The sequence below is a fragment of the Streptomyces sp. NPDC101219 genome (assembly GCF_044767675.1).
Classification (GTDB): domain Bacteria; phylum Actinomycetota; class Actinomycetes; order Streptomycetales; family Streptomycetaceae; genus Streptomyces.
The window spans coordinates 172,725-284,332 of the sequence record NZ_JBIWOK010000006.1; the positions used below are offsets into that span (position 1 = coordinate 172,725).

General features: G+C 72.2%; 104 protein-coding genes, 2 tRNA genes, 2 pseudogenes and 1 riboswitch (2 of these 109 cut by a window edge). Of the genes and pseudogenes, 53 read left to right on the plus strand and 55 right to left on the minus strand.

What is annotated here, in order from left to right; genetic code table 11:
* The 3 genes in view from ACIRPP_RS13770 to ACIRPP_RS13780 are tightly spaced (at most 17 nt apart) and all read left to right on the plus strand, a layout consistent with a single transcriptional unit that may run on beyond the window.
* Positions 1-56 carry the final stretch of a TerD family protein gene (locus tag ACIRPP_RS13770; RefSeq protein ID WP_403641529.1) on the plus strand. The gene continues 1,669 nt to the left of window position 1, outside the view, so 56 of the gene's 1,725 nt are visible here — the last part of the coding sequence; the start codon falls outside the window, past its left edge; its stop codon occupies positions 54-56.
* Between the two features lie 12 nt (positions 57-68).
* Positions 69-749: an AIM24 family protein gene (locus tag ACIRPP_RS13775; RefSeq protein WP_403641532.1), complete on the plus strand. Its 681-nt coding sequence runs from the start codon at positions 69-71 to the stop codon at positions 747-749.
* Between the two features lie 17 nt (positions 750-766).
* Positions 767-1,522 carry an AIM24 family protein gene (locus tag ACIRPP_RS13780; RefSeq protein WP_403641535.1) on the plus strand — a complete coding sequence of 252 codons (756 nt, stop codon included), beginning with the start codon at positions 767-769 and terminating at the stop codon, positions 1,520-1,522.
* An 85-nt stretch (positions 1,523-1,607) separates the two neighbouring features.
* On the opposite strand, the gene ACIRPP_RS13785 is transcribed toward ACIRPP_RS13780, so the two are convergent.
* Positions 1,608-2,129 carry an NUDIX hydrolase gene (locus tag ACIRPP_RS13785; RefSeq protein WP_403641538.1) on the minus strand — a complete coding sequence of 174 codons (522 nt, stop codon included), beginning with the start codon at positions 2,127-2,129 and terminating at the stop codon, positions 1,608-1,610.
* On the minus strand, positions 2,126-3,604 hold the full coding sequence (locus tag ACIRPP_RS13790) for a zinc-dependent metalloprotease (protein ID WP_403641540.1): 1,479 nt from the start codon (positions 3,602-3,604) through the stop codon (positions 2,126-2,128). Before ACIRPP_RS13790 ends, ACIRPP_RS13785 begins: the two co-directional genes overlap by 4 nt.
* A 191-nt stretch (positions 3,605-3,795) precedes the next feature.
* Here ACIRPP_RS13790 and ACIRPP_RS13795 point away from each other — a divergent pair, with 191 nt between their 5' ends.
* The 4 genes from ACIRPP_RS13795 to ACIRPP_RS13810 all read left to right on the plus strand — a co-directional run bounded on the left by ACIRPP_RS13795 (position 3,796) and on the right by ACIRPP_RS13810 (position 7,125).
* On the plus strand, positions 3,796-4,908 hold the full coding sequence (locus tag ACIRPP_RS13795) for an SDR family oxidoreductase (RefSeq protein ID WP_164437931.1): 1,113 nt from the start codon (positions 3,796-3,798) through the stop codon (positions 4,906-4,908).
* A gap of 201 nt (positions 4,909-5,109) precedes the next feature.
* Positions 5,110-5,571, plus strand: coding sequence for a molybdenum cofactor biosynthesis protein MoaE (locus ACIRPP_RS13800; protein ID WP_164336408.1), 462 nt, complete (start codon positions 5,110-5,112; stop codon positions 5,569-5,571).
* Between the two features lie 196 nt (positions 5,572-5,767).
* Positions 5,768-5,932, plus strand: a complete 165-nt coding sequence (locus ACIRPP_RS13805; protein ID WP_192230718.1) for a hypothetical protein — start codon at positions 5,768-5,770, stop codon at positions 5,930-5,932.
* A gap of 98 nt (positions 5,933-6,030) precedes the next feature.
* On the plus strand, positions 6,031-7,125 hold the full coding sequence (locus tag ACIRPP_RS13810) for a PDZ domain-containing protein (RefSeq protein WP_403641544.1): 1,095 nt from the start codon (positions 6,031-6,033) through the stop codon (positions 7,123-7,125).
* Positions 7,126-7,250: 125 nt separating this feature from the next.
* On the opposite strand, the gene ACIRPP_RS13815 is transcribed toward ACIRPP_RS13810, so the two are convergent.
* Complete coding sequence (locus ACIRPP_RS13815) at positions 7,251-7,793, minus strand: PPA1309 family protein (RefSeq protein ID WP_403641547.1); 543 nt, start codon at positions 7,791-7,793, stop codon at positions 7,251-7,253.
* A 163-nt stretch (positions 7,794-7,956) separates the two neighbouring features.
* Here ACIRPP_RS13815 and ACIRPP_RS13820 point away from each other — a divergent pair, with 163 nt between their 5' ends.
* From ACIRPP_RS13820 to ACIRPP_RS13835, 4 genes are all read left to right on the plus strand, one after another.
* Positions 7,957-10,884, plus strand: coding sequence for a UPF0182 family protein (locus ACIRPP_RS13820; protein ID WP_403642165.1), 2,928 nt, complete (start codon positions 7,957-7,959; stop codon positions 10,882-10,884).
* A 64-nt stretch (positions 10,885-10,948) separates the two neighbouring features.
* Positions 10,949-11,022, plus strand: a tRNA-Met gene (locus ACIRPP_RS13825).
* A gap of 222 nt (positions 11,023-11,244) precedes the next feature.
* The gene (locus ACIRPP_RS13830; protein ID WP_403641550.1) at positions 11,245-13,074 is read left to right on the plus strand and encodes a tetratricopeptide repeat protein; all 1,830 of its coding nucleotides are present in this window, start codon (positions 11,245-11,247) and stop codon (positions 13,072-13,074) included.
* 130 nt (positions 13,075-13,204) lie between these two features.
* Positions 13,205-13,278: transfer RNA gene (locus ACIRPP_RS13835), tRNA-Met, on the plus strand.
* 175 nt (positions 13,279-13,453) lie between these two features.
* Here the strand turns inward: ACIRPP_RS13835 and ACIRPP_RS13840 are convergent.
* The 3 genes from ACIRPP_RS13840 to hisN all read right to left on the minus strand — a co-directional run bounded on the left by ACIRPP_RS13840 (position 13,454) and on the right by hisN (position 15,516).
* Positions 13,454-13,870: a Fur family transcriptional regulator gene (locus tag ACIRPP_RS13840; protein ID WP_164333426.1), complete on the minus strand. Its 417-nt coding sequence runs from the start codon at positions 13,868-13,870 to the stop codon at positions 13,454-13,456.
* Positions 13,871-14,133: 263 nt separating this feature from the next.
* Positions 14,134-14,544 (minus strand): cyclic nucleotide-binding/CBS domain-containing protein, encoded by a 411-nt coding sequence (locus ACIRPP_RS13845; RefSeq protein ID WP_403641553.1) that lies wholly within the window; start codon positions 14,542-14,544, stop codon positions 14,134-14,136.
* Between the two features lie 171 nt (positions 14,545-14,715).
* A complete protein-coding gene (hisN, locus tag ACIRPP_RS13850) occupies positions 14,716-15,516 on the minus strand; it encodes a histidinol-phosphatase (RefSeq protein ID WP_403641555.1) in 801 nt (266 codons plus the stop codon).
* Positions 15,517-15,701: 185 nt separating this feature from the next.
* On the opposite strand from hisN, the gene ACIRPP_RS13855 reads away from it, so the two are divergent.
* Entirely contained in the window at positions 15,702-16,310 is a 609-nt protein-coding gene (locus tag ACIRPP_RS13855) for a TetR/AcrR family transcriptional regulator (protein ID WP_403641557.1), read from the plus strand.
* A 29-nt stretch (positions 16,311-16,339) separates the two neighbouring features.
* On the opposite strand, the gene ACIRPP_RS13860 is transcribed toward ACIRPP_RS13855, so the two are convergent.
* The 4 genes from ACIRPP_RS13860 to ACIRPP_RS13875 form a co-directional block, all read right to left on the minus strand.
* The gene (locus ACIRPP_RS13860; protein WP_164333688.1) at positions 16,340-16,663 is read right to left on the minus strand and encodes a multidrug efflux SMR transporter; all 324 of its coding nucleotides are present in this window, start codon (positions 16,661-16,663) and stop codon (positions 16,340-16,342) included.
* A gap of 134 nt (positions 16,664-16,797) precedes the next feature.
* Complete coding sequence (gene rsgA / locus ACIRPP_RS13865) at positions 16,798-17,808, minus strand: ribosome small subunit-dependent GTPase A (RefSeq protein ID WP_403641560.1); 1,011 nt, start codon at positions 17,806-17,808, stop codon at positions 16,798-16,800.
* 12 nt (positions 17,809-17,820) lie between these two features.
* Entirely contained in the window at positions 17,821-19,137 is a 1,317-nt protein-coding gene (gene aroA, locus ACIRPP_RS13870) for a 3-phosphoshikimate 1-carboxyvinyltransferase (RefSeq protein ID WP_403641563.1), read from the minus strand.
* Positions 19,138-19,248: 111 nt separating this feature from the next.
* Positions 19,249-19,980 carry a M50 family metallopeptidase gene (locus ACIRPP_RS13875; RefSeq protein WP_403641566.1) on the minus strand — a complete coding sequence of 244 codons (732 nt, stop codon included), beginning with the start codon at positions 19,978-19,980 and terminating at the stop codon, positions 19,249-19,251.
* 51 nt (positions 19,981-20,031) lie between these two features.
* Between ACIRPP_RS13875 and ACIRPP_RS13880 the strand changes: the two genes are divergently transcribed.
* The 10 genes from ACIRPP_RS13880 to ACIRPP_RS13925 all read left to right on the plus strand — a co-directional run bounded on the left by ACIRPP_RS13880 (position 20,032) and on the right by ACIRPP_RS13925 (position 30,246).
* Complete coding sequence (locus ACIRPP_RS13880; RefSeq protein WP_403641569.1) at positions 20,032-20,847, plus strand: SOS response-associated peptidase; 816 nt, start codon at positions 20,032-20,034, stop codon at positions 20,845-20,847.
* Between the two features lie 22 nt (positions 20,848-20,869).
* Positions 20,870-21,535, plus strand: a complete 666-nt coding sequence (locus ACIRPP_RS13885; protein WP_403642168.1) for an alpha/beta family hydrolase — start codon at positions 20,870-20,872, stop codon at positions 21,533-21,535.
* A 255-nt stretch (positions 21,536-21,790) separates the two neighbouring features.
* Positions 21,791-22,477, plus strand: a complete 687-nt coding sequence (gene sigR, locus ACIRPP_RS13890) for an RNA polymerase sigma factor SigR (RefSeq protein WP_205076674.1) — start codon at positions 21,791-21,793, stop codon at positions 22,475-22,477.
* Positions 22,474-22,785, plus strand: coding sequence for a mycothiol system anti-sigma-R factor (gene rsrA, locus ACIRPP_RS13895; RefSeq protein ID WP_403641572.1), 312 nt, complete (start codon positions 22,474-22,476; stop codon positions 22,783-22,785). Before sigR ends, rsrA begins: the two co-directional genes overlap by 4 nt.
* Before the next feature lie 165 nt (positions 22,786-22,950).
* A complete protein-coding gene (locus tag ACIRPP_RS13900) occupies positions 22,951-24,300 on the plus strand; it encodes an HD-GYP domain-containing protein (RefSeq protein ID WP_403641575.1) in 1,350 nt (449 codons plus the stop codon).
* A 62-nt stretch (positions 24,301-24,362) separates the two neighbouring features.
* Entirely contained in the window at positions 24,363-25,586 is a 1,224-nt protein-coding gene (locus ACIRPP_RS13905) for an HD-GYP domain-containing protein (protein WP_403641578.1), read from the plus strand.
* Between the two features lie 157 nt (positions 25,587-25,743).
* Complete coding sequence (locus ACIRPP_RS13910; RefSeq protein ID WP_164334060.1) at positions 25,744-26,724, plus strand: c-type cytochrome biogenesis protein; 981 nt, start codon at positions 25,744-25,746, stop codon at positions 26,722-26,724.
* A 118-nt stretch (positions 26,725-26,842) separates the two neighbouring features.
* Entirely contained in the window at positions 26,843-27,493 is a 651-nt protein-coding gene (def, locus tag ACIRPP_RS13915) for a peptide deformylase (RefSeq protein ID WP_403641581.1), read from the plus strand.
* Positions 27,494-27,793: 300 nt separating this feature from the next.
* A complete protein-coding gene (gene cyc1, locus ACIRPP_RS13920; RefSeq protein ID WP_403642172.1) occupies positions 27,794-28,879 on the plus strand; it encodes an epi-isozizaene synthase in 1,086 nt (361 codons plus the stop codon).
* The gene (locus ACIRPP_RS13925; protein ID WP_403641584.1) at positions 28,876-30,246 is read left to right on the plus strand and encodes a cytochrome P450; all 1,371 of its coding nucleotides are present in this window, start codon (positions 28,876-28,878) and stop codon (positions 30,244-30,246) included. The genes cyc1 and ACIRPP_RS13925 overlap by 4 nt, the downstream gene beginning before the upstream one ends.
* A 21-nt stretch (positions 30,247-30,267) precedes the next feature.
* Here the strand turns inward: ACIRPP_RS13925 and ACIRPP_RS13930 are convergent, their stop codons facing one another.
* Complete coding sequence (locus ACIRPP_RS13930; RefSeq protein WP_403641587.1) at positions 30,268-31,230, minus strand: GlxA family transcriptional regulator; 963 nt, start codon at positions 31,228-31,230, stop codon at positions 30,268-30,270.
* Between the two features lie 93 nt (positions 31,231-31,323).
* Here ACIRPP_RS13930 and ACIRPP_RS13935 point away from each other — a divergent pair, with 93 nt between their 5' ends.
* Positions 31,324-31,560: a hypothetical protein gene (locus ACIRPP_RS13935; RefSeq protein WP_403641590.1), complete on the plus strand. Its 237-nt coding sequence runs from the start codon at positions 31,324-31,326 to the stop codon at positions 31,558-31,560.
* A gap of 63 nt (positions 31,561-31,623) precedes the next feature.
* Here the strand turns inward: ACIRPP_RS13935 and ACIRPP_RS13940 are convergent, their stop codons facing one another.
* The 7 genes from ACIRPP_RS13940 to nagB form a co-directional block, all read right to left on the minus strand.
* Positions 31,624-32,643 (minus strand): ribonucleotide-diphosphate reductase subunit beta, encoded by a 1,020-nt coding sequence (locus tag ACIRPP_RS13940; RefSeq protein ID WP_403641592.1) that lies wholly within the window; start codon positions 32,641-32,643, stop codon positions 31,624-31,626.
* The gene (locus ACIRPP_RS13945) at positions 32,643-35,018 is read right to left on the minus strand and encodes a ribonucleoside-diphosphate reductase subunit alpha (protein WP_403641595.1); all 2,376 of its coding nucleotides are present in this window, start codon (positions 35,016-35,018) and stop codon (positions 32,643-32,645) included. The genes ACIRPP_RS13940 and ACIRPP_RS13945 overlap by 1 nt, the downstream gene beginning before the upstream one ends.
* Positions 35,019-35,141: 123 nt before the next feature.
* A riboswitch (cobalamin riboswitch) is annotated at positions 35,142-35,290 on the minus strand.
* Positions 35,291-35,350: 60 nt separating this feature from the next.
* Positions 35,351-35,872, minus strand: a complete 522-nt coding sequence (locus ACIRPP_RS13950; RefSeq protein ID WP_403641598.1) for a GNAT family N-acetyltransferase — start codon at positions 35,870-35,872, stop codon at positions 35,351-35,353.
* 79 nt (positions 35,873-35,951) lie between these two features.
* Positions 35,952-37,580, minus strand: a complete 1,629-nt coding sequence (gene mctP, locus ACIRPP_RS13955) for a monocarboxylate uptake permease MctP (RefSeq protein WP_403641601.1) — start codon at positions 37,578-37,580, stop codon at positions 35,952-35,954.
* Positions 37,577-37,846 (minus strand): DUF3311 domain-containing protein, encoded by a 270-nt coding sequence (locus ACIRPP_RS13960; RefSeq protein WP_164333873.1) that lies wholly within the window; start codon positions 37,844-37,846, stop codon positions 37,577-37,579. Before ACIRPP_RS13960 ends, mctP begins: the two co-directional genes overlap by 4 nt.
* Positions 37,847-38,050: 204 nt before the next feature.
* Positions 38,051-38,815, minus strand: coding sequence for a GntR family transcriptional regulator (locus tag ACIRPP_RS13965; protein WP_403641604.1), 765 nt, complete (start codon positions 38,813-38,815; stop codon positions 38,051-38,053).
* Positions 38,816-39,024: 209 nt separating this feature from the next.
* The gene (gene nagB / locus ACIRPP_RS13970) at positions 39,025-39,810 is read right to left on the minus strand and encodes a glucosamine-6-phosphate deaminase (RefSeq protein WP_403641607.1); all 786 of its coding nucleotides are present in this window, start codon (positions 39,808-39,810) and stop codon (positions 39,025-39,027) included.
* Positions 39,811-40,406: 596 nt separating this feature from the next.
* Between nagB and ACIRPP_RS13975 the strand changes: the two genes are divergently transcribed.
* Positions 40,407-41,870 (plus strand): sensor histidine kinase, encoded by a 1,464-nt coding sequence (locus tag ACIRPP_RS13975; RefSeq protein WP_403642175.1) that lies wholly within the window; start codon positions 40,407-40,409, stop codon positions 41,868-41,870.
* A 252-nt stretch (positions 41,871-42,122) separates the two neighbouring features.
* Here ACIRPP_RS13975 and ACIRPP_RS13980 read toward each other — a convergent pair whose 3' ends face one another.
* Entirely contained in the window at positions 42,123-42,380 is a 258-nt protein-coding gene (locus tag ACIRPP_RS13980; RefSeq protein ID WP_003992873.1) for a WhiB family transcriptional regulator, read from the minus strand.
* A gap of 318 nt (positions 42,381-42,698) precedes the next feature.
* Positions 42,699-43,667 (minus strand): diacylglycerol/lipid kinase family protein, encoded by a 969-nt coding sequence (locus ACIRPP_RS13985; RefSeq protein ID WP_403641610.1) that lies wholly within the window; start codon positions 43,665-43,667, stop codon positions 42,699-42,701.
* A 136-nt stretch (positions 43,668-43,803) separates the two neighbouring features.
* Between ACIRPP_RS13985 and ACIRPP_RS13990 the strand changes: the two genes are divergently transcribed.
* The gene (locus ACIRPP_RS13990) at positions 43,804-44,253 is read left to right on the plus strand and encodes a hypothetical protein (protein ID WP_403641613.1); all 450 of its coding nucleotides are present in this window, start codon (positions 43,804-43,806) and stop codon (positions 44,251-44,253) included.
* Between the two features lie 21 nt (positions 44,254-44,274).
* Here the strand turns inward: ACIRPP_RS13990 and ACIRPP_RS13995 are convergent, their stop codons facing one another.
* The 3 genes from ACIRPP_RS13995 to ACIRPP_RS14005 form a co-directional block, all read right to left on the minus strand.
* Positions 44,275-45,411 (minus strand): RNA polymerase sigma factor SigF, encoded by a 1,137-nt coding sequence (locus tag ACIRPP_RS13995; RefSeq protein WP_403641616.1) that lies wholly within the window; start codon positions 45,409-45,411, stop codon positions 44,275-44,277.
* Positions 45,408-45,821 carry an anti-sigma regulatory factor gene (locus ACIRPP_RS14000; RefSeq protein WP_129306657.1) on the minus strand — a complete coding sequence of 138 codons (414 nt, stop codon included), beginning with the start codon at positions 45,819-45,821 and terminating at the stop codon, positions 45,408-45,410. Before ACIRPP_RS14000 ends, ACIRPP_RS13995 begins: the two co-directional genes overlap by 4 nt.
* Before the next feature lie 256 nt (positions 45,822-46,077).
* Positions 46,078-46,338, minus strand: a complete 261-nt coding sequence (locus ACIRPP_RS14005) for a UBP-type zinc finger domain-containing protein (RefSeq protein WP_205078963.1) — start codon at positions 46,336-46,338, stop codon at positions 46,078-46,080.
* Between the two features lie 60 nt (positions 46,339-46,398).
* Here ACIRPP_RS14005 and ACIRPP_RS14010 point away from each other — a divergent pair, with 60 nt between their 5' ends.
* A complete protein-coding gene (locus ACIRPP_RS14010; protein WP_403641620.1) occupies positions 46,399-47,991 on the plus strand; it encodes a Na+/H+ antiporter in 1,593 nt (530 codons plus the stop codon).
* Between the two features lie 69 nt (positions 47,992-48,060).
* Here ACIRPP_RS14010 and ACIRPP_RS14015 read toward each other — a convergent pair whose 3' ends face one another.
* Positions 48,061-48,978: a 1-aminocyclopropane-1-carboxylate deaminase/D-cysteine desulfhydrase gene (locus ACIRPP_RS14015; protein ID WP_403641623.1), complete on the minus strand. Its 918-nt coding sequence runs from the start codon at positions 48,976-48,978 to the stop codon at positions 48,061-48,063.
* 366 nt (positions 48,979-49,344) lie between these two features.
* Positions 49,345-49,935 carry an N-acetylmuramoyl-L-alanine amidase gene (locus ACIRPP_RS14020; RefSeq protein WP_403641626.1) on the minus strand — a complete coding sequence of 197 codons (591 nt, stop codon included), beginning with the start codon at positions 49,933-49,935 and terminating at the stop codon, positions 49,345-49,347.
* Between the two features lie 293 nt (positions 49,936-50,228).
* Here ACIRPP_RS14020 and ACIRPP_RS14025 point away from each other — a divergent pair, with 293 nt between their 5' ends.
* From ACIRPP_RS14025 to ACIRPP_RS14045, 5 genes and pseudogenes are all read left to right on the plus strand, one after another.
* A complete protein-coding gene (locus ACIRPP_RS14025) occupies positions 50,229-51,635 on the plus strand; it encodes a family 2B encapsulin nanocompartment shell protein (protein WP_403641629.1) in 1,407 nt (468 codons plus the stop codon).
* A 127-nt stretch (positions 51,636-51,762) separates the two neighbouring features.
* Positions 51,763-52,824: a family 2 encapsulin nanocompartment cargo protein polyprenyl transferase gene (locus tag ACIRPP_RS14030; RefSeq protein ID WP_403641632.1), complete on the plus strand. Its 1,062-nt coding sequence runs from the start codon at positions 51,763-51,765 to the stop codon at positions 52,822-52,824.
* A gap of 271 nt (positions 52,825-53,095) precedes the next feature.
* Positions 53,096-53,713, plus strand: a complete 618-nt coding sequence (locus ACIRPP_RS14035) for a GNAT family N-acetyltransferase (RefSeq protein WP_403641635.1) — start codon at positions 53,096-53,098, stop codon at positions 53,711-53,713.
* Between the two features lie 213 nt (positions 53,714-53,926).
* Positions 53,927-54,469 (plus strand): annotated as a pseudogene (locus tag ACIRPP_RS14040) (hypothetical protein); the annotation flags it as partial.
* A gap of 74 nt (positions 54,470-54,543) precedes the next feature.
* Positions 54,544-54,900 carry a hypothetical protein gene (locus ACIRPP_RS14045; RefSeq protein ID WP_403641637.1) on the plus strand — a complete coding sequence of 119 codons (357 nt, stop codon included), beginning with the start codon at positions 54,544-54,546 and terminating at the stop codon, positions 54,898-54,900.
* A gap of 168 nt (positions 54,901-55,068) precedes the next feature.
* On the opposite strand, the gene sodN is transcribed toward ACIRPP_RS14045, so the two are convergent.
* On the minus strand, positions 55,069-55,464 hold the full coding sequence (gene sodN / locus ACIRPP_RS14050) for a superoxide dismutase, Ni (protein ID WP_004983535.1): 396 nt from the start codon (positions 55,462-55,464) through the stop codon (positions 55,069-55,071).
* 146 nt (positions 55,465-55,610) lie between these two features.
* Between sodN and sodX the strand changes: the two genes are divergently transcribed.
* Positions 55,611-56,045: a nickel-type superoxide dismutase maturation protease gene (gene sodX / locus ACIRPP_RS14055; RefSeq protein ID WP_403641640.1), complete on the plus strand. Its 435-nt coding sequence runs from the start codon at positions 55,611-55,613 to the stop codon at positions 56,043-56,045.
* Here sodX and ACIRPP_RS14060 read toward each other — a convergent pair.
* Entirely contained in the window at positions 55,949-56,578 is a 630-nt protein-coding gene (locus tag ACIRPP_RS14060; protein WP_403641643.1) for a CGNR zinc finger domain-containing protein, read from the minus strand. The two genes, sodX and ACIRPP_RS14060, sit on opposite strands and share 97 nt — an antisense overlap.
* A gap of 98 nt (positions 56,579-56,676) precedes the next feature.
* On the opposite strand from ACIRPP_RS14060, the gene ACIRPP_RS14065 reads away from it, so the two are divergent.
* Positions 56,677-57,441, plus strand: a complete 765-nt coding sequence (locus tag ACIRPP_RS14065) for a class I SAM-dependent methyltransferase (RefSeq protein ID WP_403641646.1) — start codon at positions 56,677-56,679, stop codon at positions 57,439-57,441.
* A 162-nt stretch (positions 57,442-57,603) separates the two neighbouring features.
* On the opposite strand, the gene ACIRPP_RS14070 is transcribed toward ACIRPP_RS14065, so the two are convergent.
* From ACIRPP_RS14070 to ACIRPP_RS14080, 3 genes are read right to left on the minus strand one after another with little or no spacing between them, the layout of a single operon-like run.
* Positions 57,604-58,404 (minus strand): amino acid ABC transporter ATP-binding protein, encoded by an 801-nt coding sequence (locus ACIRPP_RS14070; protein ID WP_403641649.1) that lies wholly within the window; start codon positions 58,402-58,404, stop codon positions 57,604-57,606.
* Positions 58,401-59,330, minus strand: coding sequence for an amino acid ABC transporter permease (locus tag ACIRPP_RS14075; RefSeq protein ID WP_164342841.1), 930 nt, complete (start codon positions 59,328-59,330; stop codon positions 58,401-58,403). Before ACIRPP_RS14075 ends, ACIRPP_RS14070 begins: the two co-directional genes overlap by 4 nt.
* A gap of 28 nt (positions 59,331-59,358) precedes the next feature.
* A complete protein-coding gene (locus ACIRPP_RS14080) occupies positions 59,359-60,324 on the minus strand; it encodes an ABC transporter substrate-binding protein (RefSeq protein WP_164342840.1) in 966 nt (321 codons plus the stop codon).
* Between the two features lie 586 nt (positions 60,325-60,910).
* Between ACIRPP_RS14080 and ACIRPP_RS14085 the strand changes: the two genes are divergently transcribed.
* The 4 genes from ACIRPP_RS14085 (at position 60,911) to ACIRPP_RS14100 (ending at position 64,390) form a co-directional block, all read left to right on the plus strand.
* Positions 60,911-62,149, plus strand: coding sequence for an NADP-dependent malic enzyme (locus ACIRPP_RS14085; RefSeq protein WP_403641652.1), 1,239 nt, complete (start codon positions 60,911-60,913; stop codon positions 62,147-62,149).
* Between the two features lie 333 nt (positions 62,150-62,482).
* Positions 62,483-63,448 carry a zinc-binding dehydrogenase gene (locus ACIRPP_RS14090; protein ID WP_403641655.1) on the plus strand — a complete coding sequence of 322 codons (966 nt, stop codon included), beginning with the start codon at positions 62,483-62,485 and terminating at the stop codon, positions 63,446-63,448.
* Positions 63,449-63,617: 169 nt separating this feature from the next.
* Positions 63,618-63,827 carry a helix-turn-helix domain-containing protein gene (locus ACIRPP_RS14095; RefSeq protein WP_164336527.1) on the plus strand — a complete coding sequence of 70 codons (210 nt, stop codon included), beginning with the start codon at positions 63,618-63,620 and terminating at the stop codon, positions 63,825-63,827.
* Positions 63,827-64,390 (plus strand): Clp protease N-terminal domain-containing protein, encoded by a 564-nt coding sequence (locus ACIRPP_RS14100; RefSeq protein WP_403641658.1) that lies wholly within the window; start codon positions 63,827-63,829, stop codon positions 64,388-64,390. The genes ACIRPP_RS14095 and ACIRPP_RS14100 overlap by 1 nt, the downstream gene beginning before the upstream one ends.
* A gap of 59 nt (positions 64,391-64,449) precedes the next feature.
* Here ACIRPP_RS14100 and ACIRPP_RS14105 read toward each other — a convergent pair whose 3' ends face one another.
* The 7 genes from ACIRPP_RS14105 to ACIRPP_RS14135 form a co-directional block, all read right to left on the minus strand.
* Entirely contained in the window at positions 64,450-65,511 is a 1,062-nt protein-coding gene (locus tag ACIRPP_RS14105; RefSeq protein ID WP_403641661.1) for a helix-turn-helix transcriptional regulator, read from the minus strand.
* A 1-nt stretch (position 65,512) separates the two neighbouring features.
* The gene (locus ACIRPP_RS14110; RefSeq protein ID WP_403641664.1) at positions 65,513-66,436 is read right to left on the minus strand and encodes a DUF4097 family beta strand repeat-containing protein; all 924 of its coding nucleotides are present in this window, start codon (positions 66,434-66,436) and stop codon (positions 65,513-65,515) included.
* Between the two features lie 442 nt (positions 66,437-66,878).
* Positions 66,879-67,058 (minus strand): DUF6104 family protein, encoded by a 180-nt coding sequence (locus ACIRPP_RS14115; RefSeq protein WP_003992906.1) that lies wholly within the window; start codon positions 67,056-67,058, stop codon positions 66,879-66,881.
* Between the two features lie 101 nt (positions 67,059-67,159).
* Positions 67,160-70,984 carry a multifunctional oxoglutarate decarboxylase/oxoglutarate dehydrogenase thiamine pyrophosphate-binding subunit/dihydrolipoyllysine-residue succinyltransferase subunit gene (locus ACIRPP_RS14120; protein ID WP_403641667.1) on the minus strand — a complete coding sequence of 1,275 codons (3,825 nt, stop codon included), beginning with the start codon at positions 70,982-70,984 and terminating at the stop codon, positions 67,160-67,162.
* A gap of 291 nt (positions 70,985-71,275) precedes the next feature.
* Positions 71,276-72,388: a HAMP domain-containing sensor histidine kinase gene (locus tag ACIRPP_RS14125; RefSeq protein WP_164334483.1), complete on the minus strand. Its 1,113-nt coding sequence runs from the start codon at positions 72,386-72,388 to the stop codon at positions 71,276-71,278.
* The gene (locus ACIRPP_RS14130) at positions 72,385-73,125 is read right to left on the minus strand and encodes a response regulator transcription factor (RefSeq protein ID WP_164334482.1); all 741 of its coding nucleotides are present in this window, start codon (positions 73,123-73,125) and stop codon (positions 72,385-72,387) included. Before ACIRPP_RS14130 ends, ACIRPP_RS14125 begins: the two co-directional genes overlap by 4 nt.
* Before the next feature lie 123 nt (positions 73,126-73,248).
* Complete coding sequence (locus ACIRPP_RS14135; protein WP_403641670.1) at positions 73,249-73,953, minus strand: spermidine synthase; 705 nt, start codon at positions 73,951-73,953, stop codon at positions 73,249-73,251.
* Between the two features lie 123 nt (positions 73,954-74,076).
* Between ACIRPP_RS14135 and lon the strand changes: the two genes are divergently transcribed.
* Complete coding sequence (gene lon / locus ACIRPP_RS14140) at positions 74,077-76,491, plus strand: endopeptidase La (RefSeq protein ID WP_403641673.1); 2,415 nt, start codon at positions 74,077-74,079, stop codon at positions 76,489-76,491.
* Between the two features lie 137 nt (positions 76,492-76,628).
* Here the strand turns inward: lon and ACIRPP_RS14145 are convergent, their stop codons facing one another.
* A complete protein-coding gene (locus ACIRPP_RS14145; RefSeq protein ID WP_403641675.1) occupies positions 76,629-77,492 on the minus strand; it encodes a lysozyme in 864 nt (287 codons plus the stop codon).
* 245 nt (positions 77,493-77,737) lie between these two features.
* Between ACIRPP_RS14145 and ACIRPP_RS14150 the strand changes: the two genes are divergently transcribed.
* Positions 77,738-78,232, plus strand: a complete 495-nt coding sequence (locus tag ACIRPP_RS14150; RefSeq protein ID WP_403641678.1) for a MarR family winged helix-turn-helix transcriptional regulator — start codon at positions 77,738-77,740, stop codon at positions 78,230-78,232.
* A gap of 101 nt (positions 78,233-78,333) precedes the next feature.
* On the opposite strand, the gene ACIRPP_RS14155 is transcribed toward ACIRPP_RS14150, so the two are convergent.
* On the minus strand, positions 78,334-79,119 hold the full coding sequence (locus ACIRPP_RS14155) for a protein phosphatase 2C domain-containing protein (RefSeq protein WP_403641681.1): 786 nt from the start codon (positions 79,117-79,119) through the stop codon (positions 78,334-78,336).
* Between the two features lie 407 nt (positions 79,120-79,526).
* On the opposite strand from ACIRPP_RS14155, the gene ACIRPP_RS14160 reads away from it, so the two are divergent.
* From ACIRPP_RS14160 to ACIRPP_RS14180, 5 genes are read left to right on the plus strand one after another with little or no spacing between them, the layout of a single operon-like run.
* Positions 79,527-82,973, plus strand: coding sequence for a nitrate- and nitrite sensing domain-containing protein (locus tag ACIRPP_RS14160; protein ID WP_403641684.1), 3,447 nt, complete (start codon positions 79,527-79,529; stop codon positions 82,971-82,973).
* Entirely contained in the window at positions 82,970-83,473 is a 504-nt protein-coding gene (locus ACIRPP_RS14165; protein ID WP_403641687.1) for a roadblock/LC7 domain-containing protein, read from the plus strand. Before ACIRPP_RS14160 ends, ACIRPP_RS14165 begins: the two co-directional genes overlap by 4 nt.
* Positions 83,470-83,889, plus strand: coding sequence for a DUF742 domain-containing protein (locus ACIRPP_RS14170; protein WP_403641690.1), 420 nt, complete (start codon positions 83,470-83,472; stop codon positions 83,887-83,889). Before ACIRPP_RS14165 ends, ACIRPP_RS14170 begins: the two co-directional genes overlap by 4 nt.
* Complete coding sequence (locus ACIRPP_RS14175) at positions 83,870-84,508, plus strand: ATP/GTP-binding protein (RefSeq protein WP_382962943.1); 639 nt, start codon at positions 83,870-83,872, stop codon at positions 84,506-84,508. The genes ACIRPP_RS14170 and ACIRPP_RS14175 overlap by 20 nt, the downstream gene beginning before the upstream one ends.
* A gap of 30 nt (positions 84,509-84,538) precedes the next feature.
* Positions 84,539-85,825: a styrene monooxygenase/indole monooxygenase family protein gene (locus ACIRPP_RS14180; protein ID WP_403641693.1), complete on the plus strand. Its 1,287-nt coding sequence runs from the start codon at positions 84,539-84,541 to the stop codon at positions 85,823-85,825.
* On the opposite strand, the gene ACIRPP_RS14185 is transcribed toward ACIRPP_RS14180, so the two are convergent.
* From ACIRPP_RS14185 to ACIRPP_RS14205, 5 genes are all read right to left on the minus strand, one after another.
* Positions 85,765-86,991, minus strand: a complete 1,227-nt coding sequence (locus ACIRPP_RS14185; protein ID WP_403641696.1) for an NlpC/P60 family protein — start codon at positions 86,989-86,991, stop codon at positions 85,765-85,767. The two genes, ACIRPP_RS14180 and ACIRPP_RS14185, sit on opposite strands and share 61 nt — an antisense overlap.
* 103 nt (positions 86,992-87,094) lie before the next feature.
* Positions 87,095-87,412, minus strand: a complete 318-nt coding sequence (locus tag ACIRPP_RS14190) for a hypothetical protein (protein ID WP_164351516.1) — start codon at positions 87,410-87,412, stop codon at positions 87,095-87,097.
* 335 nt (positions 87,413-87,747) lie between these two features.
* The gene (locus ACIRPP_RS14195) at positions 87,748-88,401 is read right to left on the minus strand and encodes a TetR/AcrR family transcriptional regulator (protein ID WP_403641699.1); all 654 of its coding nucleotides are present in this window, start codon (positions 88,399-88,401) and stop codon (positions 87,748-87,750) included.
* Positions 88,402-88,463: 62 nt separating this feature from the next.
* Positions 88,464-89,402, minus strand: a complete 939-nt coding sequence (locus ACIRPP_RS14200) for a diiron oxygenase (protein ID WP_403641702.1) — start codon at positions 89,400-89,402, stop codon at positions 88,464-88,466.
* Positions 89,403-89,585: 183 nt separating this feature from the next.
* The gene (locus ACIRPP_RS14205; protein WP_403641705.1) at positions 89,586-91,073 is read right to left on the minus strand and encodes an esterase/lipase family protein; all 1,488 of its coding nucleotides are present in this window, start codon (positions 91,071-91,073) and stop codon (positions 89,586-89,588) included.
* A gap of 18 nt (positions 91,074-91,091) precedes the next feature.
* Between ACIRPP_RS14205 and ACIRPP_RS14210 the strand changes: the two genes are divergently transcribed.
* From ACIRPP_RS14210 to ACIRPP_RS14225, 4 genes are all read left to right on the plus strand, one after another.
* Positions 91,092-93,197, plus strand: coding sequence for an AAA family ATPase (locus ACIRPP_RS14210; RefSeq protein WP_403641708.1), 2,106 nt, complete (start codon positions 91,092-91,094; stop codon positions 93,195-93,197).
* Positions 93,190-95,457, plus strand: coding sequence for a WD40 repeat domain-containing protein (locus ACIRPP_RS14215; protein ID WP_403641711.1), 2,268 nt, complete (start codon positions 93,190-93,192; stop codon positions 95,455-95,457). Before ACIRPP_RS14210 ends, ACIRPP_RS14215 begins: the two co-directional genes overlap by 8 nt.
* A gap of 261 nt (positions 95,458-95,718) precedes the next feature.
* A complete protein-coding gene (locus ACIRPP_RS14220) occupies positions 95,719-96,399 on the plus strand; it encodes an RES domain-containing protein (protein WP_403641714.1) in 681 nt (226 codons plus the stop codon).
* A 488-nt stretch (positions 96,400-96,887) separates the two neighbouring features.
* Positions 96,888-97,277 (plus strand): XRE family transcriptional regulator, encoded by a 390-nt coding sequence (locus ACIRPP_RS14225; RefSeq protein WP_164334142.1) that lies wholly within the window; start codon positions 96,888-96,890, stop codon positions 97,275-97,277.
* A 114-nt stretch (positions 97,278-97,391) separates the two neighbouring features.
* Here the strand turns inward: ACIRPP_RS14225 and ACIRPP_RS14230 are convergent, their stop codons facing one another.
* The 7 genes from ACIRPP_RS14230 to ACIRPP_RS14260 form a co-directional block, all read right to left on the minus strand.
* Positions 97,392-97,901 carry a DUF3291 domain-containing protein gene (locus ACIRPP_RS14230; protein WP_403641717.1) on the minus strand — a complete coding sequence of 170 codons (510 nt, stop codon included), beginning with the start codon at positions 97,899-97,901 and terminating at the stop codon, positions 97,392-97,394.
* Between the two features lie 85 nt (positions 97,902-97,986).
* Positions 97,987-99,441 (minus strand): penicillin-binding transpeptidase domain-containing protein, encoded by a 1,455-nt coding sequence (locus ACIRPP_RS14235; protein ID WP_403641720.1) that lies wholly within the window; start codon positions 99,439-99,441, stop codon positions 97,987-97,989.
* Complete coding sequence (locus ACIRPP_RS14240; protein ID WP_403641723.1) at positions 99,438-100,799, minus strand: FtsW/RodA/SpoVE family cell cycle protein; 1,362 nt, start codon at positions 100,797-100,799, stop codon at positions 99,438-99,440. Before ACIRPP_RS14240 ends, ACIRPP_RS14235 begins: the two co-directional genes overlap by 4 nt.
* Positions 100,800-100,842: 43 nt before the next feature.
* Complete coding sequence (locus tag ACIRPP_RS14245; protein ID WP_403641726.1) at positions 100,843-101,727, minus strand: SH3 domain-containing protein; 885 nt, start codon at positions 101,725-101,727, stop codon at positions 100,843-100,845.
* Between the two features lie 105 nt (positions 101,728-101,832).
* The gene (locus ACIRPP_RS14250) at positions 101,833-103,101 is read right to left on the minus strand and encodes an ATP-binding protein (RefSeq protein ID WP_403641729.1); all 1,269 of its coding nucleotides are present in this window, start codon (positions 103,099-103,101) and stop codon (positions 101,833-101,835) included.
* Complete coding sequence (locus ACIRPP_RS14255) at positions 103,098-104,003, minus strand: hypothetical protein (protein ID WP_403641732.1); 906 nt, start codon at positions 104,001-104,003, stop codon at positions 103,098-103,100. Before ACIRPP_RS14255 ends, ACIRPP_RS14250 begins: the two co-directional genes overlap by 4 nt.
* A gap of 219 nt (positions 104,004-104,222) precedes the next feature.
* Positions 104,223-104,729: a dual specificity protein phosphatase family protein gene (locus ACIRPP_RS14260; RefSeq protein WP_403641735.1), complete on the minus strand. Its 507-nt coding sequence runs from the start codon at positions 104,727-104,729 to the stop codon at positions 104,223-104,225.
* 121 nt (positions 104,730-104,850) lie between these two features.
* On the opposite strand from ACIRPP_RS14260, the gene ACIRPP_RS14265 reads away from it, so the two are divergent.
* Complete coding sequence (locus ACIRPP_RS14265) at positions 104,851-105,657, plus strand: nuclease-related domain-containing protein (protein ID WP_403641738.1); 807 nt, start codon at positions 104,851-104,853, stop codon at positions 105,655-105,657.
* Positions 105,658-105,758: 101 nt separating this feature from the next.
* On the opposite strand, the gene ligD is transcribed toward ACIRPP_RS14265, so the two are convergent.
* Positions 105,759-106,646 (minus strand): non-homologous end-joining DNA ligase, encoded by an 888-nt coding sequence (gene ligD / locus ACIRPP_RS14270; RefSeq protein WP_403641740.1) that lies wholly within the window; start codon positions 106,644-106,646, stop codon positions 105,759-105,761.
* A 73-nt stretch (positions 106,647-106,719) separates the two neighbouring features.
* Between ligD and ACIRPP_RS14275 the strand changes: the two genes are divergently transcribed.
* Entirely contained in the window at positions 106,720-107,784 is a 1,065-nt protein-coding gene (locus ACIRPP_RS14275; protein ID WP_403641743.1) for a Ku protein, read from the plus strand.
* A gap of 53 nt (positions 107,785-107,837) precedes the next feature.
* Here ACIRPP_RS14275 and ACIRPP_RS14280 read toward each other — a convergent pair.
* Positions 107,838-108,143: pseudogene (locus ACIRPP_RS14280) on the minus strand (beta-ketoacyl synthase N-terminal-like domain-containing protein); the annotation flags it as partial.
* The gene (locus tag ACIRPP_RS14285; protein ID WP_403641745.1) at positions 108,107-108,328 is read right to left on the minus strand and encodes a hypothetical protein; all 222 of its coding nucleotides are present in this window, start codon (positions 108,326-108,328) and stop codon (positions 108,107-108,109) included. The pseudogene ACIRPP_RS14280 and the gene ACIRPP_RS14285, both read right to left, overlap by 37 nt.
* Before the next feature lie 245 nt (positions 108,329-108,573).
* On the opposite strand from ACIRPP_RS14285, the gene ACIRPP_RS14290 reads away from it, so the two are divergent.
* Entirely contained in the window at positions 108,574-109,089 is a 516-nt protein-coding gene (locus ACIRPP_RS14290; RefSeq protein WP_403641748.1) for a SigE family RNA polymerase sigma factor, read from the plus strand.
* A complete protein-coding gene (locus tag ACIRPP_RS14295) occupies positions 109,079-109,765 on the plus strand; it encodes a hypothetical protein (RefSeq protein WP_403641751.1) in 687 nt (228 codons plus the stop codon). The genes ACIRPP_RS14290 and ACIRPP_RS14295 overlap by 11 nt, the downstream gene beginning before the upstream one ends.
* A gap of 207 nt (positions 109,766-109,972) precedes the next feature.
* Here the strand turns inward: ACIRPP_RS14295 and ACIRPP_RS14300 are convergent, their stop codons facing one another.
* The gene (locus ACIRPP_RS14300) at positions 109,973-110,542 is read right to left on the minus strand and encodes an RICIN domain-containing protein (RefSeq protein ID WP_403641753.1); all 570 of its coding nucleotides are present in this window, start codon (positions 110,540-110,542) and stop codon (positions 109,973-109,975) included.
* A gap of 161 nt (positions 110,543-110,703) precedes the next feature.
* On the opposite strand from ACIRPP_RS14300, the gene ACIRPP_RS14305 reads away from it, so the two are divergent.
* A protein-coding gene (locus tag ACIRPP_RS14305; RefSeq protein WP_403641755.1) for a sensor histidine kinase crosses the window boundary here: on the plus strand, positions 110,704-111,608 show its 5' portion. Its footprint extends 274 nt past the window's final position; only the first 905 of its 1,179 coding nucleotides appear in the window; it begins with the start codon at positions 110,704-110,706; its stop codon lies off the right edge, out of view.

A 111,608-nucleotide genomic window follows, 5' to 3' on the forward strand; every position in this document is an offset into this window, starting at 1 on the left:
TCCAGTTCCGGGGTGCTCCCGGGAACTTCATCGTCGTCCAGCCGTACGAGATCTAAAGGGAGCCCGTCATGAACCAGCCACTCGCGGGCTTCGCTCCCGCACCGGTCACCGCCCGCATGGAGAACCACGGCAACCACATGCTGAAGGTCGCCATGCAGACCGGTCACGACCTCTTCGCCCGGGTGGGCTCCATGGTCGCCTACGAGGGCTTCGTCCAGTACGAGCCCAACCCCCCGGCCGTCCGCCAGATCGCCAAGGACTGGCTGACCGGGGAGGGCGCGCCGCTGATGAAGTGCTCCGGCGACGGCCTGCTCTACCTCGCCGACTACGGCGCGGATGTCGTCGTGATCAACCTCAACGGCGACGGCATCTCCGTCAACGCCACCAACCTGCTCGCCTTCGACGCGCACCTCAGCTGGGGCGTGGAGCGGGTCAAGGGCCTGGCGAAGTTCGCCGGCCAGGGCCTGTGGAACACCAGGATCTCCGGGCAGGGCTGGGTCGCGTTGACCTCGCGCGGCAAGCCGATCGTCGTCGACTGCGGCGGCGGGGAGGACGAGACGTACGTCGACCCGGACGCCCTGGTCGCGTGGTCCCCGAACCTCAAGGTGAAGGGCAAGCGCAGCTTCCGTGCCCAGTCGCTGATCGGCCGCGGCAGCGGGGAGGCCTACCAGATGGCCTTCTCCGGTCAGGGCATCGTCGTCGTCCAGCCCAGTGAGGACAGCACCGACCGTCTCCGGGGCCGGGGCTGAGGGGGAGCAACCACACCATGCAGAGCCCGCTTTTCGCCCACAACGACCAACCGACCCAGGACCGTTGGAGCCTGCAGAACAAGAACATGCTGCGGGTCGCCCTGGAGGGCCACGACGACGTCCTCGCCCGCAAGGGCTCGATGGTCGCCTACCAGGGCCTCGTCGAGTTCGACGCCGAATACCAGAGCCGCGGTCAGGCGCGTGCCCGCCTGCGCACCGGTGAGGGACTCGACCTGATGCGCTGCCACGGGCAGGGCACCGTCTACCTCGCCAACCTCGCCCAGCACATCCACCTCATGGACGTGGACCAGGACGGGCTGACGGTCGACAGCAGCTATGTGCTGGCGATGGACTCCTCGCTGCACCACGAGGTCATCGCCGTCGACAGCCAGTACGGCATCTCCGGCTCCGGGAAGTACCAGCTCAACATCACCGGCCGGGGCCGGGTCGCCCTGATGACCTCCGGCGTGCCGCTGATGATGCAGGTGACGCCCGACAAGTACGTCAACTGCGACGCCGACGCGATCGTGGCCTGGTCCACCGCACTGCGGGTGCAGATGCAGGCCCAGACGCACTCCTCCGGTGTGTGGCGGCGCCGGGGCAGCACCGGCGAGGGCTGGGAGCTCAGCTTCATGGGCAGCGGATTCGTCCTGGTCCAGCCCAGTGAGCTGCTGCCGCCGCAGAACGCCCAGATCGGCTCGGGTCTGGCCGCGCAGTACGGCATGGGCCAGCAGGGCGCCCGCGGCCACAACCAGGGCAACGTCTGGAGCTGACGGGCCGGCCACCGCGTGGCACGGCAGAACGGGTGAGGGGCGGCCGTCGTGACGGCCGCCCCTCACCCGTGCTCCGGGGCGTCCGTCAGACGCCGAGTCTCGTCCGGGCCGCTTGGACCAGACGGACGACGGAGGCGTCGGCCACCTCCGCGACCGCGTCGTAGGGGAACCAGCGCAGGTCCAGCGACTCGTCGCTGATCGCCTCCACGGCACCGGACGGCGGCAGGGCCGCGTACTGGACGTCCAGGTGCCAGGCACAGGGCGTCTCGTGGCGGTCCAGACGCACGGGACCGCCGGGGAGCAGGGTCAGCCCCGCGATGCCGGACTCCTCGGTGCCCTCCCGCAGCGCGGCCGCGGCCAGGGTGGTGTCGGCCGGCTCGCAGTGCCCGCCCATCTGCAGCCACATGCGCAGCTTCCGGTGCAGGGTCAGCAGCACCCGGCCGCGCTCCGGGTCGATCACCAGGGCGCTCGCGGTGAGGTGGCCGTCCCGGCACGCCTTCCACATGCCGTCCGGATGAGCGGCGAGGTGGTCGAGATAGGCGTCGCGCAGCTCCGTCTGGTCCGCGTAGCCCTTGAGTACGAGGACGGCGTCGTCGTGGAGGGTCACTCGCCGTCGTCGCCCTTGCTCTCGTCCTTGCCCTCGCCCTCGGACCCGTCGTCGTCCCCGGCCTTCCCGGTCCCGCCGTCCTGCTTGCGCAGGTCGGGCCTGCCGGCCGCCTCGCCGAGCATCTTGTCGAGCTCGGAGAAGTCGATCTGCTCGCGGTGCACGAAGCCGTCCGGGTCGTCCAGGTCGGTCGCTGTCGGCAGCATGTCCGGGTGGGCCCACAGGGCGTCCCGGCCGTCCACGCCGCGCGCGTCGGTGAGCGAGGCCCACAGCCGCGAGGCGTCCCGCAGGCGGCGCGGGCGCAGCTCCAGACCGATCAGCGTGGCGAAGGTCTGCTCCGCGGGACCGCCGGAGGCACGCCGGCGCCGCAGCGTCTCGCGCAGGGCGTCCGCCGACGACAGCCGGGGCTTCGCCGCCGCGTGCACGACCGCGTCCACCCAGCCCTCGACCAGGGCCAGCGCCGTCTCCAGCCGGGCCAGGGCGGCCTTCTGCTCGGGCGTGTCCTCGGGCTGGAACATGCCCTGCTGGAGGGCCTCCTGCAGCTGCTCGGGGTTCTCCGGGTCGAACTGGCCGACCACGTCCTCCAGCTTGCCGGTGTCGACCTTGATCCCGCGCGCATAGCCGTCGACCGCGCCGAACAGGTGCGAGCGCAGCCACGGCACGTGCGCGAACAGGCGCTGGTGGGCGGCCTCGCGCAGCGCGAGGTACAGCCGCACCTCGTCCTCGGCCACGCCGAGGTCCTTGCCGAATCCGGCGATGTTCAGCGGCAGCAGCGCGGCCTTGCCGGCCGGGCCGAGCGGCAGGCCGATGTCGGACGAGCCGACGACCTCGCCGGCCAGCACACCGACGGCCTGCCCGATCTGCGTGCCGAACATGGCGCCGCCCATCGAGCGCATCATGCCGATCAGCGGGCCGGCCATGGCCTGCATCTCCTCCGGCAGGACGTCGCCCATGGCGTTGCCCACGCGCTCCGCGACCGGGTCGACCAGCTCGCGCCACGCGGGCAGGGTCGCCTCGACCCACTCCGCGCGGCTCCACGCCACCGCGGACGCCGCGCCCGACGGCAGCGACGTGGCGTCGTCCAGCCACAGGTCGGCCAGGCGCACCGCGTCGTCGACGGCCTTGCGCTCGGCCGGCCCGACACTGGCGTCCTTCGTGCCGTCCGACGTGCCCTGCGACACGGTCTGGCGGGCGATCTGCTTGGCCATGTCCCAGTTCACCGGGCCGCCCTCGTAGGAGAGCATCTGGCCGAGCTGCTGGAAGGCGGCGCCCAGGTCGGTGGGGTTCAGCGAACCGAACATCGCGGCGAACGGATTGTCCGCCCCGGGGCCGCCAAAGCCGCCTGCTCCGGGCATGCCGAAGCCGAACGGGTTGGCCGGGCCCTGACCACCGCCGCTCTGCGGGTCCTTCTTCTTGCCCTCGTCGCCGTCGTCCGGCTCCTCCGGCGGAAGGCCGAATCCGAATGGGGTGTCACTCACGGGATTCCTCGGCTGGTAGGGCCGCCGGTTCTTTCCGGCGGCACGGCTGCCCGACAACACCACCCAGCGTAGACACCTGAGGCGGATCGGGCCTCGGTGCTTCGCCGACAGACTGCCTGCGGCAGGATGGAGCCACCTGGTACGTAGGCGTCCCTTGCGCCCGTACTGAAGACAACCGCTGGAGACGCCTGGTGAGTTCCCCAGATCCGCAGGTTCGCGCAGCGCGAAACCCGTCCGCCCGTCCCGCGCGCGGGCCCGTCGTCGCGGTCACCGGTGCCGCGTCCGGGGTCGGCGCGCTGCTCACCGAGCGGCTGGCCGCCTCGGAGGAGGTCAAGCAGGTCGTCGCCATCGACGAGCGGCGCGGCGAGTGCGCCGACGCCGAATGGCACATCCTCGACGTGCGGGACCCGGCCATCGCGGAGAAGCTGCGCGGCGCCGACGTGGTGGTCCACCTGGCGCTCGACCTGGACCTGGAGACCGACGCCGCCGCCCGGACGGCGTACAACGTGCGGGGAACGCAGACGGTCCTGACCGCCGCCGCGGCCAGCGGGGTGCGGCGCGTGGTGCTGTGCACCTCAGCGATGGTCTACGGCGCGCTGCCGGACAACGAGCTGCCGCTGTCGGAGGACGCCGAACTGAAGGCCACCGCCGAGGCCACCGGCGTCGGCGACCTGCTGGAGATCGAGCGGCTGGCCCGCCGGGCCCCCCGCGCGCACCCCGGGCTGAACGTCACCGTGGTGCGCCCGGCCGTGCTGGTCGGCGGGGGCGCCGACACCGCGCTGACCCGGTATTTCGAGTCGCCCCGGCTGCTGGTGGTCGCCGGTTCGCGGCCCGCGTGGCAGTTCTGCCACGTCGACGACCTGTGCAGCGCGCTGGAGTACGCGGCCGTGGAGAAGGTCGAGGGCGAACTCGCCGTCGGGTGCGACGGCTGGCTGGAGCAGGAGGAGGTGGAGGAGCTCAGCGGGATCCGCCGCATGGAGCTCCCGTCCGCGGTCGCACTCGGCGCGGCGGCCCGGCTGCACCGCATCGGCCTCACCCCGTCCCCGGCCGGGGACCTCGCCTACACGATGTACCCGTGGGTGGTGAGCGGGAGCCGGCTGCACGACGCGGGATGGCGCCCCTCCTACACCAACGAGGAAGTGCTGGAGGAACTGCTCGGGGAGGTCTCCGGCAGGCACACGGTGGCCGGCCGGCGGCTGGGCCGGAAGGACGCCACGGCGGCCGGTGCGGCCGGCGCGACGGTCGCCCTGCTGGGCGCGGCGGCGGTGGTACGGCGCGCCCGCAAGGCCCGGCGCCGCATCTGACTCGGCGCCGCATCTGACCTGGCGCCGCATTTGGCCGGGGCCCGGGCCGGTACCGGCGGGCCCCCGGCGTTCCCGCTGGTCGGCGGGGCGCCCGCGGCCCGCGCGCCGCCGGGCGTCCTGTAGGAGGCTCCAAACGGCACGCGCGTGTGCCGGACGAGTCCGCACTTCCGTGCCGGAGCGGAGGTGCGGCACGATGGGTACATGGCATCCACGCACGATCACCCGGGTGAGCAGGCCGCACAAGATCCGATCAAGCTGATCGGGATCCGCGACACGCCGCTCTCCGTGGACGAGGTGCTGCGGGCCGTCGGGGACGACGCCGCGGGCGGCACCGCACTGTTCGTCGGGACCGTGCGCAACCACGACGGCGGAGCGGACGTCGACGCGCTGAGCTATTCGTGTCACCCCAGCGCCGAGGCGGAGATGCGGCGGATCGCCGAAAAGGTCGCCGCCGATTACCCCGTTCGGGCGCTGGCGGCCGTGCACCGGGTGGGTGATCTCGGGATCGGGGACCTCGCCGTCGTCGTCGGCGTGTCGTGCCCGCACCGGGGAGAGGCCTTCGAGGCGTGCCGGAAACTCATCGACGACCTCAAGCACGAGGTGCCGATCTGGAAGCACCAGAGGTTCTCGGACGGCACGGAGGAGTGGGTGGGCGCCTGCTGAGCGCCGCCCCCACGACCTGCCGGACCGGAGCGGGACGCCCCGCGCCGGAATCCCGCCCGGCCGCGCCGCCGGGCCTCCGGTTCCGGCCCGCACCTCCGGTTGCGTAACCGGACCCCTGGCGTGAGCGTTGTCACTGCAGATGGTTAATCTGCTGATCAGTCAGTGTTGCGGACGCTCATGGGGTTGGGAGGTCGGCATGGCGGTGCTTGCCTGGTTGCTGATTCCGCTGGTGGCCGCGATCGGTGCCGGACTGTGGGGCAGTTGGGCCGGCCGGACGCGCAAGGCGCGCAGCGACGGGCCGGAGCTCATCGGGTACGCCCGCTTCCGGGAAGCGATGGAGAAGCCCCGGTCCGGCAGCTGAACGGCGGGAAAAGCGCAGGTCCACGCAGGACGCCACAGGGCCGCCCGGACGGGCGGCCCTGACGGTGCGCTGACAGACACGTCCCGTACTGTCGACCCATGCCACGCCGCACCGCGACGATGCTCGCCTCCACCCTGATGCTGATCGCGCTCCTGTGCGCGGGAGTCTTCATCCCCGTGCCGTACGCGGAGATGTCGCCGGGGCCCACGGTGAACACCCTGGGCGAGCACGACGGCGAGCCGGTGCTGCAGATCGCGGGGCGCAAGACGTATCCGACCGACGGCCACCTGAACATGACCACGGTGCGGGTCACCAGCGCCGACTACCGGATGAACCTCGTCGAGGCCGTCTACGGATGGCTTGCGCACGACAACAAGGTCGTGCCCCACGACACCCTCTACCCGGACGGCAAGACGGAGGAGGAGTCGACCCAGGAGAACGCCGAGGAGTTCAGCCAGTCCCAGGAGAGCGCCAAGGTCGCCGCCCTGAAGGAACTGGACGTCCCGGTGAAGTCCTGGGTGATCGTGTCGACGGTCGTCAAGGGCTCGCCCGCCGAGGGCCGGCTGCACGCGGGCGACGTGATCAAGGCCGTCGACGGCAGGAAGGTCGCGGAGCCGGCCGACGTCGCCGAGCTGGTGACGGCGCACGAGCCGGGCGAGGACGTCGTCTTCACCATCGTGCCGGCCGCGGAGCAGGCCGCCGCCGAGAAGGAGAAGCGGGCGCCGAAGAAGACCGAGAAGGTGACGATCACCACCGCGACCGCCGACGACGGCGGCGAGAAGCGCGCCATCGTCGGCATCTCCGCCGGCACCGATCACACGTTCCCGTTCTCCATCGACATCAAGCTGGCCGACGTCGGCGGACCCAGCGCCGGTCTGATGTTCGCCCTCGGCATCTACGACAAGCTCACCCCCGGCAGCCTGACCGGCGGCCGGTTCGTGGCGGGCACCGGCACGATCGACGACAACGGCAAGGTCGGCCCGATCGGCGGGATCCAGATGAAGACGGTCGGCGCGCGCGACAAGGGCGCCGAGTTCTTCCTCACCCCCGCCGACAACTGCGCGACCGCCGCGAAGGACGTCCCCGACGGCCTCACGCTCGTCGAGGTGAAGACGATGGAGGACGCCCTCGGCGCCCTGGAGGACATCCGCGCCGGCGACACCGCCGACCTGCCGACGTGCAAGGCCTCCTGACCCGCACGACCGCCTGACCCGCACGACCGCCAGGGCCTCACGACCGCCAGAGCCTCACGACCGCCTGATCCGCGGGGACCGGCCCGCCCCGGAAGGGGGCTCGGGGGCCGCTCCCCGCGAGCCGGCTACTCCTCGAAGGTCGCCGACAGGGCCTGGGCCAGCCCCGGCACCAGGTCGGAACCGGTGAGGACCTCTGTCGGGGAGTCCTTCTCCCGCAGCCGCAGGGCCGACTCGCGCCGGCCGTCGCGCAGCACCGCGACCGTCATCCGGACCTCCTGGCGCTCCGGGTGCTCGGCGACCCAGTTCGTCAGCGCCGTCTCGTCCATGCCCTGCGGGACCTGGGCCTCCGCGGACGGGGGCAGGATCAGCCGCTCCACGGTCAGGGCGCAGCCGGTCACCGCGTCCGGCCAGGCGATGGTGCCGAGGAACTCGTCGAGCGGCTTGCCCGCGGGGATCTCGTCCTGCTCGATGGGGGTGAGGGCGGTCGCCTCCGGCTCGCCGTCCAGGCCGAGCCGGTCCGCGAGACCGGGTTGCTCGGCCCGCAGCCGGGCGGTGTCGACGAGGGCGAACAGGCGGGCGGGCTGGTCCCAGCCGAGGCCGGAGACGTACTCGTCGATCTCGAGCACGGCCCTGGTGAGCGGGTGCGCAGCCATGGGTGTGTTGGACATGGTCACAATCTTCTCTCGTTCGGGGCCGGAATCGGGAACCGAGTAAAGGGTTAGTAAGTTGCATAGGTGGGGCCCACGAGCAGCGGGTTCCATACAAGGTCCACGGACACGCGGGCCAGACGAATCAACAGCGAACCTTGAGGTGCCTACCTTGGCTTTCCAGATGCCGGACCGCGGCGGAGGCCCGACGGGGCCACGGATGAGAGTGGGCCGTCCGTCCCGGCGGGTCCGGACCCTGCTCATGACACTGGGCGTCCTTGCCGTCCTCGGCATGGTGTTCACCATGTTCGCGGGGTTCTGGACCGACTGGCTGTGGTATCGCTCGGTCGACTACTCGTCGGTCTTCACGACCACCCTGTGGACCAAGATCGGCCTCTTCTTCGTCTTCGGTCTGCTGATGGCCGCGTCGGTCGGGGTCAACATCTGGCTGGCGCACCGGCTGCGGCCGCCGCTCAGTGCCATGTCGATGGAGCAGCAGAACCTCGACCGGTACCGGATGGGCATCGCCCCGTACAAGAAGTGGCTGCTGCTGGGCATCACCGCGCTGGTCGGCCTGATCGCCGGTGCCTCGGCGTCCAGCCAGTGGCGCACCTGGCTGATGTGGATCAACGGTGTGCCCTTCGGTGAGAAGGACCCCCAGTTCAAGCTGGACGTATCCTTCTACGCCTTCGACCTGCCGTGGTACCGCTTCCTGCTCGGTTTCGGATTCGCCACGGTCATCCTGTCGGTGATCGCCGCCGCGCTCACCCACTACCTCTACGGCGGGCTGCGCATCACCAGCCCCGGCGCGCGCGCGACGGCCGCGGCCACCGGCCACCTGTCCGTGCTGATCGGCATCTTCGTCGCCCTGAAGGCGGTCGCCTACTGGCTCGACCGGTACGGGCTGGCGGTGAAGTCCAGCGACTTCAAGGCCACCGACAGCTGGACGGGCCTGCGGTACGTGGACGCCAACGCGTATCTGCCGGCCAAGACGATCCTGTTCTGCATCGCCGTGATCTGCGCGCTGCTGTTCTTCGCCACCCTGTGGCGGCGCACCTGGCAGCTGCCCGTCATCGGCTTCGGCCTGATGGTGCTGTCGGCGATCCTGATCGGCGGCCTGTACCCGGCGATCGTGCAGAAGTTCCAGGTCCAGCCGAACGAGCAGGCCAAGGAAGCGCCGTACGTCGAGAAGAACCTCAAGGCGACGCGCGAGGCCTACGGCATCGACGGCACCCAGGTCACCGATTACCCGGGCACCAGCCAGACCGAGGACAAGACCAAGCTGCGGGACACCGTCACCGACACGGCGAGCATCCGCATCATGGACCCGAACATCGTCTCGCCGACGTTCCAGCAGCTCCAGCAGATCAGGAACTACTACGCGTTCCCGACCAACCTGGACGTGGACCGGTACACCAAGGACGGCAAGGACCAGGACACCGTCATCGGTCTGCGCGAGCTGAACTACAACGGCATCCCGAAGCGGAACTGGATCAACGACCACTTCCGCTACACCCACGGCTACGGCGTCGTCGCCGCCGAGGGCACCAGCGCGGACGCCGGCGGACGCCCGGTCTTCACCGAGTCCGACCTCCCGTCGAAGGGCGATCTGGGCACGTACGAGCAGCGCGTCTACTACGGCGAGCGCACCACCACGTACTCGATCGTCGGCGGTCCCCAGAAGGAGATCGACTACTCCGACGACAGCGGTGAGAAGACCTACAGCTACAAGGGCGACAGCGGCGTCAACCTCGCCAACCCGATCAACCGGGCGGCGTACGCGGTCGCGTTCAGCGAGCCGCAGATCCTGTACTCCGGCGCCATCGGCGACGGTTCGCGGATCCTGTACAACCGCACGCCCAAGGAGCGCGTCGAGGCGATCGCCCCGTGGCTGACCATCGACGGCGACGCCTACCCGGCGGTCGTGGACGGCCGGATCCAGTGGATCGTCGACGCCTACACGACGAGCAACGGCTACCCGTACTCGTCGCGGACGACGCTCGGCGACACCACGGCCGACTCGCTGACCGCCACCAACGACAACCGCGCGGTGGTGGCCCAGCAGAACCAGGTCAACTACATCCGCAACTCGGTGAAGGCGACCGTCGACGCGTACAGCGGCGAGGTCAAGCTCTACCAGTGGGACACCGAGGATCCCGTCCTGAAGACGTGGATGAAGGCGTTCCCGGACACCGTGGAGCCGAAGGGCGAGATCTCGGAAACCCTGATGGCCCATCTGCGGTACCCGCAGGACCTGTTCAAGGTGCAGCGTGAGCTGCTCACCCGCTACCACGTGAAGGACGCCACGACGTTCCTCTCCGGCAGTGAGGTGTGGCAGGTGCCGGACGACCCGACGAACAAGACGGGCGAGACGGTACCGCCGTACTACCTGAGCATGAAGATGCCGGACCAGAAGGAACAGGTCTTCTCGCTCACCACCACGTTCACTCCGAACGGCCGTGACAACCTCAGCGGGTTCATGGCGGTCGACGCGGAAGCGGGCACCGAGGACTACGGCAAGATCAGAATCCTGAAGCTGCCGGCGAGTACGACGGCCGCCGGACCCAAGCAGGTCCAGAGCCAGTTCAACTCGCAGCAGGAGATCGCCGAGTCCATCAGGCTGCTCAGAGGCGGCGACTCCGAGGTGGAGTACGGCAACCTGCTGGCCGTGCCGCTCGACGGCGGACTGCTCTACGTGGAGCCGGTCTATGTGCGCGGTGGCGGACTGAAGTACCCGCTGCTGCGGAAGGTGCTGGTCACCTACGGAGGCCAGACCGCCTTCGAGGACACCCTGGAACAGGCCCTCGACAAGGTCTTCGGCACCGAGGGCGGTACGAGCCAGCCACCGGGTCAGGACGAGGGCACCGGCGAGGACGAGGGCACCAAGCCGCCGCCCCCGTCGGACAACCCGACGGTCCAGGAAGCGCTCAACGACGCCCAGGAGGCGTTCGAGGCCGGTCAGGAAGCCCTGAAGAAGAACGACTGGGAGGCCTACGGCAAGGCGCAGAAGGAGCTCGAGGACGCCCTGCGCAGGGCTGAGGACGCCCAGTCCGCCGACGGCGGAGGCGGCGGGGACAGCAGTCCCGCCCCCGACGCCAGCCCGAGCGGCTAGCGAGCTGCCTGGTCAGGCTGGTCGAAGCCCCATCCCGCGCCGTGGTACGGTTCTTTCACAACGGCGCGGGGTGGAGCAGCTCGGTAGCTCGCTGGGCTCATAACCCAGAGGTCGCAGGTTCAAATCCTGTCCCCGCTACTGACGTCGCGAAGTGAGCGACACCAAAGGCCCGGATTCCACAGGGAATCCGGGCTTTTTGGTGTGCGAACGCATGTGCCGACGCGGCCGACAGCCGCGCCGACGCCGTGAGTTGGGCGATCTGTGTTTGACTTGTCTCTCTGTGGGCATGTCGACAAAACGCTGAAGTGACCTCACTGGCTGCGGTATACCAGGTGTACCCAGGTTGCAGGTGGTGCGACGATGAACGTTATGGGGGACAAGGCAACTCTGTTCGAGACAGGGCGATTTGCGCAGCCCTCCCCTCGCCCGGAGCCCGACGGCGAGGCGGTGGAGGTCACCGACGAGGCGGCCGAGGAGCTGCGCCAGAGACTGGCCGCCGAGGCGGGCGACGTCGAGGCGATGAGCGTGCTCGGCGCCATGCTGCTGCGCCGCGGCGACCTCGACGGAGCCGAACCCCACCTGCGTGCCGCCACCGCCGCCGGCGACCGTGCCGCCGCCAACAACCTGGGCGTCCTGCTCCACCAGCGGGGCTACGCCGACGAGGCCGCCGGGTGGTGGCGGATCGCCGCCGTCGCCGGCTCCGCGGCCGCCGCACACGCGCTGGGCCGTCACCACCGGGAGCGCGGCGACGAACCCGCCGCCGAGTACTGGCTGCGCCAGTCCGCCGAACAGGGCCACGCCCTGGGCGCGTACGCCCTCGCCGACCTGCTGGAGCACCGCGGGGACACGGCCGGCGCCGAGCAGTGGATGCGGGCCGCCGCCGAGCGTGGGCACCGGGAGGCGGCCTACCGCCTGGCCCGGTCCTTGGACCGCCGGTCCGCACCGGAGAGTGACGAGGACGACGGCGTCCCGGACGGCGCGGACGGCGGCGAGGCCGAGCAGTGGTACCGGCAGGCCGCGGCGCGCGGCCACCGCCGGGCCGCCCTGCACCTCGGGGCGATCCTGGAGCGGCGGGGCGAGCTCAAGGAGGCCGGCCGCTGGTATCTGACCTCCGCCAAGGACGGCGAGGTGCGGGCCGCCTGCGCGCTCGGGTTCCTGCTCCGGGACGCCGGGGACACAGAGAACGCCGCCGTGTGGTGGCTGCGGGCCGCCCAGGACGGCGACGGCAACGCGGCCAACGCGCTGGGCGCGCTGCACGCCGAACGGGGCGAGACGCAGACCGCGGAGCGCTGGTACCGCGCGGCGATGGACGCGGGCGACATCAACGGCGCCTACAACCTCGGGCTGCTCTGCGCCGAGCAGGGGCGGACCCAGCAGGCCGAGCAGTGGTACCGCAGGGCCGCCTACGCCGGGCACCGCGAGGCGGCGAACGCGCTGGCGATCCTGCTGCTGCGGGCCGGGGACGAGGCCGGCGCGGAGCCGTGGTTCTCCAAGGCGGCCGAGGCCGGGAGCGTGGACGCCGCCTTCAACCTCGGCATCCTGCACGCGGGCCGCGAGGAGGAGCGCGCCGCGCTGCGCTGGTACGAGCGGGCGGCCGCCGCCGGGCACACCGAGGCGGCCCTCCAGGTCGGCATGGCGCGGCTGCGTGCCGGCGACGAGGGCGAGGCCGAGCGGTACCTGCGCTGCGCCGCGGGGGGCGGCAGCGCGGAGGCCGCCTACCGGCTCGCGACGCTGCTCGACGCCCGCCGTCCGCCGGAGCCCGCGCACGAACTCGGCGAGCCGGTGCACCGGCGCAGCGAGTGCGAGGAGTGGTACGAGCGCGCGGCCTCCCAGGGGCACCGGCGCGCCCAGGTCCGGGTCGGCATGCTGGCCGCGGCCCGCGGCGACGTCGTCGAGGCGGCCCGCTGGTACCGGGCGGCGGCCGAGGCCGGTTCCCGCAACGGGGCCTTCAACCTGGGGCTGCTGCTGGCCCGGGAGGGCAGCGAGCCGGAGGCGGCGGTCTGGTGGAGCCGGGCGGCCGACGCCGGGCACGGGCGGGCCGCCCTGCGGCTGGCCCTGGTCTACGCGCGGCGGGGCGAGCTCGCCGAGGGGCAGCGCTGGGCGGACCGGGCGGCGGCGCTGGGCCCGGAAGCGGTGACGGAGCGGGCGACCCGGCTGCGCGACGCCCTGCGCCAGGAACTGTCCGCGTGAGCGGTCCTGCCCCGTCCTGCTCGGTCCTGCCTGGTCGAGCCCGTTCCCGGCCGGTCCCGCACCGGTCGGGACGGGGCCCGGAAGGGATTTGCCTCCGTCCGCGTCCTTGACGTAACGTTGCATTCACCGACGCGGGGTGGAGCAGCTCGGTAGCTCGCTGGGCTCATAACCCAGAGGTCGCAGGTTCAAATCCTGTCCCCGCTACTGAAGGCCGAGGGCCGGAATCCGAAAGGGTTCCGGCCCTCGGTTCTTGCGTGGGTTCCTACATGCCCGAAGGCGGCCGGCTCCCGCCGCCCGGCCTGCTCGGCACACGGCCATGACGAAGCCCCGGCACCGAAACGGTGCCGGGGGCTTCGTGCAGAAGGGGGTGCGGCGGGCGCTAGGCGGCCGCGCAGTTCGGGCAGACGCCCCGGTAGGTGACCTCGACGTCGGAGACGGTGAAGCCGAAGCGCTCGGAGTCGGGCAGGTCCGACAGCGGATTGCCGGTCGGATGCACGTCACGGATCGCGCCGCACTGCGCGCACACCAGGTGGTGGTGCGGGCGGTGGGCGTTCGGGTCGTAGCGCTTGGCCCGCTTGTCCGTGGCGACCTCCAGCACCTCGCCCAGCGAGACCAGCTCGCCGAGGGTGTTGTAGACGGTCGCCCGGGAGATCTCGGGCAGCTTGGCGACGGCCCTGGCGTGGACCTCGTCGGCCGTCAGATGGACGTGCTCACCGTCGAGGACCTCGGCCACGACACGGCGCTGCGCGGTCATCCGCCATCCGCGTCCGCGCAGGCGTTCCAGAAGGTCACTCATGGGAACCAGCCTAACAGCAGGGGGACCAGGTCCCGAACGGGTGTGACTTTGGAACCTCACTTGACCTAGACATTGTCTATTGTAGGGTCGTGTCGAGCGATACCCAAACTTCGGCAAGTGGCTGGAGGCCGCGGTACAGGCCCTCCGCGGCCGACCTCCAGCGCTGGACCGCTTGCCGACGGCGGGCCGGACTCCCTGTGCGGGGTCCGGCCCTTTCTCGTGCGCGGCGGCCGGGTGCCGGCCGCCGCGGGGGCGGGCGGAGGTCAGGCGGGCACCTGCGCTGTGGCGGCAGACCGCTGTCGTACGGGTGCCCAGCAGCGGATGATGTCGCGCACCGAGACGATGCCGACGGGCTCGTCGCGCTCCAGGACGATCAGATGGCGGAAGCCGCCGTGGGACATGGCGTGCGCGGCGTCGTCCAGGGTCCAGGTGGGCGCCGCGAAGACGACGTCGGTGGTGGTGTGGGCGTGGGCGTGCTCGGTGTCCGGGTCCTCGCCGAGGCCCACGGAGTTGAGGATGTCGCGCTCGGTGAGGATGCCGATGCCGGTGCCGTCGGGGTCCAGCACCACGGCCGCGCCCACGCGGCGGGCGGACATCAGGGTGGCGGCCTGTCGGAGGGTGTGGGTGGGGCCGATGGTGAGGACCACGGTGCTCATGGCGTCGCGGACGAGCATGGGGTGGAGCCACCTCCTACCGGAAACCGCAGGCCGGGCGGACATCGGGTCCGCTCGTGCGCGATTTCACAAGTTCACAAGTGGGTGGACTCTCAGAGTGGCAGGCAAAGGGGTGGTCAACAAGAGGGCGCGTGCGGCCCGCCGGGGGCGCGCACGCCGGCCTCGTGAAGCTCAGTAGCGCTGGTTGAGATAGCCCAGCAACTCGTCGTGCAGCAGGCCGTTCGACGCGGCCGCGTTGCCGCTGTGCGGGCCCGGCCGGCCGTCGAGACCGGTGAAGCTGCCGCCCGCCTCGGTCACGACGATCGAGGTGGCCGCCATGTCCCAGAGCGACAGCTCCGGCTCCGCGCACAGGTCGACCGCCCCCTCGGCGACCATCATGTACGGCCAGAAGTCGCCGTACGCCCGGGTGCGCCACACCTCCCGGGTCAGGTCGAGGAAGCCGTCCAGGCGCCCCTGCTCCTCCCAGCCGCTGAGCGAGGAGTAGGCGAAGGAGGCGTCGGAGAGCTGCGAGACCTGGGAGACGTGCAGCCGGGAGGCCGAGGTCAGGCTGCGTCCGGAAAAGGCGCCGTGGTCCAGCGCGGCCCACCAGCGGCGGCCCAGCGCCGGCGCGGAGACCAGGCCGACGACCGGACGGAACCCGCCCTCGGCTGCTTCCATCAGGGCGATCAGGGTGGCCCAGACCGGGACACCGCGCACGTAGTTCTTGGTGCCGTCGATGGGGTCGATCACCCAGCGCCGGGGGCCGGTGCCCTCGACGCCGTACTCCTCGCCGAGGACCGCGTCCCTCGGGCGGGCGCGCGCGAGGTGGCCGCGGATGAGTTCCTCCGCCGCCTTGTCCGCCTCGCTCACCGGCGTCATGTCCGGTTTCGTCTCCACCTTGAGGTCGAGGGCCTTGAACCGGTCCATGGTCGCGGCGTCGGCCGCGTCCGCGAGGACATGGGCGAGACGCAGATCGTCGAGGTAGTCGGGCATGCAACGAACGCTATCGGCCGAGGTGGCGCCGGGGCCACAGGGGTGCCGTGGAGGAAGGGCGGACGCGGGGGCGGGAACGGGGGCGGGCGCCGCCCGCGCGGTGACGCGCGCGCACCCTTGACAGTGCATTCGGTCGCGTCAAATCTGAACCGCAGAGTCGCCCGCTCGCACCGAGGGAGGCGCTGATGCCCGCAGCGCGCGAGTCTCTGCTGGATGCCGCGTACGCCGCGCTGGCGCGGCGGCCCTGGTCGGCGGTGCGGATGGTGGACGTGGCCGCCGCGGCCGGGGTCTCGCGGCAGACGCTGTACAACGAGTTCGGCAGCAAGGACGGCCTGGCGCGGGCTCTGGTCCGGCGGGAGGCCGACGGCTACCTCGCCGGGGTGGACCGCGCGCTCAACGTCCATGGCGACCCCCGGGACCGCCTGACCGCGACCGCCGAGTGGACGGTCGCCGCGGCCCGCGACAACGCCCTGGTGCGCGCCGTCCTCACCGGCTGCTGGGGGGAGCGGCTGCCCGCCCCGGCCCGTACTCCGGTGCCGTCCACCTCGTCCGTCCCGGCGCAGCGGCGCGCCGACGGGCCGCTGCCCTCACCCGGTGACGTCGTCGCCCTGGTGCGCGACCGGGCCGTCAACGCCCTGACCGGGCAGGGCATCGCCCGCTCCGACACGAGCGACCTGGCCCGGGCCTGCGAGCTGGTGGTCCGGCTCGCCCTGTCCTGTGTCGCCGCCCCGCCCGGCAACGGCGGCGTCGCCGACCTCGTCCGGGGAGCCCTGCCCCGCCAGCCCGCGCCCTGATCCGGTGCGGCAGGGCGGCGGCGCGGCGCTCAGTGGGCCGAGCCCGACAGCTGCAGTCCGATCACTCCGATGATCACCAGGCTGATCGACACGATCTTCAGGGTCGAGACCAGGTCACCCAGGAACACCATGCCGTAGATGGCCGTGCCCGCCGCGCCGATGCCGGTCCACACGGCGTAGGCCGGGCCGACGTCCAGCTTCTTCAGGGCGAGGGTCAGCAGACCGAAGCTGCCCAGGGCGAACGCCGCGAACGCGATCGTCGGCCACAGCCGGGTGAATCCGTGCGACAACTTCAGGCAGACGGCGAAGCCGGTCTCCAGTAATCCCGCCACCACGACCAGCAGCCACGCCATCTGTCGTCCTCCCGTTGGCCCACGCCCGGTGACTGCTCCGTCAGTGGGGCAGGGCGGTCCCACTCGTCCGGCTAGATCCGACTCGGTGCGATTATGCACTTACCGTCCGCGGGGCGGGTCGAACAACGCGAAGATCAGTCACCGTCCGCGTGTTCCCGGGTCGCCAGCAGCCGGCGCAGCGAGTACAGCCGCGCCGGGTCCGCGTGACCCTCGGCCACCCAGGCGTCCAGCGCGCAGTCCGGCTCGTCGTGGCTGCACGCGCGGGGACAGCCCTCGGTGCCCGGTTCCAGGTCGGGGAAGGCGTGGATGACCCGGGACGGATCGACGTGCGCGAGCCCGAACGACCGCACCCCCGGGGTGTCGATGACCCACCCCTCGGCCCCCGACAGGGGCAGCGCCAGCGCGGACGTCGTCGTGTGCCGTCCGCGCCCGGTCACCGCGTTGACGTGGCCCGTGTTGCGTCGGCGTTCCTCCGGCACCAGGGCGTTGACCAGCGTGGTCTTGCCCACCCCGGAGTGTCCGACGAACGCCGTGATCCGGCCGTCCAGCTGGGCCCGCACACGGTCCACCGCCGCCCCGCTCTCCAGCTCCGCGCGGCTCGTGACCACGTAGGGGATGTCCAGGTCGCCGTACAGCTCCAGCAGCTTGTCGGGCGGGGCCAGGTCCGACTTGGTCAGCACCAGCAGCGGCGACAGGCCGCCGTCGTACGCCGCGACGAGGCAGCGGTCGATCAGGCGCGGCCGGGGCTCAGGGTCGGCGAGGGCGGTGACGACGGCCAGCTGGTCGGCGTTGGCGACGACGACCCGCTCGTAGGGGTCGTCGTCGTCCGCGGTGCGCCGCAGCACCGAGGTGCGCTCCGCGATGCGCACGATCCGCGCGAGCGTGTCCTTGCGGCCGGACAGGTCACCGACGATCGCCACCCGGTCACCGACGACGGCGGCCTTGCGCCCCAGCTCGCGGGCCTTCATCGCCGTCACGGTCCGCCCGTCGACCAGGCAGGTCAGCCGGCCCCGGTCGACGGTGAGGACCAGGCCCTCGGCGGCATCCTCGTGCTTGGGCCGGATGTGGGTGCGCGGCCGGTTGCCCCTGCGGTTCGGGCGGGAGCGGATGTCGTCCTCGTCGGTGTGCTTGCCGTAGCGGCGCATGGTGTGGAGTCCTTACGCCCCGAGCATTCCGGCCCACAGTTCGGGGAAGTCCGGCATGGTCTTCGCGGTGGTCGCCACGTTCTCGATCTGCACGCCCTCGACCGCCAGACCGATCACCGAACCCGCGGTGGCCATGCGGTGGTCCTCGTAGGTGTGGAAGACGCCGCCGTGCAGCGGCCGCGGGCGGATGTGCAAGCCGTCGGCGGTCTCGGTGACGTCGCCGCCGAGCTCGTTGATCTCCTTGGTGAGCGCGGCCAGCCGGTCCGTCTCGTGCAGCCGCAGGTGGGCCACGCCGCGCAGGGTGGACGGCGAGTCCGCGAGGGCGGCCACCGCGGCGACGCCCGGCGCCAGCTCGCCGACCTCGCCGAGGTCCACGTCGATGCCGTGGACCGCGCCGGACCCGGTGAACACCAGGCCCTGGTCGGTGAGCTCGCAGGAACCGCCCATCTCCGTGAAGATCTCCCGCAGCCGGTCACCGGGCTGCGTGGTGTGCGCCGGCCAGTCCGGCACGACGACCCGCCCGCCGGTCACCAGCGCCGCCGCCAGGAACGGCTGGGCGTTGGACAGGTCCGGCTCCACGGTCAGGTCCCGGCCGAGCAGCGCGCCCGGGGTGACCCGCCAGACGTTGGGCTCGCCGCCCGCCTCGGGGGTGTCCACCTGGGCGCCGACCGCGCGCAGCATGTCGACGGTCATCCGGATGTGCGGCAGCGACGGCAGCGTCGCGCCGGTGTGGCGGACCTCCACGCCCTGGTTGAAGCGCGGCGCGGACAGCAGCAGCGCGCTGACGAACTGGGAGGACGACGAGGCGTCCACCGGCACCGTGCCGCCGTCGAGGGCGCCGCCGCCGTGCACGGTCATCGGCAGCGCGCCGCGCCCGTCGTCGTCGATCCGGGCGCCCAGGTGCCGCAGCGCGTCGATGACACCGTTCAGGGGCCGCTCGTGGGAGCGGGGGTCGCCGTCGAAGCGGACGGGGCCGTCGGCGAGCGTGGCCACCGGGGGCAGGAACCGCATCACCGTGCCCGCGTTGCCGACGTCGACCGTGGCCGGGCCGCGCAGCCCGGTGGGGACCACCCGCCACGCCTCGCCGGTGCCGTCGGGGCCGACGCCCTCCTCGATCTCCACGCCCATGGCGCGCAGCGCCTCGGCCATCAGCAGGGTGTCGCGGGAGCGGAGCGGGCGGCGCAGCCAGCCCGGCTCGGAGGCGAGGGCGGCGAGCACGAGAGCACGGTTGGTGACCGACTTGGACCCGGGCACGTGGACCGTCGCGTTGACGGCTCCGCTCGCGTGCGGGGCGGGCCAGAGGGCGGTGGGTGCGGAATTCGGGGCCATGAGGCCCACCTTATAAGGAGGCCCGCGGACCGGGACGCCGCTGTCCGGGCCGGTCGCGCCCGCTCGGCGGAGCGCGTGCGGACCGCGCTCACGCGTCGCGCGACGGGCAGCTCACCACCCCAGCAGCCAGCGCCCCCCGCCGAGCAGTGAGCACAGCGACACCGCGTGGAACAGGAAGAACCACATCCCCGCCGGTACGTGGGTCAGCCGCGACAGCTGGTCGGCGTCGGAGTCGCCCGCGCCGCCGCGCGCCCGCTTGGCCTGCAGCTCGAAGGCCGGGCGCACCCCGCCCAGCAGCAGGAACCACACCACCGCGTAGGCGAACGCCGCCTGCACCTGCGGCCCCGCCAGCCAGGACACCAGGACGAAGGTGCCGCCGGTGACGAGCACGGTCAGCGCCCCGTAGGCGTTGCGGATCATCACCAGCATCGCCAGCAGCAGCGCGGTGGCCAGCCACAGCAGCAGGGTGATCCGCCCGGCGCCGAGCAGGGCCGCGCCGCCCAGCCCCAGCAGCGGCGGAGCGGTGTACCCGGCGGCGGCGGTGAGGATCATGCCGATGCCGTGCGGCTTGCCGCGGCTGACGGTCAGGCCGCTGGTGTCCGAGTGCAGGCGTATCCCGGTCAGCGTGCGGCCGGTCAGCAGGGCCACCAGACCGTGCCCGCCCTCGTGGGCGATGGTGATGGCGTTGCGGGACAGCCGCCACAGGGCGTGCGGCACGACCACGGCCAGGGCGGCGCCCAGGGTGGCGATCACCACCCACAGGTCGGGGTCGGGCTGGGTGCCGGACACCTCGTCCCAGAGGGAGGTGAACGAGGCCGCTGCGGTGCTGACCGTGCTTTCCATGTGTCTGTGACTGCTCCCTCTGGGCGTGCGGAGTCTGGCAGTGTTGCACGTATGTGCGGACGGTATGCAGCGAGTCGCAGCCCCGAGGACCTCGCGGGGATCTTCGAGATCGAGAAGTGGGAAGCGCAGGAGTCCCTGGAACCCGACTACAACGTGGCGCCCACCAAGGAGGTGCACGCCGTTCTGGACCGTGCCCTGAAGGACGCGGACGACGACCGCCCGGTTCGCCAGCTGCGCACCCTGAAGTGGGGCCTGGTCCCCTCCTGGTCGAAGACGCCCGAGGGCGGCGCCCGGATGATCAACGCCCGCGCGGAGACCGTGCACGAGAAGCCGTCCTACCGGCGCGCGTTCAGCACCCGCCGCTGCATCCTGCCCGCCGACGGCTATTACGAGTGGGTCACCGGCAAGCAGGAGCGGGAGCTGGAGGTCGAGGGGAAGAAGAAGCGCCCCCGCAAGCAGCCCTACTTCGTGACGCCGGCCGACGGTTCGGTGTTCGCGATGGCCGGCCTGTACGAGTTCTGGCGGGACCGGACGCTGCCGGACGACCACCCGCGGGCCTGGTGGGTCACCTGCTCCGTGATCACCACCGAGGCGGAGACCGACCCGCTCGCCGTGTCCCCGGCGGACGGCCCCCACTCCCTGGCCGAGATCCACCCCCGGATGCCGCTGATGCTCACCCCGGACCGCTGGGACGCCTGGCTGGACCCGGCCCGCACCGACGTCGAGGACCTGCGCGCGCTGCTCGCGCCGCCGCCCCCCGGCCTGATGCGCGCCTACCCGGTCACCACGGCGGTCAGCAACGTCCGCAACAACGGTCCGGAACTGCTCAAGGAGCTGGCGGCCCCGGAAGAGGGCACACTCTTCTGACGTGACCCCCCAGAACCCACGCGTGACCCCCCGGACCCCGCAGACCACCCCGGCCCCCGCCGTCCGGACCGTCGGGACCGACGCCGGTGAGGCCCGCGTCACCTGGCACCCCGCCCAGGGCGACGCCCGGCTCGTGCTCGCCCTCGGCCACGGCGCCGGGGGCGGCATCGAGGTCCGTGACCTGCGGGCGCTGGCCGCAGTCCTGCCCGCGCACGGGATCACCGTCGCCCTCGTCGAGCAGCCCTGGCGGGTGGCCGGCAGGAAGGTGGCCCCCGCGCCGAAGACCCTGGACACCGGCTGGCGCGGCGTCTGGCCCGCGCTGACGGAACCGGGCCTGCCGGTGATCTCCGGCGGACGCAGCGCCGGTGCCCGCGTGGCCTGCCGCACCGCCACCGAGCTCGGCGCCCGCGCCGTCCTCGCCCTGAGCTTCCCCCTGCACCCGCCGGGCCGGCCGGAGAAGTCCCGGGCCGCCGAACTGCTCGGCGCGGGGGTGCCCACCCTCGTCGTGCAGGGCGGCAACGACCCCTTCGGCCGGCCCGCCGAGTTCCCCGACGGGCCCCACGAACTGGTGGAGGTGCCGCACGGGGATCACGGATTCGCGGTCCCCAAGCGGGCCGGCCTGACCCAGGACGAGGCGGTGGCGGTCGTCACGGACGCCGTCGCGCGGTGGGCCGGGGGCCTCGCGTAGGGCGCGGGAATGTCCGGGGCGCCTTCGCTGTTGAGGCGGACATACGTGCCGGTCAACGGCATCGCCGTCGTAGGAGAGGAAGTCCGCCGCATGGGTTCCACGCTCTGCCCGAACCGCAGCGCACGCGCCGACCTGGACTGGACGGTGCTGCCCGCGGCCAGGACCGCCCCGATTCGGGCGGCGGGCGGACCGGATCGTCGTCTATCCTCCGATTCGGGTGAGACCGGTTCCGGTCTCACGACGACACTCGAGGAGGTGGGTCCGGTTCCCGGTACCGACGCAGGGACCGAACACGGCCAGGCGGAGCAGCCCGAGGGCCGGGGTGGCGCGAGCGCCGAGACGAGCGCGGAGCGCAGCGCGCGCTTCGAGCGGGACGCGCTCGAATTCCTCGACCAGATGTACTCCGCCGGGCTGCGTATGACGCGCAACCCCGCGGACGCTGAGGACCTGGTCCAGGAGACGTACGCCAAGGCGTACGCGTCCTTCCACCAGTTCCGCGAAGGCACCAACCTCAAGGCGTGGCTGTACCGGATCCTCACCAACACCTTCATCAACTCGTACCGCAAGAAGCAGCGCGAACCCCAGCGCAGCGGTGCCGAGGAGATCGAGGACTGGCAGCTCGCGCGCGCCGAGTCCCACATGTCGACGGGCCTGCGCTCCGCCGAGTCGCAGGCGCTGGACCACCTGCCGGACTCGGACGTGAAGGAAGCCCTGCAGGCGATTCCCGAGGAATTCCGCATCGCCGTGTACCTCGCGGACGTCGAGGGCTTTGCGTACAAGGAGATCGCCGACATCATGGGCACACCCATCGGTACGGTGATGTCCCGCCTGCACCGGGGCCGCCGTCAGCTGCGCGGCATGCTCGAGGACTACGCCCGCGAGCGGGGGTTGGTCCCGGCCGGCGCCGGAGAGTCGAACGAAGCGAAAGGCTCGAGGTCATGAGCTGCGGAGAGCCGCACGAGACGGATTGCAGCGAAATCCTCGATCATCTCTACGAGTTCCTCGACCGTGAGATGCCGGATGCGGACTGCGTGAAGTTCGAGCACCACTTCGAGGAGTGCTCGCCCTGCCTGGAGAAGTACGGGCTGGAGCAGGCCGTGAAGAAGCTGGTCAAGCGCTGCTGCGGGCACGACGACGTGCCGGGCGACCTGCGGTCCAAGGTCATGGGCCGGATCGAGCTGATCCGTTCCGGGCAGGCCGTGCCCGACCAGGACGTCACCGCCTCGCCCATCCGGCCGCAGGAGTCCTGACCCCCGCCGCCCCCGTGGCGGCACCACCCTCCCGGGACGCCGGCGGCGTCACCCGTCCGTGCTAATCCGCGGGTTATCGGCCCGCGAGAGCCCCCCGTGCCGCCCTAGGCTCCATAGGCCGACGGCGGCGTGCCGGGTGCGGCGGGCACGGTGGGGGAGGGGCTCATGGAGGCATTACCGGCACGGGCCCGCGCATACGTCGCGGTGGTGGTCCTGCTCGCCGTCCTCTGCCTGGCGCCCGGCCCGCGGGCCGCATGGCCGGCTGCCGTCCTGCTCGCCGCGCTGTACGCCGGCTGCGAGCACCTCGCCCGGTCGCGCCGCCTCGGCGCCCCGCACCCGGGCGGCACCGGCTACCCCGTGCTGCTCGCCGGGGCCTTCCTCCTCCCGCCGTCCGCCGCGGCCCTGGTCGCCCTGCCCGGCGCCCTGTTCCTGCCCGTGCACGGGCGGCCGGACCCCGTCCGGCGGATCTGGCGCGCCGCCCAGCCGGTCCTCGCCGTGTGGGCCGCGGGCCGCGCCCACCAGGCCGTCGGCGGGCCGCACGCGGTCGCCGACGGCGACGTCCCCGGCGCCCTCGCCGCGGCCGGCGCCGCCGTCCTCGCGTTCTGCCTCGTGCTCACCGTGCTCGACGGCGTCCTGCGCGCCCTCGTCGCGGGCCGGCCGCTCGGCCGCACCGCCGGGGTGCCCGGGCCGGTCGCATGGTGGCGGCTGCTCCTGCCGCTGCTGGTGCCCGTCACCGTGCACGGGCTGGCCGCCCTGATGATGGCCCTCCTCTGGCGCAGCCCCTACGGGCCCGTCGCCGCGCTGCTGGTGCTGCTGCCGATGGCCGTGTCCTGGTGGGCGTTCGCCCAGTACCACCAGGAGCGCGCCGCCCACCAGGCGACGATCCGCGCCCTGGTCCAGGCCGTCGACATCAAGGACGGCTACACCCGCGGGCACAGCGAACGCGTCGGCCACGCCTCCATGATGATCGCGCGTGAACTGGGCATGGACGACGAGCGGGTCGAGGTGCTGCGGTTCGCCGGCATCCTGCACGACGTCGGAAAGCTGGGCGTCCCCACCCGGCTGCTCACCAAGGACGGCCCCCTCACCCCCGAGGAACGGCGGGTGATCGAGCTGCACCCCGAGTACGGGCACGAGATGGTGCGCGGGATCTCCTTCCTCGGGGAGGCCCGGGAGGCGGTGCTGCACCACCACGAGCGGATGGACGGCACGGGCTACCCCTACGGGCTGACGGGCGGCCAGATCCCCGAGTGTGCGCGGGTGGTCGCGGTCGCCGACGCCTTCGACGCGATGACCTCCACCCGCTCCTACAGCAGGGCCCGGCCGGTGCCCGTGGCGCTCCGGGAACTCCAGCGGTGCGCGGGCGACCACTTCGACCCGCGCATGGTGACGGCCCTGGTCCGGGTGATCGGCCGGGACGGCTGGCATCCGGCCGTGACCGCCGACGACCCGCGCACCCCCGCCGTCCCCGCGCCCGCCGAGCCGGTCACCGGCCGGTCCGGGGCCACCCCGTGACGCCGCGACCCGCCCCGCCCCGAGGGGCCCACGTCAGCAGGCGTCCCCGTCTGCCCACCCTCGTGCATCTGTGCGCCGGTCTCGTCGCCGCCGGCTGCTTCGCCTCCGTCCTCTGGCACGGGGCCGAGGACCGCGACGCCCTCCTCGCCTTCACCGTGCTCATCACCGTCGGCGAACTCACCCGCCGCGGCGCCCCGCGGATCCGGCAGGCCGCGCCGCTCGCCGCCGCCGGGTCGCTGGCGTACGCGCTGCTCGGCGACGCGGGCGGGGAACCCAGCCGGCACGACGCGGCCCAGGTCGTCACCGTCGTGCTCGCCGCCTCCCTGCTGGGCAGCGTGCCGAACACCGCCCGCGGGCACGGGCCGGACGCCGACCAGCTGGCCCGCCGGGTGCTCGCCGTCGGCTTCGTCGCGGTCTGCTTCCAGCCCTTGTACAACCGGGGCGCGTTCGACGACTGGGGCGGGTCCGCCCACGCCCTGCTGCTGCTCGTCCTGATCTCCCTGGCCACGCTCGGCGACGCCGTGCTGGCGGCCGCGCTGGCCCGCTCCCGCACCGGGTGGCCCTTCCCGCCGCTGCTGCGGGACGAGCTGCGGGCGGTCCCCGGCATCGAGGCCGCCGTGATCGCGACCGGGGCGGTCATGGCGCTCGCGGTCGCCGTGGCCGGACTGTGGGCGCTGCCCGTCCTCGCGGTCCCGCTGCTGCTCGCCCAGCTGTCCCACCGGCGGTACGCCGCCGTGCGGGCCACGTACCGGCAGACCATCGCCTCCCTGGCCCGGGCCACCGAGATCGCGGGCTGCACCCCGGCCGGGCACGCCCGCCGGGTGGCCGCGCTCAGCCGTGCGGTGGGCCGGGACCTCGGCCTGACCGCACCCGAACTGACCCTTCTGGAGTACGCCGCGCTGATGCACGACATCGGCCAGCTGAGCCTCGTCGACCCGGTGCCGGCCGGTGCGACCTCCGCCCTGCCGGTCACCGAGCAGCGGCGGATCGCCCTGCTCGGCGGGGCCGTGGTGCGCCAGACCGGGGTGGACCCCGAGGTCGCCCGGATCGTGGAGCAGCAGTGCGACCCGCACCCCGGCCAGCCGCTGGCCGCGCGGATCGTCCGGGTGGTGAACGCGTACGAGGAGAAGTCCAGGGAAGGAGGCCCCGGCGGGCCGCTGACGGCACTGGAGGACCTGAGGTTCGGTGCCGCGGGAGAGTACGCACCGGAGGTCGTCGCCGCCCTGGCCCGGGTGCTGGCGCGGAACACGGAGGTGGGGCGTGAACACGGGGACGGAGCGTGGTGAGGGCCACGGACGGGACTGTCTGACCCGGTACGAGGCTGGGTAACCCATGGGTAATGAGCGCCCTTCCGGCCGTACGTGGTTGGATGCGAAGAGGAGAGTGTCAGGGGGCGCGGAAAGGCACAGCCGGCCCACCGCACGGAACTGGCAGGCGGGAATCGTGAGGATCTTCGGCAAGGGACGGAACCGGCCATCCGCCTCCTGGCGGCAGGCCACGGACCGCGCGTTCACCCTCATCGGCGACGGCCGGTACGAGGACGCCGGCGCGCTGCTGACCCGCGCCGCCGACCTGGAGCCCTGGCTGTCGGAGTCCTGGTTCAACCTCGCGCTGCTGCACAAGTTCCGGCACGACTGGGAGCAGGCGCGGGCGGCCGGGCTGCGGGCCGTCGCCCTGCTCGACCGGGACACCGGAGCGCCCGACTGGTGGAACGTCGGCATCGCCGCCACCGCCCTGCAGGACTGGCCGCTGGCCCGCCGGGCCTGGCAGGCCTACGGACTGAAGGTGCCCGGCTCACCCACCGACTCCGGTGAACCGCTCGGCATGGACCTGGGCAGCGCCGCCGTGCGGCTGTCCCCGGAGGGCGAGGCCGAGGTGGTGTGGGGGCGCCGGCTGGACCCCGCCCGTATCGAGGTGCTGTCGATCCCGCTGCCGTCGTCCGGCCGCCGCTGGGGCGAGGTCGTCCTGCACGACGGCGTGCCGCACGGCGAGCGCAGCACGGCCGCCGGGCACACCTACCCGGTGTTCGACGAGATCGAGTTGTGGGCGCCGTCCCCCGTGCCGACCTGGGTGGTCCTGCTGGAGGCCGAGACCGAGGCCGACCGGGACGCCCTGGAGGCGCTGGCCGCCGATGCCGGGTTCGCCGCCGAGGACTGGTCGTCGTCGGTGCGGCTGCTGTGCCGGATGTGCTCCGAGTCCCGGATGCCCTCCGACGAGGGCGAGGGCGAGCATCTCGACCCGCACGACCACAGCGAGCCGGGTCACCCCGGCCCCCTGGGCCACCGCACCGACGGGCAGTTGTGGGTGCCCGAGCGGGAGTGCGGGGTGGCGGCGCCGGCGGCGCTGGTGCGCGGACTGCTGGACGGGTGGGTCGCCGACAGCCCGGACTCCCGCGACTGGCGGGACCTCGAAGAGGTCTGCTGAGCGCACCCCCGCCCCGCCCGGCCGGGGCGGACCCTGTTCCCCGCGCCCGGCGGGCGCGCTCCCCGTACCCTGTAGCAGCATCCCAGCCCGGATTTTTTCAGGAAGGCACACGTCGGTCATGGCTCAGCAGGACACCGATCAGCAGCACGCGGGCGTGCTCCCCGTGGACGACGAGGGGTACGTCATCGACACGGAGGACTGCGAGGAGCGCGAGGCCGCCTACCGCGAGCGCGGCACCTCCCGCCCGATCACCGTGGTCGGCAACCCGGTGCTGCACAAGGAGTGCCGGGACGTCACGGAGTTCGACGACACCTTGCGGCAGCTGGTCGACGACATGTTCGCCAGCCAGCGCACCGCCGAGGGCGTGGGCCTGGCCGCCAACCAGATCGGCGTCGACCTGAAGGTCTTCGTCTACGACTGCCCGGACGACGAGGGCACCCGCCACGTCGGCGTGGTCTGCAACCCCAAGCTGGTCGAACTGCCCGCCGAGCAGCGGCGGCTGGACGACAGCAACGAGGGCTGCCTGTCGGTGCCCACCGCCTACGCGCCGCTGGCCCGCCCCGACTACGCCGAGGTGACCGGGCAGGACGAGCGGGGCAACCCGATCAAGGTTCGCGGCACCGGCTACTTCGCGCGCTGCCTGCAGCACGAGACCGACCACCTCTACGGCTACCTCTACATCGACCGGCTGTCCAAGCGGGAACGCAAGGATGCGCTGCGGCAGATGGCCGAGAACGAGCCCCGCTACCCCGTGGTCGCCAACGACTGACCTGGCGGGCCCGTCCGGCCCCGTCCGGCCCGCCCGCCCCTTCCGCACGGCGCCCCGTCCCGGTTCACTCCGGGACCGGGCGCCGTTCGCGTCCCCAGCTGTTGTCCGGTGCCGCCGGTCCCTTACTGATCCAAATCAAGACACGCAAGAGGAGGTTCTCGGCATCCTGGGGTAGTGAATGAAGCAAATCCGTTCCCAGAACGGTCAGTTGTGGTGCTGAATAGAGGAGCGGGGATATGCACCGGCGCACGCCCGGCGGGGGACGGGTGTCCGCAACTGGCGGCTGAGAGGGGATTGTTCGTGCATGCTTTGTCACACGGCACCACATCGACACCGACCACCATCGCGGTTCCACCGGCGCTGTCTCTCCCGGTGATCGAGGAGGCGTTTCCCCGGCAACTCCACCCGTATTGGCCGAAGCTCCAGGAGAACACCCGTGCGTGGCTGCTCGAAAAGCGGCTCATGCCGGCGGACAAGGTGGCGGAATATGCCGACGGCCTGTGCTACACGGACCTCATGGCGGGCTACTACATCGGTGCCCCCGACGAGGTCATGCAGGCGATAGCGGACTACAGCGCCTGGTTCTTCGTCTGGGACGACCGGCACGACCGCGACATCGTCCACGGCCGCCCCGCCGCCTGGCGGCGGCTCAAGGACGCGCTGCACACCGCCCTCGACCGTCCCGCGGACCACCTGCGTCACGGCGATCCCCTGGTGGCCGGGCTCGCGGACAGCGTGGAGCGGCTGTACGCGTTCCTGCCCGGGTCGTGGAACGCCCGGTTCGCCCGGCACTTCCACACCGTGATCGAGGCGTACGACCGGGAATTCAGAAACCGGACGGAAGGCATTGTGCCGGGTGTGGAGGAATACCTGGAACTGCGCCGCCTCACCTTCGCGCACTGGATCTGGACCGATCTCCTGGAACCCAGTGCCGGACTTGAACTCCCGGAATCCGTCCGGCATCACCCCGCCTACCGGAAGGCGGCGCTGCTCAGTCAGGAATTCGCCGCCTGGTACAACGACCTCTGCTCATTGCCGAAGGAATTGGCGGGCAATGAGGTCCACAATCTCGGAATCAGTCTCGTCACCCACGAGGGCATGACGCTCGAAGAAGCGGTCGTCGATCTCAGGCGTCGCGTCGAGGAATGCATCACGGGATTCCTGGAGGCGGAGAGAGAGGGTTTACGGTTCGCCGACGGTCTCGACGACGGAACCGTGGGCGGAAAGGAGCTGGGCGGCGCCGTGCGCGCCTGCATCGCAAACATGCGGAACTGGTTCAGTTCCGTCTACTGGTTCCACCACGAGTCCGGCCGGTACCGGGTCGACAGCTGGGACGACCGGTCGACGCCCCCGTACGTCAACAACGAAGCGGCAGGTGAGAAATGACCGTCGAGTCGGTGAAACCCGAGGCAACTGCCCCGGCCGGTCTGCTGGTGCCCCCCGTGGCGGGCGGCGGCGTCCCGGGCCTCGGCCACGGCTGGAAGCTGGTCCGGGACCCGCTGGCCTTCATGGCACAGCTGCGCGACCACGGCGACGTCGTGCGCCTCAAACTGGGGCCCAAGACCGTCTACGCCGTCACCACGCCCGCCCTCACGGGGGCGCTGGCGCTCAGCCCGGACTACATCATCTCCGGCCCGCTGTGGGAGTCCCTGGAGGGGCTGCTCGGCAAGGAGGGCGTGGCCACCGCCAACGGCCCGCTGCACCGCCGCCAGCGGCGCACCATCCAGCCCGCCTTCAAGCTGGACGCCATCCCCGCCTACGGGCCGATCATGGAGGAGGAGGCGCACGCCCTGGCCGAACGGTGGGCGTCGGGCCGCACGATCGACGCCACCTCCGAGTCGTTCCGGATCGCCGTGCGCGTCGCGGCCCGCTGCCTGCTGCGCGGGCAGTTCATGGACGAGCGGGCGGAGCGGCTGTGCGTCGCCCTGGCGACCGTCTTCCGCGGCATGTACCGGCGGATGGTGGTGCCGCTCGGCCGGCTGTACCGGCTGCCGTTGCCGGCCAACCGCGAATTCAACCGGGCGCTGGCCGATTTGCATCTCCTGGTCGACGAGATCATCGCCGAACGCCGTGCATCCGGTCAAAAGCCGGACGATTTGCTGACGGCATTGCTCGACGCGAAGGACGACAATGGCGACCCCATCGGGGAACAGGAGATCCACGACCAAGTCGTCGCGATACTGACCCCGGGCAGTGAAACGATCGCCTCGACGATCATGTGGCTGCTGGAGTTGCTCGCCGACCACCCGGAGCAAGGGGACAGGGTCCGCGACGAAGTCCTCTCCGTCACGGGTGGGCGCCCGGTGGCATTCGAGGACGTCCGCAAGCTCACGCACACCGGCAATGTCGTCGTCGAGGCGATGCGTTTGCGCCCGGCCGTCTGGATTCTGACCCGGCGTGCGGTCACCGACACGGAACTCGGTGGCTATCACATTCCGGCCGGGGCGGACATCATCTACAGCCCGTACGCGATCCAACGCGATCCGAAATCGTACGAGCGTCACCTGGAGTTCGACCCCGACCGGTGGCTTCCGGAACGTTCGAAGGACGTGCCGAAATATGCCATGCGGCCGTTCAGTGTGGGTAACCGCAAGTGCCCGAGCGACCACTTCTCCATGGCCATGCTGACGCTGATCACGGCGGCACTGGCCACCCGGTACCGCTTCGAGCAGACCGGCGGGTCCGATCCCGCCACCCGGGTCGGCATCACCCTGCGCCCGAACCGTCTGCTGCTGCGGCCGGTCGAGCGCTGAGTGACGTCCTCCGGTGGGCGTTCAGGCGGCCTGCGGGCCGCGGAACGTCCGCCGGTAGGCGTTCGGCGTGGTGCCCACGGCCCGCACGAAGTGGTGGCGCAGCGCGGCTGCGGTGCCGAACCCGGTGCGGCCGGCGATCGCGTCCACCGTCTCGTCGGTCCCCTCCAGCAGGCGCTGCGCGAGCAGCACCCGCTGGCCCAGGATCCAGCGGTAGGGCGTGGTGCCGGTCTCCTGCTGGAAGCGGCGGGCGAAGGTCCGGGGCGACATCAGCGCACGAGCCGCGAGCTGTTCGACGGTGACCTCCTCGTCGAGGTGCTGCTGCATCCACACCAGCACCTCCGACACCGTGTCGCCCCCCGGGCGGGGCAGGGGGTGCTCGATGTACTGGGCCTGGCCGCCCTCGCGGTGCGGCGGGACGACCATGCGCCGGGCGATCCGGTTGGCGACCTCCGAGCCGTGTTCCTTGCGCACCAGGTGCAGGCAGGCGTCGATGCCGGCGGCGGTTCCGGCGGAGGTGATCACCGGGTCCTCGTCGACGTAGAGCACGTCCGGCTCCACCGTCAGGTGCGGGTACTGCCGCTTCAACTCCTCGGCGTGGAGCCAGTGGACCGCGGCGCGGCGGCCGTCGAGGAGTCCGGCCGCGGCGAGGACGAACACCCCGGAGCAGACGCTGGCCACCCGGGCGCCCCGGGCGACCCCGCGGCGCAGCGCGTCCAGCAGGTCGGGCGGGAAGGTCCGCGAGCCGAAGCCCCGTCCGGCGGGGACGGCGATGAGGTCGGCGCTCTCCAGACGCTCCAGGCCGTGCTCGACCTGCAGCGTGAAGCCCGATTCGGTGCGCACGGCCGGGCCCTCGGCGGAGGCGACCGCGAAGTCGTAGCCGGGCAGGCCGTCGTCGGTCCGGTCGGTGCCGAACACCTCGCAGACGACCCCGAGTTCGAAGGGGTTGACGCCGTCGAGCAGAACGACGGCCACATTGCGCAGCATGCCCCCAGTCTGCCTCGCCTCTGGCAGTAAATCGAGGGTGCGCGGCAGTCCTGCCACTGTCGGTAAGGAGCATTCGACGTAACACTGGTGTCTATGGATACGACACAGACGCAAGCACTGATCGGAATGCTCTTCGTTCTCGGACTGTTCGCGCTGATGATCCTGCCCGCCGTGGTCGGCATCGTGCGCGACCGGCGGATCGACCGCCAGCTCCGGCAGGCCGAGACCAGGCCCCTGCCCCGCCGTAACGCCGCCCTGCGGGCCGTGCCCTCGGACACGTCCGGCCCGGCGCGGAGCGCCGACCCGCACCACACCGCCCGGGCGGCGTGAGGCGGAGCGGCACCCCCGCGGGTGCCGGACCGGACGGACCTCGGGTTCCGGCCCGGCGGTCCCCTAGAAGTCCTCGTCCAGGTCGACCGTGCCCTCCACGGCGACCTGGTACGCGGACGGCCGCCGCTCGAAGAAGTTGGTCAGCTCCTGGACGCCCTGCAGCTCCATGAACGAGAACGGGTTCTCCGAGCCGTACACCGGCGCGAAGCCCAGCCGGGTCAGCCGCTGGTCGGCGACACACTCCAGGTACTGCCGCATCGACTCGGTGTTCATCCCCGGCAGGCCGTCACCGCACAGGTCGCGCGCGAACTGCAGCTCCGCCTCGACCGCCTCCCGCAGCATGTCCGTCACCTGCTGCCCCAGCTGCTCGTCGAACAGCTCCGGCTCCTCCTTGCGCACGGTGTCGACCACGTCGAAGGCGAAGGACATGTGCATCGTCTCGTCGCGGAACACCCAGTTGGTCCCGGTCGCCAGGCCATGCAGCAGGCCGCGGCTGCGGAACCAGTACACGTAGGCGAAGGCGCCGTAGAAGAACAGGCCCTCGATGCAGGCCGCGAAGCAGATCAGGTTCAGCAGGAACCGCCGGCGGTCCGCCCGGCTCTCCAACCGGTCCAGCTTCTCCACCGAGTCCATCCACCGGAAGCAGAACGCGGCCTTCTCCCGGATGGACGGGATGTTCTCCACCGCGGCGAAGGCGGCCGCCCGGTCCTCCGGGTCGGGCAGGTACGTGTCCAGCAGGGTCAGATAGAACTGGACGTGCACCGCCTCCTCGAACAGCTGCCGGGACAGGTACAGCCGGGCCTCGGGGGAGTTGATGTGCTTGTACAGAGTCAGCACCAGGTTGTTCGCGACGATCGAGTCACCGGTGGCGAAGAACGCCACCAGCCGTCCGATGAGGTGCTGCTCGGACGGGCTGAGCTTCGCCAGGTCGGCCACGTCGGAGTGGAGGTCGACCTCCTCCACGTGCCAGGTGTTCTTGATGGCGTCCCGGTAGCGCTCGTAGAAATCGGGGTAGCGCATGGGGCGCAGCGTCAGTTCGAAGCCCGGGTCGAGCAGGTTCTGGGTACGGGTGGGGCTGGTCATCACTGGCAGGCCTCGCAGGACTCGGGGTTTTCCAGGGAGCAGGCGACGGCGTCGTCGGGCGCCGCCTGCGGGACGGGGACGGCCGCCGGGCTCTGGGCCCGGGCGGCGCGGGCGATGCGGGTCGCCGGACGCGACCGCAGGTAGTACGTGGTCTTCAGCCCCTGCTTCCAGGCGTACGCGTACATCGAGGACAGCTTCCCGATGGTCGGCGTCTCCAGGAACAGGTTCAGCGACTGCGACTGGTCCAGGAACGGGGTGCGCGCGGCGGCCATGTCGATCAGTCCGCGCTGCGGGATCTCCCACGCCGTGCGGTACAGACGGCGCACCTCCTCGGGGATCCAGGCGAAGCCCTGCACCGAGCCGCCCGCCTCGCGCAGCGCCTCACGCGTGCGCGCGTCCCACACGCCGAGCCGCTTCAGGTCGTCCACCAGGTAGGAGTTGACCTGGAGGAACTCACCCGACAGCGTCTCGCGCTTGAACAGGTTGGACACCTGCGGCTCGATGCACTCGTAGACGCCCGCGATCGAGGCGATGGTGGCCGTCGGCGCGATCGCCAGCAGCAGCGCGTTGCGCATCCCGGTCCGCGCGATCCGCTCGCGCAGCGCCGCCCACCGCTCGGGCCACGCGAGGTCCGTCGCGTAGTGGTCGGGGTGCAGCACGCCGCGGGCGGTCCGGGTGTGCTCCCAGGCCGGCAGCGGGCCGTTGCGCTCCGCGAGGTCCGCGGACGTCTCGTAGGCGGCCAGCATGATCCGCTCGGCGATCCGGGTGGACAGCGCCCGCGCCTCGGGGGAGTCGAAGGGCAGCCGGAGCTGGAAGAACACGTCCTGGAGGCCCATGGCCCCCAGTCCCACCGGCCGCCAGCGGGCGTTGGAACGCTCCGCCTGCTCGGTCGGGTAGAAGTTGATGTCCACCACCCGGTCCAGGAACGTGACGGCCGTGCGCACGGTCGCGTCCAGCCGCTCCCAGTCCAGGTCGCCCGCCTCCGGGTCGACGAACGCGCCCAGGTTGACCGACCCCAGGTTGCAGACTGCCGTCTCCCCGTCGTCGGTGACCTCCAGGATCTCCGTGCACAGGTTGGACGAGTGGATGACGTGTCCGGGCGTGGCCGTCTGGTTGGCGGTGCGGTTGGCCGCGTCCTTGAAGGTCATCCAGCCGTTGCCGGTCTGCGCAAGGGTGCGCATCATCCGGCCGTACAGCTCCCGCGCGGGCAGCGTCCTGCGGGCCAGGCCCTTCGCCTCGGCCGCCCGGTAGGCGACGTCGAACTCCTCGCCCCACAGGTCCACCAGTTCCGGCACGTCCGCCGGGGAGAACAGCGACCACGGGGCGTCGGCGTCCACACGGCGCATGAACTCGTCCGGCACCCAGTGCGCCAGATTCAGGTTGTGCGTACGGCGGGCGTCCTCACCGGTGTTGTCGCGCAGCTCCAGGAACTCCTCGACGTCCGCGTGCCAGGTCTCCAGGTAGACCGCCGCCGCGCCCTTGCGCCGCCCGCCCTGGTTCACCGCGGCGACCGAGGCGTCCAGCGTCTTCAGGAACGGGACGATGCCGTTGGAGTGCCCGTTGGTGCCGCGGATCAGCGAACCCCGGGCGCGGATGCGGGAGTAGGCCAGGCCGATGCCGCCCGCGTGCTTGGAGAGGCGGGCCACCTGGTGGTAGCGCTCGTAGATCGAGTCCAGCTCGTCCCGCGGGGAGTCCAGCAGGTAGCAGGACGACATCTGCGGGTGCCGCGTACCGGAGTTGAAGAGGGTGGGGGAGGACGGCAGGTAGTCCAGGCGGCTCATCAGCCCGTACAGCGCGGCCACCTCGTCCACCGACCGGGCGCTGTCGTCCTCGGCGAGCCCGGAGGCGACGCGCAGCAGGAAGTGCTGCGGGGTCTCGACGGCCTTGCGGGTGATCGGGTGACGCAGCAGGTAGCGGCTGTGCAGGGTGCGCAGCCCGAAGTAGCCGAAGCGGTCGTCGGCCGCGGTGTCGACCAGGGCGTCCAGCCGGTCCCCGTGCCGGCGCACGAACGCGGCCGTGCGGTCGGCGACGAGGCCCTCGCGGTGACCGGTGGCCACGGACGAGGTGAAGGAAGTGACGCCCTGCGAGGCGGCCTCCTCGCGGATGGCGAGGGTCAGCAGCCGGGCGGCGAGGCGGGAGTAGGCGGGGTCCTCGGAGATGAGCCCGGCGGCGGCCTCGGTGGCCAGCTCCCGCAGCTCCGCCTCGTCCGCCCGCGCGGACCGGCCGCGCAGGGCGGCGGCGGCCACCCGGCCGGGGTCGGCGTCGGTGAGGTCGGCGGTCAGCACGGTCAGGGTGCGCAGCAGCGCGGCACCCGGGCCGTCGCCCTTGGGGGGTACGTCGCTGGCTGAGACCGGATCCGCTGGCGCGATGGTCACGTGGGGCTCTCCCTCGCTCGGCACGGGGCCTCGTCGAGGGCAGGGGGCAGCACGGGACGCGCACGGCGTCGTGCGTCCACCGGCCCATTCCGCGAGGCCCGGACGTCGGAGCACCCGGGCCGGACGGCCGGGCGCACTGTCGGCAGGTCCTCGGACTGAAGCCCGTGCGGGGACGCGTGGGGACGCGAACACGCACAAGTACACCGTTGCGGGACAGTTCCGGATTCGCACCGGATTCCCCTGCGGCGACAACGAGCATGAGCATACATCTTGTGCCGGGCGTTGCGGACAGCCCCATATCTTGTGGCGCGCCCGGTGCCGGAGCGCCGGTGTCAGAGCGTCAGCTCGTAGGACAGCAGCCTGAGGTCGTCCACGTGCGGGAGCGGGTTCCAGTCCCGGTGCGGGGCGCGGACGAAGCCCAGTCGCTCGTAGATCCGGTGCGCCGCCCGCATGCTGGTCTGGCTCGACAGCACGACCCGCACGCAGCCCTCCAGGGCCCGCGCCCGGTCCACGCACGCCCGCACCAGGGCCTCCCCGGCGCCCCGCCCCCGGGAGGCCCGGTCGACCGCCGGCATCCTGATCTCCGCCTCGCCGGCCCCGGCCAGGTCCGCCATCGGCCCGCCGTGCGGCACGAACGTCACCCCGCCCAGCACCCGGCCGCCGGGCGGCGGATCGCCCTCCACGGCGACCAGCACCTCGGCCGCCGCGGCCCGCTTCGCGACATCCCTCAGTTCGCCCAGGTACGCGTCGCTCTCCCCGAAGTCGAGGAGCCCGTCGTCGAGATAGGCGCGGGCGGTGAGCGCGCCGAGCGTCGCGTACTCGGCGGGCAGGGCGCGGCGGATGGTGATGTCCATGGGGCGAGTCTGCCCCGGCACGGGGCGGGGGGCCGCCGGTTTCCGCCGTCGGCCCGCCGCCCCTCGCCCCTCGGGGGCGTCAGTGCGCGCTGCCCGCCGTCGCCGGCGGGAGCTCCACCTTCACGCCCGGGTCGCCCGCGTCCGCCGTGTAGTCCTGCGGCTGCGTCTCGTCGATGCCCTCGGGCGCCTTGGCGGCCCGCAGGACGAACGTCAGCACCACCGTCACCAGCACGTTGATCACGAACGCGGTGAGACCGATGTAGCCGATCTCGCCGATGCCCGGGATCTCCTTCGCCGAGCCGCCGAAGTGCTTCTGCGTCGGCGACGCCACCCCGTATGCGGCGACCGTGCCGTAGACCATGCCGACCGCCCAGCCGCCGAGCAGCGCCCAGCGGTGGAACCAGCGGGTGAACAGGCCGCCCACCAGCGCCGGGAAGGTCTGCAGGATCCAGATGCCGCCCAGCAGCTGGAAGTTGATCGCCACCGTCTTGTCCATGGTCAGGACGAAGGCCAGCGCACCCACCTTCACCAGCAGCGACACGATCTTGGAGACCTTGGTCTCCTGCGCCGGTGTCGCGTCTGGCCGGATGAAGTCCTTGTAGATGTTGCGGGTGAACAGGTTCGCCGCCGCGATCGACATGATCGCCGCCGGCACCAGCGCCCCGATGCCGATGGCCGCGAAGGCCACGCCCGCGAACCAGTCCGGGAACATGTCCTCGAACAGCTGCGGGATCGCGAGCTGGCCGTTCTGCACGGACACGCCCGCCGCGATCGCCATGAAGCCGAGCAGCGCGAGCAGACCCAGCATGAGCGAGTACAGGGGCAGGATCGTGGTGTTGCGGCGGATCACCTCACGGCTGCGCGAGGACAGCGTCGCCGTGATCGAGTGCGGGTACATGAACAGCGCGAGCGCCGAACCCAGCGCCAGCGTCGCGTACGTCCACTGACCCGCGTCCCCGGGCACCAGCGCGCCGCGCGGGGCCCCCGTCGCCGGGTTGGTCTCGTCGAAGGCCGCGCCCGCCTTGGCGAAGATCTCGTCGAAGCCGCCCAGCTTGATCGGGATGTAGATGATCGCCACCGCGATGACGAGGTAGATCAGCGTGTCCTTCACGAACGCGATCAGCGCGGGCGCCCGCAGCCCCGACGAGTACGTGTACGCCGCCAGGACACCGAACGCGATCAGCAGCGGCAGGTCCTTGACGAACCAGTTGGTGTGCTCGCCGCCGCCGATGCCCATCACGTCGAGGACGGCCTGGATGCCGACCAGCTGGAGCGCGATGTACGGCATCGTCGCCAGGATGCCGGTCACGGCGACCGCCAGCGACAGCCCCTTGGAGCCGAACCGGCCGCGCACGAAGTCCGACGTCGTCACATAGCCGTGCTTGTGCGACACCGACCACAGCCGGGGCAGGAAGGTGAAGATCAACGGGTACACCAGGATCGTGTACGGCACCGCGAAGAAGCCCGCCGCGCCGGCCGCGTAGATCGCCGCGGGCACGGCCACGAAGGTGTACGCGGTGTACAGGTCGCCGCCGAGCAGGAACCAGGTCACCCAGGTGCCGAACGACCGGCCGCCCAGACCCCACTCGTCCAGGTTGTCCGCGTTCTCGGCCTTGCGCCAGCGCGCGGCCAGGAATCCCATGGCCGTGACCAGGACGAAGAAGAAGATGAAGACGGCGAGTGCCACGCCGTTCACGCCGTCGTTCACTGCTGCGCACCGCCCCTCTGGGCGCGGCGGGCGCGCTGGTCACGCTTCCACAGCTGGTACGCGGTCATCGTCAGCGCCGTGGAGATGACCACCCACAGCATCTGGTACCAGTAGAAGAACGGGATGCCGATGAACACGGGATCGGTCTTCGCGTACGACCCGACCCACAGCATGGCCACGAACGGTGCGCTGAGGCAGAGGGCGATGACGACGCGGACGGGCGTCACCACGGGCTCCGCGGGTGGTTCTTCCGGTGCTTTCGACATCGGGCAGTTCCGTCCCCTCACTGATCTCCGGCGTGATGCGCAGGAAATCTAGGGGCGCGCGTAACGGAGCCGTAACCCCCGTCCGGACAGCGGTATCCCAACGCCGCCCAAACGCAAGGCAACAGCAACGGAATCCCTGTCAACCACCCGATTCCGCCGGTTTCGTCCGTGACCCCGGTGAGGCTCCCCGGGGCCCGGCGGGGCTCACTCCTGGGGGCGCTTGAGCCGGGCCACGAACTTGTACCGGTCGCCCCGGTACACCGACCGCACCCACTCCACGGGCTGCTCGTCCCGGTCCCGCGAGTGCCGCGAGAGCATCAGCATCGGCAGGCCCACGTCGGTGCCCAGCAGACCGGCCTCGCGCGGGGTGGCGAGCGAGGTCTCGATGGTCTCCTCGGCCTCCGCGAGGTGGACGTCGTACACCTCGGCGAGGGCGGTGTACAGCGAGGTGTACTTGGCCAGGCTGCGGCGCAGCGCCGGGAAGCGCTTGGCGCTCAGGTGGGTGGTCTCGATGGCCATCGGCTCGCCGTTGGCCATGCGCAGCCGCTCGATGCGCAGCACCCGCCCGCCGGGCGTGATGTCGAGCAGCCCCGCGAGCCGGTCGTCGGCGGTGATGTAGCCGATGTCCAGCAGCTGGGAGGTGGGCTCCAGCCCCTGGGCGCGCATGTCCTCGGTGTAAGAGGTGAGCTGCAGCGCCTGCGAGACCTTGGGCTTGGCGACGAAGGTGCCCTTGCCCTGGATCCGCTCCAGCCGGCCCTCGACCACCAGCTCCTGCAGCGCCTGGCGCACGGTGGTGCGCGAGGTGTCGAACTCGGCGGCCAGGGTGCGCTCGGGCGGGACCGCGGTGCCGGGCGGCGCCGTCTCGGTCATGTCGAGCAGGTGCTTCTTCAGCCGGTAGTACTTGGGCACGCGCGCCGTACGGACCGCAGTCCCACCCTCGTTCTCCGCACTGCTGACGTCGGTGCTCATGCTCTGCCTTCCCGGCTACCGGTGCCGAAGCGACCGACATCCCCGTCGGCCGCGGCTCACATCGTGGCACGGCTGGGGGCGGGGATGCGCCCCGCACGGTCCGTGATCCCTTCTGTATACCGCCGCGACCGGATGCTGGTCTAGGCCACCACGGGCCCGGCCGGGGCCCCGGCGGACCCCGGCCGGACCGCCGTGCGGCCCGGTCCGGATCAGATGCCCTGCCAGTCCGGCTTGTTGGCGAAGGTGTGCCGGAAGTAGTCGGCGTGCTTCAGTTTGGCCGCGGCGGCCTCGTCGACGACCACCGTGGCGTGCGGGTGCAGCTGGAGCGCGGAAGCGGGGCAGACCGCCGCCAGCGGCCCTTCCACGGTCGCGGCGACCGCGTCCGCCTTGCCCTCGCCGGTGGCGAGCAGCACCAGGTGGCGGGCCTCCAGGATGGTGCCGATGCCCTGCGTGATGACGTGGTGCGGGACCTGCTCGACGTCCCCGTCGAAGAAGCGCGCGTTGTCGATGCGGGTCTGCTCGGTCAGCGTCTTGATCCGGGTGCGCGAGACGAGCGAGGAGCAGGGTTCGTTGAAGCCGATGTGCCCGTCCGTCCCGATCCCCAGGAGCTGCAGGTCCACCCCGCCGGCCTCGGCCAGCTGCCGGTCGTAGGCCTCGCAGGCGGCCTGCACGTCCTCTGCGGCGCCGTCCGGCCCCATGAAGGACTCCGCGGGGATGCCGAGCGGCTCCAGCACCTCGCGCCGCACCACCGAGCGGTAGGACTCCGGGTGGTCGGCGGGCAGCCCCACGTACTCGTCCAGCTGGGCGACGCGGGCCCGGGAGGTGTCCACGGCGCCGGAGCGCACCTGCGCCGCCAGCGCCTGGTAGACGGGCAAGGGCGTCGAACCGGTGGCCACGCCGAGCAGGGCGTCCGGCTTGCGCCGGAGGAGCTGCGCCATGGCGTCGGCGATGAGCTCGCCACCGGCCTTGGCATCCGGAACGATGACAACTTCCACGCTGGGCCTGCCGATCTGTGAGAAGGACTCGACTGGTCGGGATCCGGGGGTCTCGAAGGTCCGATTCCCGCCGGTGGTTTAGACCAATTGGAACTTACCAGGGTACGACGTGAGCCCCCGCGGCGCTAACCGTTCCACGGCCCGGACCCCTCCGGCCGGGCGGTCCGCCGGGAGGGCCGTACGGGTTAGGCTGCACGGTGGACGGCCGCGGGTGATGCGCGGTCGTCGCAGCCGCCGGACGAACCCCCTCCCACGCATGGACACGGAGAGTGGTCCAGTCCACAATGGGCTGCATGGGTGATCGATCAAAGCGTTCGATCGCTGGACGATCCCTTGTCACAACGCCCGCTCGTCGGGACGATCGGAAACACCACGAGCTCGCCCTCCCCGCACAGGAGGGCGGACCGAGGAACCGGAGCTCTCTGCCCTGACTGCCCCGGCTCCTCCCACGGCCGACCGGGACCGCACACCCCGCCGGCCGGTAGTGCTCCGGGCTGCGGTGCCGGGAGGGTTGAGGGTCCCTCCCAGGCGCCGCGGCCCGCGGGTGTCTCCGGGCCGGCCGCGCGCCCCCCGGTACGCTCGACCGGGTGCCCTCCATGAACGAACTCGTACGCCAGCACACCGACCTCGACGACACCGACCTCGAGTGGCTCCACCTGCTGGTGTCGGAGTGGCAGCTGCTCTCCGACCTCTCCTTCGCCGACCTCGTCCTGTGGGTTCCCACCCGCGACGGCACCCGCTACGTCTCCGTGGCGCAGATGCGGCCGAACACCGGGCCGACCTCCTACCAGGACGACATGGTCGGCCACCTCGTGCCGCGGGGCCGCCGCCCGATGCTCGACGCGGCCCTGGACGAGGGGCGCATCGTGCGCGAGGGCGACCCGGAGTGGCGCGAGGAGGTCCCCGTCCGCGTCGAGTCGATCCCGGTGCGGCGCGAGGGCCGCGTCCTCGGCGTCATCGCGCGCAACACCAACCTGCTGACGGTGCGCACCCCCAGCCGGCTGGAGCTCACCTATCTGCAGAGCGCCTCCGACCTCGCCCAGATGATCGCGGCCGGCGCGTTCCCCTTCGCGAATCAGCAGGTCGACATGGACGCCTCGCCCCGGGTGGGCGACGGGCTGATCCGGCTCGACGCCGACGGCATCGTCCAGTACGCCTCCCCGAACGCCCTCTCCGCCTACCACCGCCTGGGCCTCGCGGCCGACCTGGTCGGCCATCACCTCGGGCAGACCACCGCCGAACTGGCGCCTTCCCGCGGCCCTGTGGACGAGGCGCTGGCCAAGGTGGCCAGCGGCTGGGCGCCCCGCGAGTTCGAGATCGAGGCCAACGGCGTCATCCAGTTCCGGGCCATCCCGCTGAAGCCGAAGGGCACCCGCATCGGTTCGCTGGTGCTGCTCCGTGACGTCACCGAACTTCGCCGCCGCGAACGCGAATTGATCACCAAGGACGCCACCATCCGGGAGATCCACCACCGGGTGAAGAACAACCTGCAGACGGTGGCGGCCCTGTTGCGGCTCCAGGCGCGGCGGATCGGCTCCGAACGCGGCCGGGCGGCACTGGAGGAGGCGGTCCGCCGGGTGGGCTCCATCGCCATCGTCCACGAGACGCTGTCCCAGAACCTGGACGAGCGTGTGGAGTTCGACGAGATCGCCGACCGGGTCCTGGCGATGGTGGCGGAGATCTCCCCGGGCAAGGTGTCCGGCCGGCGCTCCGGCCGCTTCGGGATACTCGACGCCGAGGTCGCCACCCCGCTGTCGATGGTGCTGACCGAGATCCTGCAGAACGCCCTGGAGCACGGTTTCCGGGAGGGCGAGACCGGCACGGTGGAGGTGTCCGCGGTCCGCGGCGGCACCACCAAGGAGTCGCGCCTGCTGGTCACCGTCCAGGACGACGGGGTCGGCCTGCCCGAGGACTTCGACCCGCACACCGCGGGCAACCTGGGGCTGCAGATCGTGCGGACGCTGGTGGAGGGCGAGTTGGGCGGCACCTTCGACATGGTCCCGGCGCCGGAGCGGGGGACGAGGGTGATCCTCGACATCCCGGTGCGGGCGGACAAGTGACCGCCGGGGCGCAGGGGCGCCGGGACCGGGGGCCGGCCAGAGTCGTTGGCGGCCGGGGCCGGGGCCGGGGCCGGGGCCGGGGCCGGAACCGGGACGGCGGCCGGAGCGGGTCGGGGTCGGGGGTACAGCAAAAAGCCCCGGACCGCGATGCGGTCCGAGGCCAGTGCTCAACTGCGCGCTGCGGCTCGGGGGCGGGAGATGCGTACGCGCCGTACGCGCCGCCAAGCTCAGGCTGTCAGCAGGGGTGGTGTGTCAGGCAGAAGCCTGACGGGCCCGGTTGCGAGCGGCGCGGCGCTTCATCGCGCGGCGCTCGTCCTCGCTGAGTCCACCCCAGACGCCGGAGTCCTGACCGGACTCGAGCGCCCACTGCAGGCACTGCTCGATCACCGGGCAGCGGCGGCAGACGGCCTTGGCTTCCTCGATCTGCAGCAGCGCAGGACCGGTGTTGCCGATGGGGAAGAAGAGCTCGGGGTCTTCCTCGCGGCAAACGGCGTTGTGACGCCAGTCCATGGCTGCTACCTCTCCTTGGTATTACTGCGGTTGCTTGTGAATGTGAACGCTTTCACGAATCCCTCAACAAGGGAAGGGCCGACCGCCAGGTTCCCTGGCGTAGGTCCTTGGTTTTGGAGAGGGGTTCCGGTGATCTGTGGAGGCCGGTGTTGCGGGCCGTCCCGATCGCCATGTAGAGACTCGCAAACCTCAGCGGCGGATACAACCCCTTCCGGAAAGTTTTTTTTGATTCTTCGGTGTCGACTAGGTCACAGCCGTACTTCCATGGGGTGGACCCTGGTCTAAACGTTCGAGTGAAAGGACTTTAGCCCCTTCTGCTCACACAATCACACGCAGTGCACGGCGAACGCCTGTGAACGTCACGCTGGTTCGCAGTCCCAGGTGGTCACCGTCCATCTGGAGCGGCAGTGGCACCTTCGAATGCAAGGTGAAGCGTGTCAGATCGTGCCGGGAGACGGCGTGCTTGCCCCGGGGTCCGCGCTCGGGGGACGAAGTGAGCAACTGGGTGCCATACCGGGCAACCGCGGCCGACGACAGCCGGTGCAGGCCGAACAGGTCGAGCCCGTGGTCGAACGACGCCTTGGGGGACGCGTAGATCGGGCGGTTGCCGAGGAACGTCCACGGCGACGTGTTCGAGACTATGGACAGCACCAGGTCGGTCACCGGGTCCTCGCCCGGCTGCTCCAGCGTGATCACCCCGTGCCGCCGGTGCGGTTCCCCGAACAGCGCGCGCACCACCTGGCGCATGTACAGGGCGTGCGTGGACTTCCGGCCGCGCTCCCGGTGCTGCTCCACCCGGCCGACGACCCCGGCGTCGAAGCCGAGACCCGCGTTGAAGGTGAACCAGCGGGACGGCACGCCCTCGTCCTCGGAGCCGGGCGTCCCGGAGGTCAGGCCCAGCCCGACGGTGCGTTCCCGGCCCTCGCGCAGCGCGTCCAGGAGGACGCCGGTGGCCTCCACCGGCTGGTTGGGCAGCCCCAGGGCGCGGGCGAAGACGTTGGTGGAGCCGCCGGGGACCACGGCGAGGCCGGGCAGGTGTTCCGGATCGGGGCCGGCGTGCAGCAGGCCGTTGACGACCTCGTTGACCGTGCCGTCCCCGCCGAGGGCGACCACCAGGTCCGTCTCGTTGCTCTCGGCCGCCTGCCGGCCCAGGTCGCGCGCGTGGCCGCGGTACTCGGTGGTGACCGCCTCCAGCTTCATCTCGCTGGCGAGCGCATGGATCAGCACATCGCGCGTACGCGCACTTGTGGTGGTTGCCGCCGGATTGACCACGAGAAGTGCACGCATGGGTTGCAGAGTACCTACCGGGCGGTACTCGGCCCAGGCCGAGGGGGAAATCGTCACGGCGGAGCGGAGCCGGCCGAGGGCCGCACGGGCGGGGCGGCCCGCCCGCGGCCCGGCGCGTGCGGGCTACCCTGCAGGGGTGAGCAGTGAGCAGACCCCCGCCGCCCCCGCCGCCGCGGACACCGCCGGACCCCGTCCGCGCCGCCTGACCTACGCGGCGGTGCTCGTCGCCCTGGAGGGCGTCGGCCTGCTGGCGGGTGGTGTCTGGATGGCCGTGCTCGCGGTCACCGGCAACCCGGACGACCGGCAGCAGGCCGTCACGGGCGGAGTGACGCTCGTCGTGCTCGCGCTGCTGCCGCTGATCGCCGCGCGCGGGCTCCTCGCCCGTCGCAGCTGGAGCCGGGGTCCGGCCGTCATCACCCAGCTTCTGGCGCTGCCGGTCGCCTACAACCTCCTGCAGGCCGACAGTATGGCCATTCCCGCGGGGATCGCGCTGGCCGTCGTCGCGGTGGCCGCGCTGGTGCTGCTCGTCAACCCCGAGACGACCCGGGCCCTGGGCATCCGGGGGCCCGGCAACGCCGGGACGTAGCCCTCCGGGCCCCGGGCCCGCTCACTCCTCGACGAGCAGCTTCTCCCGCAGCTGGGCCAGCGTCCGCGCCAGCAGCCGGGACACATGCATCTGCGAGATGCCGACCTCCTGCGCGATCTGCGACTGGGTCATGTTCCCGAAGAAACGCAGCAGCAGGATCCGCTTCTCACGCGGCGGCAGGTCCTCCAGCAGCGGCTTCAGCGACTCCCGGTACTCCACGCCCTCCAGCGCCTCGTCCTCGGCGCCCAGGGTGTCGGCGACCGCGGGGGACTCGTCGTCGGTGTCGGGGACGTCCAGGGACAGCGTCGAGTAGGCGTTGGCGGACTCCAGGCCCTCCAGCACCTCCTCCTCCGAGATCGCCAGCTTCTCGGCCAGTTCGTGCACGGTGGGGGAGCGGCCGTGCTGCTGCGACAGCTCGGCCGTGGCCGTCGTCAGCGCCAGACGCAGCTCCTGCAGCCGGCGCGGCACCCGCACCGCCCAGCCCTTGTCGCGGAAGTGCCGCTTGATCTCGCCGACGACCGTCGGGGTCGCGTAGGTGGAGAACTCCACCCCGCGGTCCGGGTCGAAGCGGTCGACCGACTTGATCAGACCGATGGTGGCGACCTGGGTCAGGTCGTCCAGCGGCTCGCCGCGGTTGCGGAAGCGGCGCGCGAGGTGCTCGACGAGCGGCAGGTGCATCCGCACCAGCCGGTTGCGCAGTTCCGCGTACTCGGGACTGCCGTCCGGGAGCTCACGCAGTTCGAGGAACAGCGCGCGCGCCCCGCTGCGGTCCAGCGGATGGTGCTGGGCGCCGCGCGCGCTCTGGGCGCGAGGCGCCCCGTGCGCGGCCGGTGCGGCCGGCGTCTGCCGCGCCTCGCCCTCGGCGTATCGCTCGTGCTCGTTCATGGTCCCGCCCGTCGCCCTTCCCCGAGCGCTCGCCTCGTCCCCCGTCGCCGGCCTCGCACGGGCGGGGGCGTCCCCGTCCCGTCCGGCCGCAGGCGTGTCCCGCGCGGCACCCTCCGGCTGCCCGCCGCCCGGGGGGCCGGTGTCCGCGCGGTCGTCCTCCGGATGCGGCCGGGCCTGCTCGGGAATGCCGTCGATGCCGGCCGGCGTCCGCTCGGCGGGCAGCCCCCGTGTGCCGCGTTCTTCGTCCCGCACCGGCCCGTCCTCGTTCCTCACGCCGGCCCGGGTCCCGCGCCGCGCTGTTTGTAGAGGCTGATCGACACGGTCTTGTCCTCGTCGACGGCGGAGGAGACCTTGCCCGCCAGGGCGGACAGCACGGTCCAGGCGAAGGTGTCCCGCGAGGGGGCGTGGCCGTCCGTGGTCGGCGCCGAGACGGTGACCTCGAGCGAGTCGTCGACGAGCCGGAAGACGCAGCTCAGCACGGAGCCCTGCACGGCCTGCTGGAGCAGGATCGCGCAGGCCTCGTCGACCGCGATCCGAAGATCCTCGATCTCGTCGAGGGTGAAGTCCAAACGGGCCGCGAGGCCGGCCGTGGCCGTACGCAGCACCGACAGGTAGGCCCCCGCGGCCGGCAGCCGGACTTCCACGAAGTCCTGGGTCGCGGGCTCGCCTGCGATCTGGGACACCCTCACCTCCAAGGTGGTACAAGCGTTTCAGGGCCCCGGGGTCGCCCCCGGGTAACGCGCTACGTGGTTCAGCGGTGACGCTATCGCGCTCTCGTCGGTCCTGTCCCCGGGACCCCGACCCTTGCTGTCACTCATAGTAAAACTATGAATACGCTCCGTGGCTAGGGGTCTGCGGGCCCAAATGGGAAGAGCGCGCGCCGCATTGACGTACCCAGACGTCAGACGGTCGAACCGTCCGGCAGCGGGGACCGGCCGGTCATACGAGGACGTGATCGACGAAGCACCACCGCCAGTCCTCCCCCGGCTCGTAGGTGCGCATCACGGGATGACCCGTCTCCCGGTGGTGCCCGGTCGCGTGCCGGTTCGGCGAGGAATCGCAGCAGCCGACGTGACCGCAGCTGAGACACAGGCGCAACTGGACCGGGTCCGTGCCGTCCCGCACACATTCGGGACACGTCCGGCTGACCGGAGCCGGTTCCGGGTGCGGCAGCGCGGCGACGTGCGTGCACTGTTTCATGATGGCCAGATTACGACGGGCACGCGGAACACCGCGTGGGACACCGGGGGTGGCCGTGACATGGACGTGATGCCGCTGCTGTTGCTGGTGGCCGGCAGTGCCGCGATCGCCTCGGCCGCCCGGCGCCTGCCCGTACCGGCGCCCCTGCTGCTGGTCGCGGCCGGGCTCGCGGTCAGCTTCGTGCCCGGCGTGCCCGAGTACACGCTCGACCCGCACATCGTGCTGCCGCTGATCCTGCCCCCGCTGCTGCACACGGCGGCCACCGACAGCTCCTACCTGGACCTGCGGGCCCAGCTGCGGCCCGTGGCGCTGCTGTCCGTCGGCTACGTGCTCTTCGCGACCTTCGTGGTCGGCTGGGCCCTGTACGAGCTGGTGCCCGGCCTGTCGCTGACCGCCGCGCTGGTGTTCGGCGCCGTGGTGGCCCCGCCGGACGCGGTCGCGGCCACCGCGGTGGCGCGCAGGGTCGGGCTGCCGTCCCGGGTCACCACCATCCTCCAGGGCGAGTCCCTGCTCAACGACGCCACCGCGATCACCGCGTTCCGGGTGGCCGTGGCGGCGGCGGTCGGCGAGGGCGCCACCTGGGCCGGGGGCGTCGGCGAGTTCCTCCTCGCGGCCCTCGGCGGCCTCACCGTCGGCCTGGTGCTGATGGTGCCCCTGCACTGGCTGCGGGTGCGGGTGAAGGAGGCGCTGCTGCAGAACACGCTCTGCCTGCTCATCCCGTTCTTCGCCTACGCCATGGCCGAGCAGGTGCACGCCTCCGGCGTGATCGCCGTCGTGGTCGTCGCCCTCTTCCTGGGACACCGCGCGTGGGAGGTCGACTTCGCGACCCGGCTCCAGGAGGCCGCCGTCTGGAAGATGGTCGCGTTCGTCCTGGAGTCCGTGGTCTTCGCGCTCATCGGCCTGCAGCTGCCGGTGGTCCTCGAAGGCATCAACGCCTACCACGGCAGCGACGCCCTCTGGTACGCGCTGGCCGTGTTCGCGGTGGTCGTGGCGACCCGGTTCGTGTGGGTCTACCCGGCGGTCTGTCTCCCGCCGCTGCTGTCGGCGCGGATCCGCGCACGTGAGGGAAGCCCCGGCTGGCGCATGCCGTTCGTCATCGCCTGGGCCGGGATGCGGGGCGTCGTCTCCCTGGCCATCGCGTTCTCCATCCCGCACACCGCCGACGGCGGCGACTTCCCCCAGCGCGACCTGCTGCTGTTCCTGACCTTCACCACCGTCATCGGCACCCTGGTCGTGCAGGGCGTCAGCCTGCCCCTGCTCATCCGGCTGCTGCGGTTCCCCGGGCGGGACAGCCGGACGGAGACCCTGGCCGAGGCCAACGCGCAGGCCCAGGCGTCCCGGGCGGCCGAGCAGCGCCTCGACGAGCTCCTCGCGGACGACCGCAACACGTTGCCGGCCCCGCTCGCCGAGCGGCTGCGCGCGGTGGTGGAACGCCGCCGCGACTCCGTCTGGGAGCGCCTGGGGCAGGCCAATCCGATCACCGGGGAATCCGTCGACGACACCTACCGGCGGCTGTCGCGCGAGATGATCAGCGCGGAGCGGGACGTGTTCGTCCGGCTCCGCGACGGGCGCTACATCGACGACGAGATGCTGCGCACGCTGCTGCGCCGGCTCGACCTGGAGGAGGCGGCCGCCTACCGGGAGGCGACGTAGCCGGACCCGTCGCCGGGGCCGTGTGCCGGTCCGTGTCCCGCGCGGCCTCCCGCGCGCGAAGGCGCCGCGTCAGGGGAAGGGGCGGCCGGTGATCACGGCGGCGACCGTGCTTCCGCGCGGGAAGGCGCCCTCCGCCGTCAGGGCGACGAGTCCATGAAGCAACTTGGCGACATAGAGACGTTCCACGGGGAGGCCGTGGCGCTGTTCGAAATCCTGCGCGAACGCGTCGAGTTCGGGTGTGGTCCTGGCGTAGCCCCCGCAGTGGAAGCGCTCGTCGAGGCTCCAGTCGCCGCGCGGACCGCCGAACGCCCCGGTCTGCAATGCCCGTATGTCCCCGCCCAGGAAGCCGCCCCGCAGGACGGGAACGCCCAGGGCACGCTCCCCGGGTCCCAGCCCGGCGGCCAGTCCGGCGAGCGTGCCGCCCGTACCGCAGGCCACGGCGGCCACGTCGGCGTGGCCCGCGAGCTCCTCCCCGAGCGCCGCACAGCCGCGGACGGCCGCCGCGTTGCTGCCGCCCTCCGGCACCACGTGGGCGTCCTCGGCGTCCACCGCGCGGAGCACGGCGGCCAGCGCCTCCGGCTCGGTCTTGCGGCGGTAGACCGACCGGTCGACGAAGTGCAGCCGCATGCCGTCGGACGCGCACCGGGCCAGCGAGGCGTTGAGCGGGCGGCCGGCGAGTTCCTGGCCGCGGACCACTCCGACCGTGCGCAGGCCGAGCAGCCGTCCGGCGGCGGCGGTGGCCCGGAGGTGGTTGGAGTACGCGCCGCCGAAGGTGACCACGGTCCGCCCGGCCGCCGCCGCGAGGTTGGGCGCCAGCTTGCGCCACTTGTTGCCCACCAGCTCCGGGTGGATCAGGTCGTCCCGCTTCAGCAGCAGTCGGACCCCGTGCCGTTCGAACCGCGCGTCGACGGCCTCCTGCAGGGGTGAGGGCAGGCGGGGGCGCAGACCGGTGCATCCGGTGGCCGAGGGCGGGTCCGCGCTGGTCACGGCGCCATTGTCCCCGGTGACCGCCGGACCGGCCAGGCACGGGTCGGCCCGGAGGTCCGGCGGCCCGGCGGCCCGGCAGTCCGGCGGTCCGGCGGCCCGGCGTCGCAGTGTCCCGGCTTCCGGAATCCGGCGGCGGCCCCGGGGCGGAGCGGGGGCGGAGCGGGGGCGGAGCGATCACGGCCGGGGCGCCGGGAGGCCGCCGCCCGGGCAGGGCAGGGCAGGGGCGGGGCGGGGGCCCGTGTGTGTCCCGCCCGGCGGACGCCCGCCGCCCGCGCGGCGCGGCGGCCGAACCGGTCACCCGGGGCGGCGGCCGCCCCTTTTCCCTGTCCGCGCGCCGGCCGCTTCCCAGTCCGCGCGTCGGCCGCCTCACTTCAGGCGGTCGCCGATCCGCTTGCGCATCGACGTCATGGTGAACCCGCGCGGGTCCACCTTCCCCGGCTGCCACTCCAGGTGCCCGATCACCGAGCGTTCGTTCCAGCCGTGGTGGCGGCACACCGCGGCGGCGGCTCTCTCGATGGCCTCCAGCTGCGCCGCCGGCCAGGGGTCCGCGCCGTCGCCCAGGTTCTCGCACTCGAACCCGTAGAAGTGCCGGTTGCCGTCGGTGTTCGCCTCGTTGTCCGGCGGCAGGCGCTTCTCCGCGATCACCGCCCGCAGCACGTCGTCGTCGCCCAGACCGGCGTGGTTGGCCCGGCCGTAGCCGACGAGATGCACCCGGCCGTCCTTGGTGATGACGCCGTGGCACAGCGGGCCCGGCAGGCCCGAGTAGCCCTTGCGGCACAACTCCACAGTCCTTGCACTGCCCTTGGTGACCGTGTGATGGATCATCACGCCATGCACCGGCCCCCAGGGGCCCTTGTGGTTGCGGTTGTGGTCGCGCCAGTCGCCTACCTCGACGACCGTCAGACCCTCCGCCTTGAGAGCACGCAGGAACGCGCTCGCGGACATGGGTGGGGCCATGACCGCCCTCCTTCGCACTGCGGGACGGCCGCCCGTCGCGACCGTCTTGTACCGGTGCTTTACCTATACGGAGGGACCGGAACCTTCCGTTCGGTCCCTGTGCGAGCCGATCCGGACAAGGTGCGGCCGCCGCGGACCCGCGAAACGGAATCCCCATGGATGCCCAGGCGACGAGTGATCCATTCCCGCTCATTCGGGTAATGGTGCAGGCACGTTCCGTGAGGAAACCTTGATCGCGCAGATCGATGCCCGGCACCGATGGGCGTGGATCACAACTGGGAGGGCAATTCTCTATGTCGGTAGGCGAAGAGGTCCGCACGGAGCAGACCCGGCCGCAGCAGAGTCTTGGTACGGCTGCCGCGCGGAACCTGGCCACCACCACCAAGTCAGTGCCGCAGATGCAGGAGATCAGCTCGCGCTGGCTGCTGCGCATGCTGCCCTGGGTGGACGTGCAGGGCGGTACGTACAGGGTCAACCGGCGGCTGACGTACGCCGTGGGGGACGGCCGGTTGACGTTCGTCAAGACCGGTGACCGTGTCGAGATCATTCCCGCGGAGCTGGGCGAGCTGCCCGCCCTGCGGTCGTTCGAGGACCAGGAGGTGCTGTCCGAGCTGGCGGCGCGCTGCCGGCAGCGGGAGATCGAACCGGGCCAGGTCGTCGCCTCGTTCGGCAGCCCGGCCGACGAGGTGTACCTGCTGGCCCACGGCCGGGTGGAGAAGATCGGCACCGGCCCCTACGGCAGCGACGAGTCCCTCGGCGTCCTCGCCGACGGCGCCTACTTCGGCGACCAGGCCCTGCTCGACGACGGAGCCATCTGGGAGTACACGGCCCGCACGCTCACCACCTGCATCGTGCTGGTCCTGCCGCGGGAGGCGTTCGAGCAGGTCGCCGAGCGGTCCGAGACCCTGCGGGAACACCTCCGGGGACTCCGCTCCATCCCCGGTCAGCGCACCAACAAGTACGGCGAGAAGGCGATCGAGCTGGCGGCCGGCCACACCGGCGAGCCGGACATCCCGCACACCTTCGTCGACTACGAGGCCAGCCCGCGCGAGTACGAACTCAGCGTCGCCCAGACCGTGCTGCGCATTCACACCCGCGTGGCCGACCTCTACAACCAGCCCATGAACCAGACGGAACAGCAGATCCGGCTGACCGTCGAGGCCCTGAAGGAGCGCCAGGAACACGAACTGATCAACAACCGCGACTTCGGTCTGCTCCACAACTGCGAGTACGACCAGCGGATCCAGCCCCACGACGGCGTGCCCGGCCCCGACGACATGGACGAGCTGCTCAGCCGGCGGCGCGGCACCAGAATGCTGCTCGCCCATCCGCGGGCGATCGCCGCGTTCGGGCGCGAGCTGAACAAGCGGGGCCTGGTCCCGGAGACCATCGACGTGGGCGGCAACCGCATCCCCACCTGGCGCGGTGTGCCCCTCTACCCCTGCAACAAGATCCCGGTGACGGATGCGCGCACCACCTCCATCATCGCCCTGCGTACGGGTGAGGAGGACCAGGGCGTGATCGGACTGCGGGCCGCCGGCCTGCCCGACGAGATCGAGCCGGGCCTGTCCGTGCGCTTCATGGGCATCAACGAACAGGCCATCATCAAGTACCTGGTCACGGCCTACCACTCGGCCGCGGTGCTGGTCCCGGACGCGCTCGGGGTCCTGGAGAACGTCGAGATCGGCCGCTGGCGGTGACCGCACCGCAAAGCCCGGCCCGCACACCGTGTCCCCGGCCGCGCGGGCGGGTACACCCTGGGGGTACGGGCTCGACCGCGGTAGCTGCGCCACCCTCCGCTCATCCTCCGAGACCAGGGGTGCGTCCATGACGGAGCTCAGGACGGAGACGGAACACCGTCCCGCCGACGGGCACGAGGCGACGATGCTGCTGGAGCGTGCCCGGGCGGAGGTCGACCCGGTGCTGCGGGCCGCGGTCGGCACCCTGCCCGGCCCGATGCGCCGCATCGCGCGCTACCACTTCGGCTGGGAGCATGCGGACGGCACTCCGGCCGCCGGCGGTTCCGGCAAGGCGATCCGTCCCGCACTGGTGCTCGCCGGGGCCTCGGCCCTCGGCGGCCCCGGTGCGCGGGCGGCCGCCGTCCGGGCCGCGGCGGCGGTGGAACTGGTCCACAACTTCACGCTGTTGCACGACGACGTGATGGACCGCGACACCACCCGCCGTCACCGGGCCACCGCGTGGACCGTCTTCGGTGACGCCGCCGCCATCCTCGCCGGTGACGCGCTCCAGGCGCTCGCCCTCCGGCTGCTCGCCGAGGACGCGCACCCCGCGGCTCCGGCGGCTGCGGCCCGGCTGGCCCAGTGCGTCATCGAGCTGTGCGCGGGTCAGCACGCGGACACGGCCATGGAGAGGCGCCCTCCGGGGGACGTCACCCTGGAGGAGACACTCGCCATGGCCGAGGCCAAGACGGGCGCACTCCTCGGCTGTGCCTGTTCCGTGGGGGCGCTGTACGCGGACGCCCCGGAAGCCGATGTGGCCGCGCTGGACGCGTTCGGCCGGGAGGCCGGGCTCGCCTTCCAGCTCATCGACGACGTGATCGGCATATGGGGCGACCCACGGCACACCGGCAAGCCGGCCGGCGCGGACCTGGCCGCCCGCAAGAAGTCCCTGCCCGTGGTCGCCGCGCTCACCTCAGGTGGTCCGGCCGCCGCCGAACTCGCCGCCCTGTACGCGGCTCCGCATGCGAAGGAGGACCTGGAGCGGATCACGCTGACCGTGGAACGGGCGGGCGGCCGGGACTGGGCACAGGCCCAGGCGGCCGACCGGATGGCCCGGGCGATGCAGGAGCTGGCCCGTGCCGTGCCGGACCCGGAAGCCGCGGGCGGGCTGCTGGCCCTGGCCGAGTTCGTGACACGGCGCACCACCTGACGGTTCGCCCGGGCACCGAGGACACGGGGGAGGATCCGGCGGATGTCCCGGGCGGCCGTCGCACCGAACCCCGGAGCCCGGGACCGTGCGGCTCCTGCCGACGCACGGTCGCCGCGGGCACGGGTCCGGCGGGTCCCGCACTTCCCCACGATGTGCGGGGCCCGCGCCCCCCGCCGGCCGACCTTCGCCCGGTTCCCGAACTCCCGTGCGGGACACGGACGTTAGGCTCAACCCCCGTACATCACACATGGGTTGAGGCAAAGGGGTGGACATGGGCGTGGCGATCCGGACGGCGGGGGAGCAGGACCGGGAGCGGGTGGTCCGGCTGCTGGACGCGGCGTTCCAGGACGATCCGGTGAGCAGTTGGGTCTTCCCCGGTGAGGAGTACCGGCGGACGACGCATCACCGCCTCATGGCCTCCTTCACCGACATCGTGATGGCGGACGGGTGGATCGACGTCACCGAGGACGGCTCCGCCTGCGCGCTGTGGCTGCCCGTGCCCGCGGACGACCCCGAGGGCGAGGCGGACGAGGAGGACGACGGTCCGGCACTGGTGCGGGAGGCCGTCGACCCGGACAACGAGCGGGTGGAGCTGATCGGCCGCCTGACGGCGGGCATCCATCCCTCGGGACGGGCCCACGCCTATCTGTGGATGATCGGCGTGGCCCCCGGCCGGCAGGGCGAGGGGTTGGGCACCGCGCTGATCGGCGCGGTCCTCGACCGCTGCGACCGCACCGGGCTGCCTGCCTACCTGGAGGCCAGCAGCGCGCGCAGCCGCACTCTCTACGAGCGCCTCGGCTTCGAGGCCGCCGGAGAGCCCCTCGCCCTCCCCGACGGCCCGTACATGTGGCCCATGTGGCGCGAACCCCGCCCCGACTCGACCCCGTGACCCGAGGCCGGTGGACCGCCCCGGTACGGCCGCTCCGGACCGCCGCGCGCCCGGACCGTCCGAACCCCCGGTGTAGCGCGAGAAACCCCCGGAGCGGGGACGTTCGGCCCTGGTCGCGGAGGTGCCGTCCCCGCTTCACTGGCCCCGGCAGCACCGTCCGCCGAAGGCTTGAGGTCCCGGCGGACGCCGGACGAGGGGACGACAAGGGGCGGGATGAGCGACGAGGCGAGGGACGACGGAACGGCGGAGGCGCAGATCACGGTGGTCGGACACGCCGATCTGACACCGGACACCCTGCGTCTGGTGGAGTCCGCACTGCACAGACGTCTCGGGCGCCTCGCCCGTGGACCGGCCGTCGTGCGTTCCGGCGCCGGCTCCGCCCTGGCCTTCGGCCGGGCGGCGCGAGCCGCGGGCCGCCGGCTGGTCGTCGGGATCCCCACCCGTGACGGGGTCCCCGCCGTGCCGCTGCGGCCCGACCGACTGGCGACCGGCGAACTGCTGACCCTCGCCGACCGGGTGCGGCTCCTGGAGTACGACCCCGCGGACCGGGACGCCTGCGTGCGCGCCGACGAGCGGATGGTGGCCGACGGCAGCCTGCTGCTGGCGGTGTGGGACGGCTCCCCGTCCGACGGGCGGGACGCCACCGCCCACCTGGTGGCCTACGCCCGCGCCAGGGGCGTACCGGTGGACGTCGTGTGGCCCGAGGGGGCGGCCCGGGAACCGCGCCGGGTGCCCGCAGCATCCCCGGCACGGCCGCCGCGGCCCCGCGCCCGTCCCGGCTCGGCGGTCCCGACGTGCCGGCACGTGTCCCGGGGGCGCCTGGACCGCGCATGAGGGCCGCCGCGGATGCCGAGGAGGCAGCTCTCGATTCCGTCCGCACCTTCGGCGACGGGGTGACGGTGCCGCGCGTACAGCAGGGAGCGCTGAGCCGCCCCTGGGCCTACCCTGAGGGCATGGGCAGCGAAGAGCACGCGTGTCCCTCCTGCGGACAGCCGGTCGAGTTGGTCGTCCGACGTCGCAAGACGCTCGGCGCGTGGGTCCCCTCCTGGGTGAAGGGCCCCTGCCAGAACCCCCGGTGCACGGCCTACGTGCCCCCGGACCACACCGACACCGCGCCCGCGGAACCCGCCGAGCCCCACGCCGACCCGTCCCCGACGGACGGGCCCGCAGCACCGCAGAACCCCTGAGACGCCACGCAACCCGGCCGTCTCCCGTATCCGAATGCGGCCGCGGCCCGTGTCCGGTCCCGGACAGCCCGAAGGGGCCCGGCCGCACAGCTGCGGACGGACCCCTTCGTGAAGCCCGAGACCCACGAGGCCCCACCGGTCACCGGTGGGGGCACGACCGAGGGGGGATCAAGCCTTCTTGGTCTCCCAGAAGATCTTGTCGATCTGGGCGATGTAGTCGAGGGCCTTCTGGCCGGTCGCCGGGTCGGTGGACGCCTTGGCGGCCGACAGGGCCTTCAGGGTGTCGTTGACGAGCTGGTGCAGCTCCGGGTACTTCTCGAAGTGCGGGGGCTTGAAGTAGTCGCTCCACAGCACGGAGACGTGGTGCTTGGCCAGCTCGGCACGCTGCTCCTTGATGACGGTGGCGCGTGCCTGGAAGTGCGGGTCGTCGTTACCGGCCATCTTCTCCTGGACGGCCTTCACCGACTCCGCCTCGATGCGGGCCTGGGCAGGGTCGTACACGCCGCAGGGCAGGTCGCAGTGGGCGCTGACCTTGACCTTGGGGGCAAACAGGCGGGAAAGCATGGAGCGTTCCTTCCTCGTGATCGTCTTCTCACACTGGACATTACTCCGTGGCCGACGGCTTTTCGCGGGTGCCCCCACGGGCTTAGGACAAAAGTCCGGGGTGAGACTGAGACTGGTGGAGGAAAGAACCGGGGAGGTGCCGGAGGATGCCGGAGCTGTCGCAGGACGCCGAGCGGTCGAGTGCGCCGCTGCCCTTCGGGGTGGCGGAGGTGACCGGACCGTCCATGGTGCCCACGCTGCACCACGGGGACCGGCTCCTGGTGCACTACGGGGCCCGGGTCCGCCCCGGTGACGTGGTGGTGCTGCGCCATCCGTTCCAGCAGGACCTGCTGGTCGTCAAACGGGCCACCGAGCGCCGCGAGGGCGGCTGGTGGGTACGCGGGGACAACACGTACGCCGGGGGCGACAGCACCGACTACGGGACGGTGCCGGACGAGCTCGTGCTGGGCAGGGTGCGCTTCCGGTACCGGCCCCGCCGGGCCGCTCAGTGCTCCCCGCTGGCGCTGGTGGTCTGGGCGCTCTCCGCCGCCCGGCCCGTGCTGTCCGCCCGCCCGGTCTCCAGGCGCTTGCGGGCGCGGTAGGCGGCCACGTTCGCGCGGGTCGCGCAGCGGTCGGAGCAGTAGCGCCGGGAGCGGTTCGTGGAGGTGTCCAGGTAGGCGTTGCGGCAGGGCGGTGCCTCGCACAGGCCGAGCCGGTCGACGCCGTACTCCGTGAGGTGGAAGGCCAGGCCCATCGCGGCGATGGCGGCGTAGCCGGCGGTCGCGTTGGACGGGTGGTCGGCCAGGTGCATGTGCCACAGCGGGCGTCCGTCGTCGTCCCGCACGTCGTGCCCGGAGATCTGCGGGCTGACCGGGAACTCCAGCAGCAGCGAGTTCAGCAGGTCCACGGCGAGGGTCTCGTCGTCGCCGTCCGCCGCCTCGAAGACCGCGCGGAGCCGTCCGCGGACCGAGCGGAAACGCGTCAGGTCGGCCTCGGTCGCGCGGCGCGCCGCGGACTGGTTGGTCCCGAACAGACCGCGGACCGCCTCGACGGAGGTCAGCGCGTCCTTGCCCCGGGCCGGCTCCTCGGTGTTGACGAGACGGACGGCGTAATCCGAGTAATAGGCCAGTTCCACTTGTAGTCCTTACGAAGGGGCTTTAAGGTCGTGCCTGCGGCCGGGTAACAGACGATTGTGCTTTCAGGGTATTACGTGCACGCGCGAGGAGGGGCTCGATGACGGACACGCCGACGACCACCACCGACTGGCAGGGCTGGCAGCGCAGCTGGGACCGCCAGCAGGAGTGGTACATGCCCGACCGCGAGGAGCGCTTCCGCGTCATGCTCGACATGGTCGAGGCCCTCGTCGGAACCTCGCCGCGCGTCCTCGACCTGGCCTGCGGCACCGGCAGCATCACCGCCCGGCTGCTCGACCGGTTCCCGGACGCCACCAGCACCGGCGTCGACCTCGACCCGGCGCTGCTCGCCATCGCCGAGGGCACCTTCGCGGGTGACGAGCGGGTCACCCTCGTCACGGCCGACCTCGAGGACCCCGACTGGCCGTCCGCACTGCCGCACGACACGTACGACGCCGTGCTGACCGCGACCGCCCTCCACTGGCTGCACCGGGAACCCCTCGCGGACCTCTACGGACGCCTCGCGGGCCTGGTGCGCGACGGCGGTGTCTTCATGAACGCGGACCACATGATCGACGAGACGACGCCCCGGATCAACGCGGCCGAGCGCGCCCTGCGTCACGCCCACATGGATCGAGCCAGGCGGGACGGCGCCCTCGACTGGGCCGAATGGTGGCAGCTCGCCGCGAAGGACCCGGTCCTCGCGGAACCCACCGCCCGCCGCTTCGAGATCTACGGCGAGCACGCCGACGGCGACATGCCCTCCGCCGACTGGCACGCCCGCACGCTGCGCGACCACGGCTTCACCGAGACCCGGCCGGTGTGGTGCTCACCCTCGGACACGCTGCTGCTCGCGCTGAAATGAGCCGGCATCGGACACCGGCCACGCCACGACCGGAACGAGCCTGGCCGGCTCGATGATCGCCATCCGGCTCAGGATTTCCTCAGGGCAAACGAAGGTGCGCCGGACGATGTCCGGCGCACCTTCGCTTCTCGATGAGTCACGCCTGGCGGCGGACGGGACGGGTTACAGGACCTTGGACAGGAACGCCTTGGTCCTCTCGTGCTGCGGATTCGTCAGCACGTCCCTCGGGTGGCCCGTCTCCACGGCCACACCGTCATCCATGAAGACCAGCGAGTCGCCCACCTCCCGGGCGAAGCCCATCTCATGGGTGACCACGATCATCGTCATGCCGTCCTCGGCGAGATCGCGCATCACGTCGAGCACCTCGCCCACGAGCTCCGGGTCCAGTGCGGACGTCGGCTCGTCGAAGAGCATCAGCTTGGGCTGCATGGCCAGCGCGCGGGCGATGGCCACACGCTGCTGCTGACCGCCCGAGAGCTGAGCCGGGTAGTGCTTCATGCGGTCGCCCAGACCCACACGGTCGAGCAGTCGCTCCGCGCGCTCCCGCGCGACGGCCTTCGTCTCCCGCTTGACCTGGAGCGGGGCCTCCATGACGTTCTCGATGGCCGTCATGTGGGGGAAGAGGTTGAAGCGCTGGAACACCATGCCGATGTCCCTCCGCTGGGCCGCGACCTCCTTCTCCTTCAGCTCGTAGAGCTTGTCGCCCTTCTGGCGGTACCCGACCAGCTCGCCGTCGACGGACAGACGGCCGGCGCTGATCTTCTCCAGGTGGTTGATGCACCGAAGGAAGGTGGACTTGCCGGACCCGGAGGGCCCGACGAGGCAGAACACCTCGCGCGCGTTCACCTCGAGGTCGATGCCCTTGAGGATGTGCGCGGGTCCGAACGACTTGTGGACGCCTTCGGCCTTGACCATCGGGTGCCCGCTGGTGGCGGGGACGGAGTCCTTGACGAGACTGCTCATCGGGTCACCCCCGGGCGGCCGAAGGAATGGAACATGCGCAGGTTGCTCTTGAGCCGCTGGATCGGCGTCGGAGGCAGTGTCCGCCGGGCACCGCGGGCGTACCGACGCTCGAGGTAGTACTGGCCGACGCTGAAGACACTGGTGAGTGCGAGGTACCAGATGGAGGCGACGAAGTACATCTCGACGACTGCCAGCGACGTACTGGAGATGTCGGTGGACCGTTTGATGAGTTCTGTGAACTGCACCACGTAGGCCAGTGACGAGGTCTTCAGCATGTTGATGTACTCGTTGCCCGTGGGCGGCACGATGACACGCATGGCCTGCGGAAGCACCACACGGCGCAGTGTCTTCGCACGGGTCATGCCCAGAGCCTGCGAGGCCTCCGTCTGTCCCTCGTCGACGGACTGGATGCCCGCTCGGACGATCTCGGACATGTAGGCGGCCTCGTTGAGGCCCAGGCCCAGCAGCGCCGCCAGGAACGGCGTCATCACCTGGTTCATCTCGTCCTTGTAGAACCCCAGGTTCAGTGTGGGGAAGACGAGAGCGATGTTGTACCAGATGAGGAGTTGCACCAGCACCGGAGTACCGCGGAAGAACCACACGTAGAACCACGCGACCGTACTGGTCACCGGGTTCGACGACATCCGCATCACTGCGATGATCACGCCCAGGACCAGGCCGAGCACCATGGCGAGTACGGAGAGGTACAGCGTGTGCCACGCCCCGGAAAGGATGGTCCCGTCCACGAGGTAATCGGGGATGACGCTGTAGTTGATGTTTGCGTTCGAGAAGGCGATGCCGATCATCACCAGTACGGCTATGACCACCGCACCGGCGACCCAGCGGCCGTAATGGCGGACCGGAATCGCCTTGATCTGCTCCGGCGGCACGGAGGGTGCCGGAGTCTTGTCGACCGTGTCGGTCACAGTGACTGCCCTTCAGTGGTGCCGAGGCTCAGGAGCCGCCGTTGATCTTCGCCTCGGTCACGGCGCCGTCCGTGACGTTCCACTTCTCGAGAATCTTGGTGTACTCGCCGTTCTCGATGATGGCGTTCAATGCGGCCTGAAGGGCGTCCCGCAGTTCGGTGTTCTGCTTGCTCACGCCGATGCCGTAGGGGCCGGCCTCGATCTGCTCGCCGACCACCTCGAAGTCCTTGCCGCCGCCCGACGTCTTGGCGTTGTAGGCGGCGACGGGGAAGTCGTTGAGGTCGGCGACGGACGCGCCCTGCTTCAGGCGGAGGAGCGCCTCCGGGTCGGTGTCGAAGGTCTGCAGCTTGATCGCCTTCTTGCCGTCCTCCGTGCACTTCTTGTTCTGGGCGTTCGCGATGCCCTCGGAGGTCGTACCGCGCTGCAGCGCCACGACCTGGCCGCACAGGTCGTCGAGGGTCTTGATGCCCTTGGGGTTGCCCTTCTGGACGAGGATCGACGTTCCGGCCGTGAAGTAGTCGACGAAGTCGATGCCGTTGCCGGCCTTCTTGCCCGTGTCCGAGTCGATGCCGTTCTGGCGGTCCTTGGTGTCGCTCATCGCCGACATGATGACGTTGAAGCGGTTGGACTGCAGACCCACGATGAGCTGGTCGAACTTGCCGTTCTGGAACTGGAACTCGACGCCCAGCTGCTTGCCGAGCGCCTCGGCGATGTCCGGGTCGATACCGACGGCCTTGCCGCCCTCCATGAACTCGACCGGCGGGTACGCGATGTCGGAGCCCACCTTGATGACCCCCGCCTTGCGGATGTCGTCAGGGAGCTTGTCGTTGAGCGGCGCGGCGGAGCCGGTCGTGTCAGCGGTGCCACTGTCGCTGCTCTTGTCCGTCTGGTCACCGCAGCCGGTGAGAAGCAGTGCGCCTGCGACCGCGATCGCGCCGACCGCGGCAGTCCGGGAGCGCGCGGCGGTGGTACGACGGGTGGTGCTTGCGGTCATGGTGGTTCCTCCGGCGGATGGGTGGAGTGCCGATGGGGTCGAGGCCGTTGCCGACAGGCATCGACAACGCCGCAGGTCGAGAACAACACACGTCTTCGAGTGTCGCGACCCCGTGTGATTACGGCATCTTGCCATTCGGACTGAGCCATTCAGGGGGCCAGCCATGTCAAAATCGGATAACGGGTCACACCCGAACCGCACCACTCCGGTACATCACGGCCGGACAGGTTGCGGGAATCTTCCATTCCGGCCGGAAGATCTTCGGTGGAACGGGAGATCGGGAGTGGAGCGGCGCCGCGTTTGGCGTCGCGCGACCGGTTGCCGCGCGTTTGTCCAGGTCTTGTCCTGAAATTGGCCGATGAGTCCTGGCGGCGGTCTGTGACCTTCGCGTTATGGACTCGTCCTCGGTGGCGTCCGTCCGGTAAGAAGGTTCTTTACACCCCTCATCCGGGGCTCAGGGCGCGTGTGCGGCGCGCCCATCGCGTCCGGCCCGTACGTATCCACCATCGGGCCTTGCGCGGTCCCGCCCACCCCTCACCAGGAGTGGCAAACCCTCAAACCATGAACATTTAAGGGGTAAAACCAAGTGGCAGCGGAGATTGTCAATCCTCGCAGCGACAGCGAAAGCCGGGACGGGCAGAACGAGGAGGGTTCAGGGGCGGAGCCCCTGGAGTCCTTCGACCCGGCGTTCGCGCTGCACCGCGGCGGCAAGATGGCTGTGCAGGCCACCGTGCCGATCCGCGACAAGGACGATCTGTCCCTGGCGTACACGCCCGGCGTCGCGAAGGTGTGCACCGCGATCGCCGAGCAGCCGGACCTCGTCCACGACTACACGTGGAAGTCATCGGTCGTCGCCGTCGTGACCGACGGTACGGCCGTCCTGGGCCTCGGGGACATCGGTCCCGAGGCGTCCCTTCCGGTGATGGAAGGCAAAGCGATCCTCTTCAAGCAGTTCGGCGGTGTGGACGCCGTTCCCATCGCCCTGAACTGCACCGACGTCGACGAGATCGTCGAGACCGTGGTCCGGATGGCCCCCTCCTTCGGCGGGGTCAACCTGGAGGACATCTCGGCGCCCCGGTGCTTCGAGATCGAGCGCCGGCTGCAGGAGCGGCTGGACATCCCGATCTTCCACGACGACCAGCACGGCACGGCCGTCGTGACGCTGGCGGCGCTGCGGAACGCCGCGCGGCTCAGCGGGCGCGCCCTCGGCGACCTGCGGGCCGTCATCTCGGGCGCCGGCGCGGCGGGTGTCGCGATCGCGAAGATGCTGATCGAGGCCGGTATCGGGGACGTCGCGGTCGCCGACCGCAAGGGCGTCGTCTCGCGGGACCGGGACGACCTCACGCCGATCAAGGCGGAGGTGGCCTCGTTCACCAACAAGGCCGGGATCTCGGGCACGCTGGAGGCCGCCCTGGAGGGCGCCGACGTGTTCGTCGGCGTGTCCGGCGGCACGGTGGCGGAGCCCGCGGTGGCGTCGATGGCGAAGGGCGCGTTCGTCTTCGCCATGGCCAACCCCAACCCGGAGGTGCATCCGGAGGTCGCGCACAAGTACGCGGCCGTCGTGGCCACCGGGCGTTCGGACTTCCCGAACCAGATCAACAACGTGCTCGCCTTCCCGGGCATCTTCGCCGGGGCGCTGCAGGTGCGCGCCTCGCGGATCACCGAGGGCATGAAGCTGGCGGCCGCCGAGGCGCTGGCGTCGGTGGTCGGTGACGACCTTGCCGCGGACTATGTCATCCCCTCGCCGTTCGACGAGCGGGTCGCGCCCGCCGTGACGGCGGCGGTGGCGGCGGCCGCGCGGGCCGAGGGAGTGGCCCGCCGCTGACGGCGGCGTCGCGGTTCTGCGCTTCACGGATCGGCCCCGTCCCCGGTGGACGGGGCCGATGCTGTTGCCACCGCGATTTCCGGCCGGTGGTTGCGCTGGACGGGTGGTTTCGGCCGCGGGCGGGTGGCTCGGGTGGTGTCGCGGGCGACCGGTGGCTCGGGTGGTGTCGAGGGCGGCCGGTGGCTGTGGGGCGGGGCTGTGGTTGTCGCGGGCGCCCGTGGTGCGTGTCGGGCCGCGGAGGCACCCGTCCGGCGGTCCCCGCCGGCGCAACAGGGCGTGTCTCACAGCGCGGGGCTGTTCCTTCGGTGCCCCGGGGAACCTAGGGTCAAGGTCATGTTCGCTGTCTACGCCGCCCGAATCGACCGCGACCAGCCGCTGGCCGGTCTGGAGTTGGGAGAGCGTCCGGCTCCCGAGGCCCGCCCCGGCTGGAGTACCGTCACGGTCAAGGCCGCCTCCCTCAACCATCACGACCTGTGGTCCCTGCGTGGCGTCGGGCTCACCGACGACAAGCTGCCGATGATCCTCGGCTGCGACGCCGCCGGGATCGACGAGGACGGCAACGAGGTCGTCCTGCACTCGGTGATCGGGCAGACCGGTCACGGGGTGGGCCCCAAGGAGCCCCGGTCGATCCTGACCGAGCGCTACCAGGGAACCTTCGCCGAGCAGGTCGCCGTTCCCACCTGGAACGTGCTGCCCAAGCCCAAGGAGCTCTCCTTCGAGGAGGCCGCCTGTCTGCCCACGGCGTGGCTGACCGCGTACCGGATGCTGTTCACCAACGCCGGGGTGCGGCCCGGTGATTCGGTGCTGGTGCAGGGCGCGGGCGGGGGTGTCGCGACGGCGGCCATCGTGCTCGGCAAGGCTGCCGGACTGCGGGTCTTCGCCACCAGCCGGGACGAGGCCAAGCGCAAGCGGGCGGTGGAACTGGGTGCCGTGGAGGCGCTGGAGTCCGGTGCGCGGCTGCCGCAGCGGGTGGACGCGGTCATCGAGACGGTGGGTGCGGCGACCTGGTCGCACTCGGTGAAGTCGCTGCGGCCCGGTGGCACCCTGGTGATCTCCGGTGCCACCAGCGGCGACCGGCCCTCCCACGCCGAACTGACGCGGATCTTCTTCCTGGAGCTCAAGGTCGTCGGCTCGACCATGGGCACCAAGGACGAGTTGGAGGACCTGCTCGCGTTCTGCGCCGCCACGGGTGTGCGGCCGGTGATCGACGAGGTCCTGCCCATGGACCGGGCCCGTGAGGGCTTCGAACGCATGGCGTCCGGCGAGCAGTTCGGGAAGATCGTGCTCACCGCCCCCTGATCCCCGCGCGGCGCCGTCCCGGTGCCGCGCTTCCTCTTGTCACGGCCGGTCCGGCTCTCCCGGGCCGGCCGTCGGCGTTCTCCGCGCGGCGGGCACGGTCAGGGTGGCCGGCACTCCTTCTTGTCAACTCCGGTTGACAGGGCCCGGAGTGTCAACGTAGGTTGACAGTATGAGTGAGGCAACCGATCTGGCCGCGCGGGCCGGTGACCGCGATCCGCGCGTGGGGCTGCGGGCCGTCGCCGCGCTGCGTCGTCTGCTGGAGCAGCTGGAGGCCGTCCAGGTGCGCAACGCCCGCAACCAGGGCTGGTCGTGGCAGGAGATCGCCGGCGAGCTCGGCGTCAGCAGGCAGGCCGTGCACAAGAAATACGGGAGGCATTGATGTTCGAGCGGTTCACGAAGGATGCCCGCGCCGTGGTCAAGGAGGCGGTCCGGGAGAGCGAGGAGGCCGGGGCGTCGTCCGTCACCGCCGAGCACCTCCTGCTCGCCCTGCTGGAGCGGGAGGGCAGCCGGGGTTCCTTCGCCCTGAGCGCTCTCGGGCTGGGGGAGAGCAGGGAGTCGGTGCGGGCGGCGCTGGGGGAGGCACGACGCCGGGCGGGGCTCACCCAGGCCGAGACGGAAGCCCTCGCCGGACTGGGGATCGACGTGTCGGAGATCGTGGCCCGGGTGGAGGACGCGCACGGCGTCGGGGCGATGTCCGGTGACCGGCGGGGCCGCGGGCGGCGGTCGGGGCACCGGCCCTTCGCCCGGGACGCCAAGGAGGCCCTCACGGGGGCGCTGCGGGCCGCCACCGCCCACCGCGACCGCGCGATCGGCGACGAGCACCTGCTCCTCGCGCTGACCGCGCGCCCCGGCGTGCCCGCCGAGGTCCTCGCCGACCACGGGGTGACCTACGCGTCCCTGACCCGGGTGCTCTACGGGGGCGGCGAGGCCAAGGCGGGCTGACGCGGCCCGAGGGCGGCCCGAGGCGGCCGGCCCCGTGGGGGCGGGCCGCTGCCGTCCTGTCAGCTCCTGGGGCTGCGCAGCAGGGCCCCGATGTGGGCAGCCGCCGTCGAGAGGTGGCGGCGGGTGTCCCGGAGCTGCTCCTCGGTGATGCCGTGGTCGCGGGCCGCGTCGCGGATGTCGTCCCGGAAGCGGTCCAGCAGGCGGTCCAGGTCCCGGGCGGGGTCGCCGGTGGTGTCCGTGGCCCCTTCGTGGGCCCACGGCGGGGTGTAGGCGGCGGGGAAGTCCTCCGGGGTGTCGGAGTACGCCGGCCGGTCCGCCGCCGGAGCGTCGCTCTCCCGGCCGAACCCGAAGTCCCTGCCCAGATCCTTGCCGAGGTCCATGCCGAGCTCGCCCATCTCCTTGGCCAGCTCGGTCAGGCCCTCACGCAGCCCCGTCGGCCAGTCGCCCCGGGAGAAGTGGCCCTGCACCTGCTCCTGGACGCGGCGCGCGATGCGCTGCACCTCTTCCTGGGCCTGCTCCCTGGCGCGGTCCTGCGCCTCCTTGGCCTGGCGCCGGGCCCGCTGGGCCTCCTCCCGGGCGCGGCGGCTCTCGTCCTTGGCCCGGCGGGCCTGTTCCCGCCACTCCTGCTTGGCGCGGCGCATCTCCTCCTTGGCGGCGCGCCACGCCTCCTTGTCGCCCAGGCCGGGGAAGTCCGCGAACGGGGCGTCCTCCTGGCCGCCCGCGGACGCGCCCTGGCGGGCCTTGTTCGCCGCTGCCCGCACCTCGCGCCGCAGGTCGCCCGCCGCGCCCCGGACGTCCGCCTGGATCTCGGCGGCCAGTTCGGCGACCGACTCGCGGATCTCCAGCTCCAGGTCGGCCAGTTCGCCGCTGCGGTCGGCCAGTTCGGCGCGGCCGGCGTCGGTGATGGAGTAGACCTTGCGGCCGCCCTCGGTGGTGTGGGTGACCAGACCCTCCGCCTCCAGCTTGGCCAGGCGCGGGTAGACGGTGCCCGCCGAGGGCGCGTACAGCCCCTGGAAGCGTTCTTCGAGGAGGCGGATCACCTCGTAGCCGTGACGCGGTGCCTCGTCCAGCAGCTTCAGCAGGTAGAGGCGCAGGCGTCCGTGGGCGAAGACGGGGGGCATGTCAGAGCACCTTCTTCTCGGTGGGGCCGTCGGTCGGACCGTCGCTGGGACCGAGGTCAGGAGCGTCCCCGGCGTCCCCGTGGTCGGGAGGGGCCGCGTCCCCCGGCCTGCCCTCCTTGTCCCCGTCGGGGCGCCGCAGCAGGGCGATGGACCCGGAGACGGTGGTGGCCCGCAGCTTGCCCGTGCCCGCGCCGAGCCGCCCGGTGATCTTGTGGGCGCCCCACTGGCCCTGCACCCGCAGGTTCTCGAAGGCGTTGGAGATGGCGCCGCTCGCCGTGTTCGCCTCCACGTCGGCGTCCGCCGGGTCGGGCAGGCGGATCGCGATCTCGCCCGAGACGCTGGTCAGGCCGATGTCGGTGGGGCCGTGGGGATCGAGGTCCACGATCATCGAGCCGCTGACCGAGTCGGCCCGGACGGAGGGGCCCGAGCCCTCGACGACGGTGAGGTCGCCGGAGACGGAGTTGAAGCGCAGGTCGCCGGTGACGGCCTGGGCCTCCAGATTGCCGGAGACGGTGTCCGCGCGGACCGGGCCGGAGAGCGACACCAGGGTCGTGTCGCCCGTGACGCCCTTCACCGCAGCCGGGCCCCGGATGCCCGAGACGACGGCGGAGGCGCCGACCACACCCACCTCGATCCGGGTCTGCGCCGGGACCGCCAGGGAGACCACCGCGTGGCGCCGCCGGCCCTTGCGGTCCAGCAGCTTCAGGAAGCCCTTCCAGGGCAGGTCTTCGTACGCCACGGTCAGGGTGCCGCCGTGCTGGGTGACGATCAGGGGCGGCCCCTCGATCACCGAGACCTGGAGCCGAGCGGAACCTTCCTCGGTGCCCACGACGTTCACCGTGCCGTTGACGATGCGGACGTGGAGCTCTCTCACGGGCTCGTCGAAGGTGAGTTTCGCGGGCTCCGCGACGGACCACTCGGACATGGTGGGGCCTCCTGTATACGCGCCATATCGCGTCTTACGTGATTCACGATATATCGCGCCCAGGTGAATGCCAAGACACTCGTTCTGGTGATCGCTGATCGCTGATCGCTTGGTTCGCTCCCGGGGAGCGGGGAGCGGGGAGCGGTGAGCGGTGAGCGGGAGAGGGAGAGGGAGGGGAGGGGACGGGAGGGGAGGGAGCCACGGTGCGCCGGCCCACGGCACGGGTCAGGTCAGGCGCGCGTGAGCGCAGGCGCAGGGCGCAGAGGGGAGGGCGCAGAGGGCAGGGCCCAGCCGCGCGCAAGCACGTATCCAGGCAGGCTCGATCAGGGCACCCGCGGCCCTTCGACGGGAGCAGCGCTGGGCAGCGCAGCATTGGATCGGTGCCCGCCGCGCGGTACGCGGGCGGGCACCGTGGTACCGGGCGGGGCCGGAGCCCCGCCGCCTACTCGTCGTCCTCGTCGTCCAGCCGGGCCAGCCAGGTGGCCAGGCGCTCCACCGGGACCTCGAAGTCGGGATTCAGGTCGACGAAGGTCCGCAGCTGCTCCGCGAGCCACTCGAAGGTGACTTCCTCCTCGCCGCGCCGCTTCTCCAGTTCCTCGATGCCACGGTCCGTGAAGTACATGAGGACAAGGATAGGACCGCGCAACGCGGCCGGGCCGCACCCCCCGGAAGGAGGATGCGGCCCGGCCGTGACTGCCGTGAGCGGCCCGTGAGGGCGAGGGACTAGGCCTCGAACACCTCGCGCACCAGCTGCTCCTGCTCGGCCTGGTGGCGCTTGGCGGAGCCCACCGCGGGGGACGAGCTGTGCGGACGCGAGATGCGGCGCAGGCGCTCGTCGTGCGGCACGTCGGCGCCGACGGCCAGGTCGAGGTGGTCGATCAGGTTGAGCGCGATGAACGGCCAGGCACCCTGGTTCGCCGGCTCCTCCTGGGCCCACAGGTACTTCTCGGCGTTCGGGTACTTCTTGATCTCCGCCTGGAGCTCGGCACCCGGCAGCGGGTACAGGCGCTCGATGCGGATGATCGCGGTGTCCGTCGCGCCGCGCTTCTTCCGCTCGGCGTCGAGGTCGTAGTAGACCTTGCCGGAGCAGAAGACGACCTTCTTGACCGTGGCCGGGTCGACGGTGTCGTCGCCGATGACCGGGCGGAACTGGCCCGAGGTGAACTCCTCCGCCTTCGAGGCCGCCGCCTTCAGGCGCAGCATCGACTTCGGCGTGAAGACGACCAGCGGCTTGTGGTGCGGGTTGTGCACCTGCCACCGCAGGAGGTGGAAGTAGTTCGACGGCGACGACGGCATGGCGACCGTCATGTTGTTCTGCGCGCAGAGCTGCAGGAACCGCTCCGGGCGGGCCGAGGAGTGGTCCGGGCCCTGACCCTCGTAGCCGTGCGGCAGGAGCAGGACCACGCCGGAGGTCTGGGCCCACTTCTGCTCGGCCGAGGAGATGAATTCGTCCACGACGGTCTGCGCGCCGTTGACGAAGTCGCCGAACTGCGCCTCCCACATCACCAGCGCGTCGGGGCGGGCGAGCGAGTAGCCGTACTCGAAGCCCATCGCCGCGTACTCGGAGAGCAGGGAGTTGTAGACGTTGAGCCGTGCCTGGTCCTCGGAGAGGTACTGCAGCGGCGTGTACTCCTCGCCGGTGCTGCGGTCGATGATGACCGCGTGGCGCTGGCCGAAGGTGCCCCGCTGGGAGTCCTGGCCCGCCAGGCGGACCGGCACGCCCTCCAGGAGCAGCGAACCGACGGCGAGGGTCTCGCCCATGCCCCAGTCGATCGTGCCGTCCTCGACCATCGACGCCCGGCGCTGCAGCTGCGGCAGCAGGCGCGGGTGCACGGTGATGTGCTCGGGGATGTTGACCTGCGAGGCGGCGATCCGCTTGACGACCTCCGAGGACACCGCGGTGTTCACGGCGACCGGGAACTCGGCCTGCGGGTCGGAGGCCGGCTCGGTGGCGGGCTGCGCGGTGGCCTCGCGGACCTCCGTGAAGACCTTCTCCAGCTGGCCCTGGTAGTCCTGCAGCGCCTGCTCGGCCTCTTCCAGGGTGATGTCGCCGCGACCGATGAGGGACTCGGTGTAGAGCTTGCGCACCGAGCGCTTCTTGTCGATCAGGTCGTACATCAGCGGCTGGGTGAAGGCCGGGTTGTCGGACTCGTTGTGACCGCGGCGGCGGTAGCAGATGAGGTCGATCACCACGTCCTTGTTGAACGCCTGGCGGAACTCGAAGGCGAGCCGCGCCACGCGCACGACGGCCTCGGGGTCGTCGCCGTTGACGTGGAAGATCGGGGCCTCGATCATGCGGGCCACGTCCGTCGCGTACATGGAGGAACGCGAGGACTCGGGGGCCGCGGTGAAGCCGACCTGGTTGTTGATGACGATGTGGACCGTGCCGCCGGTGCGGTAGCCGCGCAGCTGCGACATGTTCAGGGTCTCGGCCACGACGCCCTGGCCCGCGAAGGCCGCGTCACCGTGCAGCGCCACCGGCAGGACCGTGAAGTCCGTGCCGCCCTTGTTGATGATGTCCTGCTTGGCGCGGGCGACGCCCTCCAGGACCGGGTCCACCGCCTCCAGGTGGGAGGGGTTGGCGACCAGGGAGACCTTGATCTGCTCGCCGTCCAGGCCGATGAAGGTGCCCTCGGCGCCCAGGTGGTACTTGACGTCGCCGGAGCCGTGCATCGACTTCGGGTCGAGGTTGCCCTCGAACTCGCGGAAGATCTGCGCGTACGACTTGCCGACCACGTTGGCCAGCACGTTGAGCCGGCCGCGGTGGGCCATGCCGATGACGACCTCGTCCAGCCGGGACTCGGCCGCCGAGTCCAGCACCGCGTCCAGCAGCGGGATGACGGACTCGCCGCCCTCCAGGCTGAAGCGCTTCTGGCCGACGTACTTGGTCTGCAGGAACGTCTCGAACGCCTCGGCCGCGTTCAGGCGGCGCAGGATGCGCAGCTGCTCCTCGCGCTCCGGCTTGGTGTGCGAGCGCTCGATGCGGTCCTGGATCCACTTGCGCTGCTTGGGGTCCTGGATGTGCATGAACTCGACGCCGGTGGTGCGGCAGTACGAGTCGCGCAGCACGCCGAGGATGTCGCGCAGCTTCATCAGGGTCTTGCCGGCGAAACCGCCGACCGCGAACTCGCGCTCCAGGTCCCACAGGGTGAGCCCGTGCTCGGTGATGTCCAGGTCGGGGTGCTTGCGCTGGCGGTACTCCAGCGGGTCGGTGTCGGCCATGACATGGCCGCGGACCCGGTAGGAGTGGATCAGCTCGAAGACCCGGGCCGCCTTGGTGACGTCGTCGTCGTGCGAGGCGTCGATGTCCTTGAGCCAGCGGACCGGCTCGTAGGGGATGCGCAGCGCCTCGAAGATCTCGTCGTAGAAGCCGTTCTCGCCGAGCAGCAGGTTGGCCACGGTGCGCAGGAACTCGCCGGAGGCGGCGCCCTGGATCACCCGGTGGTCGTAGGTCGACGTGAGCGTCATGACCTTCGAGATGCCGAGCTTGTTCAGGGTGTCCTGGCTGGTGCCCTGGAACTCCGCCGGGTAGTCCATCGAGCCGACGCCGAGGATCACCGACTGGCCGGGCATCAGGCGCGGCACGGAGTGGACGGTGCCGAGGCCGCCGGGGTTGGTCAGCGAGACCGTGACGCCGGTGAAGTCGTCCATCGTGAGCTTGTTGTCACGGGCACGTCGGACGATGTCCTCGTAGGCCTGCCAGAACTCGAAGAAGTTCATGGTCTCGGCCTTCTTGATCGCCGCGACGACGAGCTGGCGGTCGCCGTTGGGCTTCACCAGGTCGATGGCGAGACCGAGGTTGATGTGCTCCGGCTTCACCAGGGTCGGCTTGCCGTCCACTCGCGCGAACGAGTAGTTCATCGACGGCATGGCCTTGATCGCCTGCACCATGGCGTAGCCGATGAGGTGCGTGAAGGAGATCTTCCCGCCGCGGGCGCGCTTGAGGTGGTTGTTGATGACGATGCGGTTGTCGAACAGCAGCTTCACCGGCAGCGCGCGCACGGACGTGGCCGTGGGCAGCTCCAGCGAGGCGTCCATGTTCTTGGCCACGGCGGCGGACGGACCGCGCAGGGTGACCTGCTCGGGGCCCTCCTTCTTCGCCTCGGCGTCCTTGCCGTCCTTGGTCCTGCCGGCGGCGGCCGCCGGCTTGGCCGGGGCGGGCGCGGGCTTCGCGGCGGGAGCGGCGGCCTTCGCCGGGGCGGCGGCCTGGGCCGGGGCCTTGGCGGGGGCCGGCTGGGCCGGGGCGGCGGCGGGCTTCGCGGCGGGGGCCTGCGCGGCGGGCCGGGCCGGGGCGGCCGTCCCGGACGCGTTCGTGCCCGAGGTCGGCGCGGCCGTGGAGCTCACCGGGGCCGAGGTCGCGGGCGCGCCCGGCTTGTAGTCCGCGAAGAAGTCCCACCAGGCTCGGTCCACCGAGTTCGGGTCCTGGAGGTACTGCTGATAGATCTCGTCGACGAGCCACTCGTTGGCACCGAAGGCCGCCGCAGGGTTCTTCCCCGCTTGGTCGGTGTCGGTCGAGATGCTCGAGTTACTGGGGGACTGTGGCGACACGGCGTCAACCGCCCTCTTCCGCTTCACAAGATGATGGACAGCGGGAATCAAGGCTACGCCCCTGAACGCGAGAAGGTCAGGTCGGGCCCGGGCAACGTCATGGAAGTCACATCTTGAAGCGTGTTTCGCCGCGGGAAATGGCGGGAAACAAGCGTGGTTCCTCTTCATCGCCCCTGGTCGGGGACAGGTCGACCCCGGCCCGGCGCGCAGCTCGCGCGGGCTTCTGCCTGCTCACACGTGTCCGTCAGCGCGAACACGGGCGGATCTTGAGACTCTCATTCGAACCCTACGTCAACCTTGTACGGCGGGGGCTCCCGGAAGAGTGACAAGAATTCGGCAACCCCGCTCGGATTCGGCCACACCGATGCGGCCACCGTGCAGATCGACCGCCCAGCGCGCGATCGCCAGGCCCAGACCGGTGCCGCCGTCGCTGCCCGGACCGTGCGGCCGGTTGACGCTGCCGCGGTTGAACCGCTCGAAGACGCGGTGCCATTCGGTGCGCGGAATGCCCGGCCCCTCGTCCAGTACCTCCAGCTCCAGGGACTCGGCCCCCCGGCCGCGCCGCGCCTTGACCGTCACCCGGCCGTGCGGCGGGCTGTGCTTGACCGCGTTGTCGATCAGGTTGGCCACCACCTGGTGGATGCGCTCCGGGTCGGCGTGCGCGGTCAGCTCCGGCGGGGACACGTCGAGGTGCAGGTGGACGTCCGTCCTGGTGTGGCTGCCGGAACCGGTGGCCATGCCCGCCCGCGCGGAGGCGACCATGTTGGCCTCCTTCAGCACGCCCGACAGGTACGGCCACACCTCGAAGCGCCGCTTGCGCAGCGGGACGACGCCGTTGTCCAGCCGGGACAGGTCGAGCAGCGTCTCCACCAGCCGGCCCAGGCGCTCGGTCTGCTTCAGCGCGGTGCGCATGGTCTCCGGGTCGGCCTCCGTGAGGCCGTCGACGATGTTCTCCAGCACCGCGCGCAGTCCCGCGATGGGCGTGCGCAGCTCGTGCGAGACGTTGGCCACCAACTCCTTGCGCTGGAGGTCCTGGGCCTCCAGCTCGTCGGCCATGGCGTTGATCGTCTGGGCCAGGTCGCCCAGCTCGTCCCGGCGGTTCTCCCGCACCCTGCGGGTGTAGTCGCCGTGCGAGATGGACCGGGCCACCGCGTTCATGTCGTCCAGCGGCGCGGTGAGCGAATGGGCGACGAACTGCGTGATGAGCAGGGTGGCGATCATCGAGAAGACGGTGATGAAGCGCAGCTCCGTCTTGGTGTGCACCGCGATCACCGACAGACCGGTGGTGATCAGCACGGAGACGACGACCAGCGCGCCCAGCTTCGTCTTGATCGAGAACGGGCGTACACCGCCCCAGGGCTCGGGGTCCCCGGGACCTCTGCGTCCGGCCGGCCCGCCGCTCATGGCGTCGGCGTCTCCAGGGCGTACCCGACGCCGTGCACGGTACGGATGCGCTCGGCGCCGATCTTGCGGCGCAGCGCCTTGATGTGGCTGTCCACGGTCCGGGTGCCGGAGGCGTCCGCCCAGTCCCAGACCTCCGCGAGCAGCTGCTCGCGGGAGAGCACCGCGCGCGGGGTGTTCGCCAGGCACACCAGGAGGTCGAACTCGGTGGGCGTGAGGTGGACGTCCTCGCTGCGCACCCGCACCCTGCGCTGCGCATGGTCGATCTCCAGCTCGCCCAGCCGCAGGATGCCGCTGCGCGGGGTGGTGGCCGCCAGGGCCGCCCGCTCCATGCGGCGCAGCAGGACGTGCACCCGGGCCGCCAGCTCCCGCATGGAGAACGGCTTGGTCATGTAGTCGTCGGCGCCGACGCCGAGCCCGACCAGCATGTCCGTCTCGTCGTCCCGCGCGGTGAGCATCAGCACCGGCACCGGCCGCTGGGCCTGGACGCGCCGGCAGACCTCCAGCCCGTCGAAGCCCGGCAGCATGATGTCGAGGATCAGCAGGTCGGGCTGCCACGCCTCGGCCGTGTCCACGGCGGACGGGCCGTCGCCCGCCGTTTGCACCAGAAATCCCTCGGCGCGCAGGCGGGTCGCGATGGCGTCCACGATCGTCGCGTCGTCCTCGACCACCAGAACCCGGCGCTGCGCGCCGGGGGCCGTCGTCGCCGTGCCGTTGTGGGAGGTGTGTGTCTGCTCCATCGCCCGCCCCTGAAGTGTGCTTTTCCGGAATCCGTGGGGTGATCCGTGCTCTGCCCATGAGTGCGATCGACGCGGAAAGATCCGCGTCAGGGCAGCAGCGTACGGGGAGTCACGGCGCCTTTGCTATCCAGGGCGGACGGCGAGATGCACGACGTCGGGAACGCCCCGGGCAACGGGGATCTCTTCGGTACGCACCTGCCGGAACCCGGCATTCCGCAAGGTTCCCTCGAATTCCGGAGACGGCTTGGCCGACCACACCGCCAGCACCCCGTCCGGCCTCAACACCCGTGCGCACGCCGCGAGTCCGGTGGGCGTGTAGAGGCCCTCGTTGTCCTCGGTGACCGTCCAGTCGGGGCCGTTGTCGATGTCGAGGCAGAGCGCGTCGAACGTGTCCGAAGTCTCATTGACGTACGCCACCAGGTCCGTCTCGACGATCTCCGTGCGCGGGTCGGCGAGGGCCTCGGCGGACAGCGGGGCCAGCGGGCCGTCGCGGTGCCAGTCGATGATGGCCGGTTCGCGCTCCACCACCGTGATCCTTCCCCACCGTTCCTGGGTGGCGGCGTGGGCGAGCGAGAAGCCCACGCCCAGTCCGCCGATCAGGACGCGCGGCCCCGGGCGCGGCTCCCGACCCCCTGCCGCGTCGGCCGCGTCCAGCGCCTCCAGCGCGGCGTCGACGAGGAGCCGCTCCGAGCGCCCGTCGGAGGTGTCCATCAGGAAGCAGCCGTTCGCGATGATCTGGAGCAGGTTTCCGTGGCGGCGCAGCGCGACCTCGCCGTACGGGCCCTGACGGCGGTCCAGGACTTCGGGGATGACGTACGGGGTGGACATGCGTTCATCTTGGCAGGAGCCCCCGCCGCGGTGATCGCTCACAGCGAACGGGTGCCCGGGAACATTCGGCTGAGCCCCTGTATTGAGTCGGTAGAACTCAACTTGACTGCCGAAGGGGAGATCATGGCTACTGAGTCCACACCGCTCGCCCTGCCCGTGCTGCCGCTCGACGACGAGGTCGTGCTGCCCGGGATGGTGGTCCCGCTGGACCTGAGCGACACCGACGTGCGCGCCGCGGTCGAGGCCGCCCAGGCCGCCGCCCGGTCCGCGCCCGGCAAGCCCCGGGTCCTGCTGGTTCCGCGCATCGACGGCACCTACGCCGGCACCGGCGTGCTGGGCACGGTCGAGCAGGTCGGACGACTGGCCGACGGCGACCCCGGCGCCCTGATTCGGGGCCGCGACCGCGTCCGCATCGGCGCCGGCACCACCGGGCCGGGCGCGGCGCTGTGGGTGGAGGGCACCCGCATCGAGGAGAGCGTGCCCGACCCCCTGCCGGGCCAGGTGGCCGAGCTGGTCAAGGAGTACAAGGCGCTGGCCACCGCATGGCTGCGCAAGCGCGGCGCCTGGCAGGTCGTGGACCGGGTCCAGGCCATCGACGACGTCTCCGCGCTCGCCGACAACTCCGGATACTCCCCGTTCCTGTCTACCGAGCAGAAGGTGGCCCTGCTGGAGACCGCCGACCCGGTGGCCCGGCTGAAGCTGGCCACCCAGCAGCTGCGCGACCACCTCGCCGAGCAGGACGTCGCCGAGTCCATCGCCAAGGACGTCCAGGAGGGCGTCGACAAGCAGCAGCGGGAGTTCCTGCTGCGCCGCCAGCTGGAGGCCGTCCGCAAGGAACTGCGCGAGCTGAACGGCGAGCAGGAGGGCGAGGAGTCCGACGACTACCGCGCCCGCGTCGAGGCCGCCGACCTGCCCGAGAAGGTCCGGGAGGCCGCCCTCAAGGAGGTCGACAAGCTGGAGCGCGCCTCCGACCAGTCGCCCGAGGGCTCCTGGATCCGCACCTGGCTCGACACCGTCCTCGAGATGCCGTGGAACGAGCACACCGAGGACGCCTACGACATCCGCGGCGCCCAGGCCGTGCTCGACGCCGAGCACGCGGGCCTGCAGGACGTCAAGGAGCGCATCACCGAGTACCTGGCGGTCCGCAAGCGACGCGCCGAGCGCGGACTCGGCGTGGTCGGCGGGCGCCGCGGCGGCGCCGTGCTCGCCCTGGTGGGCCCGCCCGGCGTCGGCAAGACCAGCCTCGGCGAGTCCGTCGCCCACGCCATGGGCCGCAAGTTCGTCCGGGTCGCCCTCGGCGGTGTCCGCGACGAGGCCGAGATCCGCGGCCACCGGCGCACCTACGTCGGCGCCCTGCCCGGCCGCATCGTGCGGGCCATCAAGGAGGCCGGGTCGATGAACCCGGTCGTCCTGCTCGACGAGATCGACAAGGTCGGCTCCGACTTCCGCGGCGACCCCTCGGCCGCCCTGCTGGAGGTCCTCGACCCGGCCCAGAACCACACCTTCCGGGACCACTACCTGGAGGTCGAACTGGACCTGTCCGACGTCGTCTTCCTCGCCACCGCCAACGTCCTGGAGGCCATCCCGGAGGCCCTGGCGGACCGCATGGAGATCGTCCGGCTGGACGGCTACACCGAGGACGAGAAGGTCGTCATCGCCCGCGACCACCTGCTCCCGCGTCAGCTGGAGCGCGCCGGACTGGCCGCCGACGAGGTGACGCTGGCGGAGGGCGCGCTGCGCAGGCTGGCCGGCGAGTACACCCGCGAGGCGGGCGTGCGGAATCTGGAGCGGTCCGTCGCCCGGCTGCTGCGCAAGGTCGCCGCCCAGCACGAACTGGGCGAGCGCGAGCTGCCCTTCACGGTGACCGAGGACGACCTGCGCGGTCTGATCGGACGGCCGCACCACGTGCCCGAGTCCGCCCAGGACCCGGCCGAGCGCCGCACCTCCGTGCCGGGCGTGGCGACCGGGCTCGCGGTGACCGGCGCGGGCGGCGACGTGCTCTACGTGGAGGCGTCCCTGGCCGACCCCGAGACGGGCGCCGCCGGGCTGACCCTGACCGGCCAGCTGGGTGACGTGATGAAGGAGTCCGCGCAGATCGCCCTGAGCTTCCTGCGCAGCCACGGCGCCGAGCTGGAGCTGCCGGTGGGCGACCTGAAGGACCGGGGAGCGCACATCCACTTCCCGGCGGGCGCGGTGCCCAAGGACGGCCCGAGCGCGGGCGTCACGATGACCACCGCGCTGGCCTCGCTGCTCTCCGGCCGCCTGGTCCGCACCGATGTGGCGATGACCGGCGAGGTCTCGCTGACCGGGCGGGTGCTGCCGATCGGCGGGGTGAAGCAGAAGCTGCTCGCGGCGCACCGGGCGGGGATCACCACGGTGATCATCCCCAAGCGCAACGAGCCCGACCTGGACGACGTGCCCGAGGAGGTGCTGGACAAGCTGGACGTCCACGCCGTCACGGACGTCCGCCAGGTCCTCGAGCTGGCGCTGGCGCCGGCCGCCCGCGGCGCCGCGCCGGAGGTTCCGGTCGCCGTGTGACGGCGGTGGCCGGACGCGGGAGGCCCGGGCTCCGTGAGGGAGGCCCGGGCCTCTCCGTGCGCCCGGACCTCCCCGGGCGGGCGCGGCTCAGCCCAGGGCGAGGGCGCGGACCCGGTCGACGGTGCCGCGGGCGCGGCTCAGCCCAGGGCGAGGGCGCGGACCCGGTCGACGGTGCCGTTGAACCGGTTGTGGTCGCCGACGGTCGGGCCGGTCGAGGTGTACTGCCACATCGTGTAGGCGCCCCAGCCGGCGGGCAGTTCGCCCACGGCGGAGGCGTACCGGGCGATCCACAGCGGGGTCGTGGCGGCGAAGCCCGCGTAGTTGCCGGTGCACTGCTTCCACCAGCTCGTCGCCGTGTAGATCACGGCGTGGCGTCCGGTGCGCGCCCGGTAGCGGTCCAGGAAGTCGCTGATCCAGCTCACCATCCCGCTGGGCGACTTGCCGTAGCAGGCGTCGCCGTACGGGTTCCACTCGATGTCGAGCGCGCCCGGCAGGGTCCGGCCGTCGGGGCTCCAGCCGCCGCCGTTGTCGACGAAGTAGTCGGCCTGGGCGGCGCCGCTGGCGGTGTCGGGGGTGGCGAAGTGGTAGGCGCCGCGGATCATGCCCACGTCGTAGGAGCCGTTGTACTGCTGCCCGAAGTAGGGGTTCCGGTAGTACGTGCCCTCGGTGGCCTTGACGAAGGCCCACTTCACTCCGCTGTTCCACAGCGTCTGCCAGGCGACGTTGCCCTGGTGGCTGGAGACGTCCACGCCCTCCGTCTGGGTGACGCGGTCGGTGGGCGGGGTGCCGTCGCGGCCGTCGTGGGCGACGACGCCCATGCCCATGTACGCGGACCCGCGCGGGGGAGAGACGGGGCCGGGTTCGTCGGCCAGGGCCGTGTGGGGGAGGGAGAGGAGCGCGAGCAGGGTCGCCGCCGCGACGGTCGTGCGGGAGGCGCGGGATATGCGGGGGGAGCCGGACGCGCCGGCGGCGCGCGACGCGCGGGTTCTGCGGAGGGGCATGGACGTGTCTCCGTAGGTCGGTGGGCCGGTGTGGGGTCGGGCCGAATCCGGAATGTGACCCACATCGCATGTTGTGGGCATGCCACCCAGGTGCCTGATAGAGAAGCTGCGCAGGGAGAACGCGGGGGTGGACGAAACGTCCGGAAGCTGCCGTTGGTCTACGCCTGCGAAATACTGGCCAAGCCGCGACGACGTCGCCACTTGGCGCGACACTCACCACCCGAAAGACCTAGGCAGGGGCTGACGTGCACGAAGACGGAATCGGCGGCGGTGACCAGGCCGCCACGCCGGCATCCGGAACCCACCTGGAACAGCCCGCATTCCTCGCCCTGGAACGGGAGTTGACGGTGCTGCTGCGACGCGCCCGGGCCAACCAGGGGGAGATGGCCCGCGAGGTGCACCCGGACCTGGAGTCCTCCGCCTACGGGCTGCTCGTCCGTCTGGATGAATGCGGCAAGCAGCGGGCCACCGAACTCGCCGCCTACATCGGCGTCGGCAAGGCCACGATGTCCCGGCAGCTCCATGCGCTCGAGGACCTCGGCCTCGTCGCCCGCGAACCCGACCCCGCCGACGGCCGGGCCTGGCTGGTCGCGCTGACCGAGGAGGGCCGCGACCGGGTCGGCCGGGTCCGCGAGGCCCGCCGCGCCCGCTACGCCGGCCGCCTCGCCCACTGGGACCCGGCCGAGGTCACGGAACTCGCCCGGCTGCTCGGCCGGCTCAACCAGGGGATGGAGAAGTAACCCGGCCTGCCCCTCGGCGTCCCGGCCTCACAGCTCCACGAGCATCCCGGCCGCGGGCCCGGCCTCACAGCTCCACGAGCATCCCCGCCGCGGGCCCGGCCTCACAGCTCCACGAACACCACGGTCGCGTCGTCGTGGGTCTTGCTCCCCCCCAGCAGCACCCGCTCCGTGTCCGCCCGCTCCCGTGCCCGCACCCGGTCCACCAGGACCTGCGCACCCTCCTTGCGGATCAGGGCCAGGCAGTCCGTCCAGTCGCCCTCGCCGAACCGGTCCACCCAGCGGGTGGCGCCGTCCGTCAGCGCGGCCAGGGAGCGCACCTCCTCGCGCGGCAGGGACCCGGTCACCGCCCGGGCGGACACCGACGGATCGGCCGCCGCCGTGAAGAAGCCGCCCTCCCGGTTGCGCACCGTGGCGTCCACCAGCGCGTCCGTCGCCAGCGCCGAGCGGGGGAGCAGGGCCAGCCGGTCGTCCAGCACGGCCGTGACCGCGCCGCCGGCCGACTCCACCAGCAGCGCCGAGTCGGAGAGCACCAGGTACTCCACCCGGCCCGGCGACCAGCGGGCCAGCACCACGGTTGCCTGCGGGGTGCGGGGGTGAGAAAGGTCACAGGTGTCGGCGTGGGCCGCGGCGGTCCGCGAGATCGCCCGGGCCAGCAGATCGGCCAGCGGCACGTCGGGCAGCGAAACGGTCAGTTCGGACAGGGCCCCGCCGAGGCGCGAGGTGAACCAGGGGACGGAATGGAGACAACCCGTGCCGTCCCGCGGCGGAGTGACCCCGTCCAGCACCACGAGGACACCGCCCTCCCCGGATGCGGGCAGGCCGACACTCGCGAAGTCCTCATTGGGGCGGCCCGCGTCCCCCGGCTCCGAAACCAGCTCAGTACGCATTCGGTCAGTCTGCACGAGCCCTTCACAACGGCCGCGAAAGGGCACCGATCCACCCCGGATCCCCACAGCGGCGCAGGTCAGGTGCCTGGTTTGGGGCGTAATGCAGCGCTGTGGAAAGGCGTGGCGGCGAATATTGCCACCGCCCGCCGCAGACGTCCAACCGGCGTACCGGCAAAGGCTCCTGCGCACGGCCACGGAACTTGCCCACCAACTCCCGTCCGATGTTCACTCCTTCGAGTGGCGGGTCAGGTGATGCTCTTTCCCTGCCCATTCCCGCTGGGAGGGTCGGGGCGTCGGGGGCGCCTAGCCGCCCGGGTGGAGTGGACGGCTCGGGGGAGGCGCGGACACGCCCGTTGACGGAGCGTCACCCGGACCCACGGGTACACGAGTCAGGAATGCGAGCACCGGTGCAGAAGACGCGGCCTCGTCGCCCAGGCAAGCAGCCGACCCCCACGGGGGACGCCGAGCAGACGCCCACCGTCGGCAGGGGCCGCCCCACCCACGTACGCAACCGGCTCATCGTGGCCGTCGCCGTGGTGGCCGCGGCGATCGCCGGCGCCGGGGCCCCGGGCGTGCTCGCGGCCTCCGGTGAACTCAGCGACTCCCAGGATCTGGTGACCCTCGCCGAGCAGACCCAGGACGCCCTCAGCCTCGCCCACTCCCTGGCGGACGAACGCGACGAGGTCACCTCCTACATCGCGGCCGGCCGCCCCCGCTCCAAGGCACCCTCCGAGCAGCACAGCGCCCGCGTCGACCGGCAGGTCGAGGAGATGCGCGCCGACTCGGACACCTCAGAGACCCTGCGCAAGGACCTCGACGCCGTCTCGACCCTGCGCAGAGCGGCGCTCACCGGCAAGAGCACCGCTCTCGAAGCGCACGAGGCCTACTCCGCCGCGATCACCGAACTGCACCGGCTCGCCGAACAGCTTGCCGACAAGACCCCGCCGCGCGCAGGCTCCGGCGCCCACTCCCTCGCCGAACTCGACACCGCCGTCCAGCAGGCCGCCGCCACCCGCGGACTGCTGCTCGCCGCCTTCAGCGTGCCGAGCACCGAACAGACCGTCATCGACCCCCTGACCGGAGCGGCGACCACCACCGCCGTGTCCTCGGAGGCCGACACCAAGCGGCGCGACCAGCTCACCGCCGCCGCCGTCGAGGCCCGCCTGCGCTCCGACGCCGCCCTCGCCGGATTCCGCGAGACCGCCCCCAAGGCGGCCCGCTCCTCCTACGACTCCACCGTCTCCGGCCACGAGGTCAACTCCGCCGAGAAGTACCTCGCGAAGCTCACCGACGCCCCCACCCTCTCCGACAGCGACCTCGCCACCAGCACGAAGAAGCTCGAGGCCGCGCTCACCGCCCGCGTCGAGACCATGCGCGGCGTCGAGTCGTCCCTCTACGAGAAGCGCAGCAAGGAACTCGCCCAGCTGCGCGACGACGACGTCACCGCCCTGGAGATCCGGATCGCCCTCCTCGGCGCCCTGATGCTGGTCGCCGTCGCCATCGCCACCGCGATGGCCCGCACCCTCACCCGCCCCCTGTCCGTGCTGCGCCGCGGCAGCGCGCGGCTCGCCGGGGCCGAGGACCCGGTCGCCGAGGACCCGATCACCTTCACCGGCCGCAACGACGAGTTCGCCCAGGTCGTCCGCTCCGTCAACGCCCTGCACGCGCACGCCGCCGGACTCGCCGAACGGGTCGCCACCCTGGAGGCCGACCGCAAGCACCTGGTCGGCCAGCGCCAGAAGATGGCCGACGCCCGCGAGGAACTGCGCGCCGAACTCGCCGAGTCGGCCGCCCACCTGGAACGCCTGCGCACCAGCATCGGCGGCACCTTCGTCAACCTCGCCCTGCGCACCCTCGGCCTGGTCGAACGCCAACTCGGCGTCATCGAGGGTCTTGAGGAGCGCGAGGACGACCCGGACCGGCTCGCCACCCTGTTCAAGCTGGACCACTTCGCCACCGTCATGCGCCGGCACAGCGAGAACCTCCTCGTCCTCGCCGGTACCGAACACGTCCAGCACACCGCCGGGCCGGTGCCGCTCGTCGACGTCGTCCGGGCCGCGGTCAGCGAGATCGAACGCTACGAACGCGTCCGCATCGCCGCACTGCCTCCCCACGCCCACATCGCCGGGTTCGCCGCCGACGACCTCTCCCACCTGCTCGCCGAACTCATGGAGAACGCCACCTCGTTCTCCCCGCCCGACCTGCCCGTCGAAGTCTCCGGCTGGCTGCTGGAGAACGGCGAGGTCATGCTCTCCGTCCAGGACGAGGGCATCGGCATGGCCGCCGACCGGCTGGAGCGGCTCAACGAGCGCCTGTCCGCGTTCGACCCCGAGGCACCCTACGAGCAGGAGGGCGAGGACGGCCTCGGCCTCGGCCTGTACGTCGTGGCCCGCCTCGCCCAGCGGCACGGGCTGCGGGTGAAGCTGCGGGAGCAGAAGCAGGGCGGGATCGCCGCGGTCGTCGTCGTGCCCCAGCCGCTGCTCGCCGACCCCTCCCCGGCCGCCGTGCCCGCCTCCGGCCCCGTCGCCGGCGGTACGCAGAGCTACTCCCTGGCGGGCGCGGACGCCGAGGCCAACTCCAACGTCCTGCACGGCCGCACGGAGAGCGACGACCCGCTCGTCGACCTCGCGGAGCAGGCCGTACGCCGGCAGCAGCCGGCGGTCGAGGAGCCAGCGGCCGAGGAACCGGGGGCCGAGGAACCGGGGGCGCAGGGCGCGGATGCGCCGGACGCCGAGAAGTCGGCGGCGCAGGGCGCGGACGCGCGTGACGCCGAGGAGCCGGCGGCGCAGGGCGCGGACGAGCAGGACGCCGGCGTGCGTGACGCGGACGTGTACGCGTCCGCGGTCGTCGGTGCGACGGACCGTGCCACCGACCGGACCGACGCGGGAGCGGCGGAGACCGGGGACGACGCGGCGACGCGCTTCGACGCCCACGCAACCGACGCCGACGCAACCGGCGCCCACGGCGCCGAGGTCGACGCAGCAGACGCCGACGGAACCGACGTCCGAACGCCGGAGCCCGCGGAGCGGGACGCGTCGGACCCCGTCGGCCACGGTGCGGCCGAGGACGACACCGACAGGCGGGACGCGGACGCGCAGGCGCCCGCCGAGGAGCGGGCCGCCGGTCACGACGCGCACGCCCGGCCGGACGCCGGTGCGCCGGAGACGGCGGAGCAGCGGCCCGGAACCGACCACGCCACCGGTGTCACCGCCGACACGGGCGACGCAGGCGACACGCGCGCCTCGGGCGCCGTCGACACGGCGGCCGAGTCCGACGACGTGCCGTCCGTCCCCGCGCAGCGGCCGGCCGAGATGACGATGGAGCTCCTGATCCCGGCTCCGTCCCGGCCCGGCGACGACCGCCCCGCCGGCCCGGAGGCCTCGCCGCCGGCCGCCGCGGGCGCCGGCCCCACGGACGCCGCCACCGACGCCACCACCGGCACCGACGCCACCACCGGCACCGCCACCGCCACCGCCCCCGGTCCCGACGCCGAGCACGCCCGTGTGCCCGACGGCCCGGCCGCGGAGGAGCCCGTGGCCGAGGAGCCGGTCACCGCGAAGGGCCTGCCCAAGCGCACACCCAGGATCACCGCACCCGCCGAAGCCCCGCGCCCGCGCACCGGTTCCGTCGACGCGGAGGCCCTGCGCCGCCGCCTCGGCGGCTTCCGCCGGGGGGCGGAGGCCGGATACCGGGACGTCGAGGCGGAGATCTCCGAGCAGACGGGACCCCACCGGGCCCCGTCCGCCACCGCACCGCAGCCGGCCCGCTCCCGGGACGCCGCCGACACCGGCGGCACCGGAGCAGCCGCGACCGAGGAAGCCACGGGGGGCACCGTCGAGGAGGCAAGCAGTTGACCGCGCCCAGTACCTTCGGACTGAGCAGTGAGGCCCGCAACCTGCACTGGCTGCTGACCAACCTCGTCGAGGAGGTGCCCGGCATCCTCTCCGTCGCGGTGGTCTCCTCCGACGGACTGCTGCTGCTCTCCTCCGACGCCGACCGCGTCACCGCCGCCCGCGCCGCGCGCAGCGAGCGGCGCACCGGCCCCCGCGGCTCCGCCGCCGACCTCGCGACCATCGTCTCCGGCATCGGCAGCCTCACCGTCGGCGCCGCCAAGCTGATGGACTCCGGGCCGGTCAAGCACACCATGGTCGCGATGGACGAGGGCAGCCTGTTCATCATGTCGATCAGTGACGGCTCCCTGCTCGGCGTCCACGGCTCCGCGGACTGCGACATGAGCGTCGTCGCCTACCACATGGCTCTTTTCGTGGGCCGGGCCGGCCACGTCCTCACCCCCGAACTCCGCCACGAACTGCGCCAGTCCCTGGAGACCGAGTCCACCGGGAGTCCCCGATGAGCAGTACGTCCAGGAAACAACTCCCGGTGCGCGGCGGTGACCGCAAACCCGCCCGCGTGCGCCCCTACTCCCTCACCGGGGGCCGGACCCGCTTCGGCCACGTCCTGCTCGTCGAGACGTTCGTCGCGAGCACGGCCGCCCTGGAGGCCCCCGAGGAGCGCAGGGAACTGACGAGCGGTGGGCTGTCGGCGGTCATGCCGGAGAGCCGGGCCATCGTCGAACTGTGCCGCCGGATGCGGACGGTGGCCGAGATCGCCGCGCTGCTCAGGATGCCGCTCGGCGTGGTCCGGGTCCTCCTCAGCGACCTCGCGGACCAGGGAAGGATCCGTGTCTACGGAACGGGAACCGGCCACGGCACGGGCCGTCCCGACCGCGCGCTGCTGGAAAGGGTGTTGAGTGGACTCCGTCGTCTCTGACGCCGCCCGAGGTGTCTCCCCGCTCGTCGAGGGCGACGAGCCCCTGCTGCCCTGGCAGGCGGACCCCACCCGGGCGCCGGTCGCCACCAAGATAGTCGTGGCCGGCGGCTTCGGCGTCGGCAAGACCACCCTCGTCACCGCCGTCTCGGAGATCACGCCCCTGCAGACCGAGGCGCTGATGACCGAGGCGAGCGAGGACACCGACGACCTCACCGCCACGCCGGAGAAGCTCACCACCACGGTGGCCATGGACTTCGGCCGCATCACGCTCGACGACGACCTGGTGCTCTACCTCTTCGGCACCCCCGGTCAGCAGCGGTTCTGGTTCATGTGGGACGACCTGGTGCGCGGCGCGATCGGCGCGGTCGTCCTCGCCGACACCCGGCGGCTGAAGGACTGCTGGCCGGCCCTGGACTACTTCGAGAGCTGCGGACTGCCGTACGTGGTCGCCGTCAACCACTTCGACGGCAGCGAGCGGTTCGAACCGGAGGACGTGCGGGAGGCGTTGACGATCCCCGCGCACATCCCCGTCATGATCATGGACGCGCGCCGCCGGATCTCTGCCATCGAGACCCTGTTGTCCCTCGTGGGCCACGCGCTCGACGAAACCCCCGAGTAGACGAAACCCCCGAGTAGGAAGTCACCCCGTATGCGGAAGATACTCGTCGTCGGAGCCGGCCAGTCCGGGCTCCAGCTCGCCCTCGGCCTCCAGTCGCACGGGTACGAGGTCACCCTGATGTCGAACCGGACCGCGGACGAGATACGCACCGGCCGGGTGATGTCGACGCAGTGCATGTTCCACACCGCGCTGCAGCACGAGCGCGACCTCCAGCTGAACTTCTGGGAGTCGCAGGCCCCGAAGATCCGCGGCCTGGGCGTCTCGGTCGCCGCCCCCGGCTCCCACGACCCCGGCCCCACGCAGCGCGCCATCAACTGGCTGGGCCTGCTTGACGGGTACGCGCAGTCCGTGGACCAGCGCGTGAAGATGGCCGGCTGGATGGAGACCTTCGCGCAGCGCGGCGGCCAACTCGTCATCCACGGCGTGGCCGTCGGCGACCTCGACTACTTCTCCCGCACCTACGACCTGGTGCTCGTTTCCGCCGGCAAGGGCGAACTGGTCCAGATGTTCGGCCGCGACGCCGGACGCTCCCCGTACAGCGAGCCGCAGCGCGCCCTCGCCGTCGCCTACGTGCACGGACTCGCGCCCCGCCCGGAGCACCCCGACACCGAGGCCGTCCGCTGCAACGTGGTCCCCGGCGTCGGCGAGATGTTCATCATGCCGACCCTCACCACCACCGGCCGCGCGGACATCCTGTTCTGGGAGGGCCTCCCCGGCGGCCCGCTGGACGCCTTCAAGGACGTCAAGGACCCGGGCGAGCACCTCTCCCTGACCCTGGACCTGATGAAGACGTTCCTCCCCTGGGAGTACGAGCGCACCTCCGGCGTGGAACTGACCGACGCGGGCGGCACGCTCGCCGGACGCTACGCCCCCACCGTCCGCAACCCCGTCGGCCGGCTGCCCGGCGGCGGGAGCGTCCTCGGCGTCGCCGACGTCGTCGTGGCCAACGACCCGATCACCGGGCAGGGCTCCAACTCGGCGTCCAAGTGCGCCGCCTCCTACCTCGCGTCCATCATCGAACACGGCGACAAGCCGTTCGACGAGACCTGGATGCAGCAGACGTTCGACCGGTACTGGGAGACCGCCCGCCACGTCACCAAGTGGACGAACGCAATGCTGGCCCCGCCGCCCGAGCACGTGCTGAACCTGTTCGGCGCGGGCGGCCAGTACCAGGAGGTCGCCGACCGCTTCGTCAACTGCTTCGACGACCCGTCCGACCTGGAGAACTTCTTCTTCGACCCGGCCAAGGCGGACGCCTACCTGGCCGAGGTCGCGGGCAGCGCGGCCGGTCCCGCCGGCGCGCCCGCCCCCGCGTAACCCTCGTCGGACCCCTCCGTCGCCCCCTCGGGGAGCTCGGGCGGCTCGTAGTGCCGCAGGGGCTCCCCGTCCGGGTCGGGGCGCACCGCGCCCAGCACCGGGTTCGCGGCGATGGGGGAGACCTTCACCCGGGCACCGGGACGGGGCGCCTGCACCACCATCCCGTCGCCCAGGTACAGGGCCACGTGCGTGGCCTCGGGGAAGTACACGACGAGATCCCCGGGCCGCAGCCGGTCCAGCGGCACGCGTTCCAGCTCCGCCCACTGCTCCTGGCTGGTCCGCGGGACCGGCGCCCCGGCCGCGGCCCACGCCTCGGACGTCAGCCCCGAGCAGTCGTAGGCCGCCGGGCCCTCCGCACCCCACTCGTAGGGCTTGCCGATCTGCTCGACGGCGTACCGCACGGCCCGCTCGCCCGCCCCGGTCGGGGTGCGGGCGGGCCCGGGCGCGCCCAGAGCGCCGGAGGCCAGGAACTCCTCCTGCCGCTCGGCCGTCCGCGTCCGCTCCAGCTCGGCGAGGGCGGCCAGCTCCCCGGCGCTGAGCGAGGCGAGCAGTTCCTCGACCTCACCGAGCCGCCGGCGCACCTCGTCGCGCTGCTCGCGGTGGCGTGCGGCGAGGACCTGCTGGTCGTCGAGGGCCTTGCGGGCACGGCGGGCGAGCGCGGCGGCCCGCTTCTCGCCGGCGGTCAGCCGGCCCACCGTCTCGGTCCGCTCCCGCGCCACCCGGCCGATCACGTGCCGCTGCTCCAGCGCGCGCTGCGGGTCGCGGGCGAGCAGCAGCCGCAGATACGGGGAGAGGTCCGAGCTGCTCTGGTACTGCTGCCGGGCCAGCCGTCCCGCCGCGCCGCGGCTGTCGTGCAGGGCCAGCCTCGCCCGGGCGAGGGCGCGGTCCAGCCGGGCGGTCTCCACGCGCTGTTTCCTCAGCCGTTCCTCGGTGGCGTTGTAGGTCTCGGTGGCCTTCCCCGCCTCGCGGTACAGCTCCTGAAGATCCGTCAGCAGCGCGGCGACCGACCGCCCGCCGGGATCCTCGCCCTCCGCGGCCCCGGGACCGGTGCCGGTGTCCGCGGGGGCCGGGGGCGGCTCCGGCAGGGCCGTCGCGGGCAGCGGCACGAGGACCGTCCCGGCCGCCAGTGCCGCCGTGCACACCAGACGCAGCAGCCTTCCTGACACGTCATCACCTCCGATCCGGGGCGGCTTCTCCGCTCCGCATCGCGAGCATCAGACGGTCCTGCGCGGCCCGCGCGCCGGGTGTGCGCGGTTCGGCGCAACGGGGTCACCCGTGCGCGTCGTCCGGCTTGCCCGGCGGCGTGGCGTCCGGACCGGCGGCCGGCCGGGACCACGGCCACCGCGGCCGGCCCGCCGACCGGTCCGGATCGGGGTCGTACACGTACTTCCACCCCCGGGTCAGCCCCGTCCGTCCGCTGTGCGCGCGGGGCGTCCGCCGGTAGACCAGGACGGTCTCCGGGCCGCCGTCCGGCGCGGGGACGGGGATGCGGTACGTCTTGGGCGGGTGCCCGGTCATGCCCAGCAGCACGGGCAGGACACGGCCGTCCATGGGCCCGCCCTCGAAGGGGGTGTCTTGGCTCTTCACGGCACCAGTGTCCGTCATCCGCCCGCCCGGCCCGCGTCCGCCGCCCGCCCGGGGACCGCGTGGGGCCTGTGTCCGCCGCCCGCCCGGCGACGGTGCCGGCCTGTGTCCGCCGCCCGCCCGGCGACGGTGGCCTGTGTCCGCCGCCCGCCCGGCGACGGTGCCGGCCCGCGTCCGCCGCCCGCCCGGGGACCGCGTGGGGCCCGTGTGCGCCGCCCGCCCGGGGACGGTGGCCTGTGTCCGCCGCCCGCCCGGGGACCGGCGTCGGGTCCGTGTCCGCCGCTCGCCCGGCGACCGCGGCGGGCCCGTGTCCGCCGTCCGCCAGGGACCGGTGCCGGTCAGCCGTCGGCGGCCAGGGCCCGGACCAGTTCCTCGGTCTGCGGGTCGCGCCGCCCGGTCACCTCCAGGCCCGCCACGAACTGCTCGACCAGCCAGTCCCGCAGCTCCCCGGCCGGGGGCTGCTTGTCCTCGTCGAGCCAGATCAGCGAGGCCGCCTCCACGGCGGTGATCCACATCCGGATCGTCATCCGCAGCCGGGGCCCGGCCTCGGCGACCCCCAGGTGGCTCAGGATGTGCTCGGCGGCGGCCCGGCGCACGCCGTCCACGATCGCGGTCGTACGGGAGGTCTCCACGACGCTGCCGCCCTGGAGCAGCGCGCTGAACCCCGCGCCGTGCTCGTCCACGAAGGTCAGGTACCGGTCCAGGGCCCGGGACAGCCGGGGCAGCCGCGGGCCCTCGTGCGGCTCGTCGAAGCAGTGCCGCAGCTCGTCGGCCGCGGACCCGAGGGCCGCCTCGTACAGCTGCTGCTTGCCGCCGGGGAAGTACCGGTACACCAGGGGCCGCGACACGCCCGCCGCCTCCGCCACGTCGTCCAGGGAGACGTCCTCGGGGGCGCTGTGGGCGAAGAGGGACAGTGCGGCGTCGAGGAGCTGACTGCGGCGCTCCTCGACGCTGAGCCGCCGGTAGGCGGGGGTGGGGGCCTGCGGGGTCATGCCCCGCAGCGTAACCGCCGGGCCGCGGAACCCGCCCGTGGCGTCCCTTCCGGGCCTCCCCCCTACGCCAGCAGCCCGGACGACTTCCACAGGCGCCGTCCCACGCCGCGCAGCACGCCGATGTCGTCCAGGAAGTCCGTGAGCCGCTTCGAGCCCTGCTGCATCACGTCCCGCCGGTGTCCGCTCGCCTTCACCTGGGCGAGGGCCTCGCGCTTGTCGAGGCCGACATTGGTATAGACGTCCGGGTTCACGAAGGCCACCGAGAAGACCCGCGCGAACTCCCCGGAGGTGATCCGGGTGAACTCCTGCGACCACTTCGGCGCGGTCACCATCTGGCGCCGCAGCTCCTCACGCGCGTACCGCACGTGACGGGCCTCCTCGACGACGTGGATGCGCGTGACGCCGCGGATCAGCGGCTGGACGCGCTCGTCGGGGAAGGTCAGCCGCTGCATCCAGTCGAGCACCTCCTCGCCCAGCAGGGTGGCCGTGAAGGAGCCCGGGGTGGTGGAGATCGTCTTGAACAGCCGGCCGAGCTGCTGGTGGACGCGGCTCACCGGGTACCAGGGGGTGCCGCCGTGGGTGATCAGCCGGGCGAACATCTTGGAGTGCCGGCACTCGTCCTCGATCTCGGTGAGCGCGTACCGCACGTGGGCGCTCGTCGCGGCCTTGTCGTAGATGTGCCGCACCAGCAGCTGCATGAGGATGATCTCGAACCAGATGCCGAGCGAGGCGAGGGCCGCGGCCTCGTGCTGGGACAGCAGGATGCGCTGCTCCTCGCTCATCCGCTTCCACAGCGGGGTGTCGTACAGGGACACCAGCTCGGGAGGCCAGAACCACTTGCCCTCCTCGAAGGGCGCCTCCCAGTCCAGCTCCTTGTCCGGGTCGAAGGAGTGCTTGGCGGAAGAGTCGAGCAGCCGCTGGGCGACCTGCTCGCGGTCCTTGAGCAGGCCGAGCGCGTCCCGCAGACCGTCCAGCGCGTCGGCTTCCGTCAGGGTCGTCATGGCGGTTCCACCTCATGGGCGTCTTGGGTTACCGGTGGTTCACCCCACTTATGAGACTGCCTGTCAGCAAGGTCGTCAATCCCTCCGGCACGACTTGTTGACGAACGGTCTATCCGGCGGGCGCCTCCACCCCGCCGGCCGGGCCGGCCATCCGCCCCGGGGTGTCCTGTGCCGCCCGCGACGTCAGTCCCGCGTGCCGTCCCCGTCCTCGCGTCCGGCGAAGACGAGCTGGGTCACTGTCGGACCGGTCTCGGACCGGGCGGTGATGCGGTACAGCCCCTCGCCGGGAAGGGTGACCCCGGCGTGCAGCCGGTCGTCGTCGCCCGCCTCCAGGCGGACGGGCCGGCGCCAGTCCCCCTCGGCCGCGGCGACGACGCACTCGACCTGCGCGGGGTCGTCGGTGCCGGTGACGCAGCAGTCCCACGCCGTGCCCGGCCCGACGAAGTCGGGGACGTTCAGGCCGATGCCGTCCTCCGCCTGATCGGGGCCGAGGTGGTCGTCCTCCAGGAGGAAGTCGGCGACGATCCGGCGGGCTTCACGGCCCTGGGCGATGGCGCCGTGCTGGGCGAACACCGGAACGGTCCGGCGCAGCAGCGACGCCGACCCGCGGTGGACCGTGCCGTCGCCCCACACGCGGTAGCGGAGCGGAGCGCCGTTGGCATCGCGCTTGACCTCCCCGTCCCCGTCGGTACGGAAGCAGTACTCGGAGGCGTGGACGACACCGTCGACGAGCCTCAGGGACTGGACGGTGTCCTGGCGGATGCCGACGACGGGCCGCTGGCGGGGGAGTTCGTGCGCGTACAGGGAGCTGAAGAAGCCCTCCGAGGCCGCTGCGAGGTCCTTGTCCCCGCCGAGGTCGGCGACATCGACGGCGGTGAGGCGGCGGACGTCAAGACCGTCCTCCAGGCAGAGGAACCGGGGGAGGAGTTCGTGCACGGCGGGCATGGTGGCCGCCGCGCGGGCTAGGCGGGTGTGGGGGAGCGGCAGGGGCCCTCCCTGCCGGGCGTTGAGGATGTTCGCGGCCACCACGGATCCCTGGAAGGGGGTGCCGAGGGTCATGACGCCCCGGGTGTCGGCCGGCAGATCCCGGTCGCCGCCCAGGGTCAGGGCCGTGTACGTGACGAGGCCGCCCATGGAGTGGGCGACGAAGACCAGACGGGCCGGCCGTTCGTCGACCGCCTGCCGACGGGCCGCCGCCTGGGCCGGGTGGGCGAGCCAGCGCTGGAGGTGGGCGCGCGCCTCCTCGGCCAGACGGCGCCCGTTGACCTCGATGGACAGCCGCCAGTCGTAGGGGAACGTCATGACCGCGTCGGGGTGTGCCGTGGTGTTCTCCACGGTGCGGACGAGGGCGTGGTAGGGCTCGACACCGCGCAGGAACGGGCTCCAGGCCGGGGTCCGCAGCAGACGTCGTGCCCGGACGCGGCTGTGGTCGCCGGCCCGCTCCTCGTCGGTGAGCCGCAGCGGAGCGAGCCCGTCGCGGGTCAGCCAGGCCCTGCCGAGCCAACTGCCGTTCGCCAGGCCCCAGATCGTCCTGCCGGCGACGGTGTCGTACAGTTCGCTGCCCATGATGCCCGGGACGATGACGACGGCGTCGTGCGTGACGGCCGGTACCAGGCCGGGTTCGGTGTGCGGAAGGGAAGTTGGAAGGGTCCCGCCCCCGGAGTGGTTCATGACTGTCACACTAGTGACATGCTGGACACGGGGGGTGACGTTCGGGACGGTCTCCCGGGCGCGGCTGACGAGGAGCCGGGAGAGCGGGTTCTCCTGACCGTCGCCGTCCGCGACTACGACGACGAGGACAACGCCGAGGAGTTCGCCGAGGGCATCGACCGGCAACTGGACGCGGTGCGCACGTGGTGGGGGACGCCGGGACCGCTCCCCCCTTTCCGTCAGGTCGAACCGCCGGCACTGCGGCACCGGGACGACGTCGAGGACTTCCTGCGCCGGGAGAACGTCCGCGAACTGCGCGGCCTCGCCCTGACCCTGTTCATCACCGGCCACGGCATCGCCGCCTCAGCGGACACCCATTTCCTGCGGCTGCCCGCCACGGAGGAGCGACGCCCCCTGGCCACGGCCGTGCGCACGGCCGACGTCATCGCCGCGGCCCTGGACTCGCACGTCGAGAACGTCCTCGTGATCGTGAACACGTGCTTCGCGGGCAACCTGCAGTCCGATCTGGCCGCCGTGCACAAGGAGATCAGCGCGAGCCGCCTGGCGTCGGCCCGGATCGACGTGCTGGGCACCTGCGGCATCAAGACCAAGATCGAGGTCCTGCGGTTCCCGACCTTGTTGCAGGACGCGCTCCGGTACCTGCGGCGCACGGCCGGCATCACCACGCCGCACCTCAGCGTGCCGGAGTTCATGCACGAGTACGCCCGCCACCTGCCTCCGGCGGAATCGAAGAGGTTCAAACTCCAGCATCTGATCCAGGCGGGCGACCACGAGCCGTCCCCGTGCCTGCCCAATCCCGGCTATGTCCACGTCCCGGGGCGGTCCGCGGCCGTCGAGCAGGGGGCGCTGTCGGCGGAGTACTGGCTGGACCGGGCGACGGGAAGGCCGCAGGAGCACGACTCCAACTGGTACTTCCGCGGACGTGAGGAACTGAACCGCAGAGTCGCCGCGTTCCTCGGTCCCCGGTCACCGCGGGGTGTGCTGCTGATCAGCGGCTGCGCGGGCAGTGGAAAATCGGCCGTGCTGGCACGCGCCGTCACCCTGAGCAACCCGGCGTTCCGGCGGACGCCGCTGTTCATCACGGCCGCGGGCCTCTCGCCCGAGGACACGGTCCCGCCGGAAGGCGCGGTGACGGCCGCCGTGCCGGCCCGGAACCTCAACGCGGCCCGGGTGGCGGGTGACCTGCTGGTGGCCCTGGGGGTGACCAGGAAGGAGGTCGAGGCCACCGACGACCCGGTCGCGGTGTGGTCGCAGCAGCTCCAGGACCATGTACGCACGTGCGGAAGTCCGGTGACCATCGTCCTCGACGGGCTGGACGAGGCCCACGAGCAGGCCCGGATCATCGGCGACGTCCTCGCCCCGCTCGCCCCTTACTGCGGAACGCTGGTCCCCGGCACGCGCCGGCCGTCCGAACCCGGCTTGCCCGCCGTGCGCCTGCTGGTCGGTGTCCGCGCCAGCCGGACGGTCGACGACGCCCCGCACCTGCCCCGGGACGACGGCCCCGGACTGCTGCAGGCGCTGCGGCACGCGTTTCCCGCCGCGCGGGTGGAGCACACCGACGGCGCCGGAAGCAGAACGGACATGGCGCTCTACCTCGAAGCCCTGATCGGCGACGCTCTCGACTCCGACGCCGTCGACGAGGTGGTGCCACGCGTGGTGGACGTGGTGTGGCCCTCGTTCATCGACGCCCGGCTGGCCGGGGACCAGTTGCGCAGGGCGGACGATCCCCTGGCGCTGGCCCGCAGCGAGGACTGGTACAAGAAGACCCTGACGAGCGGCATCCGCGGCCTGCTCCAGCGCGACCTGAAACTGGCCGAGGCCGACGGACTGCCCCCGCAGTACGCCCTGGCCCTCCTGAAGGCCGCCGCCTTCGCCAAGGGACAGGGCGTGCCGCGGGGCGAGGTCTGGCCGGCCATCGCCGGAGTCTTCCTCTCCCCGCACACGCTGGACGCCGGGCAGTGGGACCGGATGATCGAGAAGCTGCTCGGCAGCCGGCTGAACGGCTACCTGGCCCAGGCCGTCGAGGACGACCGGCGCGTGTACCGGCCGGCGCACGAGGAGCTGGCGGACGTGCTGCTCGACCCCGACACCGACCTGCTGGCCGAGGAGGGGCCGGATGCCTGACACACCGGAGGACCGCCAGGCCGAGATCCAGCGGCGGATCGCGGCGGCCCTGCTGGACCTGGTGCCCAGCGACCCCACCATCGCCCCCCACCCCTACCTGCGCCGCCATCTGGCCGCGCATGCGGCGGAGGGCCACGTCCTGGACGACCACCATGTGCCGCCGGCCCTGCTCGCCTGGGAGAGCAGCGCAGGCGTGGCCCGGCTCCTCGCGGCCGGGGGCGAGGGAGCGCCGAGCCGGCCCTGGCTGCAGACCTGGGCCGCACTGGAGCCCGTCGCGCGGGGCACGGGCCCACTGTCCCGGCTGGCCAGCATGGTGCTGTCCGTCCCCTTCTCGCCGGAGCGGCCCGGAACCACCGCACGGCCCACGCTGGACTCGGTCCCGGTGACGCCGCTGTGGAGCGACATCGCCCGGCCCACCCCGGCGTGGACGGCCGGCCGGACCGAGGTGACGTCCCTGGCCACGGTCCTCGACGCCGCCGGCGAACCTGCCGCGGTCGCGGCGGGGGACGCGTCCGGCACCGTGCGCGTCCTGCACCTGGACGGCCGGCCGGCGCACACCCCGATCAAGGTCCACTCCGGTGCCGTCAGCCATCTGGTCGCGCTCAAGGGCGGGCTGGTCGTCACAGCCGGGACCGACGGCTGCGTGGCGGCGGTCGACGCCGTGGGCGGCAGACTCGTCCGCAACGTCGTCGTGTGCCGGGAACGGACCTGGGTGAGTTCCCTGACCTGTCACCGGCAGCAGGGCCGGCTCCCGCGGGTGCTGGCGGCCTTCAGCGACGGCACGGTCACCGCCTTCGACACCGGCCGGTTCCGCCCGCACGAGGTCCCCGTACCACCGTTGCGCGACCGCCGGGCCGTCCTGTGCGCCGTGGGCATGCCGGATGGAAGGGACCGGGTGCTGTTCACCGAGGACGCCACCGTGTCCTGGTCGGACGGGAAGGCCTCGGCCGTGCACTCGCGGCACGCCGGGCGGGTCCGCGCCCTGCTGGCCCTGCCCCGGCCCGGTACCTACGCCGTGGCCGACGAGAGCGGCAGCGTCTCGCTGTGCGATCTGACCGTCCGCGACGCCGTCACCTCGATGGGCCGGCACGCGGCGCCCGTCACCTCCCTGCTGCTCACCTCCCACGAGCGGCGCCCGGCCCTGGTGTCCGGCGCGGGCGACGGAACCCTGCGCCTGTGGCGGCTGCCGGGGCTGACCCCCGTCGAGGGTGTCCTGCCCGCGCACCGCGCACCGGTGACCGCCCTGACCGCGGTGCCCGGCTCCGCCCACGGCAAGGTCCTGTCCGCGGGCGCGGACCGCATCGTCCGGGCCTGGACCGCCGACCGGGAGACCTTCGGGCAGCCACCCCGGACCTGGAACGACGTCACCGCCGGGGCGCTGTCCCCCGCACCGCCGCACCTGCTGGCCGTGGCCCGGGCGTCGCGGGTCGTCGTACGGGACCTCGCGGCCGACCGGCAGCTCACCCTGCTCAAGGGGCACCGGGTCGCCGCCCTCGCCTGGCCGCGGGTCGCCGGGCGGCTCCTGCTGGCCGCCGCCCTGGCCGACCACAGCATCGTGTGCGTCGACCCCGGGACCCGGCAGCCGACCGGCACACCGATGGAGGGCCACCACCTGCCCGTCCGGGCCCTGGTGGCCCTGCCGTCCGCGCACGGCGACCTGCTGGCCAGCGGGAGCGCCGACGGCCGGGTCTGCGTGTGGCAGCCGGCCACCGGCGAACTGGTGAAGGACCTTCCCGACCACCGGTTCACCGTCCGGTGCCTGGCCACCCATCAGGGGCGCGGGGTGAGTCTCCTGGGGTCCGGCGGCAGCGACGGCAACATCAGGATCTGGAACGCCGACACCTTGGAGCAGGACGGACCCACCCTGAAATGTGATCAGGACATCATCAACGACCTGGCGTTCCTCGCCCCGGACGACGGCGGACTGCTCGTCGCCGCGGCCGGACAGGATGGCACCCTGAAGCTCTGGGACGTGCACACGGGACGGGCGGTGCGACAACTGCAGTGCGACGACGGGGCCCTCGGAGCCGTGACGGTGGTGCGCCTGCCGGGGGAACGGACCGCTCTCGCAGCGACGGGAGCGACCGGCATCCACATCTGGGACGCCGACACGGCGCGCCCCCTGCTGCGGATCGCGACCGGTTCACCCGTGCACACCCTCAAGGCGGTGCAGGGCCCGCGCGATGTCGAGTCCTCCGTCCTGCTGGCCGCCGGAGAGGCTGGAACCATGGCATTCCGGTTGCATCACGACCGGCTGTGATCCGTGCGCCGTCCCCGTGCTTCAACGCTCCGCCCGTGCGCCGCAGCAGATGCCCGGGAACGTCGTCCGCCCCGGGCGCGCGGCGAGAGAATCTTTCCTCCACGCCGGTCGAACCGGTCAACTCCTTTTCCGTCACTGCGCACAGCGAGGATCCATGACTGCGCCGTTAGCCGGCCCGCTCGCCGCTCCTTCCCGCCCTCTGCCCGTACCTGGGACGACACGGCCGGAAAGGACCACGACCAGCGGACAGGAGCAGCCGCGATGACCCTGCTGCCCGTCACCGTCAGGGCTGCCCCGGACGACGGAGTGTGGCGTCTGGGGTGGGTGGACGCCCCCATCAGGTACAACCAGGTCGAGCCGGAGACCTTCGAGGGTTCGTCGGCCGGCCGCTACAGCCTCTTCTCGTACGGAACGCTCTACTGCGCCTCCCAGCCGGCCGGCTGCTACGCCGAGGGCCTGGCCAATTTCCGGCTGTCCCCGATGGTCCGCCGGCTGATGGCGGGCACCGCCCCAGGGCCCGGACAGATGGCGTTGCGGGACATCCCCTCCAGTTGGCGCGACGACCGGATCCTCGTGCGTCTCGTCCCGGTCCACCGGGCGCAGTTCCTCGACCTGGAGACGGAGGAGACGAGGGCCGTGCTGGCCCGGGAGCTTTGCACCGAACTGCGGGCCTTCGACATCGAGGGCCCACTGACCGACGAGCACCTGCACGGCAGGGACCGGAACGTCACCCGCCAGATCGCGGCGTGGGCGGTCAGCCGGCGCAATCAGGACCAGCACCAGCTCTTCCAGGGGCTCACCTACCGCTCCAGCTACGGAGGCCGGCGCTGCTGGGCCGTCTGGCGGGACACGGAGCTGAAGGAGGTCGAGCGGCGGCCCATCCAGGTCGAGGACCCGGCGCTGCGGGAAGTCGCCGAGGAGTACGGCCTGACGGTCAGATGAGCGGATCGTCATGCGGTCGTACGGGGCGTAGCCCGTTCAGGTCGTCCAGCGCGACCGGTGGCAGGTTATTGCCACTTGTTGCATCCGGAGGAAACCGCAGCTCACGCCCTTCCTTGGTCGCCAAAGGTGGTAATTGAGGGTGTTTTGAAGGGGCAAAAGCATAGAGTGAGCGCACCGTAAACGGGTAGGCTGACCACACAACGCACCGGAGGAGCACGCATGTTGAGCAGTGCACGACAGATAGGTCGACCCTTACGAGCGGCCCCGCGGCACCGGCCAGGCGCAACGAGCACATCCCTCATCGTGCTTGTCCCCTCATGGTTGACGTGGTGCGCTGCGCGAAGCAGCCGACCGGACACGAGCGAGCACGGCATGCCTCGCAGCGGCCGCAGGATCCGTCCGGTCCTCACAGCACACACAGCCTTAGCGCCTTGAGCGCGATGCGTCCTTCGCTGCTGCCCAACGGCCGGCGGGGAAACGAGGAGACCATGCAGACTCAGCGAGAGTCCACCGCGGAAGCCGAGGCCCGCGCCCTGCGCGACATGGCCGAGCAGACACCGGCCGAGATGGCCCGCTTCCTGCAGGACACCTTCAGCCAGCGAGTTGTCGCTTACATCGCAGGCATCGAAGACCACAAGCAGGTGGGCCGGTGGGCCAGGGGCCTGAACACCCCACGCATCGACTCCGAGAACCGCCTGCGTGCCGCCTGCCAGGTCTTCCACTTCATCGCCAACTGCGAGAACCCCCACATCGCGCGCGCCTGGATGATGGGCATGAACCCCCAGCTGGACGACGCCTCCCCGATCGAGGCCATCAGCGAAGGCCGCCAGAAGGAAGTCATGGCCGCGGCCCGCTCCTTCCAGCGCGGCGACCTGTGACGCACCCCTGATCGCTGTCGCCGCCGCACCCGACCCGACGGGTCCGCCCCGGTTCCGGAGCAAGGCGGCAGGCTTGGAGCGTCGTGCGGCAGACTGCCGAACGGCGGGACGTCCCTAGACCGCCGAGCAGCCCAGCCCTTCCGGTACCTCGCTCGCCACCGGTGCCGGCGCTTCCGCCGGGAAGGGCGTCCGGAGGGTGAAGGCGTACGGGGTGGGGCCGTGGGCGCGCAGGTGGAGGATGCGGTCCTCCGCCTCCTCCACCGTCGGGCGGTGGCCCGCCGGGACCCACCACAGGGCGACCATGGCCTCCTCGATCCGTGCGAAGAACTCGCGCCGGCGGGCGAGCATCTCGCGGTGGCGGCCCCGGTACATGAACGCCGTGAGCGCCTTCAGGTCGCGCCACACCGACATGTTGACGATCAGCCACGTGTCCCCGAACACCGGCACGTCCGTCGCGTCGCCCGCGTCCCCCACCAGGCGCCACACGAAGCCGTCGGCGGCCTCGGCGGCCGCGTTCACCGGGTCGAGGGCGTCGACGAAGTCCTTGAGCTGCGGGGAGTCCAACGGGGCGAGCAGACGGGCGATGTTCACCTGGGCGAGTTCGTGGGCAGCGGTGTCGGTCATGCAGCGGACGGTAAGCCGGGAGCGTGCCGTTCCGGCACCCCCGTCTCGCCCAGTGAGCGCCCAAGTGCGGTGGGAGCTCGATGACTTACTTCAGAACGGCCTCCATCACGGCCCGGGCGACGGGCGCCGCCGTCCCGCCGCCGGAGATCTCCCGCCGGTTCGCCGCCGCGTCCTCCACCACCACGGCCACCGCCACCCGCGCCTGGGCGTCCCGCTCGCCCTGCGCCCAGGCGACGAACCAGGCGTACGGGGTACCGGAGTTGCCCAGGCCGTGCTGCGCGGTGCCGGTCTTGCCGCCCACCACCGCCCCCGGGATCGCGGCGTTGGTGCCGGTGCCGTCCTCCACCACCTCGCGCATCAGCTCCTGCATCCGCCGCGCCGTCGACGGGTGCATGGCGCGCCGCGCCGCGCTGGACCCGGCCGTCGTCACCGTGCTCCCGCCGGCCCGCATGGCGCGCTCCACCAGATAGGGCTCCCGCATCTGCCCGTTGTTGGCGACGGCCGCCGCGACCATCGCCATCTGCAATGGCGTGGCCCGGGTGTTGTACTGGCCGATCGACGACAGCGCCAGCTGCGCCCGGTCCATGGTGGTGTCGAAGGTGCTGCGCGCCACCGAGAACGGGATGCGCAGCCCGGCGTGGTTGAAGCCGAAGCCGTGCGCGGTGGCCGTCATGGCCTCCAGCCCCGTCGTCACCCCCAGTTTCGCGAACACCGTGTTGCACGACCAGACGAACGCCTCCCGCACCGAGGCGTCCGCACAGCCGCGGGAGGAGTTCGTCAGCCCGGTCGTCGTCCCCGGCAGCCGGTACGGCTCGGGGGAGTCCGTCGGCTCGTCGAGGTCCGTGACCACGCCCGCGTCCAGCGCCGCCGCCGCGGTCACCACCTTGAACGTCGAACCGGGCGGATACGTCTGCCGCACCGCCCGGTTCAGCATCGGCCGGTCCGGGTCGGCGTTCAGCCGGGCCCAGGTCTCGCGGGCGGTGGCCCCGTTCCCGGACAGCGGCTGCGGGTCGTAGGACGGGACGGACACCAGCGCCAGGATCCGCCCGGTCGACGGCTCCACCGCCGCCACCGCGCCCTTGCGTGAACGCAGCCCCTCGAACGCGGCCCGCTGCGCGGCCGGGTGGATCGTCGTCTCGACGTGCCCGCCCGCGCTGCGCGAACGCGTGAAGTCGTTCCACAGCGGCAGGGGCGCGAGCGCCGGGTCGGTGCCGGAGAGGATCCCGTCCTCGGTGTGCTCCAGCAGGGTCGTCCCGTACTCCTGCGAGGCGAAGCCGGTCACCGGCGCGTACAACGGCCCTTCCGCGTACGTCCGTTCGTAACGCAGGTGCTCCCCGGTGTCCCGCGAGCCGGTGACCGGCCGGCCGCCGACCAGGATGTCACCGCGCCGCTGCTCGTATCGGGCGATGGTCTCCCGGCGGTTGGCCGGGTTGCCGTCGTAGGCGTCCGCCCGCAGCACCTGCACGCGCGCGGCGTTCACCAGCAGGGCGACCAGCAGCAGCGCGCAGAAGACGGCCGCCCGCCGGATGTACGGCGTCACCGGACGCCACCCCCGTCGTCCTGGCGGCGCGCGGAGTCGCTCAGCCGGAGCAGCAGCGCCACGATCGCCCAGTTGGTGACCACCGACGAGCCGCCCTGGGCGAGGAACGGCATCGCCATGCCGGTCAGCGGGATCAGGCCGGTCACCCCGCCCGCGATCACGAACACCTGGAGCGCCACGAGGGAGGAGAGGCCCACCGCGAGCAGCCGGCCGAAGGGTTCGCGCAGCGCGAGGCCGGTCCGGTAGCCGCGCTCCACCAGCAGCCCGTAGAGCAGGATGATCGCCGACAGACCCGCCAGGCCCAGTTCCTCACCGGCCGTCGCGAGGATGAAGTCGGACTTCACCGCGAAACCGATCAGCACCGAGTGGCCCTGCCCCAGCCCGGTGCCGAGCAGGCCGCCCTCGGCGAATGCGAACAGCGACTGCGCGATCTGGTTGGCCCCCTCGCCCGCCTCGATCGACGCGAACGGGCTCAGCCACGTCTCGATCCTGCGGTGCACGTGCGGCTCCAGCCGGCCCACCGCCACCGCGCCCAGGGACGCCAGCAGCACCCCCACCGCGATCCAGCCGGTGCGGCCGGTGGCCACGTACAGCAGGACGACGAACAGGCCGAAGAACAGCAGCGAGGTGCCGAGGTCCCGCTCCAGCACCAGGACGCCCACGCTCGCCAGCCAGACGGCGACGATCGGCCCCAGCACCCGCCCGGTCGGCAGCCGGAGCCCGCCCACCCGGCGGCCCGCGTAGGTGAGGGCGTCGCGGTTCGCGGCGAGGTACGCGGCGAAGAACACCGCCAGCAGCACCTTCGCGAACTCGCCGGGCTGGATGGAGAATCCGGCGACCCGGATCCAGATGCGGGCGCCGTTCACCGCGGGGAAGAGGATCGGTGCCGTCAGCAGCACGAGCGCGGCGGTCACGCAGAGGCGGGTGCAGCCCTGGAGCACGCGGTGGTCGCGCAGCACGAGCACGACCCCTATGAACAGCGCCACCCCCAGCGTCGACCACACCAGCTGCGTCGGGGCCGCCCGGTCGCCCGGCGTCTCCAGGTCGAGCCGGTAGATCAGCACCAGCCCGAGCCCGTTGAGCAGGACACCGATCGGCAGCAGCAGCGGGTCGGCGAGCGGGGCGCGGAATCGCACCGCCAGATGGGCGACGAGCGCGAGCACGCCGAGCCCGGCGCCGTAACCGGCGGCGCCGGGCGGGACGGTGCCGTTCACCGCGATGCCGACCGCGCAGTACCCGTACACCGACAGCAGGACGGCCAGGACGAGCAGGGCGAGTTCGATGCCGCGGCGTCCCGACGGGCGGACGGTGGGCTGGGGCGGATCGGCGATCGCCAGGGTGATTCCGGCCTTGCTCATGTCCGGAACCTATCCACCTGGGTTGTTCTGGGCGCTGTGCTCATCAGCACCAGCGTGGCGCGGGCCCGATGTTGTCGATGTAGCGGGCGGCGCCCCAGGCCCAGGTGCCGTCCGTGAGGAGGTACCAGAGCGGATTGCCGTTGACGTTGTCGCCGGGCACCTTGCAGAAGATCGAGACGACCTCGCCGCGGTGCGCGTACCGGATGACCTGCGATCCTCGGGTCGGCGCGCTGCGCAGGGCCAGCCGGTCCGCCGTCACGACGCCCCGGTACTCGCCCTGGTCGCCGTGGTTGCCGCCGCTCATCTGGCCCCAGTCGCCGTTCCCGCCGGTACCGTTGCCGCCCTGCTGATTGCCGCCTTGCTGGTTTCCGCCCTGCTGGTTCCCGCCCTGCTGGGTGCCGTTCCCGGTGCCGTTCCCGCCGGTGCCGTTCTGCTGGCCCCAGTCGCCGTTGCCGCCCTGCTGGTTTCCGCCCTGCTGGTTGCTCTGGCTCTGCTGGTTGCCCTGGGCTTGCTGGTTACCGCCCTGCTGGTTGCCCTGGGCTTGCTGGCTGCCGCCCTGCTGGTTGCCCTGGGCCTGCTGGTTACCGCCCTGCTGGTTGGTGCCCTGGCCCTGTTGGGTGGGGCCGCCCCAGTCGCCGTTGCCGCCGGTGTTGCTGCCACCCTGCTGCTGGTTGGCGCTCTGCTGGTTGGCGCTCTGCTGGTTGGTGCCCTGGGCTTGCTGGTTGCCGCCCTGCTGATTGCCCTGGCCTTGCTGGTTACCGCCCTGCTGGGTGCCGTTGCCGCCGGTGCCGTTCTGCTGGCTCCACGGGGTGTCGTCGCCCGGGCCGTCGTCGCTCGCGACGGCCGGCGTGACGGCGGTAGCCAGGGCGAGCGCCCCGGCCGCGAGCGCTATGGGCAGTCGGCGGGTCAAGGGGGAGCGCAGGGACATGGCGATACCTCCATATGAGGTCGAAAGCATGGAAAGCTGACTTCTCGCCACACTAGGAGCGGCTGCCGGAGGCCCGCCCGCCCTGCTGCGCCATCAGAGGAGCCGTCAGATCACTCCATCGGCGGTCGCGGGACCCTCCTGAGGGAGGGTCAGCGTGGCCACCGCACCGCCTTCCGGCGCGTTCGCCAGCTCCAGCCGCGCACCGAGCACCTCGGCCTGGCCCCGCGCGATCGTCAGGCCCAGCCCGTGCCCCTTCGAACCGCTTTCCGTGCGGAACCGCTGCGGCCCGTGCGCCAGCAGGTACTCCGGATAGCCGTCACCGTGGTCCCGCACCGTCACCACCGGCCCGTCGACGGTCAGCGTCACCGGACCCCGGCCGTGCCGGTGCGCGTTGGCGACCAGGTTGCCCAGCACGCGCTCCAGCCGCCGCCGGTCCGTCTCCACCGCCACGTCCCGCACGACGGTGACCCCGGTGTCCGTCCCAGACGCCCGCACCACCCGCCGGGCCAGCTCCCCGAGCCACTCGGTGTCGAGCTCCAGCCGCTCCCGGCCGGAATCCAGCCGGGAGATCTCCAGCAGGTCCTCGGTGAGCGTGCGCAGTGCCGCCACCCTGTCCCGCACCAGCTCCGTGGGGCGGCCCGGAGGCAGCAGCTCCGCGGCCGCGTGCAGACCGGTCAGCGGGGTGCGCAGCTCGTGCGCCACGTCCGCGGTGAACCGCTGCTCGGCGAGCAGCTTGCCCTGCAACGAGGCCGCCATCGTGTCCAGCGCGGCGGCGACCGCGGCCACCTCGTCCTGCGGCCGGGTGCGGTCCCTCGCGCGCGGGTCCCCGACGCGCGCGTCGAGATCGCCCGCGCTGATCCGCCGGGCCACCCGCGCCGTGGTGTGCAGCCGACGGGTCACCCGGGTCACCGCGAAGGCGCCCGACAGCAGCGTGGCCCCGATCGCCAGTCCGGAGGACCACACGATCGCGCGGTCCAGCCCGTCGATCGTGCGCTCGCCCTGGGAGTAGTCCACCCACACGGCCAGGGCCCGCCCGCCGTCCAGCGGCCCGGCCGCCCACATCGCGGGCCGCCCGTCCTGCTCCGCCACCACCGTGCCCCGCTCCCCGGACACGGCGAGCCGGCGCAGCTCGCCCGGCAGCTCCGGCGGGTCGACGCCCGCGTGGCGCCGCAGCGACTCGCCGGCCTCGTACGCCTCGGTAGCCTCCGCCAGCCGCCGCAGCGCCAGCTCCCGGGCCTGGCCGACGGTCTGATCGGTCACCTGTACGTGCACCAGCACGCCGAGCAGCGCGGCCAGCGCGCAGCACATCACGGTGATGAACACAGCAGTCTTCAGGGCCAGCGGACCGGCCCAGCGGGGCAGCACACGTCTCACGGAGCGCCCGCCGGCGGCTCCGGCTCCGAAGGCCCAGGTGATGCCGAAGTCCCCGAGGGCCCCGACGCCCCCGAGTGCTCCGTACTTCCGGACGGCTCCGGTGATTCCGGCGGACCGCCCGGCCGTGCGGACCGCGAGGGCTTCGGCGACCTCGGGTGCGCCGACCCGCCCGTGCGCAGCATCTCGTCGTGCGTCAGCAGCATCGCCCGCTGGTCCGGGTCCCAGGTCCACTGGAGCCGGTACTCGTACCCGGCGACCTCCGACGGCGACCGGATGATCACTGACCGCTCCGCCAGCTCGACCCCGCTCAGGGCGTCGTCGTAGGCCATGATCCGGGTGAGGCGTTCACGGTCGGCGGTGTAGACGCGCACGGCGGTCAGCTTCTCCGGCAGCAGCCGGAAGCCCAGGGTCAGCTCCGGGCGGCCGTCCCCGGTGAGGTCCCGGTAGTACGGTTCGAGCAGCGGGCAGCCGCCCGCGTCCGGATCCTGCCGCTCGCGCTGCTTCTGGTTCTGCTTTGTCGCCCGTTCCCGTTCCCGCTGGTCCTGTCCCTCGGGGCAGTCGGCCAGGCGGCGGGCCGTCTCCCGGAACGGAGCCTCGTCGCCCTCGTAGTCCTCGGGGTGGGCGGCGACCTCGGCGCGTACGGCCGCCACCGGGTCCACGGCGCGGATGTCTCCGCCGGGCAACGCGACGCCCTTCACCACTTCCCGGTCGACCTCGCCGAGGTTGAAGGCCGGGCTGGAGGCGGGTGTCAGCTCCGGCCAGAGCCGGGCCGGACTGATCGCGGTGGGGGTCGCTCCGGCCCCGCGCAGCCCGCCGTCGTCACCGCAGCCCGCGAGGGCCACCGTCACCGACAGGAGAACGGCGGCACGGCGGGCGGCGCGCGTACGGCGGCTGGCGGGCACTGCACTCCTGGGTTCGTGGGCCGGTGCGCACACACCTTATTCGCGAGGAAGTCCCCTTTTGCGTACCGGGTCGCCCTTCGACGCCTGCTCCGATGCCCGCCCCGGCTCCGGGACGCGTCGCGGACCCGCCCGGCGGCGGTCCGGCGCCCCCTTCCACACCACCGGCCGGCCCGGCCCGTCCGTTCGCCTGCCGGCAGCGGTCTCCCCGGCGAGCCCGCTTCAGTCGGTCAGGTCCTCCAGCAGCCGGGCCGTGGTGAGTCCCGCCCGGAGGTAGTCCACGAAGAGGTCGTTGTGCAGCGCCCAGGACGAGCGCCGTGCCCGGATCAGCCGGATCGCCTCGTCCGCGGTGCTGCCCCGGCGGATCAGGGCGTGCGCGACGACCAGGCCCGAGCGGTTGTACCCGTGGTAGCAGCGGACCAGGACGCGGCGTCCGCGGTCCAGCGCCTCGCACGCGGCCTCGGCCATGCGGATGACACCGGCGATCTGCGTGCCGTCGAGCGGGCCGTCCGGGATCGGCCACACCTGGTGCTCGACCTCCGCGTCGGGACCGTGCCCGGGGAGCCGCAGCAGGGTCTGCACGAGATCGAATTCCTGCCCCACCACCGCGAACTCCAGCCGCCCGGTGCGGCCCCGGTACTGGTGTCCGCCCATCCACAGACCCGGCAGGATCTCGTCCCAGGGACGGTCCGGTGCCGGTACGTCGGGTTGCCTCCTGCGGGTACGCAACGGCGCCTCCCACCACCCGCCCGCGGGCCGGCCGCCCGGCGGGCCCAACTGCTCTCCACGGTAGCCGGGTTCTTGCCCCTGGAGCACCCCGCCTGTTCCCATGGTCGTGGGGTGATGGTGCATGGACGGACTGCGCGTCATACCGATCTGGCAGCACGGCCGGGAGCGGCTGTACGTCTGCCGCCCGGACGGCGGGAACCTCGCCTGGTACGACCGGGACGCGGCCCGGGTGAATCTGCTGGGCGCCGACCACGAGGACGCCGTGCTCGCAGCCCTGGCGCCGTACCTCACCGGCCCCGTGTCCGTCGGACCGCCGCCCGTCCCGACGCCCGCGGAACTCGCGCGCCTGTCCCTCCACCCCGACGACGATCTCGCGCCCAACCGCCCGGGCGAGGCGCTGCTCGTCGCCCTCGACCGCGACCCCGGCCGGACAGCCCTTCGCTTCCGGACCGATCCCCGTCGCAGCGCCCTCGGGGCGGAACAGGCGGTGGGGGAGGCCCTGGACCGGATGGAGGGGGCGGGCTGGCACACCCTGCACTCCGTCCCGCTGCCCGGGGGCGACCGCGTCCACCATCTGCTGATCGGTCCCGGCGGCCTCTTCGCCGTGCACACTCTGGACGCGCACCGGCAGCGCGTGACGGTCGCCGATCCCCGGGTGTCCCTGGGCCGCCGTGAGCCCCGGCCCCTGCTGAACCGTGTCCGCGCCGACGCCTCCCGCGCCTCGTACGCCCTGACGGCAGAGGTCCGTGCGGTGCTCGTGGTGGTGGGCGCGTCCCGCCTCACCGTGCCGTCGGCGCCCCGCGGGGTGCGGGTGCTGGCGGACGGGGACGTGGAGAGCCTGGCCCGGCCCGGCGGGGTGCTGAAGCCGGCCGACGTCGAGGCCCTGCACGCCATGGCCCGGGACCGGCACACCTGGTCCCGGGTGTGACGTGGGGCGACCCGCCGCCGTCTGGGCCGGACCGGACCGGCCGGCGGTGGCGCTCCGGGGTGCGGGTGACCGGCCGGTGAGGGCGGTGGCGGCCGAGCCCCTCAGGGCGAGGGCAGGGGACTCGCCTGCGCCGGGTCCAGCAGCGGGGCCAGCAGGTCACCGTGGTCCTGGAGGCGGGGGGCGAGGTCCGGGGCACTGAGCGCCAGCACCTCGGGGGACCGGCACTCCTCGACCTCCTCCCAGGTCACCGGCGCCGACACCAGCGGCTCGGCCCGGGCGCGCAGGGTGTACGGGGTGGCGGTGGTCTTGCGGGCGGCGTTCTGGCTCCAGTCGACGAAGACCTTCCCGGGGCGCAGGCTCCGCGTCATCCGGTGCAGGGCCAGCCGGGGCATGGCCTCCTCCGCCTCCATGGCCAGCCGCTTCGCGTACTCCGACACCTGTTCCGACGAGGCGTCGCGCACCGCGGCGAGCAGGTGCAGGCCCTTGGACCCCGAGGTCTTCGCATACGCCTCGATGCCGTCGGCCGCCAGCCGCTCCCGCAGCCACAGGGCGACCTCGCAGCAGTCCACGATCGTCGCCGGGGCCCCCGGATCCAGGTCGAAGACGATTCGGTCGGCCAGGCCCGGGTCGCTGATGAGCCACTGGTGGGTATGCAGCTCGGCCACCAGGTTCGCCGCCCACATCAGGCTCGGCAGGTCCTGGAGCAGCACCATCCGGGCCGGGCCCTCCGACCGGGGCACCTCGGCCGTCGTGACCCAGTCGGGCGTACCCGGCGGCACGTTCTTGGTGAAGAAGACCTGGCCGTCGGGGCCGTCCGGGTACCGCAGGAACGACACCGGCCGGTCCCGCAGATGGGGCAGCAGTACGTCGGCGACGGTCGCGTAGTAGTGCAGGACCTCCGCCTTGGTGAAGCCGGTGGCGGGATACAGCACCTTCTCCAGATTGCTCAGCGCGAGCCGTCGCCCCTCCACCTCGGTGATGGGCGCCATACGATGAGAATCCCACGCAAACCGGGGCAAGCACCCCAGGAGTGATCGGCCAGACGACCGGAAAGGTGCTCACGTGAGATCCATATGGAATGGCGCGATCTCGTTCGGCCTGGTCAGCATCCCGATCAAGCTGGTGAACGCCACCGAGAGCCACTCGATCTCCTTCCGCCAGATCCACACCGAGGACGGCGGCCGGATCCGCTACCGCAAGTTCTGCGAGCTGGAGGACCGTGAGGTCAGCTCGCAGGAGATCGGCAAGGGCTACGAGGACGCGGACGGCTCGATCATCCCCATCACCGACGAGGACCTGTCCCAGCTCCCGATCCCCACCGCCCGCACGATCGAGATCGTCGCCTTCGTGCCGTCCGACCGGATCGACCCGCTCCAGATGAGCTCCGCGTACTACCTGCAGGCGAGCGGGGCACCGGCGGCCAAGCCCTACACCCTGCTGCGGGAGGCGCTCAAACGGAGCAACAAGGTCGCCATCGCCAAGTTCGCCCTGCGCGGGCGGGAGCGGCTGGGCATGCTCCGGGTGGTCGAGGACGCCATCGCGATGCACGGTCTGCTCTGGCCGGACGAGGTCCGCGCCCCCGAGGGCGTCGCCCCCGACACCGACGTCACCGTCCGCGACAAGGAGCTGGACCTGGCCGACGCCCTGATGGACACGCTCGGGGAGGTCGACCTGGAGGACCTGCACGACGAGTACCGCGAGGCGGTGGAGGAGGTCATCGCCGCCAAGGCCGCCGGGGAGAGCCCGCCGGAGATGCCGCAGCCGGAACGGGAGGGCAAGGTGCTCGACCTGATGGCGGCGCTGGAGAACAGCGTCCGCGCCGCCCGCGAGTCCCGCGGGGAGGAGGACGCCGAGGTCAAGCAGCTCCCGCAGCGCAAGACGTCCCGCTCGGCACCGAAGGAGACCGGAGGGAAGAAGTCCACGTCCACGGCGAAGAAGGCCCCCGCGAAGAAGACCGCCTCGTCGTCGTCCGCCTCGAAGGCGAGCGGGGGCGGCGGCAGCGGTGGCGGGAGCGGTGGCGGGAAGTCCGGGACGCGCAAGTCGGCGGCGAAGAAGACGTCGGCGAAGAAGACGCCCGCGAAGAAGGCCCCGGCCAAGAAGACGGCGTCGCGCAAGCGCTCGGCGTGACGGGCGGCCCGACGCGGGGACGCGGTCCGGACCGACGCAGGGACGCCGGATGGGGCCCGCGCATGCTCCTTGCACTCCAGGACGAGTACGCCGGCCCCGTCCCCGTTCACGAAGCCGTCCCGGTCCTTGGCGAAGGGATGCGACGACAGCGAGGCGACCGAGAGGTCGCCGTCCGCCGGCGCCCGCATCGCGGCGAACGACGCCATGATCGCGGGCGTGACGACGGGCTCGGCACCGCCCGCGAGCGCCACGTCGACCCGCCCGTACCGGATGCGGTCGACGGCCTGCCCGATGGCCTCCGTGCCGGACGCGCCGGCGCTGGTCACGGTCCGCGCCTCCCCGGTGATGTGCAGGTCCACGTCTCCTCCGTCGCGTCGGGGTCGACGGTCCGCAGCCGGGTCACCCGGTCGCCGTCCCGGAACGCGACCCCGTCGAGCGGGGGAGGGGGAGAGGTCACCTGCGGCACCGCCGCCACGTCGATCCGCCGCCCGGCGGCCGTCACGGGCTGGTCACGTCCGCCCGCCCGCACCGAGCTGCCCTCCACCGCCGACCGCCCCGGCCCTCCCGCCCGCCATCAGCGGACACGTCGCCCATCCGAACCGCCCCACCCCGTAGTCGACTTGTCGCCAAAGCGAGCCTCCGGCCGCCCGTCCGCCGGAACGACGGATCCTGGAACCCGAGTTCAGCGTCCTCTCAGGGGGGTGTGCTTCGATGAAGACGATCTGTGCGACTCGCACGCAGGACGGGAACACCCGAGTCGCACGGGAGGGCGAGGGTCCGGTGGAGGGCATGACCGAGGAAGAGTTCGACGCTTTCTACGCGGCCGCGTTTCCCCGTCTGACCGGGCAGCTCTACGCCTTCACCGGGGATCTCGGCGAGGCCCAGGACGTCGTCCAGGAAGCGTTCGTCCGGGCCTGGGACCGGCGCCGCAAGCTGGTGGCCGACGAGGCACCGGAGGCGTGGGTGCGCACCGTCGCCATGCGTCTCGCGGTCAGCCGCTGGCGGCGCGCCAAGCGCTGGCTGGAACTCATGCGCGGCACCCCGCCCCCCGAGCCGGCCCCCGGCCCCGGCCCCGAACGCACGGCTCTGGTCGCCGCCCTGCGCTTACTCCCGGAACCGCAGCGCAGGGCGATCGTCCTCCACCATCTGTGCGACTTCAGTGTCGAGCAGGTAGCCTCCGAAACCGGCGCGCCCGTGGGGACGATCAAGGTCAGGCTGTCCCGCGGGAGGGCGGCGCTGGCGAAGCATCTGACGGTGGACGAGGCCGAGGAACCGGCCTGGAGGGAGGGCGGCCGTGTCGGATGAACTGACCTCGGCGCTGCGGAGGTTGGCCGCCGACCACGAAGTCCCGCCCAGCGTCCCCCCGGCCCGGATCCGGCTGCGTGCCACCCGCCGCGCGCGACGCCGCCGCGCATCCGCCGCCCTCGGCATGACGGCGGCAGCGGGCTGTGCCGTGACCGCGCTCGCCTTCACCCTCCACCCCGGCACCCCCGCCCAGGCCCACCGGACCCCCGCCGCGGGCTCCGATTCCGGGTCCCCCGCCCCCGCCCCGGTCGCCACCGGCTCGGCGAGCCCGGCGACCCCGGCGCCGCTCCCCGACGGCGAGGACGTCCCCGACGGCGAGGACGTCCTCGACCTGAGCCGTCACACCCTCACTGTCGACCACCGCACCATGCGCGTCGACCCTCCGTCGGACGACGCCGCGCTCCCCGCGGGGAGCGAACTGACCGTGGCCGCCAAGCACGCGGTCAAGGAACTCCCGGCCGACGCGGTGATCAAGGGCGGCTACGACGTCAAGGTCCCCTACGTGGTGGAACTGCGGGCCACCGACCGCACCGCCGTCTACGTCGGCGCCCGCGCCTTCGACGCGAAGACCAGCGCCTCCCTCGGCGGGAGGCTGGGCTGGACGGCCCTGAGCCCCACCGACGCGAAGTGGTTCTACGCGCACATCAGGGTCGGCGACCGCATCGACGTGACCTGACGGCACTCGGCGGGACGCCCCGGGCTGCCGGCGCGGCGGGCACCCACGAGGGGGCGGCCCGTCACCCTCGACGGACCGCCCCTGCCCCCGTGCCCGGAGCCGGCCGGCCCCGCCCCCGTCAGACCATGGGATCTCTCAGACCTACCAGACCTGCCAGACCTGTCCGACCTGTTGGATCTGTCGGCCCTGTCAGGGCCGTCATCGCTGTCAGCCCCACACGCTCGTGTAGTTGTACTGACGGTGATAGCGCGGCGTCCACAGGCTGGGGTAGGGCTCCTTGATGTTCCCGCAGGCCCCCAACTGGATCGCGCTGCGCCGCCCGGTGTCCATCAGGCACTTGCCGCTGGAGGCCTCGACGATCTCCCAGTGGTCGTTGCCCCGGTCCACCCAGCGGAAGTACTGGCCCGGACCCTGGCAGTGACCGATCACGATCGGGGTGCCGTCCGCCTGCGAGGCGTTCTGGGCCCCCAGGCAGTACTTGCCGTAGACGCCGATGAAGAACATGCCGGGCGTCGGCGACTGCATGAAGTAGAACCGCTGGTGGAGCCTGCCCTTGCAGTCGTAGCGCTGGACCACCGCCCCCGGATTCTGGGACTCGCCGCGCACATCCATGCACTGCCACGAGTACGAGGCCCGCATCTCGTAGATGGCGGCGTTGTTGATCCAGCTCGTGTAGCGGATCGGCGGGTCGGCGGCCGTGGCCATGCCCGGGAACAGCATGACCAGCAACGATGCCAGAACCGCGAGGATCCCCCCGCGGCGCACACTTCGAGCCACTGCGCTTCCTCCTTTGCCTGAATTCCGAGCGGTGGGGTGCACCGGTGCCGTGATCTGATGGCTTGTCGTGTTCAGCACCGGAACGCCCTGAAAGCTAATGCGTCCGGTCATCCGGCTGTACCGCCTGTTCAGGGGGGTTGTGTGGGCGGGGAGAACGTGCCGTGAGCGCGGGGTCGGGACTCCAGCGATCCCAGTCGTTCATGATCCTGGCGACCGGCCTGTACCGGGCCAGCCACCTGGTGGTCGGCGTCCTCGCGGTGGCCCAGCACCAACGCCACAGCCCGTTGTCGTGGGCGGGCGTCACCGTGGCCCTGTCGGTGAGCGTCCTGCTCTTCGCCACCGCCCGCTCCCACGGCTGGTTCACCACCTGGCCGGCGCTGGCGGACCTCGTACTCGTCGGCTGCGTCCTGCCGTTCGTCGTGCACGCGGGCGGCGCGCACCGGCCCGCCGAGGTCGCCTGGGCGATGCTCCTCGGCGGCTCGGCCAGCGCGGCGTCGGCGGTCGCGCTGCCCCGACTGCCCGCCGTGGCCGGCGCGGTGGCCGCACTCCTCGCGACGCACGCGGCCGGCTACTGGCTGACCGACGCGGACGTCGCCGTCGTCGTCGCCCACCTCAACGCGATCGTCGCCTCCGCCGTCATGGCCCGCGTCTTCTGGTGGTACCTGCGCCGGCAGGGCAGCAGGCTCGACGCCGCCACCGCCCAGGCCGTCGCAGCCGAGGCGGAACGGGCACGCTTCGCCGAACGCATCGCCCACCACCGGGCGTTGCACGACACGGTCCTCGCCACTCTCACCGCCATCGCCTCCGGCCGCGCCGACCCCGCCGCACCCCCGGTACGCGAACGATGCGCCCGGGAGGCCGCCTACCTCCGCCGCCTGATACAGCAGCAGACCGACGAGGAAGCCGTCACCTGCGGCCCGCGGGGAACGACCGCGGACAGGCCCGCGGCCTCGCCCGCGACGGCCGCCGTCGAACGGGCGGTCCACTCGGCGGAATGCCTGGGCCTGCGCGTCACCGCCCAGTACCACGGCCTGGACGCGCTCACGGACCTGCCCGCCGACGTCGC

Bases quoted from the DNA above. Each gene is read 5' to 3' on its own strand.
- ACIRPP_RS14020 (WP_403641626.1), bottom strand. From the start codon at position 49,935: ATGGCCCCACCCATGTCCGCGAGCGCGTTCCTGCGTGCTCTCAAGGCG.
- ACIRPP_RS14100 (WP_403641658.1), top strand. From the start codon at position 63,827: ATGTTCGAGCGGTTCACGAAGGATGCCCGCGCCGTGGTCAAGGAGGCG.
- ACIRPP_RS14045 (WP_403641637.1), top strand. From the start codon at position 54,544: ATGAGGGCCGCCGCGGATGCCGAGGAGGCAGCTCTCGATTCCGTCCGC.
- ACIRPP_RS13780 (WP_403641535.1), top strand. From the start codon at position 767: ATGCAGAGCCCGCTTTTCGCCCACAACGACCAACCGACCCAGGACCGT.
- ACIRPP_RS14145 (WP_403641675.1), bottom strand. From the start codon at position 77,492: ATGCCCCTCCGCAGAACCCGCGCGTCGCGCGCCGCCGGCGCGTCCGGC.
- ACIRPP_RS14215 (WP_403641711.1), top strand. From the start codon at position 93,190: ATGCCTGACACACCGGAGGACCGCCAGGCCGAGATCCAGCGGCGGATC.
- ACIRPP_RS14180 (WP_403641693.1), top strand. From the start codon at position 84,539: ATGCGGAAGATACTCGTCGTCGGAGCCGGCCAGTCCGGGCTCCAGCTC.
- lon (WP_403641673.1), top strand. From the start codon at position 74,077: ATGGCTACTGAGTCCACACCGCTCGCCCTGCCCGTGCTGCCGCTCGAC.
- ACIRPP_RS14225 (WP_164334142.1), top strand. From the start codon at position 96,888: ATGCAGACTCAGCGAGAGTCCACCGCGGAAGCCGAGGCCCGCGCCCTG.
- ACIRPP_RS13830 (WP_403641550.1), top strand. From the start codon at position 11,245: ATGAACGTTATGGGGGACAAGGCAACTCTGTTCGAGACAGGGCGATTT.
- ACIRPP_RS13875 (WP_403641566.1), bottom strand. From the start codon at position 19,980: ATGGAAAGCACGGTCAGCACCGCAGCGGCCTCGTTCACCTCCCTCTGG.
- ACIRPP_RS14025 (WP_403641629.1), top strand. From the start codon at position 50,229: ATGTCGGTAGGCGAAGAGGTCCGCACGGAGCAGACCCGGCCGCAGCAG.
- ACIRPP_RS14155 (WP_403641681.1), bottom strand. From the start codon at position 79,119: ATGCGTACTGAGCTGGTTTCGGAGCCGGGGGACGCGGGCCGCCCCAAT.
- ACIRPP_RS13860 (WP_164333688.1), bottom strand. From the start codon at position 16,663: ATGGCGTGGCTGCTGGTCGTGGTGGCGGGATTACTGGAGACCGGCTTC.
- aroA (WP_403641563.1), bottom strand. From the start codon at position 19,137: ATGGCCCCGAATTCCGCACCCACCGCCCTCTGGCCCGCCCCGCACGCG.
- ACIRPP_RS14265 (WP_403641738.1), top strand. From the start codon at position 104,851: ATGGACGGACTGCGCGTCATACCGATCTGGCAGCACGGCCGGGAGCGG.
- rsgA (WP_403641560.1), bottom strand. From the start codon at position 17,808: ATGCGCCGCTACGGCAAGCACACCGACGAGGACGACATCCGCTCCCGC.
- ACIRPP_RS13940 (WP_403641592.1), bottom strand. From the start codon at position 32,643: ATGACCAGCCCCACCCGTACCCAGAACCTGCTCGACCCGGGCTTCGAA.
- ACIRPP_RS14090 (WP_403641655.1), top strand. From the start codon at position 62,483: ATGTTCGCTGTCTACGCCGCCCGAATCGACCGCGACCAGCCGCTGGCC.
- ACIRPP_RS13815 (WP_403641547.1), bottom strand. From the start codon at position 7,793: ATGTCCAACACACCCATGGCTGCGCACCCGCTCACCAGGGCCGTGCTC.
- rsrA (WP_403641572.1), top strand. From the start codon at position 22,474: ATGAGCTGCGGAGAGCCGCACGAGACGGATTGCAGCGAAATCCTCGAT.
- ACIRPP_RS13900 (WP_403641575.1), top strand. From the start codon at position 22,951: ATGGAGGCATTACCGGCACGGGCCCGCGCATACGTCGCGGTGGTGGTC.
- ACIRPP_RS14135 (WP_403641670.1), bottom strand. From the start codon at position 73,953: ATGTCCACCCCGTACGTCATCCCCGAAGTCCTGGACCGCCGTCAGGGC.
- ACIRPP_RS13935 (WP_403641590.1), top strand. From the start codon at position 31,324: ATGGATACGACACAGACGCAAGCACTGATCGGAATGCTCTTCGTTCTC.
- ACIRPP_RS13975 (WP_403642175.1), top strand. From the start codon at position 40,407: ATGAACGAACTCGTACGCCAGCACACCGACCTCGACGACACCGACCTC.
- ACIRPP_RS14125 (WP_164334483.1), bottom strand. From the start codon at position 72,388: ATGAGCGGCGGGCCGGCCGGACGCAGAGGTCCCGGGGACCCCGAGCCC.
- ACIRPP_RS13805 (WP_192230718.1), top strand. From the start codon at position 5,768: ATGGCGGTGCTTGCCTGGTTGCTGATTCCGCTGGTGGCCGCGATCGGT.
- ACIRPP_RS13950 (WP_403641598.1), bottom strand. From the start codon at position 35,872: ATGGACATCACCATCCGCCGCGCCCTGCCCGCCGAGTACGCGACGCTC.
- ACIRPP_RS13855 (WP_403641557.1), top strand. From the start codon at position 15,702: ATGCCCGCAGCGCGCGAGTCTCTGCTGGATGCCGCGTACGCCGCGCTG.
- ACIRPP_RS13810 (WP_403641544.1), top strand. From the start codon at position 6,031: ATGCCACGCCGCACCGCGACGATGCTCGCCTCCACCCTGATGCTGATC.
- ACIRPP_RS13800 (WP_164336408.1), top strand. From the start codon at position 5,110: ATGGCATCCACGCACGATCACCCGGGTGAGCAGGCCGCACAAGATCCG.
- ACIRPP_RS14035 (WP_403641635.1), top strand. From the start codon at position 53,096: ATGGGCGTGGCGATCCGGACGGCGGGGGAGCAGGACCGGGAGCGGGTG.
- sodN (WP_004983535.1), bottom strand. From the start codon at position 55,464: ATGCTTTCCCGCCTGTTTGCCCCCAAGGTCAAGGTCAGCGCCCACTGC.
- ACIRPP_RS14170 (WP_403641690.1), top strand. From the start codon at position 83,470: ATGAGCAGTACGTCCAGGAAACAACTCCCGGTGCGCGGCGGTGACCGC.
- ACIRPP_RS14130 (WP_164334482.1), bottom strand. From the start codon at position 73,125: ATGGAGCAGACACACACCTCCCACAACGGCACGGCGACGACGGCCCCC.
- ACIRPP_RS14105 (WP_403641661.1), bottom strand. From the start codon at position 65,511: ATGCCCCCCGTCTTCGCCCACGGACGCCTGCGCCTCTACCTGCTGAAG.
- ACIRPP_RS13925 (WP_403641584.1), top strand. From the start codon at position 28,876: ATGACCGTCGAGTCGGTGAAACCCGAGGCAACTGCCCCGGCCGGTCTG.
- ACIRPP_RS14210 (WP_403641708.1), top strand. From the start codon at position 91,092: ATGCTGGACACGGGGGGTGACGTTCGGGACGGTCTCCCGGGCGCGGCT.
- ACIRPP_RS14065 (WP_403641646.1), top strand. From the start codon at position 56,677: ATGACGGACACGCCGACGACCACCACCGACTGGCAGGGCTGGCAGCGC.
- ACIRPP_RS14110 (WP_403641664.1), bottom strand. From the start codon at position 66,436: ATGTCCGAGTGGTCCGTCGCGGAGCCCGCGAAACTCACCTTCGACGAG.
- ACIRPP_RS13930 (WP_403641587.1), bottom strand. From the start codon at position 31,230: ATGCTGCGCAATGTGGCCGTCGTTCTGCTCGACGGCGTCAACCCCTTC.
- ACIRPP_RS14240 (WP_403641723.1), bottom strand. From the start codon at position 100,799: ATGAGCAAGGCCGGAATCACCCTGGCGATCGCCGATCCGCCCCAGCCC.
- ACIRPP_RS13840 (WP_164333426.1), bottom strand. From the start codon at position 13,870: ATGAGTGACCTTCTGGAACGCCTGCGCGGACGCGGATGGCGGATGACC.
- ACIRPP_RS14010 (WP_403641620.1), top strand. From the start codon at position 46,399: ATGGACGTGATGCCGCTGCTGTTGCTGGTGGCCGGCAGTGCCGCGATC.
- ACIRPP_RS14200 (WP_403641702.1), bottom strand. From the start codon at position 89,402: ATGACGACCCTGACGGAAGCCGACGCGCTGGACGGTCTGCGGGACGCG.
- ACIRPP_RS14290 (WP_403641748.1), top strand. From the start codon at position 108,574: ATGACCGAGGAAGAGTTCGACGCTTTCTACGCGGCCGCGTTTCCCCGT.
- ACIRPP_RS14005 (WP_205078963.1), bottom strand. From the start codon at position 46,338: ATGAAACAGTGCACGCACGTCGCCGCGCTGCCGCACCCGGAACCGGCT.
- hisN (WP_403641555.1), bottom strand. From the start codon at position 15,516: ATGCCCGACTACCTCGACGATCTGCGTCTCGCCCATGTCCTCGCGGAC.
- ACIRPP_RS13820 (WP_403642165.1), top strand. From the start codon at position 7,957: ATGCCGGACCGCGGCGGAGGCCCGACGGGGCCACGGATGAGAGTGGGC.
- def (WP_403641581.1), top strand. From the start codon at position 26,843: ATGGCTCAGCAGGACACCGATCAGCAGCACGCGGGCGTGCTCCCCGTG.
- ACIRPP_RS13985 (WP_403641610.1), bottom strand. From the start codon at position 43,667: ATGCGTGCACTTCTCGTGGTCAATCCGGCGGCAACCACCACAAGTGCG.
- ACIRPP_RS14220 (WP_403641714.1), top strand. From the start codon at position 95,719: ATGACCCTGCTGCCCGTCACCGTCAGGGCTGCCCCGGACGACGGAGTG.
- ACIRPP_RS14070 (WP_403641649.1), bottom strand. From the start codon at position 58,404: ATGAGCAGTCTCGTCAAGGACTCCGTCCCCGCCACCAGCGGGCACCCG.
- ligD (WP_403641740.1), bottom strand. From the start codon at position 106,646: ATGGCGCCCATCACCGAGGTGGAGGGGCGACGGCTCGCGCTGAGCAAT.
- ACIRPP_RS13880 (WP_403641569.1), top strand. From the start codon at position 20,032: ATGTGCGGACGGTATGCAGCGAGTCGCAGCCCCGAGGACCTCGCGGGG.
- ACIRPP_RS13845 (WP_403641553.1), bottom strand. From the start codon at position 14,544: ATGCTCGTCCGCGACGCCATGAGCACCGTGGTCCTCACCATCGGCCCC.
- ACIRPP_RS14205 (WP_403641705.1), bottom strand. From the start codon at position 91,073: ATGAACCACTCCGGGGGCGGGACCCTTCCAACTTCCCTTCCGCACACC.
- ACIRPP_RS14245 (WP_403641726.1), bottom strand. From the start codon at position 101,727: ATGTCCCTGCGCTCCCCCTTGACCCGCCGACTGCCCATAGCGCTCGCG.
- ACIRPP_RS14095 (WP_164336527.1), top strand. From the start codon at position 63,618: ATGAGTGAGGCAACCGATCTGGCCGCGCGGGCCGGTGACCGCGATCCG.
- ACIRPP_RS13960 (WP_164333873.1), bottom strand. From the start codon at position 37,846: ATGTCGAAAGCACCGGAAGAACCACCCGCGGAGCCCGTGGTGACGCCC.
- ACIRPP_RS14115 (WP_003992906.1), bottom strand. From the start codon at position 67,058: ATGTACTTCACGGACCGTGGCATCGAGGAACTGGAGAAGCGGCGCGGC.
- sodX (WP_403641640.1), top strand. From the start codon at position 55,611: ATGCCGGAGCTGTCGCAGGACGCCGAGCGGTCGAGTGCGCCGCTGCCC.
- ACIRPP_RS14030 (WP_403641632.1), top strand. From the start codon at position 51,763: ATGACGGAGCTCAGGACGGAGACGGAACACCGTCCCGCCGACGGGCAC.
- ACIRPP_RS13965 (WP_403641604.1), bottom strand. From the start codon at position 38,815: ATGAGCACCGACGTCAGCAGTGCGGAGAACGAGGGTGGGACTGCGGTC.
- ACIRPP_RS14080 (WP_164342840.1), bottom strand. From the start codon at position 60,324: ATGACCGCAAGCACCACCCGTCGTACCACCGCCGCGCGCTCCCGGACT.
- ACIRPP_RS13980 (WP_003992873.1), bottom strand. From the start codon at position 42,380: ATGGACTGGCGTCACAACGCCGTTTGCCGCGAGGAAGACCCCGAGCTC.
- ACIRPP_RS14230 (WP_403641717.1), bottom strand. From the start codon at position 97,901: ATGACCGACACCGCTGCCCACGAACTCGCCCAGGTGAACATCGCCCGT.
- ACIRPP_RS14195 (WP_403641699.1), bottom strand. From the start codon at position 88,401: ATGACCCCGCAGGCCCCCACCCCCGCCTACCGGCGGCTCAGCGTCGAG.
- ACIRPP_RS13775 (WP_403641532.1), top strand. From the start codon at position 69: ATGAACCAGCCACTCGCGGGCTTCGCTCCCGCACCGGTCACCGCCCGC.